The sequence below is a fragment of the Hyphomicrobium denitrificans 1NES1 genome, assembly GCF_000230975.2.
Taxonomy (GTDB): domain Bacteria; phylum Pseudomonadota; class Alphaproteobacteria; order Rhizobiales; family Hyphomicrobiaceae; genus Hyphomicrobium_B; species Hyphomicrobium_B denitrificans_A.
In genome coordinates, this window is record NC_021172.1 from 1026844 (window position 1) to 1140227 (window position 113384).

General features: G+C 59.3%; 116 protein-coding genes and 2 tRNA genes (2 of these 118 only partly in view). 75 read left to right on the forward strand and 43 right to left on the reverse strand.

Annotated elements, in window-relative coordinates; genetic code table 11:
* Together HYPDE_RS04860 and HYPDE_RS04865 are read left to right on the forward strand one after the other, a co-directional pair.
* Window positions 1-59, forward strand: the final stretch of a protein-coding gene (locus tag HYPDE_RS04860) for a 50S ribosomal protein L11 methyltransferase (protein ID WP_015597264.1). The gene continues 880 nt to the left of window position 1, outside the view; the window shows 59 of its 939 coding nt (coding positions 881-939); its start codon lies off the left edge, out of view; the stop codon is at window positions 57-59.
* A gap of 67 nt (window positions 60-126) precedes the next feature.
* Complete coding sequence (locus HYPDE_RS04865; RefSeq protein ID WP_015597265.1) at window positions 127-720, forward strand: NnrU family protein; 594 nt, start codon at window positions 127-129, stop codon at window positions 718-720.
* Window positions 721-729: 9 nt separating this feature from the next.
* Here the strand turns inward: HYPDE_RS04865 and HYPDE_RS04870 are convergent, their stop codons facing one another.
* The 3 genes from HYPDE_RS04870 to HYPDE_RS04880 form a co-directional block, all read right to left on the reverse strand.
* Complete coding sequence (locus tag HYPDE_RS04870) at window positions 730-1359, reverse strand: hypothetical protein (RefSeq protein WP_051111971.1); 630 nt, start codon at window positions 1357-1359, stop codon at window positions 730-732.
* Entirely contained in the window at window positions 1356-2540 is a 1185-nt protein-coding gene (locus tag HYPDE_RS04875) for an exo-alpha-sialidase (protein ID WP_144061204.1), read from the reverse strand. The genes HYPDE_RS04870 and HYPDE_RS04875 overlap by 4 nt, the downstream gene beginning before the upstream one ends.
* Window positions 2541-2662: 122 nt before the next feature.
* The gene (locus tag HYPDE_RS04880) at window positions 2663-4342 is read right to left on the reverse strand and encodes a L,D-transpeptidase family protein (RefSeq protein ID WP_015597268.1); all 1680 of its coding nucleotides are present in this window, start codon (window positions 4340-4342) and stop codon (window positions 2663-2665) included.
* A gap of 360 nt (window positions 4343-4702) precedes the next feature.
* On the opposite strand from HYPDE_RS04880, the gene panB reads away from it, so the two are divergent.
* The 9 genes from panB (at window position 4703) to HYPDE_RS04925 (ending at window position 12386) form a co-directional block, all read left to right on the forward strand.
* Window positions 4703-5584, forward strand: coding sequence for a 3-methyl-2-oxobutanoate hydroxymethyltransferase (panB, locus tag HYPDE_RS04885; protein ID WP_015597270.1), 882 nt, complete (start codon window positions 4703-4705; stop codon window positions 5582-5584).
* Between the two features lie 156 nt (window positions 5585-5740).
* Window positions 5741-6532 (forward strand): tetratricopeptide repeat protein, encoded by a 792-nt coding sequence (locus HYPDE_RS04890; protein WP_015597271.1) that lies wholly within the window; start codon window positions 5741-5743, stop codon window positions 6530-6532.
* A gap of 31 nt (window positions 6533-6563) precedes the next feature.
* Complete coding sequence (locus tag HYPDE_RS04895; RefSeq protein WP_015597272.1) at window positions 6564-7913, forward strand: PQQ-binding-like beta-propeller repeat protein; 1350 nt, start codon at window positions 6564-6566, stop codon at window positions 7911-7913.
* 110 nt (window positions 7914-8023) lie between these two features.
* Window positions 8024-9409 (forward strand): ribosome biogenesis GTPase Der, encoded by a 1386-nt coding sequence (gene der, locus HYPDE_RS04900; protein ID WP_041320880.1) that lies wholly within the window; start codon window positions 8024-8026, stop codon window positions 9407-9409.
* Window positions 9410-9523: 114 nt separating this feature from the next.
* Window positions 9524-9784 carry a hypothetical protein gene (locus HYPDE_RS04905; protein WP_051111972.1) on the forward strand — a complete coding sequence of 87 codons (261 nt, stop codon included), beginning with the start codon at window positions 9524-9526 and terminating at the stop codon, window positions 9782-9784.
* A 171-nt stretch (window positions 9785-9955) separates the two neighbouring features.
* Window positions 9956-10402, forward strand: a complete 447-nt coding sequence (locus HYPDE_RS04910; RefSeq protein ID WP_015597275.1) for a DNA polymerase III subunit chi — start codon at window positions 9956-9958, stop codon at window positions 10400-10402.
* Window positions 10403-10450: 48 nt separating this feature from the next.
* Entirely contained in the window at window positions 10451-11293 is an 843-nt protein-coding gene (locus HYPDE_RS04915) for a 23S rRNA (adenine(2030)-N(6))-methyltransferase RlmJ (RefSeq protein ID WP_041320007.1), read from the forward strand.
* Between the two features lie 250 nt (window positions 11294-11543).
* Window positions 11544-11759: a cold-shock protein gene (locus HYPDE_RS04920; RefSeq protein ID WP_015597278.1), complete on the forward strand. Its 216-nt coding sequence runs from the start codon at window positions 11544-11546 to the stop codon at window positions 11757-11759.
* A gap of 366 nt (window positions 11760-12125) precedes the next feature.
* Window positions 12126-12386, forward strand: a complete 261-nt coding sequence (locus HYPDE_RS04925; RefSeq protein WP_144061205.1) for a hypothetical protein — start codon at window positions 12126-12128, stop codon at window positions 12384-12386.
* A gap of 79 nt (window positions 12387-12465) precedes the next feature.
* Here HYPDE_RS04925 and HYPDE_RS04930 read toward each other — a convergent pair whose 3' ends face one another.
* On the reverse strand, window positions 12466-12750 hold the full coding sequence (locus HYPDE_RS04930; protein ID WP_015597280.1) for a hypothetical protein: 285 nt from the start codon (window positions 12748-12750) through the stop codon (window positions 12466-12468).
* Window positions 12751-13032: 282 nt separating this feature from the next.
* Between HYPDE_RS04930 and HYPDE_RS04935 the strand changes: the two genes are divergently transcribed.
* Both HYPDE_RS04935 and HYPDE_RS04940 read left to right on the forward strand, forming a co-directional pair.
* Entirely contained in the window at window positions 13033-13350 is a 318-nt protein-coding gene (locus HYPDE_RS04935; RefSeq protein WP_051112046.1) for a hypothetical protein, read from the forward strand.
* 172 nt (window positions 13351-13522) lie between these two features.
* Window positions 13523-14284 carry a hypothetical protein gene (locus tag HYPDE_RS04940; RefSeq protein ID WP_015597282.1) on the forward strand — a complete coding sequence of 254 codons (762 nt, stop codon included), beginning with the start codon at window positions 13523-13525 and terminating at the stop codon, window positions 14282-14284.
* A gap of 120 nt (window positions 14285-14404) precedes the next feature.
* Here HYPDE_RS04940 and HYPDE_RS04945 read toward each other — a convergent pair whose 3' ends face one another.
* The gene (locus HYPDE_RS04945) at window positions 14405-14773 is read right to left on the reverse strand and encodes a response regulator (protein ID WP_015597283.1); all 369 of its coding nucleotides are present in this window, start codon (window positions 14771-14773) and stop codon (window positions 14405-14407) included.
* A gap of 109 nt (window positions 14774-14882) precedes the next feature.
* On the reverse strand, window positions 14883-15530 hold the full coding sequence (locus HYPDE_RS04950; RefSeq protein ID WP_041320008.1) for a histidine phosphotransferase family protein: 648 nt from the start codon (window positions 15528-15530) through the stop codon (window positions 14883-14885).
* Between the two features lie 217 nt (window positions 15531-15747).
* On the opposite strand from HYPDE_RS04950, the gene HYPDE_RS04955 reads away from it, so the two are divergent.
* From HYPDE_RS04955 to HYPDE_RS04975, 5 genes are all read left to right on the forward strand, one after another.
* On the forward strand, window positions 15748-16668 hold the full coding sequence (locus tag HYPDE_RS04955) for a 3'(2'),5'-bisphosphate nucleotidase CysQ family protein (protein ID WP_015597285.1): 921 nt from the start codon (window positions 15748-15750) through the stop codon (window positions 16666-16668).
* Window positions 16669-16807: 139 nt separating this feature from the next.
* Window positions 16808-17743 (forward strand): DUF1134 domain-containing protein, encoded by a 936-nt coding sequence (locus HYPDE_RS04960; RefSeq protein ID WP_015597286.1) that lies wholly within the window; start codon window positions 16808-16810, stop codon window positions 17741-17743.
* 19 nt (window positions 17744-17762) lie between these two features.
* On the forward strand, window positions 17763-19292 hold the full coding sequence (locus HYPDE_RS04965; protein WP_015597287.1) for a hypothetical protein: 1530 nt from the start codon (window positions 17763-17765) through the stop codon (window positions 19290-19292).
* A 151-nt stretch (window positions 19293-19443) separates the two neighbouring features.
* A complete protein-coding gene (locus tag HYPDE_RS04970) occupies window positions 19444-20433 on the forward strand; it encodes a cation diffusion facilitator family transporter (RefSeq protein WP_015597288.1) in 990 nt (329 codons plus the stop codon).
* A gap of 241 nt (window positions 20434-20674) precedes the next feature.
* Window positions 20675-21409, forward strand: a complete 735-nt coding sequence (locus tag HYPDE_RS04975; protein ID WP_244437781.1) for a Crp/Fnr family transcriptional regulator — start codon at window positions 20675-20677, stop codon at window positions 21407-21409.
* A gap of 13 nt (window positions 21410-21422) precedes the next feature.
* Here HYPDE_RS04975 and HYPDE_RS04980 read toward each other — a convergent pair whose 3' ends face one another.
* Window positions 21423-22292, reverse strand: coding sequence for a class I SAM-dependent methyltransferase (locus HYPDE_RS04980; protein ID WP_015597290.1), 870 nt, complete (start codon window positions 22290-22292; stop codon window positions 21423-21425).
* Between the two features lie 172 nt (window positions 22293-22464).
* Here HYPDE_RS04980 and HYPDE_RS04985 point away from each other — a divergent pair, with 172 nt between their 5' ends.
* On the forward strand, window positions 22465-24051 hold the full coding sequence (locus HYPDE_RS04985; RefSeq protein ID WP_015597291.1) for a Do family serine endopeptidase: 1587 nt from the start codon (window positions 22465-22467) through the stop codon (window positions 24049-24051).
* Window positions 24052-24284: 233 nt separating this feature from the next.
* On the opposite strand, the gene HYPDE_RS04990 is transcribed toward HYPDE_RS04985, so the two are convergent.
* Together HYPDE_RS04990 and HYPDE_RS04995 are read right to left on the reverse strand one after the other, a co-directional pair.
* Window positions 24285-24506, reverse strand: a complete 222-nt coding sequence (locus HYPDE_RS04990) for a hypothetical protein (RefSeq protein WP_041320009.1) — start codon at window positions 24504-24506, stop codon at window positions 24285-24287.
* Between the two features lie 569 nt (window positions 24507-25075).
* Window positions 25076-25477: a rhodanese-like domain-containing protein gene (locus HYPDE_RS04995; protein WP_015597294.1), complete on the reverse strand. Its 402-nt coding sequence runs from the start codon at window positions 25475-25477 to the stop codon at window positions 25076-25078.
* 276 nt (window positions 25478-25753) lie between these two features.
* Between HYPDE_RS04995 and HYPDE_RS05000 the strand changes: the two genes are divergently transcribed.
* Together HYPDE_RS05000 and HYPDE_RS05005 are read left to right on the forward strand one after the other, a co-directional pair.
* Window positions 25754-26209, forward strand: coding sequence for an Rrf2 family transcriptional regulator (locus HYPDE_RS05000; protein WP_041320011.1), 456 nt, complete (start codon window positions 25754-25756; stop codon window positions 26207-26209).
* 429 nt (window positions 26210-26638) lie between these two features.
* Window positions 26639-27580 carry an RlpA-like double-psi beta-barrel domain-containing protein gene (locus HYPDE_RS05005; RefSeq protein WP_015597296.1) on the forward strand — a complete coding sequence of 314 codons (942 nt, stop codon included), beginning with the start codon at window positions 26639-26641 and terminating at the stop codon, window positions 27578-27580.
* Window positions 27581-27632: 52 nt separating this feature from the next.
* Here the strand turns inward: HYPDE_RS05005 and HYPDE_RS05010 are convergent, their stop codons facing one another.
* On the reverse strand, window positions 27633-28172 hold the full coding sequence (locus tag HYPDE_RS05010; RefSeq protein WP_015597297.1) for a hypothetical protein: 540 nt from the start codon (window positions 28170-28172) through the stop codon (window positions 27633-27635).
* 464 nt (window positions 28173-28636) lie between these two features.
* Between HYPDE_RS05010 and HYPDE_RS05015 the strand changes: the two genes are divergently transcribed.
* Entirely contained in the window at window positions 28637-29416 is a 780-nt protein-coding gene (locus HYPDE_RS05015; protein WP_015597298.1) for a hypothetical protein, read from the forward strand.
* 68 nt (window positions 29417-29484) lie between these two features.
* On the opposite strand, the gene HYPDE_RS05020 is transcribed toward HYPDE_RS05015, so the two are convergent.
* Both HYPDE_RS05020 and HYPDE_RS05025 read right to left on the reverse strand, forming a co-directional pair.
* The gene (locus tag HYPDE_RS05020; protein WP_144061206.1) at window positions 29485-29808 is read right to left on the reverse strand and encodes a hypothetical protein; all 324 of its coding nucleotides are present in this window, start codon (window positions 29806-29808) and stop codon (window positions 29485-29487) included.
* A 76-nt stretch (window positions 29809-29884) separates the two neighbouring features.
* A complete protein-coding gene (locus tag HYPDE_RS05025) occupies window positions 29885-30103 on the reverse strand; it encodes a hypothetical protein (protein WP_015597300.1) in 219 nt (72 codons plus the stop codon).
* A gap of 665 nt (window positions 30104-30768) precedes the next feature.
* Between HYPDE_RS05025 and HYPDE_RS05030 the strand changes: the two genes are divergently transcribed.
* The 5 genes from HYPDE_RS05030 to HYPDE_RS05055 all read left to right on the forward strand — a co-directional run bounded on the left by HYPDE_RS05030 (window position 30769) and on the right by HYPDE_RS05055 (window position 35314).
* Window positions 30769-31314, forward strand: a complete 546-nt coding sequence (locus HYPDE_RS05030; protein WP_015597303.1) for a hypothetical protein — start codon at window positions 30769-30771, stop codon at window positions 31312-31314.
* 336 nt (window positions 31315-31650) lie between these two features.
* A complete protein-coding gene (locus tag HYPDE_RS05035; RefSeq protein ID WP_041320883.1) occupies window positions 31651-32796 on the forward strand; it encodes a DegT/DnrJ/EryC1/StrS family aminotransferase in 1146 nt (381 codons plus the stop codon).
* A gap of 57 nt (window positions 32797-32853) precedes the next feature.
* A complete protein-coding gene (locus HYPDE_RS05040) occupies window positions 32854-33393 on the forward strand; it encodes a GNAT family N-acetyltransferase (RefSeq protein WP_144061207.1) in 540 nt (179 codons plus the stop codon).
* Between the two features lie 245 nt (window positions 33394-33638).
* On the forward strand, window positions 33639-34247 hold the full coding sequence (locus HYPDE_RS05050; RefSeq protein WP_015597307.1) for a c-type cytochrome: 609 nt from the start codon (window positions 33639-33641) through the stop codon (window positions 34245-34247).
* A 197-nt stretch (window positions 34248-34444) separates the two neighbouring features.
* Window positions 34445-35314, forward strand: a complete 870-nt coding sequence (locus HYPDE_RS05055; protein ID WP_015597308.1) for a hypothetical protein — start codon at window positions 34445-34447, stop codon at window positions 35312-35314.
* 46 nt (window positions 35315-35360) lie between these two features.
* On the opposite strand, the gene HYPDE_RS05060 is transcribed toward HYPDE_RS05055, so the two are convergent.
* Both HYPDE_RS05060 and HYPDE_RS05065 read right to left on the reverse strand, forming a co-directional pair.
* A complete protein-coding gene (locus tag HYPDE_RS05060) occupies window positions 35361-35660 on the reverse strand; it encodes a hypothetical protein (protein WP_041320884.1) in 300 nt (99 codons plus the stop codon).
* A gap of 155 nt (window positions 35661-35815) precedes the next feature.
* Window positions 35816-36238 carry a hypothetical protein gene (locus HYPDE_RS05065; protein ID WP_015597310.1) on the reverse strand — a complete coding sequence of 141 codons (423 nt, stop codon included), beginning with the start codon at window positions 36236-36238 and terminating at the stop codon, window positions 35816-35818.
* A 342-nt stretch (window positions 36239-36580) separates the two neighbouring features.
* Between HYPDE_RS05065 and aceE the strand changes: the two genes are divergently transcribed.
* The 5 genes from aceE (at window position 36581) to HYPDE_RS05100 (ending at window position 44593) form a co-directional block, all read left to right on the forward strand.
* On the forward strand, window positions 36581-39256 hold the full coding sequence (aceE, locus tag HYPDE_RS05075; protein ID WP_015597312.1) for a pyruvate dehydrogenase (acetyl-transferring), homodimeric type: 2676 nt from the start codon (window positions 36581-36583) through the stop codon (window positions 39254-39256).
* 20 nt (window positions 39257-39276) lie between these two features.
* Window positions 39277-40545 (forward strand): 2-oxo acid dehydrogenase subunit E2, encoded by a 1269-nt coding sequence (locus tag HYPDE_RS05080; RefSeq protein ID WP_041320014.1) that lies wholly within the window; start codon window positions 39277-39279, stop codon window positions 40543-40545.
* A 15-nt stretch (window positions 40546-40560) separates the two neighbouring features.
* Window positions 40561-42000 (forward strand): dihydrolipoyl dehydrogenase, encoded by a 1440-nt coding sequence (gene lpdA / locus HYPDE_RS05085; protein WP_144061208.1) that lies wholly within the window; start codon window positions 40561-40563, stop codon window positions 41998-42000.
* 660 nt (window positions 42001-42660) lie between these two features.
* Window positions 42661-42873: a hypothetical protein gene (locus tag HYPDE_RS05090; protein WP_015597316.1), complete on the forward strand. Its 213-nt coding sequence runs from the start codon at window positions 42661-42663 to the stop codon at window positions 42871-42873.
* 763 nt (window positions 42874-43636) lie between these two features.
* The gene (locus HYPDE_RS05100) at window positions 43637-44593 is read left to right on the forward strand and encodes a patatin-like phospholipase family protein (protein WP_041320016.1); all 957 of its coding nucleotides are present in this window, start codon (window positions 43637-43639) and stop codon (window positions 44591-44593) included.
* A gap of 41 nt (window positions 44594-44634) precedes the next feature.
* Here the strand turns inward: HYPDE_RS05100 and HYPDE_RS05105 are convergent, their stop codons facing one another.
* The 5 genes from HYPDE_RS05105 to HYPDE_RS05125 form a co-directional block, all read right to left on the reverse strand.
* Window positions 44635-46434, reverse strand: a complete 1800-nt coding sequence (locus HYPDE_RS05105) for a hypothetical protein (protein ID WP_015597319.1) — start codon at window positions 46432-46434, stop codon at window positions 44635-44637.
* Window positions 46435-46981: 547 nt separating this feature from the next.
* Window positions 46982-47335 (reverse strand): hypothetical protein, encoded by a 354-nt coding sequence (locus tag HYPDE_RS05110; protein ID WP_041320886.1) that lies wholly within the window; start codon window positions 47333-47335, stop codon window positions 46982-46984.
* A gap of 29 nt (window positions 47336-47364) precedes the next feature.
* On the reverse strand, window positions 47365-47772 hold the full coding sequence (locus HYPDE_RS05115; protein ID WP_041320887.1) for a VOC family protein: 408 nt from the start codon (window positions 47770-47772) through the stop codon (window positions 47365-47367).
* A 70-nt stretch (window positions 47773-47842) separates the two neighbouring features.
* Complete coding sequence (locus HYPDE_RS05120) at window positions 47843-49096, reverse strand: RNA polymerase sigma factor (RefSeq protein WP_015597323.1); 1254 nt, start codon at window positions 49094-49096, stop codon at window positions 47843-47845.
* Window position 49097: 1 nt separating this feature from the next.
* Window positions 49098-49487: a YciI family protein gene (locus tag HYPDE_RS05125; protein ID WP_015597324.1), complete on the reverse strand. Its 390-nt coding sequence runs from the start codon at window positions 49485-49487 to the stop codon at window positions 49098-49100.
* A 268-nt stretch (window positions 49488-49755) separates the two neighbouring features.
* On the opposite strand from HYPDE_RS05125, the gene HYPDE_RS05130 reads away from it, so the two are divergent.
* The gene (locus tag HYPDE_RS05130) at window positions 49756-50229 is read left to right on the forward strand and encodes an SRPBCC family protein (RefSeq protein ID WP_051112047.1); all 474 of its coding nucleotides are present in this window, start codon (window positions 49756-49758) and stop codon (window positions 50227-50229) included.
* 25 nt (window positions 50230-50254) lie between these two features.
* On the opposite strand, the gene HYPDE_RS05135 is transcribed toward HYPDE_RS05130, so the two are convergent.
* The 3 genes from HYPDE_RS05135 to HYPDE_RS05145 all read right to left on the reverse strand — a co-directional run bounded on the left by HYPDE_RS05135 (window position 50255) and on the right by HYPDE_RS05145 (window position 53120).
* Window positions 50255-51289, reverse strand: a complete 1035-nt coding sequence (locus tag HYPDE_RS05135) for a cysteine synthase A (protein WP_015597326.1) — start codon at window positions 51287-51289, stop codon at window positions 50255-50257.
* Window positions 51290-51316: 27 nt separating this feature from the next.
* The gene (locus tag HYPDE_RS05140; RefSeq protein WP_015597327.1) at window positions 51317-52348 is read right to left on the reverse strand and encodes an MBL fold metallo-hydrolase; all 1032 of its coding nucleotides are present in this window, start codon (window positions 52346-52348) and stop codon (window positions 51317-51319) included.
* A 112-nt stretch (window positions 52349-52460) separates the two neighbouring features.
* Window positions 52461-53120, reverse strand: coding sequence for a peroxiredoxin (locus HYPDE_RS05145; RefSeq protein ID WP_015597328.1), 660 nt, complete (start codon window positions 53118-53120; stop codon window positions 52461-52463).
* Between the two features lie 450 nt (window positions 53121-53570).
* Here HYPDE_RS05145 and HYPDE_RS05150 point away from each other — a divergent pair, with 450 nt between their 5' ends.
* Entirely contained in the window at window positions 53571-53939 is a 369-nt protein-coding gene (locus HYPDE_RS05150; protein ID WP_015597329.1) for an SGNH hydrolase domain-containing protein, read from the forward strand.
* 119 nt (window positions 53940-54058) lie between these two features.
* Here the strand turns inward: HYPDE_RS05150 and HYPDE_RS05155 are convergent.
* Window positions 54059-54133: transfer RNA gene (locus HYPDE_RS05155), tRNA-Thr, on the reverse strand.
* A 673-nt stretch (window positions 54134-54806) separates the two neighbouring features.
* On the opposite strand from HYPDE_RS05155, the gene HYPDE_RS05160 reads away from it, so the two are divergent.
* Window positions 54807-55148 carry a hypothetical protein gene (locus tag HYPDE_RS05160; RefSeq protein ID WP_015597332.1) on the forward strand — a complete coding sequence of 114 codons (342 nt, stop codon included), beginning with the start codon at window positions 54807-54809 and terminating at the stop codon, window positions 55146-55148.
* A gap of 180 nt (window positions 55149-55328) precedes the next feature.
* Window positions 55329-55652, forward strand: a complete 324-nt coding sequence (locus HYPDE_RS05165; protein WP_015597333.1) for a hypothetical protein — start codon at window positions 55329-55331, stop codon at window positions 55650-55652.
* Window positions 55653-55713: 61 nt separating this feature from the next.
* Here HYPDE_RS05165 and rlmB read toward each other — a convergent pair whose 3' ends face one another.
* Window positions 55714-56496: a 23S rRNA (guanosine(2251)-2'-O)-methyltransferase RlmB gene (gene rlmB / locus HYPDE_RS05170; RefSeq protein ID WP_015597334.1), complete on the reverse strand. Its 783-nt coding sequence runs from the start codon at window positions 56494-56496 to the stop codon at window positions 55714-55716.
* Window positions 56497-56787: 291 nt separating this feature from the next.
* Between rlmB and HYPDE_RS05175 the strand changes: the two genes are divergently transcribed.
* Window positions 56788-56872, forward strand: a tRNA-Tyr gene (locus HYPDE_RS05175).
* Between the two features lie 273 nt (window positions 56873-57145).
* On the opposite strand, the gene HYPDE_RS19805 is transcribed toward HYPDE_RS05175, so the two are convergent.
* Window positions 57146-57307 (reverse strand): hypothetical protein, encoded by a 162-nt coding sequence (locus HYPDE_RS19805; protein WP_432263862.1) that lies wholly within the window; start codon window positions 57305-57307, stop codon window positions 57146-57148.
* A gap of 54 nt (window positions 57308-57361) precedes the next feature.
* On the opposite strand from HYPDE_RS19805, the gene HYPDE_RS19070 reads away from it, so the two are divergent.
* A complete protein-coding gene (locus HYPDE_RS19070; protein ID WP_144061209.1) occupies window positions 57362-57481 on the forward strand; it encodes a cytochrome c maturation protein CcmE in 120 nt (39 codons plus the stop codon).
* Window positions 57482-58003: 522 nt separating this feature from the next.
* On the opposite strand, the gene HYPDE_RS19075 is transcribed toward HYPDE_RS19070, so the two are convergent.
* Window positions 58004-58348, reverse strand: coding sequence for a c-type cytochrome (locus tag HYPDE_RS19075; RefSeq protein WP_015597337.1), 345 nt, complete (start codon window positions 58346-58348; stop codon window positions 58004-58006).
* 185 nt (window positions 58349-58533) lie between these two features.
* Here HYPDE_RS19075 and HYPDE_RS05185 point away from each other — a divergent pair, with 185 nt between their 5' ends.
* Both HYPDE_RS05185 and HYPDE_RS05190 read left to right on the forward strand, forming a co-directional pair.
* Complete coding sequence (locus tag HYPDE_RS05185; protein ID WP_144061210.1) at window positions 58534-59325, forward strand: hypothetical protein; 792 nt, start codon at window positions 58534-58536, stop codon at window positions 59323-59325.
* Between the two features lie 486 nt (window positions 59326-59811).
* Window positions 59812-60294, forward strand: coding sequence for a hypothetical protein (locus HYPDE_RS05190; protein WP_015597339.1), 483 nt, complete (start codon window positions 59812-59814; stop codon window positions 60292-60294).
* Window positions 60295-60328: 34 nt separating this feature from the next.
* Here HYPDE_RS05190 and HYPDE_RS05195 read toward each other — a convergent pair whose 3' ends face one another.
* On the reverse strand, window positions 60329-61282 hold the full coding sequence (locus HYPDE_RS05195; protein WP_041320893.1) for an IS1595 family transposase: 954 nt from the start codon (window positions 61280-61282) through the stop codon (window positions 60329-60331).
* Between the two features lie 409 nt (window positions 61283-61691).
* On the opposite strand from HYPDE_RS05195, the gene HYPDE_RS19310 reads away from it, so the two are divergent.
* The 10 genes from HYPDE_RS19310 (at window position 61692) to HYPDE_RS05240 (ending at window position 70830) form a co-directional block, all read left to right on the forward strand.
* Window positions 61692-61862, forward strand: a complete 171-nt coding sequence (locus HYPDE_RS19310) for a hypothetical protein (protein WP_187290865.1) — start codon at window positions 61692-61694, stop codon at window positions 61860-61862.
* Between the two features lie 426 nt (window positions 61863-62288).
* The gene (gene ccoN / locus HYPDE_RS05200) at window positions 62289-63953 is read left to right on the forward strand and encodes a cytochrome-c oxidase, cbb3-type subunit I (RefSeq protein ID WP_041320020.1); all 1665 of its coding nucleotides are present in this window, start codon (window positions 62289-62291) and stop codon (window positions 63951-63953) included.
* Between the two features lie 14 nt (window positions 63954-63967).
* Window positions 63968-64705: a cytochrome-c oxidase, cbb3-type subunit II gene (gene ccoO, locus HYPDE_RS05205; RefSeq protein WP_015597343.1), complete on the forward strand. Its 738-nt coding sequence runs from the start codon at window positions 63968-63970 to the stop codon at window positions 64703-64705.
* Window positions 64706-64717: 12 nt separating this feature from the next.
* Complete coding sequence (locus HYPDE_RS05210; RefSeq protein WP_015597344.1) at window positions 64718-64894, forward strand: cbb3-type cytochrome c oxidase subunit 3; 177 nt, start codon at window positions 64718-64720, stop codon at window positions 64892-64894.
* Window positions 64891-65811 (forward strand): cytochrome-c oxidase, cbb3-type subunit III, encoded by a 921-nt coding sequence (gene ccoP, locus HYPDE_RS05215; protein WP_015597345.1) that lies wholly within the window; start codon window positions 64891-64893, stop codon window positions 65809-65811. The genes HYPDE_RS05210 and ccoP overlap by 4 nt, the downstream gene beginning before the upstream one ends.
* Window positions 65811-67295, forward strand: coding sequence for a cytochrome c oxidase accessory protein CcoG (gene ccoG / locus HYPDE_RS05220; RefSeq protein WP_015597346.1), 1485 nt, complete (start codon window positions 65811-65813; stop codon window positions 67293-67295). The genes ccoP and ccoG overlap by 1 nt, the downstream gene beginning before the upstream one ends.
* Window positions 67292-67783, forward strand: coding sequence for a FixH family protein (locus tag HYPDE_RS05225; protein WP_015597347.1), 492 nt, complete (start codon window positions 67292-67294; stop codon window positions 67781-67783). The genes ccoG and HYPDE_RS05225 overlap by 4 nt, the downstream gene beginning before the upstream one ends.
* Window positions 67768-69963: a heavy metal translocating P-type ATPase gene (locus tag HYPDE_RS05230; protein WP_015597348.1), complete on the forward strand. Its 2196-nt coding sequence runs from the start codon at window positions 67768-67770 to the stop codon at window positions 69961-69963. Before HYPDE_RS05225 ends, HYPDE_RS05230 begins: the two co-directional genes overlap by 16 nt.
* Window positions 69960-70145 (forward strand): cbb3-type cytochrome oxidase assembly protein CcoS, encoded by a 186-nt coding sequence (gene ccoS / locus HYPDE_RS05235; RefSeq protein WP_015597349.1) that lies wholly within the window; start codon window positions 69960-69962, stop codon window positions 70143-70145. Before HYPDE_RS05230 ends, ccoS begins: the two co-directional genes overlap by 4 nt.
* Complete coding sequence (locus tag HYPDE_RS05240) at window positions 70138-70830, forward strand: sulfite exporter TauE/SafE family protein (RefSeq protein WP_015597350.1); 693 nt, start codon at window positions 70138-70140, stop codon at window positions 70828-70830. Before ccoS ends, HYPDE_RS05240 begins: the two co-directional genes overlap by 8 nt.
* 156 nt (window positions 70831-70986) lie before the next feature.
* Here the strand turns inward: HYPDE_RS05240 and HYPDE_RS05245 are convergent, their stop codons facing one another.
* The 5 genes from HYPDE_RS05245 to HYPDE_RS05265 all read right to left on the reverse strand — a co-directional run bounded on the left by HYPDE_RS05245 (window position 70987) and on the right by HYPDE_RS05265 (window position 76909).
* Complete coding sequence (locus HYPDE_RS05245) at window positions 70987-72189, reverse strand: cytochrome-c peroxidase (protein WP_015597351.1); 1203 nt, start codon at window positions 72187-72189, stop codon at window positions 70987-70989.
* Window positions 72186-72722: a hypothetical protein gene (locus HYPDE_RS05250; protein WP_015597352.1), complete on the reverse strand. Its 537-nt coding sequence runs from the start codon at window positions 72720-72722 to the stop codon at window positions 72186-72188. Before HYPDE_RS05250 ends, HYPDE_RS05245 begins: the two co-directional genes overlap by 4 nt.
* Window positions 72723-72767: 45 nt before the next feature.
* Window positions 72768-75326, reverse strand: coding sequence for a TonB-dependent receptor (locus tag HYPDE_RS05255; protein WP_015597353.1), 2559 nt, complete (start codon window positions 75324-75326; stop codon window positions 72768-72770).
* Between the two features lie 207 nt (window positions 75327-75533).
* On the reverse strand, window positions 75534-75830 hold the full coding sequence (locus tag HYPDE_RS05260) for a hypothetical protein (RefSeq protein WP_015597355.1): 297 nt from the start codon (window positions 75828-75830) through the stop codon (window positions 75534-75536).
* Entirely contained in the window at window positions 75827-76909 is a 1083-nt protein-coding gene (locus HYPDE_RS05265) for a DMT family transporter (protein WP_015597356.1), read from the reverse strand. Before HYPDE_RS05265 ends, HYPDE_RS05260 begins: the two co-directional genes overlap by 4 nt.
* Before the next feature lie 839 nt (window positions 76910-77748).
* Here HYPDE_RS05265 and HYPDE_RS19555 point away from each other — a divergent pair.
* Window positions 77749-78405 (forward strand): helix-turn-helix transcriptional regulator, encoded by a 657-nt coding sequence (locus tag HYPDE_RS19555; RefSeq protein ID WP_244437783.1) that lies wholly within the window; start codon window positions 77749-77751, stop codon window positions 78403-78405.
* A gap of 98 nt (window positions 78406-78503) precedes the next feature.
* Here HYPDE_RS19555 and HYPDE_RS05275 read toward each other — a convergent pair whose 3' ends face one another.
* From HYPDE_RS05275 to HYPDE_RS19690, 10 genes are all read right to left on the reverse strand, one after another.
* Window positions 78504-79268 (reverse strand): hypothetical protein, encoded by a 765-nt coding sequence (locus HYPDE_RS05275; protein WP_244437784.1) that lies wholly within the window; start codon window positions 79266-79268, stop codon window positions 78504-78506.
* Window positions 79265-79891 (reverse strand): hypothetical protein, encoded by a 627-nt coding sequence (locus HYPDE_RS05280; RefSeq protein WP_051111973.1) that lies wholly within the window; start codon window positions 79889-79891, stop codon window positions 79265-79267. Before HYPDE_RS05280 ends, HYPDE_RS05275 begins: the two co-directional genes overlap by 4 nt.
* Before the next feature lie 483 nt (window positions 79892-80374).
* Entirely contained in the window at window positions 80375-82174 is a 1800-nt protein-coding gene (locus tag HYPDE_RS05285) for a SulP family inorganic anion transporter (protein ID WP_015597362.1), read from the reverse strand.
* A 228-nt stretch (window positions 82175-82402) separates the two neighbouring features.
* Window positions 82403-83095 carry a response regulator gene (locus HYPDE_RS05290; RefSeq protein ID WP_015597363.1) on the reverse strand — a complete coding sequence of 231 codons (693 nt, stop codon included), beginning with the start codon at window positions 83093-83095 and terminating at the stop codon, window positions 82403-82405.
* Window positions 83092-85812 (reverse strand): sensor histidine kinase, encoded by a 2721-nt coding sequence (locus tag HYPDE_RS05295; protein WP_015597364.1) that lies wholly within the window; start codon window positions 85810-85812, stop codon window positions 83092-83094. The genes HYPDE_RS05290 and HYPDE_RS05295 overlap by 4 nt, the downstream gene beginning before the upstream one ends.
* Window positions 85813-85815: 3 nt before the next feature.
* On the reverse strand, window positions 85816-86394 hold the full coding sequence (gene kdpC, locus HYPDE_RS05300) for a potassium-transporting ATPase subunit KdpC (protein ID WP_015597365.1): 579 nt from the start codon (window positions 86392-86394) through the stop codon (window positions 85816-85818).
* A 12-nt stretch (window positions 86395-86406) separates the two neighbouring features.
* On the reverse strand, window positions 86407-88458 hold the full coding sequence (kdpB, locus tag HYPDE_RS05305) for a potassium-transporting ATPase subunit KdpB (protein WP_015597366.1): 2052 nt from the start codon (window positions 88456-88458) through the stop codon (window positions 86407-86409).
* A gap of 10 nt (window positions 88459-88468) precedes the next feature.
* Window positions 88469-90178 carry a potassium-transporting ATPase subunit KdpA gene (gene kdpA / locus HYPDE_RS05310; protein ID WP_015597367.1) on the reverse strand — a complete coding sequence of 570 codons (1710 nt, stop codon included), beginning with the start codon at window positions 90176-90178 and terminating at the stop codon, window positions 88469-88471.
* Window positions 90179-90199: 21 nt separating this feature from the next.
* The gene (gene kdpF, locus HYPDE_RS19810) at window positions 90200-90286 is read right to left on the reverse strand and encodes a K(+)-transporting ATPase subunit F (RefSeq protein WP_081625090.1); all 87 of its coding nucleotides are present in this window, start codon (window positions 90284-90286) and stop codon (window positions 90200-90202) included.
* A gap of 7 nt (window positions 90287-90293) precedes the next feature.
* Window positions 90294-90416 (reverse strand): hypothetical protein, encoded by a 123-nt coding sequence (locus HYPDE_RS19690; RefSeq protein WP_280109729.1) that lies wholly within the window; start codon window positions 90414-90416, stop codon window positions 90294-90296.
* Window positions 90417-91410: 994 nt separating this feature from the next.
* Between HYPDE_RS19690 and HYPDE_RS18450 the strand changes: the two genes are divergently transcribed.
* Window positions 91411-91941 (forward strand): tetratricopeptide repeat protein, encoded by a 531-nt coding sequence (locus HYPDE_RS18450; protein WP_015597369.1) that lies wholly within the window; start codon window positions 91411-91413, stop codon window positions 91939-91941.
* Between the two features lie 44 nt (window positions 91942-91985).
* On the opposite strand, the gene HYPDE_RS05325 is transcribed toward HYPDE_RS18450, so the two are convergent.
* Complete coding sequence (locus tag HYPDE_RS05325; protein WP_015597370.1) at window positions 91986-92432, reverse strand: hypothetical protein; 447 nt, start codon at window positions 92430-92432, stop codon at window positions 91986-91988.
* A gap of 101 nt (window positions 92433-92533) precedes the next feature.
* Between HYPDE_RS05325 and HYPDE_RS05330 the strand changes: the two genes are divergently transcribed.
* From HYPDE_RS05330 to hypF, 23 genes are all read left to right on the forward strand, one after another.
* Entirely contained in the window at window positions 92534-93010 is a 477-nt protein-coding gene (locus HYPDE_RS05330) for a MarR family winged helix-turn-helix transcriptional regulator (RefSeq protein WP_041320026.1), read from the forward strand.
* 335 nt (window positions 93011-93345) lie between these two features.
* Complete coding sequence (locus tag HYPDE_RS05335; protein ID WP_015597372.1) at window positions 93346-94416, forward strand: hydrogenase small subunit; 1071 nt, start codon at window positions 93346-93348, stop codon at window positions 94414-94416.
* Complete coding sequence (locus HYPDE_RS05340; protein WP_015597373.1) at window positions 94416-96209, forward strand: nickel-dependent hydrogenase large subunit; 1794 nt, start codon at window positions 94416-94418, stop codon at window positions 96207-96209. The genes HYPDE_RS05335 and HYPDE_RS05340 overlap by 1 nt, the downstream gene beginning before the upstream one ends.
* Before the next feature lie 20 nt (window positions 96210-96229).
* The gene (locus HYPDE_RS05345) at window positions 96230-96811 is read left to right on the forward strand and encodes a HupE/UreJ family protein (RefSeq protein WP_015597374.1); all 582 of its coding nucleotides are present in this window, start codon (window positions 96230-96232) and stop codon (window positions 96809-96811) included.
* 11 nt (window positions 96812-96822) lie between these two features.
* Window positions 96823-97542 carry a Ni/Fe-hydrogenase, b-type cytochrome subunit gene (gene cybH / locus HYPDE_RS05350; RefSeq protein ID WP_015597375.1) on the forward strand — a complete coding sequence of 240 codons (720 nt, stop codon included), beginning with the start codon at window positions 96823-96825 and terminating at the stop codon, window positions 97540-97542.
* Window positions 97543-97911: 369 nt separating this feature from the next.
* Window positions 97912-98589 carry a HyaD/HybD family hydrogenase maturation endopeptidase gene (locus tag HYPDE_RS05355; protein ID WP_015597376.1) on the forward strand — a complete coding sequence of 226 codons (678 nt, stop codon included), beginning with the start codon at window positions 97912-97914 and terminating at the stop codon, window positions 98587-98589.
* Window positions 98589-98906, forward strand: coding sequence for a HypC/HybG/HupF family hydrogenase formation chaperone (gene hypC / locus HYPDE_RS05360; RefSeq protein WP_015597377.1), 318 nt, complete (start codon window positions 98589-98591; stop codon window positions 98904-98906). Before HYPDE_RS05355 ends, hypC begins: the two co-directional genes overlap by 1 nt.
* A gap of 12 nt (window positions 98907-98918) precedes the next feature.
* The gene (locus HYPDE_RS05365; protein ID WP_015597378.1) at window positions 98919-99377 is read left to right on the forward strand and encodes a hydrogenase-1 expression HyaE; all 459 of its coding nucleotides are present in this window, start codon (window positions 98919-98921) and stop codon (window positions 99375-99377) included.
* Entirely contained in the window at window positions 99377-100222 is an 846-nt protein-coding gene (locus tag HYPDE_RS05370) for a hydrogenase expression/formation protein (RefSeq protein ID WP_015597379.1), read from the forward strand. The genes HYPDE_RS05365 and HYPDE_RS05370 overlap by 1 nt, the downstream gene beginning before the upstream one ends.
* Entirely contained in the window at window positions 100219-100452 is a 234-nt protein-coding gene (locus tag HYPDE_RS05375; protein ID WP_015597380.1) for a rubredoxin, read from the forward strand. Before HYPDE_RS05370 ends, HYPDE_RS05375 begins: the two co-directional genes overlap by 4 nt.
* Window positions 100445-100972: a [NiFe]-hydrogenase assembly chaperone HybE gene (gene hybE / locus HYPDE_RS05380; protein ID WP_015597381.1), complete on the forward strand. Its 528-nt coding sequence runs from the start codon at window positions 100445-100447 to the stop codon at window positions 100970-100972. The genes HYPDE_RS05375 and hybE overlap by 8 nt, the downstream gene beginning before the upstream one ends.
* A 20-nt stretch (window positions 100973-100992) precedes the next feature.
* Window positions 100993-102156: a nickel-dependent hydrogenase large subunit gene (locus tag HYPDE_RS05385; RefSeq protein ID WP_187290867.1), complete on the forward strand. Its 1164-nt coding sequence runs from the start codon at window positions 100993-100995 to the stop codon at window positions 102154-102156.
* A complete protein-coding gene (hypA, locus tag HYPDE_RS05390) occupies window positions 102156-102497 on the forward strand; it encodes a hydrogenase maturation nickel metallochaperone HypA (RefSeq protein ID WP_015597383.1) in 342 nt (113 codons plus the stop codon). The genes HYPDE_RS05385 and hypA overlap by 1 nt, the downstream gene beginning before the upstream one ends.
* Complete coding sequence (gene hypB, locus HYPDE_RS05395) at window positions 102497-103480, forward strand: hydrogenase nickel incorporation protein HypB (RefSeq protein WP_015597384.1); 984 nt, start codon at window positions 102497-102499, stop codon at window positions 103478-103480. Before hypA ends, hypB begins: the two co-directional genes overlap by 1 nt.
* 4 nt (window positions 103481-103484) lie before the next feature.
* Window positions 103485-103727: a HypC/HybG/HupF family hydrogenase formation chaperone gene (locus HYPDE_RS05400; protein ID WP_015597385.1), complete on the forward strand. Its 243-nt coding sequence runs from the start codon at window positions 103485-103487 to the stop codon at window positions 103725-103727.
* The gene (hypD, locus tag HYPDE_RS05405) at window positions 103724-104890 is read left to right on the forward strand and encodes a hydrogenase formation protein HypD (RefSeq protein ID WP_015597386.1); all 1167 of its coding nucleotides are present in this window, start codon (window positions 103724-103726) and stop codon (window positions 104888-104890) included. Before HYPDE_RS05400 ends, hypD begins: the two co-directional genes overlap by 4 nt.
* The gene (gene hypE, locus HYPDE_RS05410; RefSeq protein ID WP_015597387.1) at window positions 104887-105933 is read left to right on the forward strand and encodes a hydrogenase expression/formation protein HypE; all 1047 of its coding nucleotides are present in this window, start codon (window positions 104887-104889) and stop codon (window positions 105931-105933) included. The genes hypD and hypE overlap by 4 nt, the downstream gene beginning before the upstream one ends.
* A gap of 3 nt (window positions 105934-105936) precedes the next feature.
* A complete protein-coding gene (locus HYPDE_RS05415; protein WP_015597388.1) occupies window positions 105937-107649 on the forward strand; it encodes a hydrogenase maturation protein in 1713 nt (570 codons plus the stop codon).
* A complete protein-coding gene (locus HYPDE_RS05420) occupies window positions 107646-109133 on the forward strand; it encodes a sigma-54-dependent transcriptional regulator (protein ID WP_015597389.1) in 1488 nt (495 codons plus the stop codon). The genes HYPDE_RS05415 and HYPDE_RS05420 overlap by 4 nt, the downstream gene beginning before the upstream one ends.
* A gap of 16 nt (window positions 109134-109149) precedes the next feature.
* Window positions 109150-110535 (forward strand): sensor histidine kinase, encoded by a 1386-nt coding sequence (locus HYPDE_RS05425; RefSeq protein WP_015597390.1) that lies wholly within the window; start codon window positions 109150-109152, stop codon window positions 110533-110535.
* Complete coding sequence (locus HYPDE_RS05430; RefSeq protein ID WP_015597391.1) at window positions 110525-111586, forward strand: NADH ubiquinone oxidoreductase 20 kDa subunit; 1062 nt, start codon at window positions 110525-110527, stop codon at window positions 111584-111586. The genes HYPDE_RS05425 and HYPDE_RS05430 overlap by 11 nt, the downstream gene beginning before the upstream one ends.
* Complete coding sequence (locus HYPDE_RS05435) at window positions 111583-113034, forward strand: nickel-dependent hydrogenase large subunit (protein WP_015597392.1); 1452 nt, start codon at window positions 111583-111585, stop codon at window positions 113032-113034. The genes HYPDE_RS05430 and HYPDE_RS05435 overlap by 4 nt, the downstream gene beginning before the upstream one ends.
* Before the next feature lie 10 nt (window positions 113035-113044).
* Window positions 113045-113384, forward strand: partial view of a carbamoyltransferase HypF gene (gene hypF / locus HYPDE_RS05440; protein ID WP_015597393.1) — the start only. 2051 nt of this gene lie beyond the right edge of the window; 340 of the gene's 2391 nt are visible here — the first part of the coding sequence; the start codon lies at window positions 113045-113047; the stop codon falls past the right edge of the window.

A 113384-nucleotide genomic window follows, 5' to 3' on the forward strand; every position in this document is an offset into this window, starting at 1 on the left:
CGCAAGGCACTGTGCTCAAACGGCAAGCACATGACCTCGATAAAGGCTATCTGCCTTGAGAAGAGAGCTTGACGCCCCCAGTTATTCGAGGTTTGCAGCACGACCACTTTGGAGGGAACACACATCATGATGGTGCTCATCGTCGGTCTGATCCTGTTTCTTGGTGTTCATCTGGTGCCCACCTCGCCGGAGCTTCGCGACGGGCTCAAGGAGCGGATCGGAGAGGTGCCTTACAAGATCATCTTTTCCCTGCTCTCGCTGATCGGCCTGGTCGTCATCGTGCTCGGCTACCACAAGCTGCAGCTCCATCCTGGAAAAAATCCCATTCTCTGGGAGCCGCCGGTCTGGACGCGGCATATTGCAGTGGCACTGATGTTGCCGGCGATGATCCTGCTCGTTGCGTCGGTCATCCCGTCGCGCATCCGGACGGCGGTGCGCCACCCGATGCTCATCGCCATCAAGACGTGGGCGTTCGCGCATCTCATTGCGAACGGCGACCTCGGAGCGCTTTTGCTGTTCGGATCTTTCCTCGCTTTCGCGGTTTATGACCGCGTCTCCGTGAAGAGGCGTGGTGCACAGGGACCGCTTGGGAATGCCGTTCCGTCGAGTTCGATCAACGATGTTATCGTCGTCGTTCTTGGCGTTGCACTTTACGCGGCATTGCTGCTCGGAGGCCATCAGTGGCTGATGGGCGTGTCGCCGATGCCGGAACTCGGCTGATGTCCTCGCTTAGGCTGGAACGGAAGTCGTCGCCGGTTTTATCTTGCGGATCGCGGCCGTTACGACGATCGTGATCCAGGCGCCGATCGCGAGCAGCCATGCGACCGGGTCGATGACGTAGTCCCAGAGATTGAGACTGCGGCCGGCGCCGAGCAGGAAGCCGAGAATGCCGATGTTCAGTGCGGCGGCGATGAAAAAGTAACGCCGGTAGAGGGCGTAGGCGAGAAGCACGACGAGCAGCAGCGGCAGCACATACCCGCTGTAGCCCAGTACGTACGTATCGTAGTTCAGAAAGCCGACCGCGCCGGGGTAGAGCAGCACGCCGGCCAGAACCAGCATTGCGGTTCCGAAGCGGAACTCGCTGCCGCTGTCGAACCGGCGCCCTATCGTGGCGGTGATCGCGAAGAGCACGAGAAGCAAAAGACCGGGCGCGGAAGGTCGTTCAATCGCGGAAACGATCCATTCGAAACCCGAACGCGTCGAAATGTGCGTCAGCGCAGCAATCGCTATCGCCGCAATTCCGATAGCGGCGCGTTTGGCCGGACTTATTCGCACGACCTGGCTCAATGCCGCTGCGGCCATGAAGACCAGCAAAGCAGCGCTCGATCGATCGAGAAGGTAGTCGACAGCAGACATCATTTCTGTGCAGCCGATATTTTGAGGTTATGCTCTATCCAGGCGCTGGAGACGCGCACGTGGTTGATGGCGTGCTGCGGCGGGGGGCGCGAGAAAACGACGTCGAACTGGCCTGGCTCGGACTCGATCAGAAACGGGTATGCTACGGCATCGCCTTCGAGCCGGTCGTTCTTTTGTGCGACTGTGCCGATCCTGCGCAAGCTCGTTCCATCAAGATTGGAGAATGCAAGTTTGACGTTGGATTCGTGGTCTGGATCGTCATTGAAAGCGAGCAGAATACGCGTGTCGTCGTAACGTATCGCAGCTATGGGGCCGCCGGGGTTTGGAAGATCGATTGGCGTCGGAGGCGTCCATGTGCGTCCGGCATCGACAGTATGAGACATAAGGATACGCTGAGGACGGAAGCTGTTCAGACGACGCACGAATGCGATGGCCGTCGTCGGTCCAGTCGCAACGATGGCGGGCTGGTAGCCGACCGTGCCGCCGTTACCCATGCGCAGCTTGTCGATGACGCGTCCGTTTCGATCAAGGACGAGCATGACGGGGTATTTGCGGTTCATCTCGTGGTAGGCGGGCAGCGCGATGCGATCGCCGGAGAGGCGGATCGGCAATGACTTCGTCAGATGCGACATGTTCAGGAATGGGGAAGCGTAGAGTCGTTGCGCGGGACTCCACGTCCGGCCATTGTCGACGCTGCGGATCAACACGATCTCGCACGTCGCCCAGCCGCTGAGGCGGGAGGCTGCGAAGAACAACCAGATCTCGTTCGGGGAGCGGCGGAACGGAACGGGATTGGCGAGCGACTTGACCGTCAGTCCGATGTCACGCGTAACGGTGTTACTGTTTGTAACGACTGCTGTCGGCGACCAGTGGTCGCCGTCGAAACGTGCCGAGACGAGCTCGGCGTTGGCGGCCCCTTCGTAGACGGCACGATACCAGAACGCGAGCAGGCCAGTCGGCGTTTCGATCAGGGACGGGCCGTGAACAAAATCCTTTTCATCCGGCGGGGTGATGGTCTGGGCTTGGATTTCGAGATCGCCGCGAACGGGCGCTTGCGGCACGTCGACGACAAACGTCCAAGGCTCGATGCGGTTTGCCATCTTGTAGAGAAGGAGCGCCGCCAGCACGACCGAACAGCCAAAAGCCGCCCACGTTGCCAATGTCTTGGTTGCGTGCCGATCCACGAAATCCCATCCAATGCCCAATATCGCGGGCGGGTATATGCCTGCCCGGCCTGATGTCAACGAACGGACGCGAAGCAGCCGTCGGCTTTACCGGAGAAACCGCGGAGAATGAGCCCGAAGTGTCACTTTGTGAGCACGACGAATTCGGTCCCGCTGCCGTTCTCGTGAAGCGGCAACTCGCGGTCTGAAACAATCAGCGAGGCGCCGGGGCGCGCCCGCTCGCTAATCATGGACAAGATGTCGTCCGGTATCGTGAATGCGGCAAGCGCCGCCGTCGCCATTCGGACGCTCAGATTATCCTCCTGGGGTGACGCTGAATCGCGGCCACGGCGTTTGCGCGCGTCGTCGAGGAATGTTTTTCCCGCCGCCGGAACCTGCGCGCTGACCAATCTCCAGTCGAACGTATTGGGATCGGCGCCATAGCGCATCGCGGTGAAGACGTGGGTGCCGACAGGACCAGGAAGCGGCGTGATCGCGATCGGCGCTTCAAGCACGGGTTCGACTCCCTGGCGCACATAGATCCGCTGTGCGCGGAGGCTGACGAGGACCGAAATCGCTTTGGAGCGGAGACGTATATCCTTATTTGCATCCGCCAACTCGCGTTTTGCCGACATCAGATCGGTTTGAGCGTCGCGCAGGGCATCCGCGGCGGCATCGCGCGCGGCTTTGGCCGCCGAGAAACGAGCTTGAACTTCCGCGAAACTCCATTCGGTTTTGGCGGCGTTCGTGCGGGCGTCATCGGCGTTTTGCGTCGCCTGGAGCACGGCGTTCTCGAGACCGGCTTCGCGATTTCCTCCGTCATTCGAGGTTGGCGCGGTACCCGCGACGGCGCCGGACATGTACGTCTCGAATGCGCGGATGGCGTCCTGCTGTTTCAATTCCGCGTTCTTGACGGCGGCTCTCAGAGGTTCGGCGGCGCGTTGTGCGGCCTGAAGTTGTCCTTCGGCTTGAGCAAACTCCTTTGCGGTCTCGTCGGTCTTGGCAACTGCTGCAGTCTGCGCTGCGTCAGCCGTTTTCAAAGCCGCCTGCAGGCGCGCAATGCGCTCTTGCATCATCTGATCGGCTTCAGCGCGCGTCGTCGGGCGGCGTTGCGGATCGCGAGGCATGTCGGCGACGGCGCGTGCGAGTGCCGGCGAAATTCCGATCAGAAGCGGAAGCTCCTGCATGGCGTCGGTCGTGACTTCGTCGGGCTTGTCGTTGACGGCGACACGTGGCTGCTCCGACGTCCCGGCGTTCATCGCGGTCTTGTCGTCGAGAGGCAGCGGCTTGAAGAGCTTCGGACTATTGAACGCGATCGGTTCTGCGTCGCCCGCCGTGACGACGACGCGATTGCCGATCTTGGTCAGGCCATAAAGTGTTCTGGCGAAGCTGTGAGGCAGACGAATGCAACCATGCGACGCGCGGAAGCCCGGAACGACACCGGCATGCAACGCAATTCCAGACCATGTAATCCGTTCCATGTACGGCATTTCGGCGCCGGAATAGATGTTGCTCCGATGCTGAACGTTTTTTTCGAGAATTGAAAAGACGCCGGTCGGCGTCGCGAAGCCCGGCCGGCCGCTCGATATTCGCGATGTCGCAATCTCACCGTTCGCATCGTAGACGCGCAGTCTTTGATTTCTAAGCGATGCAATGAGGATGAGCGGGGAATCTGATCGCGGCGCGGTGAGCGTCGCCGGAGCGTTGGGTGTTTTTTGCCTGGCACTCGCAGCGGGAGCAGCGACGACAGCCAGGGCGACGGCAATTATTGCCGCAATGGCGTGGCGCTTTCCCCGACACAGCTGTTTGCTCAAGCGACGCACGCGACCCCACCTGACGCCGAACCAAACCCGTCACTGCCATGCGCGACCAAAGTGAGGATGGTCACGATTTACCGGCAGGCCCATAAACTGGTTATCAGACCGCAATTGGGAGCGGCAATGGATGTCGCACCCGGGCATGCACGCGAGGACTAATCTGTTGCATCAATTCCACGTTTTGCCACGTGAACCGCACTTGCTGTGCATAGCCTGTGGTTAATTTCACTAATCTGCTAGACTTTATCAAGCGCGTGCTCTGGCCACTCAACTTCCGTTTCCGTAAACTCCATTCAGTAAGACGCTCGCGCTAGTATGAATCGTCGATTGGCGGTTTCATCGCATTGCCGCGACGATCGGAGGCCAATGTCGATCCACTTCAAGCGCCGCCGGCTGATGGCGCCCGATATTACGGCACGCAAGGGCGGCGAGCCCATCGTGGCGTTGACGTCCTATCATGCGCACACGGCGGCGATTGCCGACAATCACTGCGATTTTCTGCTAGTCGGCGATAGTCTTGGCATGGTCATGCATGGCTATGAATCGACTGTGCCGGTGCCCCTTGAGCTTATGGTCATGCACGGCCGAGCAGTGGTCAGGGGATCGAAACGCGCGCTCGTCGTCATCGACATGCCGTTCGGGACTTACGAGGAAAGCCCGGCGATTGCGTTCCGGAATGCTGCTCGGGTGATGAAGGAGACCGACTGCGGCGGCGTCAAGCTCGAAGGCGGGCGGCGCATGGCCGAAACCGTTCGCTATCTCGTAGAGCGTGGCATCCCGGTGATGGCCCACATCGGGCTGACGCCGCAATCGGTCAACGTACTCGGCGGATTCAAAACGCAGGGCCGGACGGTCGATCAATGGGCGGCGATCGAGGAAGATGCCCGGCTCGTTTCCGAAGCCGGCGCGTTTGCGGTCGTGCTCGAAGCGATGGCGGCCCCTCTTGCCGAACGGATCACAAAGGCCATTGCGATCCCGACCATCGGGATCGGCGCCTCGCCCGGCTGCGACGGTCAAATCCTTGTCATGGAGGATATGCTCGGGCTTTCGCCGAATGTGCCGAAATTCGTGAAGAAATTCGGAGCAATCGGGGCTGCCATCGACCGCGCCATCGGAGCTTATGCCGCCGAGGTTCGCGCCCGGACTTTCCCGGCGCCCGAGCACACCTATTCGATCAAGGAGGGCGATAGCGCGACCGCTGCGCCTTCCCAGCGGGCCACGAAAAAGCCGAAGACTCCGAGCACTTAGCCGACGGGACGTCAGGGAATTCGTTGGCAACGCCGCCGAATGCGGGGGTGGGGCTTGCCCCGGGCGGCCGCTTCGCTATCTATGCCCGCCAAGTGGGATCGGCCGCGTCCGGTCCGCGTTCGACTACTGGAAACTGCCGGAGCTTAGGGACATACGATGGCCGATGAACAAGACAGCCTGCTGCGCGAAGTCGAGGAGGAAATCCGCCGCGAGCGGATGGAGAAGCTTTGGCAACGCTATAGCGGTCTGATCATGGCCGGCGCGGTGCTCATCGTGCTCGCGGTCGCCGGATACAAGTATTTGGAGACCAAGCGCATCGCTGCAGAACAAAGCGCCGGCGCGGAATACACGGCCGCCGAGACGCTGAGCGACGATAAAAAGAAGGACGAAGCCGAGGCAGCATTCAAGAAGCTCGCTGACGAGGGACCGTCCGGTTATGGCTCGCTCGCAAAGCTGCAACTTGCGGGGGCCCAGGCGAAAGACGGCAAAACGGCCGACGCCATCGCGACATACGATTCCCTGGCAAACGACTTGGGTGCCGACAATCTGTTGAAAAGCTTTGCACAACTGCAGGCGGCATCGCTTCGGATGCCGGATGCCGACTATGCAGAAATCCAGAATCGCTTGACACCACTTGCAGGTGACGATGCCCCGTTCAGCAAAAGTGCGCGCGAGCTGCTAGGCATCGCCGCGTACAAGGCCGGGAAATATGACGAGGCGCGCAAGTATCTGGAGCCGCTGCTGATCGATCCCAATGCCTCTGAAGCGCTTCAGGAGCGCGTGAAGGTGGTGATGTCGGACATTGCAGCGTCCGAGGTCGGGAGCGGCACGAAGGCGCCAGATGCGAATGCGCCGAAGGCTTCGACGAGCGGCTCGGCGGACGAAGGGAAGCCAGCCGACGCAAAACCGAGTGCCGATGCGGCGACGGGGACTGAGACGAAGAAGTAGCGGCTGGCATGGCGGGAGAGGAGAGACGGGCTTGAGCAAGGGGGGAAACGACAAGCGCCATCGTGCGTTGCCGCTTCTTGTGGCGTTCGTCGCGGCTTCCCTGCTGGCGGGGTGTGCGGGCGGTGGCCCGTCGCTGCCGAAAATTTCCGAGCTCAATCCCTTCAAGACCAAGCAACAGCCGCTTCCCGGGCGCCGCATTCCGGTTATCGAGACGACGGAAAGCCTCTCCGACAATCTTGCCGATGCGGACAAACCGATCGTGCTGCCGCCTGTGCGCAACAACGATGCGTGGCCGCAGCCGGGTGGAGAGCCTAACAATGTTCCCGGCAACCTCGCGCTGGCGGGCGCGGTGCATCAAACATGGAGCGCCAGTGTCGGCGAGGGTTCGTCCAAAACGGGCCGAGTGACGGTGAGCCCCATCGTCTATGACGGCCGCATTTACACGCTCGATGCTGCCGCGACTCTTTCGGCATTTTCGCTGTCTGGAAGCAAAGTCTTTTCAATTTCGACCAAGCCAGAGGGGACTGTTGGACTTGGCGGATATGGCGGAGGGCTGGCGGCCGAAAATGGCCGGCTCTACGTCGCTAACGGCTACGGTACCGTGGCTGCTCTCGATCCGCAGTCCGGAAAAACAATCTGGACCAAGAACCTCGATGTGCCCGTTCGCGCCGCACCGACGGCCGTCGGCGATCGTCTTTATGTCATCACGATCGATGGACGTTTCTATTGTTTGAGCGGCATCGACGGCGCAGAAGTTTGGACCGCGCGCGGTTTGCCACAAACGGCGAGCCTCATGACCTCGACTAGTCCGGCGGTCGACGGAGATGTCGTCGTCGTGCCTTATCCGTCGGGCGACATCATCGCCTACAAGACATCGGATGGCACGGCGGTGTGGACCGAAAACCTCTCGCGTACCCGCCAGACGTCGCAGATCGCATCGATGAGCGACGCGGCACGGCCGGCAATCGACAACGGTATTGTCTTTGCAGTCGGTCATGCAGGCCGCATGATCGCGGCGCAGGCAAAGAACGGTGATCGCCTATGGTCGGCAACGATTCCGAGTTCACAGCCGCCCTGCGTCGCTGGAGATACGATCTTTGTCGTCGACACGGCCGGGCGGTTGCTGGCCCTGGCGCGTTCGAGCGGCAAGACGAAGTGGACGGTGAAACTTCCGGAAGCCAAGTCATGGGCCGGGCCAGTGCTTGCCGCAGGTACCCTGTGGCTTGTTTCAAGCGCGGGCCAAGTCGTGGGCGTCGACGGCACGACCGGCAAGCTTGGCAGCCAGGTCAGCATCGGGGAAGCGTCCTATATCCCGCCGATCGTCGCCCAGGGGCACATGTTTGTCCTGACTGACGCGGCAAAACTGATCGCCCTCAACTAGGAATTGGGCTAGAGACCGTCCGGACGGTCGCCGCCGGATGCGCGCGAACGCATTCGCATCTCTATTAATCATACGACGGCCAATCCTTGACGTTCGAAGCCCATATCCCCCTGGCCCCCGTGGTCGCTATTGTCGGCCGTCCCAATGTCGGAAAGTCGACGCTGTTCAACCGCTTGACCGGCACTCGGGCGGCGCTCGTTTCAGATCTGCCGGGACTCACGCGCGACCGCCGCGACGGTATTGCGGAGATTTTCGGAACCGAGCTTCGTCTTATCGATACTGCCGGTCTTGAAGAAGCGCGCCAGGGCACGATCGCCGATCGCATGCGCAAGCAGACCGAACAGGCGATCGCGGCAGCGGATCTCGTGCTTTTCGTGATCGACGCGCGCGCCGGCGTTACGGCTGCGGACAGCTCCTTCGCGCGGATCGCCCGGCAGTCGGGAAAGCCTGTCGTTCTCGTCGCGAACAAAGCCGAGGGGCGTCAGGGCACCGATGGCGTCCTCGATGCCTTCTCGCTTGGCCTCGGCGCTCCGATTGCAATCTCGGCTGAGCATGGCGAGGGCATCGGCGATCTTGCGGCCGACATCGTTGCGGCGCTTGGTTTGAAGATTCCGAAAACGGCCAAGAAAGGGCGCGACCACGACGCAGAACCGGTCGACGATAAGAAGCTGCCGCCGGAGCGCCCGCGACCGATCCGGGTCGCGATCGTCGGCCGGCCGAATGCGGGAAAGTCGACGCTCGTCAATGCGCTCCTTGGCGAAGACCGGATGATCACCGGGCCTGAGCCGGGTTTGACACGGGACAGCGTCGCGAGCGAACTCGACTACAAGGGCCAATCGATCCTGCTGTTCGATACTGCGGGATTGAGGCGCAAGGCGAAGATTACCGAGACGGCAGAGAAGCTGGCAGCCAGCGATGCCGTGCGCGCCATCCGATTTGCCGAAGTCGTCGTGCTGCTGATCGATGCGGAGCATCCCTTCGAGCATCAGGATTTGACGATCGGTCACCGGGTTACGGAGGAAGGGCGTGCTCTTGTCGTCGCGATCAACAAGTGGGACCTGATTCCCGAAAAACAGAAGACGCTGCGCGATCTCAAAAAGACGGTTGCTGAAAGTCTTGCGCAGGTGCCGAACGTTCCTGTCGTCGCAATTTCGGCGCGTTCGGAAAGCGGGCTCGACCAGCTGATGTCGGCGATCATCAAGACGCACGCGACATGGAACCGCCGCGTTTCGACACCGCAGCTCAACCGCTGGCTCGAAGAAGCGTTGAGCCGACACGCACCGCCTGCCGCAGCCGGCAAGCGCATCAAAATCCGCTATGTGACGCAGCCTTCGACACGGCCGCCGACGTTCGTGGCATTTTGCCAACGGGCCGATGCATTGCCGAAATCCTATCTGAAATATCTCACGAACTCGCTGCGCGAAGCATTCGACCTTCCGGGTGTGCCAATTCGCTTCAGCCTTAGAAAAGGCGAGAATCCTTATGTTAAAAAATAGCAAGTTGCGGGATGCCATTCACCAGTTAAACGAGAATCGGGCATCTGGTGCCGAAAGCTCAGGCACAGTAATTTTCCGATTCACATCGAAGACAGGAATCTAGAGGGACCATTGATGAGAAAGTTTGAAACTGTCTTGTCCGCTGCTGCGGTGGCGGGCGCTGTGTCCCTTCTGACGGCACCCGCGATGGCATATTCAGCGAAGGTGAGACAGGCTTGCGCGGGCGATTACCAGAGCTTCTGCTCGCAGTATGCGCCCGACAGCACGGAGCTGCGCCGCTGCTTCGAGAGCAACAGAAAGGGTCTTACACGCACGTGCAAGACCGCACTGGTCGATGCGGGTGAAGTGCCGGCACGATATCTGAAGAAAAGATAGCTGGGTGAATTCGCAGTGAGCGGGAGCGCAGCGGCGAAAAGTAAGAAGACCACCGCGCTCACCGCCCACACGGGCGTCAGCTACAAGAACCAGCGCCGCTCCGGACGAAGTAAGATAGGTGATGCGTAATAGACTTCAAGAGCCAAGCTGGCTGTGGTCGAGTGGTAGCTGATGGACGTCTATTTTTATCACCTCGAACATCAGACGCTTGAGCGCGTGCTACCCAGTCTTCTTGAAAAGACGTTGGCGCGCGGGTGGCGTGCCGTCGTGCAGGCCGGTAGCGAAGATCGTCTTGAGGCGATCGACATGGCGCTCTGGACATATGCCGACGACAGCTTTCTGGCGCATGGAACGGCGCGCATCGGGCATGCGAGTTTGCAGCCGGTCTATCTTACGCTCGGCAGTGAAAATCCCAACGGGGCGGGCGTGCGCTTTTTCGTCGATGGGGCAGAGGCGGAGGAATTCGTCGGCGCCGAGCGCTTTGTCTATGTGTTCGGCGGCCATGATGCCGAGGCGCTGGCGTCGGCGCGTGGCCAATGGACTGCGGCGAAAGCTGCAGGGTGCACGGTCACCTATTGGCAACAATCGCCAAGCGGGCGCTGGGAGCAAAAAGCCTAACCGCATAGCATCGATACGAGATGCTTTTCCTTCATCCGGTTGTCGACGATGAACTATCGCCACGGCTATCACGCTGGGAATTTCGCCGATGTGGTGAAGCACGCCGTGTTGGCGCGCGTTCTGACATACATGAAACAGAAGCCGCGGTCGTTTCGTGTCGTCGATACGCATGCCGGAGCAGGGCGGTACGATCTTGCGGGACCCGAAGCGGGCAAGACGGGAGAATGGCAGGACGGAATTGGCCGCATTTTCGATGTCGATCTTCCGCCTTCCGTTGCGGAACTTCTCGCGCCCTATCTCGACGCGGTGCGCGCAACCAACGAGAGCGGCAAGCTACAGATTTATCCGGGAAGCTCGCTGATCGCGCGCCACATCATGCGGCCGGAAGATGTGCTCGTCGCAAATGAACTCAACACTTCAGAATTCGAGCGTCTCAAACGCGAACTTGGCCGGGCTAAAAATACGGCCGTGCTCAACATCGATGCATGGCACGCAGTGAAATCGCTGCTGCCTCCAAAGGAGCGGCGAGCCGTTGTTCTGATCGATCCGCCGTTCGAGGAAAAAAGCGAGTTCGCCGATCTTGTCGTTGCAGTGGGCGAGGCGATGGCGCGGTTTCCAACAGGGGTCTATTTGATCTGGTACCCGCTGAAGGACGAAGCGGCCGCCAATCAGTTTGTAGCCCAAGCGACGGCACGCCCCGGTCTCGAGTTCCTCGACGTCCGGCTTGCGGTTTGTGCGCCGTTTCCGGGTCTAGGCCTGACGGCCGCGGGTCTATTGGTTCTCAATCCGCCGTATCGGCTTCGTGACGAGCTTGAGATCATGCTGCCAGTTCTCAGAGACCGGATGGCGGAGGGGAGAGGAAGTGCCTTCGATCTCAGGGACGTCGTTTAGCAATCTTAATCTTCGTTGCTCTGCAGCATTTCGTCTTGCGCGATAGCTGCATTTACGGGATAAATTGCCGCACGCTAAGGCGAGCAGCGGCGTGCCAGCTCTCCGTCGCGTTCTGGGAGTCCGGCCGCATTGATGCGATTGGACGAACGCGACCGAGTTCTTGTGCTCCGACGCCCGTCCCGGCGGTCGATAAGAGGCTTGCGGGGAGAAAGCCTGAGATCGAGCGCCGGATTGCGCCAGGAGACGACGCATGCGCCAAACAGGTACCGTCAAGTTCTACAATTCCCAAAAAGGCTACGGCTTTATCAAACCCGATGCCGGAGGCAACGACGTGTTCGTTCATGTCACTGCCGTCGAAAGATCAGGCATCGGTGAGCTGAATGAGGGTATGCGGATTTCATTTGAGACCGAACCCGATAAGCGCGGCAAAGGGCCAAAGGCAGTCGACCTACAAAAGGCCGGCTGAGAGACTGCCCACGTGGCGGCCTTTCCGCGTCGTGCGCCATATTGCGGCGCGGCTCTGCACTGATCTCGGCGGGACGTTCTCGCGGCGCTAGTTTCTGCGCGTCGCGCCATATCTGGTCGCGCGCGAAATGACCAATCGTGATCGGGCGTCCCCGACCGTGGCACGATGGCCGCACTTGGCGGAAAGCTGCGCTTTCACGCGGCCTCGCAATACGGGCAAACAATTTCAGAGCTATTATTGTCCTTAAGGCAAGTCGCGGGATCTTGCCTGATTGGGAGTGGCGCCGGTTCGAGACGCGGGGCTCGTTTCATAACGCGTTGCCCGGCGCGGTGGCTTGGCGCGAATTTGCGAAACAGGGAGAGAGACATGAGGACACTCGTGCGTATGGGGATGATCGTTGCGGCCGGCCTTGCGGTCGCGTCGACGGAAGCTTCGGCGAGATGTGTATTGGCGGGCGGTCAGGCGACAATGGTGACGCTCGATCTCGCCAAGTACATGGCGAACGCCGCTCTCAAGAATTCGATCAGTGCGCATGGATGGACCGCACACGGCGCTGTCAGAATGCGGTGCGATACGTCGTCCGTTGGGTTGCCGCATTGTCTGGCGCGTCAGAAAGCCTGCGGCTGATCACGCGACGAGGATAGAAAAAGCCCGCTGGATGAATTTCCAGCGGGCTTTGGTCATCCCAGCAGGGTTGTCGGTCAGCTTACTTTGCCATGGCGTTGCGGATGGCGCCGACGATGGCCATCAGGATACCGCCGCCGACACCGCCACCAACGATTTGAGTTAAAATGTTCATTGGGTCGTACGCTCCGCCTGCGACCGCCGTATGGAATACCTGTTCGAGAATTTGGCCGCCGATGCCGCCACCGACAATGCCGGCGATCGAGTTTCCAACCGTGCCGAGACTCAGATTCTTCAGGAGTCCACCAGCGACGTTGCCGCCGACTGCTCCGCTGATCAATTGAATTAACAGGGTCGCGATATCCATGTGACGTCTCCACGAGTGAGACAGCAAGCCCCGCGATTTTCCGCTTCCAGGCCGCCGCCGTCTGAATAGTCCCCAACAGTGGGAATCATATCACACATCCTGTGACAATTCGTACAACTTGCCCATTTGGGCGCCGCGTTTCCGGGTAGGAGTGGTGGATAAGATACAGCCTTGCCGGAATTGGAGACGACAACCATTTCTTGAGGGAGTTCAACGATAATTTCGGTATTCTTGGGCGCGTCGTGTGCGACGCAACCGCGGCGGCAGAGAGAGGCCACTTCGATGACGTTCAAGTTCGTTTCAGCCGTGCTGTTCGGCGGGTTGCTGGTTTGCGTCGCGGCGCCGGTGAGTGCCCAGCAAAAGAAGGGCTATCAGAATACGGCCCAGGCAGACGGATATACAATTCGCCGTCATCGCGGAGGCTATTCCTACGGCTACGGCGATTCGATCAACACCGACGCCCGGGGTAAGGCCGGCGGTTCAGGGTATACCGATCCGCGCCTTTATCGCCAATCGCCTGGCGGTCCCTTCGATTCCGGATTCTTCTTCGATTCCGGTGTTGGCAGCCCTTACGGCGGCCAAGCCCCCTATATGCACTGACCCTGTCATGGTGCTTGGCGCTGTCTCCATCGGTGGGCAGCGCAAAGCTGTGGGCGACGGGCAACAAAGTGTCGACAACTCCGTAGGTTGCGAAAGTCGCCCTCGTCCTGCCACTGTGCGGCCAATATAAATACGGGCAGGATTGGGTGGGGTATCACGGGGGTCTATCAGCATGCGCGCTATCTTCAACCTTGTTGCAGCCGCTGCAACAGCTGCCGCCTTCGTCGCCACCGTCTCCCTGCCGGCAACGGCTGCGTGCAAACGGTACGGCTTCACCGTCAACGATTACGGCAAGGACGGTCCGACGAAAGACGCGAAGGCGCTTCTGGACAAGATGATTGCTTCCAAGATGTCGGAGCAGGGCATCAAGGATTTTCACACGGGCAAGAAAAGCGTCTCGTGTGAACTGTTCCTGAACTTCATCGTCTTTGACGAACATACCTGCACGGCGGAAGCGACAGTGTGCTGGGGTGGTTCGCAGTTGCCGAAGTCCGAGGAGACGGCAGCTGCTGACGACACCGCCGCGGAACCGAAAAAGGCATCGTCGGATGCTGCCGAGCCCAAGACGGCGAAGAAGAAGGATGTCGCCAAGAAATCCGAGCTGGTCGCAGAGAAAAAGAAAACCGCAGCTCTGAAGACGATTGCCGATCCGAAGAAGCCGACAGTATCGGCTGAGCACACCAGCGCTGCGCCGGAGGCGCCGGAAAGCGCGGCCGCTACTCCCGCTGCAAGCGAATCATCCTCGACCGAGGCGAAGCCTGAGACGCACGCGACGAAGCCGGTCGAGACGGGCTCGTTGAATGAGCCTGCCAAGAAGCCCGTAAAGCATCATGCGGAAAAAACCGCGCCGGAAACGAATGACGGCCCGCCGGTGAAGCTGGATAACGGCGCCGGCTATCCGACGCCGGAAGGGCCGCAGGACGACGCGCAGTAAGACGTCGTCAGGTCGCGCAGCCTTTAGGATGGTGCTTATGGGTTTCCTTAGGCACCATTCGTCTTTTTGGAGGCCGGCGGATCCGGACTGTCTGTTAGCGATGAGATGCTTCCGGCGGCGTTAAGCTGTAACGCGGATTTCGGCGAGCTTCATTTCGATGATCTCGCGGTTGAAAGGCTTCAGAAGGAAGCTATCGGCGCCGGCCGCCAATGCACGCTTGATCTCGTGCGGTTCGTTTTCCGTCACGACGTAGATGATGTAGGGCCGTTGCTCCAGGGGCAACGTGCGCAGTTTGGCGATGAACTCAATGCTATTGGTGTCCGGCATGCGCCAGTCGACGAGAATATACTCGGGCGATTCCGTTCGCAGACGTTCAAGCGCGGCGACCGGGCCATCGGCCTCGCTCACGCGGAAGCCCAGATTCTCGAAAATGAGTCTGGTGAACTTTCGAATGATATCCGAATCGTCGACGATGAAGCAGTGCAGCATTTGTCCGGTGTCTCGCGCAGCCTCTCTAGCTTGCCCGGCAAACACTTAAGGTGCCGTTAAGCTCTGAGGCGTCATTCGGGCAGCCGTAGATTTCGCTGTTTCGTATGCTTCAGGTCTCGGGCTTGGCGACGAGCAGAATATCAGTGCCATCCTTTAGGATCCCCAGCCGCATGCCGGCTGATGGCGCTATGCGCCATGTGTAGTAGGCCTGTATCGACATCGCATCGAGTGCCAGCGGGTTTCCGGCAACAAAGTCAGTCAGATACTGCGGCGGCCGCGCACCCGTGCCTTTGCATCGGATCAAATAGCTTGGCTGCTCGAAGGAGCCCGCAATCGCCACGTCGATTTCACCCCCACGCGGAAGCGCCGTGACGGCAGACGCAATGAGGTTGAGCAGCAGCTTGACCTTATCCTTGGCGACAAACCCCGGTGCGCCGCGCCACGTCAGCTTGTGCTTCCCCTGGGTAATTTTGACAAAGCCGCGGGAGATCTTCTCGGCGGTCGTGAGGTCGATCATCGCTCCCGCGGATCCAGCGGCTCCGAAGGCGAAGCGGGCGAATTCGAGCCGTGCGGAGGCCTGCTCCGTGACGTTCCGGATAACGTTCAGAGCGTAGCTCTTGGCCTGCGCGTCATCGTCTTCGTCAAGGATCTCCAGGCCGTTGAAAATGGCGCCGACGGGATTGATGATGTCATGACAGATCCGGCTTGAGATCAGTGCTGCGAGTTCGAGATCTGTCGGCGGCACACGTTGGCTCATTATCGACCCTTTTTTCTGCAAGCCCGGCGTCGAAGGGTGGTGGCCACTCAAGCGCGACAGCGCGACGCGAGCCAATCCGGCCGCTTGCGAAAACGTTATATGCTCTGATACATGCGCCGGATCGCGGTTGCCAAGCCCTGTGACCGATGGGGTCCTTGAGCCCCGATTTTCATTGAAGGCCTGAGTCTTACGCGCCACGGTCCATGAGTGGCGTAGAATGCACGCCGACGCGTATGCGGCCCGCAGCAAATTGATTTCGATTGGAGTTCTATTGCAAGAGATCCCGGCGATCGACGTCAACGATCACGATGCCCTGATTGCGGCATTGCTGCCAGCGGTTCGCGACGCGGGGCGCGTGGAGATGGAGCATTTCCGGAAGGGCGTCGCGATTGAACAAAAGGCAGATCGATCGCCCGTGACGGTTGCGGATCGGGAAGCTGAGGCTTTGCTGCTTGCGGCGCTGTCTAAGATCGCACCGAGCGTTCAGATCGTAGCCGAGGAAGATATAGCGGCGGGGGCCGCCCCGGGATACGCGCGCCGGTTCTTTCTCGTCGATGCGCTCGACGGCACCCGGCTTTTCATTCGCGGCAAACCCGAGTTTTCGATCAACATCGGATTTGTCGAGGATGGACGCGCCTCCTTCGGGCTGATTTTTCTGCCGCCGTCCGAACGTCTGTTTGTGACGCGATCGGATGGCGCCGCCTACGAAGCGCGGCTGCCGTTGTCCGGAGATGATGTTTTGCCGGATGTCAGTTTCAAAAAGATCGCGACGCGCGCACCCGACCGAGATGCACTCGTTGCGTTCAACAGCCGCGGCGCCGGGAGCGCCAGCGCCCATCTCCTCGCTGAACTCAGGGTCGCCGAAGCGCGCCCGCTCGGTTCGGCGATGAAATTTTGCCTGATCGCGGCGGGCGAAGGCGACCTCTATGCGCGGTTCGGCGAGACGTACGAATGGGATACGGCGGCGGGGCAAGCGATCCTCGAAGCCGCAGGAGGCTCGGTCACGACGCTCGACGGAGAGCCATTGACTTACGGGAACTTTACGCGAGGTTTTCTCAATCCGTATTTCGTGGCGTGGGGACGTCAGCCGCTGTGGCGCAGCGGCGATGAGACCAGCACATCCAAGCGTGGCGCATAGGCAACGCGAATTGGCCATACTTTAGCAACAGAATCCCGCGAATCTGCGTACGGATTTCGCTGGGGGGTTAGTCGCGCGCGGAATCTGTCAACCTCTCGAGGGTGTACCAGGCGCGTTCGACAAACGTGGGGTCCTAACGATGAGCCGCGTCTTCTCTGGAAAAATCAAAGCGCCGGGCCGCACGGCGTCGGCACTTGCGAGTTTACCGCTTATTGTTTGCCTCGCTGTGACGGCTTCCGGCGCCGGCGCCGGCGCCGTAGATGATGCTTATCGGCCGCCATCGGATAGCTATTCGGGGCAAGGCGGTTTTGACTCCTACCGCCAGTCGCCGCCTCCCGCGGGCGACGCTTACCAGCCGCCGGCCGGCGCACCGGTGGATAGTTATCAACAGCCGGGCTCGCCGCCGAGCCGTGGTTATGGCGATTCCTACAGGCAGGCCCCGAGCGGCGGCTATGGCGCCTACAACGGCGAGCGTAATTACGGTGGCGATTCGCAGGGCTACGGTGAGCCCTATCGTCCACCGCGGGAGAGCGCAAGCCGCGAAGAGCATTACGATTCCGGTCCGCCGCCTCCAGACCGCGGGCCGGTTCGCGGAACCTATTCGGAAGACGAAATCATCCGGGCGGGCAATAACTTCTTCGGCAAGGTCAGTGGCGGGCTGGCATCGGCCATTGAATGGACGTTCCAGAAGGCCGGCAGACCGAACGGCTATATTCTCGGCCAGGATGCTGGTGGTGCGTTCGTTGCGGGTTTGGCCTACGGAGAGGGCACGCTTTACACCAAGGATGCAGGGGACTTTAAAGTCTACTGGCAGGGCCCGTCTGTCGGGTACGATTTTGGTGCCGATGGTTCGAAGGTGATGACGCTTGTATACAACCTCCGAGATCCGTCGGACATCTTTGACCGTTTCGGCGGTGTTGAGGGGGCGGCATATCTCGTCGGCGGTGTCAGTGTGCAACTGCAGAAATCGGGGCATGTCACACTGGCGCCGATTCGGGCTGGCGTCGGGCTGCGCCTCGGTGCCAACGTCGGCTATTTGAAGTATACTCGAAATCCGACATGGAACCCGTTTTGATGGCTGAAGCCGCCACTGCATGTTCTATGTTGCGGAAATCCGCGAAAGCGGGTTTCTCTCGACCGAAGGGAATTCAGCGCGCGGCGGGGGCCGCGTAGCCGACCAGTTCAGGACCTGTTGCTTGATCACCCTTTACGCCGCGATGCTCGTGACGCTGGGCTTCCTGATCGCGGCCTTGATTGTCGTTGTCCTGTTGCCGGCCTATCGGCTCCGCATCGAGCGGTTCACGACAGAGGTGTTGAAGCGCACGCTGCCGCTCACCGAGGAGGAAATCCGCGCCGACAAGGATCGGATGCGGGCGGACTTCGCGATGGAAGTGCACAGGCTCGAAACCAAAGTGGAGGAGGCGAGCTTCTCGGCGGCGCGGCAAAGCGTCGAGATCAACCGGCGCGACGCCAAGATCCAAGAGCTGACGCAAACGATTGCCGATCACAAGATGAGCGTCGAGGAGCACGAGAATGCGCGGCGTGTTCTCGAACAGGCGATCCTCGATCGTCTGCCGAAGGTCGAGCAGCGCCTTGCCGAAACGCGCAAGCTGCTCGCGATACGGGACCGTGAGATTCGCGGGCTGCTCGCGACCAGCGCCAAGCAGGCGACGGCGCTTGAGGAAGCGGCCCAGATCAATGCGCAGCGCGAAAAGGAGCTTGTCAAGCTGCGTACGACGCTCGACACGCGCGCGTCGCGCTTCCGGGGTACCCGCTCCGACGATCGCATCGACGGCAGCGTGGCGCTCAAATCGGAACTCGAGTCCTTGCGCGCCCAAAATCGCGAGCAAGCCGCCCTGATCGCGCGATTGCAGGGACCGGATGGCAAAGCGAAAACGGCTGCCGATGACAGAGATCGCGACGCAGAGGTCAAGCGGCTGATACTGGCGCTCGCGAAGGCCGAATCCGAGCTTGCCGCCATGAATGCGAGTATCGGCAGTGGGGATGCAGAACGCATGGCGCTCGAAGATCGCTTGGCGGATCTGCAAGCGGCGAGCGATGCGAAATCGACGGAACTCGCCAAGCTTAAGGCTGTCCTCAAGACCTACGAGGAAAACGCAGCCGATGCTCCTGGCATAGCACAGAAGGCAGACCTCAGCGCCCTTCAGGTGGAGGTCGACGAACAACGGCAGACGATCTCTGCGCTTCGGGCCGAGATCGCGGCGAACCAGGAACGCTTGTCGCGGCAGGCATTGCACTTTCACGACGAGTTGCGTCGCATGGGAACCCGCCACGCCGACGACGGTAAAACGGACGCGGAGAATTCTACGCCACGCAAGCCTCTGGCTGAGCGGATCGCGGCGCCGCGGCCGGTGCGATCGGCAGATCATGAAGCGGTTGCGGCGGACAACGGGGCAGATCCGGTTCGGGAGCCCCGCGCGCAGCCTTATCTGCGGGCTCTTAACGGAACCGACAACGGCGCCTCCGGCAATGGCAAGGATTCATCAGATAACGATCAACCGCCGCCGTTGCCCGCCGCAGAGACCGGAAAAGAAGGGGACGCCGGGCCATTGCCCCGCCGTCCACGCCTGCTTGAACGTATCAGCGGGCTCGACAAGCGCTAGTTCACCCGGTGATCGGATATTGGCGCGGGTTCGCGCAATAAGTTCGCATCTTTTACAATCCCGCTGCTTTTACAATCCCGCTGCGCAATCTAAATTATCGGGTGTGCTTCAGGCGGTATCTTCCGAGCCCGCACCGGGCTGATTGTGAGTTATGACCGAGAACGCTACCGACAAGTCTCACTCCTCCTCCCACGAAGGGCAGATGCATGATCATGGCCATGATCATAGTGCGGGATCTCACGCGCACAGTCACGCCCACAGCCATGCGCCCAAGGACTTCGGATTTGCGTTTGCGCTGGGAGCGGCGCTCAACGTTGCATTCATCATCGTCGAGGCAGCCGCGGGATTTTACGCGAATTCCATGGCGCTGCTCGCCGACGCCGGGCACAATCTTAGTGACGTTCTTGGGCTTCTGATCGCTTGGGGCGCAACGCTCCTTATCAAGCGCCGCCCGACGCTGCAGTATACGTACGGCTTCGGGTCTTCGACCATTCTCGCGGCGCTCGCCAACGCAGTTCTGCTGCTCGTTGCGGTCGGCGCCATCATTTTGGAGTCGGGGCAGCGGCTCGGAAGCTCGGTGCCGCCAGTGGGCGGTGTGATCGTGATTATCGTCGCCGCAATCGGTATTCTGATCAATGGGTTTACCGCGTGGTTGTTTGTTTCCGGCAGCGAGCGCGACGTCAACATCCGCGGCGCTTATCTGCACATGGCGGCTGATGCCGCGGTGTCGTTCGGTGTCGTAGTGGTGGGCTTCACGATGCTGACGACGGGCTGGAACTGGCTCGATCCGGTTGTCAGTCTCGTCATTGCCGCAGTCATCATCTGGGGAACGTGGGGTCTGTTGCGCGATACGATGCGCCTTGCCCTACATGGCGTGCCCGCCCGTATCAGCACCGCTCAGGTGAGGGGGCGCCTCGCGTCCTTGCCCGGTGTTGAAAGCGTTCACGATTTGCACATCTGGCCGATGAGCACGACTGAAACGGCGTTGACGTGCCATCTGGTGATGCCGGGCGGCCATCCGGGCGATGCCTTTATCTCTGAAACGGCCAAGATGTTGCACGATGAGTTCGAGATCCGCCATACGACGCTTCAGTTTGAAGTTGGATCGGACATTCCGTGCGGCTCGGAATGTGCAGTATGAGCACTGAACGGCGATAAGAAATGGAACCCGGACTGGTAATCCGGCGTATTTCAGCCGGTCAGTCGCGATGCATTGGACAATTCGGGCGGAATAGGTCAGAATACTCAATATATTCATTTCGCGTTAGGGATATTCATCCGCCATTCGGTCCCTGATTTTCCAAAGCTCTACAAGACGATCGCGCAGACAAGAGTTCCCCCGCCGATAGTTTCCGGTGGTCCCCCGTAGACCGGAGTTGCGTGTGTTGAGTTTGGTCATTGAAGATATCGGCTCCCCGGTGCTCGCTCCCGTTTCGGCCAGCCAGGGTCTTGCGCCGAGCGCACCCCTTCGCACGCTTCAGCGCAATGAGATGCTGTTCGAGGCGGGAGATTTGAAAACCCATCTCTACCGGATCGAGACGGGCGCGATTTGCATTTACGTGACGCACCCGAACAAGACGCGTGAAATTATCGAGTTTGCGCTCGCAGGCGATCTCGTCGGCATGGGTTTTCTGGAACGGCACGCGACCAGCGCACGCGCCGTGATCGACACCAAAGTAAGCTGCCTGGGCCTCGACGAAATTGATCGCCTGACGGCTGAGGATGCTAGTGCGAAGGCCAGGCTCGATGATGCCGTCGAGCGCGAGTTTGCGTTCCGGCGGGATTATGTCACCGATGTAGGGGCCTCGCGTCCCGTCGTGCGGCTTGCCGCATTTCTGATTGCTGTCTCACACCAAAATGAAAACGAGGGCCGTGACCCGGCGGTGATCGACGATACGTTGGAATGCGCCGTCGTTGCCGGTTATCTCGGGGTCAGCGTCGGATGTCTCGCGGAGATGCTTGTCGAACTCGAAGATCTTGGCTTGATTCAACCGGCGCCTCACCACGGCATGCGCATCATGAATATGGAGCGCCTTGAAGCGTTGGCGGATGAGATTGCAGATCCCTTGCTGCAATCGGACTTGCCCGATAAGCAAAGATTGCTGCCAGGCAGCTAAAGTGCTTGCGGGGTTAAATGGGCTGCGGTTCGAGCAGGATATGGCCGGCAAGCTTCCTGAATCTGTCGCGTCGCGCTTTCGGCATAACGAACTGTTGCACACTCGCGAGTAACGCCTGCCACGCCGGTAATTGAATCTGGCGTTTGAGGCGCTCTGCCTCCTCGGCTAGATAACGAATTTGCCGGCATCGCCACCCATGCTTCTCAAAAAAGCCTAGCCAATCATCGGGCGCAAACTTGAATGGGGCGTTCTGCATCCGGTCGCCCATCTGGCGTTGCCGGTATTTGAGAAGTTGCGGCGAGAAATAATCCACGAGCCAGTACCTTGCATGATCGAGGCTGCGGAGATCGTCCGCAAGCGTTGCAACCTGATCCGTGCCCAAGTAGGGGACGACGCCCTCGGAGAGGACCAATAGTTTCTTGGCGGAAGCGTTGACTTCGGCAAGCAACCGGCGGCGGGATGTATCGTCGGCAAGGTCGCATTTTATGCGCGCCAGCCGACAACGTGGCGTTTCCTGCGCGAGGCGCTGCTGCTTGTAGTCTATGACATGCGGGTAATCGACCTCGGTCCAGTTGAGAGTTTCGGGCAGCTCCATGCGATAGGGTCGGGTGTCCAATCCGGCGCCGAGATTCAAGACGGCATCCGTTCCTTCGCGGATGGCCAAGCGAATATGATCGTCGATAATGCACGTTCGCATTACGACCGCCCATGCCGTCACCATGGATCGGGGCATCGAGTCCGCGATGTTCTTGCCGCGCGTTCCCGCGAGCACTTCGGCCAGTGGATCCTTAAAGAGTGCGTCGGGCCGCTTAGTCTCGACGCTTCGATGGTGCGCGATCCAGAACGCCGTATCCGAAACATCATTGATTAATGTGTTCGTCACGCGAATCTCCTTCTGGCGCCTTTTGTCGTTTGGCGCGCGGCAGCAGCATCCAAATGTTTCCTAATTTTAAATCGGCGGAAACATCCAGGAAATGTACGGGATGGCAGGTTCAACATGTCTTTGGGGGGAATTTGAGGACAGTTTCTCGTTCAGCTCTGAAGGATACGCGAAGATGGATTTACAGAACCCAGGACATAACGAAATCGAGGTATGCGGCGATGGCTCCCCGCGGAAGCGCAAGCGGCGTTTCATCGGGGCGGCCGGCGTGACCGCTGCCGGAGGTGCTGCAATCGCTTTTCTTGTGGCGGCAGCAGCAGTTCCCGTCGCGAGCCCGCTATCGCATGTCCTTGCATTGAGCGGTTCGGCTGCTGCTGCGGAGGCTGCGAGCCCGCCCGCGGCTGTAATGCCGAGCTTTGCGAACCTCGTCGAGAAGGTAAAGCCTGCAGTCGTTTCCATCTACGTCCGTTCCGAAGAGACATCGCCGCTTACCTCGTGGGAACAGCAGGGAGACAATGACGAACAGGGGCAGCAAGGCCAACGAGGCGGTCCGTTCCAGTTTTTCTTCGGCTCTCCTGATGGTCCGCAATTCGGCCTGCCGAACATACAGCCCGGGCCGCATGTCGTGCGCGCTCAAGGATCCGGCTTTTTCATTACGGGTGACGGCTACCTCGTGACCAACAACCACGTGGTGAAGAATGCCAAGAAGGTCGAGGTCAGGACGACTGGCGGCAAGACATATACGGCCAAGATCATCGGAACGGATCCGAAAACGGATCTTGCCCTTCTCAAGGTCGATGCGTCGGAGGACTTTCCGCATGTCGCATTTGCCTCGACGCTCCCGAAGGTCGGAGATTGGGTCGTTGCGATGGGCAATCCGTTCGGTCTCGGCGGTACCGTTACTGCCGGTATCGTTTCCGCCCAAGGCCGCGATATCGGCAGCGGGCCCTACGACGACTACATTCAGATCGACGCGCCGGTGAACTCCGGCAACTCGGGCGGACCGACCTTCAATCTCAACGGCGAAGTCATCGGCATCAATACCGCCATCTATTCGCCATCCGGTGGCTCGGTCGGCATCGCATTCGATATCCCGTCGACTACGGCGAAGTCGGTCGTCGATCAGATCAAATCGACCGGTAAGGTCACGCGCGGCTGGATCGGCGTTACAATCCAACCCGTCACCGATGATATTGCTGCGAGCATGGGCCTGAAGAGCGCGTCCGGTGCGATCGTCGACGAGCCGCAATCCGGCGGACCGGCGGCTGAAGCCGGTCTGAAGAGCGGCGACGTGATCACGCACATGGATGGCATGGAGGTCAAGGATTCACGCGATCTCGCGCGCAAGGTCGGTGCTGTGGCACCGGGGCAGACGATCAAGCTGACGGTCGTCCATAACGGCAAGGAACGCACCGTCGAACTCACGGCACGCTCTTATCCGTCGGACACACTCGCCTCCAACGATGACGTAAATGGCCAAAGACCGGAATTCGGCATGATGCTCGCGCCTTCGAGCGATGTTGCCGGTGCACGTGCCGATGGCGTTGTCGTCACCGGCGTCAATCCGGGCGGTGTCGCGTCGGAGAAGGGCGTGCAGCAGGGCGACGTTATTACGGCCGTTGGCGGCAAGTCTGTCTCTGCGCCGCGTGACGTTCAGACCGCAATCCGCGAGGCGCAGAACGAAGGCAAATCCGCTATTCTTCTGCACCTCAAGACGGCGGACGGCGGTCGCTTCGTGGCGCTGCCGCTGAAGCAGGGATGATAGACGAGTCTTCGAGAAGTCTGTCGGCGCGGGTCACAGATCCGCGCCGATTTTTATTGTTTTGTTTGCGCGACCACTCGATGATCCTCAAAGAGCGGCGCTCGGTTGTCATAAGTCGGCCGGCGCCGCGGCATCTATTTAATTTCGGCGGCAACCGGAAGATTATGAGCCGCCCCGCCTGCGTCCAGGCGGCTTATTCAATGCCGGGCTTAGTGCGAAGAGGCGCCCGGCGCTCAGACGCGGCGTCCCTTGCAGAATATCCATCCGAACATTCTGTCACCGGCGCGGACAATGCCGTCGCCAATGTGTCTGACGGTACGTCCCGTGCAATCCAACGCCGAGGCGGTCCTCGTTTCCCAGCGTTTGAAGTGCAGGCAGTGCGCCTCGGAAACGGCCGGAAGCGCGACAAGGGCGGCGAAGCCAGCAGCGGCGGCAAACGATATACGCTTTGACATTCGAGAAACTCCTCAAATTATGCTGAATATGCGTATTTCACAATTCCAATTGCGCATCTAATACCGTTTATTTTCGCGCGTCTGCGCCATAAGTATGAATTGGTTATTTCCATTATTATTATCGAATCGAGTTGGGATAGACGCGAGGTTATTTGACCGCCCATGGATCGTGGCGTCGGCCTTGGCGTCGACCAGCGATCTGGATCCTGAGATGTCTTACCGCGAGATGGTCATCTCCGGACGCCCTGAAAGCTGCGCACGACGCTTCGTCGAACTCTATGGCGGACTTGGCATAACCTAACTCAATGCTTTGAGCGCGTTCTTCGGATTCTTGCCGCCTGAGCTTTTGAATCGTTCGCTTACTCCTCTCAGCCGCGAAGTCCGGCCGCGTGTCGAGCAAGCGCTTGAAGCGGATGGACGTACAGCGCGATATACCATCTGATGGTTCTCTCGGCAGGGATCGATGTCGAATGCGTCTCACTCGCCGGAGGCCGGGACGCTTTCTTTCCCGATTGACGAGTCAGATTCTCAGTTGCGGCGGCGTGCTTTTTGTCTTGTCTTGTGCCGCGTTACTTCGGCTTGGAGGGCTGTTCGACCGGCAAGCCCGCTTCTTTCCATGCCTTGAAGCCACCTTCAATATGCATGACGGGGCTTAATCCCATGTCTTGCAAAGTGGCCGTGGCAAGGCTCGATCGCCATGCGGAGGCGCAATAAAGTACGAATTCCTTGCCCGATCCGAATATGCCTTTGTAGTAGGGGCTATCCGGATCTACCCAGAACTCCAACATCCCGCGCGGCGCATGGAATGCACCCGGGATCATGCCATCCCGCTCCAGCTCCCGCGCGTCGCGGATGTCTATGAAGCTGACATTGGGGTCCTCGAACTTCGCTTTCGCCTCATCGAGGGTCAGCGTTCGTATTCGAACTCGAGCTTCCGTGATTAATTGTTTGTATCCTTTAGTAATGGGCATGTTCCTGCTCGTTCGTCGAAAGTTTCCGTTACCCAATGAAATGCTCATCCTGCCTTCGCGTCCAGTCCTTGAATGGAGGTGTGCTCCGTCTGTAGCAGTGCGCTTCCTGGACAGCGGATGGCAATATATTTCGGACGCTGAGGATAAATTATTCCATTGAATTTCCTGTATTTTGGCGTGTGCGGTTCAGCAATACTGAGATCCCGCAACTTGTTAAACATTTATTCTAGAAGTATGTTCCAGCATCCTGACCTAAACGATCTTAGGACTTTTGCGATGCGACTTACTCTCCATGCTGATTATTCTTTGCGCGTGCTGATGTATGCGGGATTGAAGGGCGATGAGCTTTCCACGATTGCGGAGATCTCCGAGTGCTTCGATATTTCGAAAAGTCATGTGATGAAAGTTGTGCACGAGCTTGGTCAACTCGGATATATCGAGACGGTGCAAGGCAAGAACGGCGGCTTCCGGCTGCTGCGAAAGCCAAATCAAATCAACATTGGTGCGGTGATTCGCGATACTGAGCAGGAGCTCGGAGTAATCGGGTGCCTTCAACAGGGCAACTATTGCCGCATTCAGCCTGCTTGCGTACTTCGGAAGGCGCTGGCCGAGGCAATGCAAGCTTTTCTGGCTGTTCTCGACGATTATTCGTTGGAGGACCTGATCCGGCCCGGCCGCCCTCTCTACAAGCTTCTTGATCTCGATGTCCCGACGGCATTCAACCGCGCATAGGAAGTGGTTGTCGGTGAAGACCGCTTGCGATCCAATAACATTCAATCGGTTTGAATGTTAGGGGCTGCGATAGCAGGGGCTTGGAATTTTGAAATGTGGGTCGCTCAAGGATTGGCGATCGCGGTCTTGATGTTCAGCAATGAAGCCGATCCTGAAATGGGGCATGGTGATAAGGTCCTCGTTCGCTGATCGGGGATTAGAGGGACGACGAGGTCTGGGATGCATTAGCGTGCATTCCAGGCCCTTGTGCTATTCGGCGAGGCTCTCGGTTTATTTAAGAGATGTTAGCTCGTAGCTGAGCATTTCGGTCGGTCGATCGGAGTTATTATCGCGCCGAAAATATTTTAACCGAAATTCCACTGCTCACTCCTAGAGTTGCCATGGTTTTCTCGCACGCCAAGGTCCAGCGTACCCGTGAAGGTGTGTACGATGCTTTGGGGGAAGGGGCGGCCGCTCGCCGCCCAAAACAGTTTCGCTGGGGGCGATCATCATGCGCTGCGAGCCGGAGTGCTTGCAGCGGTGTTATTTTTATGTCCGCATTTCTCTCTTCCAGCTGTCGCCAAGACGCCGGGTGCAAAATACTGCTTCAGCGGATGGTGTCATCGCGTCGGTACTCTTCGACAAACGGAAAGTCTGGTCGGCTGGCGCGGCTATCTGCTGGCCTCCTATTACGATGACTGCAGCCGCGATCGTCTCAACCCGTGCGGGTTGACGAGTTCGGGAACTGTCTTTCGCCCCGATCTTCCGGACAATGCTGCAAGTCCGCTCTTTCCTGACGGGACCGTTATCCTGGCCTACAATCCGAGATCCGGAGGCGCCTCCATCCTGCGCATAACCAATGCGGGCCCTTACAGCGGACAGCGCAAGCTCGATGTATCGCGCGCCGCTGCGGAAAGCCTCGGGTTCCGGGATGAAGGCGTCGCGCATCTTGTTGTCAGCGTATTGAAGGCGCCGACGGCCAAGGAAGCGACCTACGCCTGGCGCCGCGTTTATCCAAGGGTACCAGGTTATCTCGGCCGCTTCGGTAATTTCGATCTGGCTTACGCCGCGGGGTTACAAAAGCTCGATCTGGACGAACCGCGTGCGACCGATGCCGAGCTTTTTGCTCCGGACACGCCTTCTCCTGGTGAAGATCAGTCCGGGGAGGAGCTGGTTTTAAAGCCTCGGCCGGCGGTGTCGCCGTATTTGGCTCGCGAGCTCGTCATGCTGAAGATATTGCCGCGGCCGGTCCGGCGCGCTCCGCCAATGGGGGCGGACCCTGAGGCTCAAACTGCCGATGCCGGAGTGCCGCCGTTAACGGCTATCGACTTTGGATTCGGCTTGCGTAAATTCATTGGTGCTCCGCGGCTTGCGGCTACCGGCACCAAATAAAAGCGACGATAGGGCAGGCGCCACCGCACGCGTCGCGAATAAAAGACCTGGCTCAATGCGGTGATCTGATCGGCGCCTGCGAAGCGTTCGGAAGATGCGCCTTGAACATTTCCTCGGCAAGGACTGCGGCCCGCTTCGGCGGACGTACGGCAAGCGTCGGAAGCTTGACCAGCACCGGCTCTGCGAGGCTTGACGCGTCGTCCGGCGATGCAGAGTGCTGGTGCTGCGCCAGATATTTTATCGGTGGTTTTCCTGCCGCCGGTGGTTTCGGCGCTGCCTTGCGCTGTTCCTCCAAGGTTGCGGTTCCGGTTTCGCCATCGTCGCGCTGCCAGAATATCCGCTGTCCGTCCCGTTGAATGGCCAAGCAGTGCTGTTCGCCGCTGAACCAGCGAAACCACTTGTAGCAAATGCGATCTTCTGCGAGCCAGTAACGGCCTCTGTCCTTTTGAGATCCGAGATAGGATGCCAATTGGCCTGCGTCTCCCGACATGAGGCCGTTGTCGTCAAATTTGATCGGGACCACCGTTCCGAGCGGGGTGTCGAGCTTCAGAACCGACCCTGGCAGCGTCGCCTTGATTGCGTCCGCGTTCAACTGGACCGGCTCTGCGGCGACAGCGTTAGCCCTCAATACGCAAGATACAATAGCAATAAAACGTAGAGTATTACGCACGACGAAGTCCCCGAAGCCCCGATCTACTTCCGGGATAAGTGTGGCGCCATCAAGATCGGCCGTTGTTCTCCGGCTTAACACTTCTGCCAATCCAGTTTTCTGGTCTCGACTGCGCCCAAGGCGCTCGATGAGCCGCAAATCCTGAATGGTATATTCAACTCACACGCTTTAAAACTTGATGAAATGCAAACTAAGTCGGAAAGGCTTTTTTTCTCTTAAAGGCGGGGCGACCTGAGGCCAGGGCAGGTCAGTGCACCTCTGGCCGGAACAATAAGCAAAGATGCTGCAATCGAAGCGGGGATTTTGTGTCGAATTTCATAGTTCGAAATTGGCGAGGTGAGTGCCCTTTTGGGGTCAGCCTTCTCGCTTGGACGATTGCTCTTCCATTGCTCGTCTACTTTGCCGTGACGCTTTGGGTAACGCAATGGTCGCTGCAAGACACGCCCGTCTCGAGGATGGCTCAGGGAGCCACCGGATTTCTACTTATCGGCACCGTCGCCATCTGGCAGCTCGTCGGCATGTGGCGGGCCAGCACGCGTGAGAGAAACGACGGCAGGCGTTGGATCACGCGGTGGCTTGCGCGTGCTGTCTCCGCCCTCGTGGGAGTGACGGGCTTTCTTTTACTTATGCCTTTTCCCGGCGGCATGATGTCTCTCTATCGAGACGCAACGGATCAGGATTGGGTCGGACTTCAGGGCCATATAGTCTCGATCGACGATACGAATCTCCGGATCACCGGCTATTTGGCGTGGGGCGTTCTCGGCGAAGTCTCTCGCGCGCTCACGGCAAATTCCGACATCCGGACGGTCGTTTTGAACAGCCCGGGCGGCCACGTGGGCGTTGGTACGCGGCTATATGACGAAATCAGATCGCGCGGTCTTGATACATATGCCGCCGAGTTTTGCGCGAGCGCCTGTACGCTCGCGTTTCTCGGCGGCACTCGCCGCATTGTACGCCCAGGCGCCAAGCTCGGCTTTCATGCCGTAGGCGGGGAGAGCGCCAACTCGATCGGTGCAGGCACCGATAAAATACGGTCATTGTTTCAGGCCGCCGACATCCCGGAACCCTTCATTCAGCGTGTGTTTGCGACACCGTCGAATAGCGCATGGTATCCCGACCAAAAGGAGCTGATCGGCGCGCATGTGGTGACAGACGTCGTTCGTTGATGGGTGCGATTGCGCGCCCTATTTCAGTCCGCTGAAACGGGGAAGCTCGCGAACACCTCGAAGTTCGTCTATTTTTCCGTCGGTCGGCACTTGGCGCCGTTGGCTTCTGCAGTTTCGATCAGATCTTTGGACGTTGCGATGATCGCGCTGATCTTCCCGCGCGCCAGGGCAAAGGGAGCGCTGCCGACGTCATAGTCACGAATAGGCTCGGCCCCGAGAGTCTCGGCAAGCGCGCAGCCGGTGTCGGAATAGCAGGCTACCGTCGTGTCTGGCCCCGGCGGATCATCTTTGGGATTGGTGCAAATAATTTCGGCGGCATTTTCCGCAGCAACGGTTGGTTGGATAACGGCCATGCCGGCGCCCAACATCAGGATGCAGATGACTGCTCTCATAACTTCACCTTGAGGTTCGGGGCAAAAGATGAACCTAGGGCGCTACATAAAAATAGCTCTCGCTGCGCCGAGAAGGTTAGCTGCCTTCGACGATCTTCTCGATCTGAAAAAGCGGTTTGTATTTACGGGCGATAATCGTCACGCGCGCCCCAATCGGCACCGTCGGATAACCCCTCGTAACCAGGGGAACAGTCACGCCGCTGTCGGTGATCAGTTCACCATAATCGGTGCGCCACACCTTGATAACGCCGGAAAAGATTTGCGCCTCATCTTCGAGCGGTCCGCGATTTCCCATTGCCCCATCCTCTTGCCGAACGACAGTGCAACCCGCTCCGGGCGCACATGGTCTAACCTATTTGGTGGCGATCTTGAACCTTGTTGGGGGCTGAGGTCTGCTTACTCAAACTCAGTAGCAGTAGCAGCCCCGGCACGCTCACAATCGGGTCGCGTAAAGCGAGCGGGGCCGCACAGACGGCGGTCTGCGCAGAGATTTCGGAGATTTGAGAAAAAAGCAGCGTAAATCGTAGTGCATGTGTGGGTACCTCGCGGCGCGATCCGGTCGCGCATTCCGCTAGGAGCAAGGCACGAGCGCCTGCAGTCCCATTTTGACATTTCATCGTTGAGGCGTGCGGTGCAGAGCCTGCGGTCGCCCGCCTCGAGCGACGACATAACTTGCCGAGAACATCAAAGGCAACAGCAAAACGCAGATTGCTTCGTCATCGCGGCTGCTGCGCTGAATGAAAATTTCGCGTAACGCCGCTGCGAACCGGTGCCGGTCACGGGGGCGTATGAGAATCCGGACGCCTATCCGGCGACAGGAAAGGGTGTCTTCATTCGATTTGGCAATTGAGATGCACGCCCGGACCGCGGGTGCTCTTGTTTGGCTAGGAATGACACCGTAGAAAGATGAGAGCGTCGTCACGTTTCCGGCTTGACGAGAGAAAAGAGAAAGGAGCGCGCATGCATGATAGTTTCGCTCGCTTTTCGGGAGGCACGATTGTCATGATCGTACTGGTTGCGGCTCTCAGCATCATGGGGAGCTGGGCGTTTGCCTGCGCGGCGCCACTTGCGGCGGTCGCAGCGCTGGCCGGGTTCGCGATGAGCCGGAAGACGGGCTTGACGCTCGTCGTTACCGCTTGGCTGTCAAATCAGATCGTTGGTTTCGGATTTCTCCATTACCCGCAAACCTTCGACACATTTGCGTGGGGAGCTGCGATCGGCATTTCGGCAATCGTTGCGTTTCTCGCTGTCCACGCGGCGGTGGGGCGCTTGCAAAGCCAATCGCCGATTCTGACGCTCCCTCTCACGTTCGTTGTGGCCTTCGCCGTTTACCAGCTCGTTCTGTTCGTGGCGGGGTATCCGCTCGAAGGTTCTGAAGCAACGCTTTCGGGCGATATCGTTGCGCGCGTCTTCGAAGTCAACCTCGCGTCATTTGCCGGACTGTTGCTCTTGCAGTGGGCTTGGGGCAGCTTCGTTCGTCCGGTAAGCTCCACCAGGCATGCCTGAGCGCGGCAAGGTTCATTGCGGGCAACCGATTATCCAGTGACCTTAGATCGGGCACCGCGTCACCTCGTGCGCTGGAGCCGGAGGACGCCTTGAAGTCGGAATACCGCGACTTACTGATTGCTCGGAATATTGCGCTGCAATAAATGGGGTTTTTGGGACTTCGCGACGAATCCCGGCGTGCTGGCCGCATAAATGGTGTCAATCAATGACCGCCAGCCTCGAATCGTTGGATATTGCGCGCCAGCGAACACGTTGCGCGCTTCCAGAACGGTCACATGCAGCCACGTTGATCGCCGCGAACCCGTCGCGGTTGGCAGAGGTCAAAAGGACCGCATCATGGCTATCCAGCTCTTCGTTCCGACGTTCGATGTCGAGGCTTGCCTCGACGAGATTCGCGAATGTCTGGAAAAAGGATGGACTGGCGCCGGTTTCAAAACGATCGAGTTCGAAGAGGCGTGGAAAGATTACACCGGCCTTCCGCATGCCCATTTTCTCAATTCGGCGACGAGCGGCCTGCATCTCGCTCTTGACATCTACAAGGAGCTGTACGGCTGGGAGGATGGTGACGAGGTTCTCACCACACCGATCACGTTCGTATCGACCAATCACGCGATTTTGCATGCGAACTTGAAACCGGTCTTCGTCGACGTTGACGAGTTCCTGTGTCTCGATCCAGACGACGTCGAGCGCAAGATAACGCCGCGGACGCGCGCAATCGTTTTCGTAGGGCTCGGAGGAAACACGGGGCAGCTCGCCCGTATCCATGACATCTGTCATCGCAACGAGCTGATCTTCGTCCTCGATGCGGCGCACATGGCGGGAACGAAGCGCGACGGCAAAACGCCAAGCGGAGACGTAACCGTTCACTCCTTCCAGGCGGTCAAGAATTTGCCGACTGCCGACGCGGGCATGATCTGCTTTGCTGACGGCGGGCTCGATGCAGTGGCGCGCAGAAAGAGCTGGCTCGGCATTAACAAGGATACCTATGCGCGAGCCGCTGATGCCTCAGCCTACAAATGGCAGTACGAGGTCCAGTCCGTCGGATATAAATATCATGGCAATTCGATCATGGCCGCGATCGCACTGGCGCAATTGCCCCATCTCGACGCGCACAATGCGCGCCGCCGCGCGATCGGGGTTCTCTACGACAAGGGCTTTGCCGGCCATCCGCACATTGCAACCGTGCCAACGGCGCCCGGGTGTTGCTCGTCACGCCATCTCTATCAGATCATGGTGCAAGATCGCGAAAAGCTCATCGCCGATTTGAATGCGCGAGGCATCAATACCGGCGTTCATTATCGGAACAATCTCGAATATCCGATGTTTGCAGATCAGCATGCCGCATGTCCGAAGGCTGCCGAGCTATCGCAACGGGTCCTGTCTCTCCCTCTCCATCCGCAACTTTCCGATAACGATGTTGCTCGTGTGATCGAGGCCGTTTGCGCTTGCGTCGAAGAACGAAAGAGCCTTGCGAACGCGTGAGATCATCGGACGTTGGCGGCATTTGCGCACGGCGCTGGGCATCGCGAGATTAAGACTATGGCGAAACCGGTCATCCCAGCAGAGCTTCTTAGCGACGCCGCTGTTCATTTGACGCCGATCGGTGTCGATGATCTCGAATTGATGCGGACGTGGCGCAATCGGGATGAAATTCGGGTTTGGTTCAACGACGGCCGGCTGATCGAAGCGCAACAACAGCAGGCATGGTATCGCGCGTATCTCGAAAACCCGGCCGATCTGATGTTCATCGTCCGGCGCACTGCCGACATGAAGCCGGTGGGCACCATCGCTCTCTACCGAATTGATCACGATGCGAAACGCGCCGAGGTCGGCCGCCTGATCATCGCGGAGGGAAAAGGCGAGGGCCTAGGGTACGCGGCCACGTCTCGGGCTTGCCTAATAGCTTTTGAATGCCTCGGGATTAGGACGCTCGAACTCGATGTCAAGCGCGCCAACGTGGCGGCGCGCCGTATTTATGCGGCCCTCGGCTTCAAGTCGCTTCCAGATGCCGGGCAAGAGGCCATCAAGATGCAGCTTCTTCCTCATCACTTTGTTTCTGCGGTGCGAAGCGAAGCCTGATCGCACGTGACGGCAACCGGCTTTTGGCCCGCACGGCGGCAAGGCATTGGCAGATCCCGAAAGTTCACCCTTGCAGAACGCCAGCCATTCCTTTTGACTGCTGTTTATGATTGGCCGAAGATAGAAAAGACGACATCCGGAATTCCCACCGCACGACTAGGCAACTCAAGCTACAGCATTCAATGCCGCTTGGTGACGTTGCTTCAGGCGACGGCCTTCCTTGCGGAATATTCAGGAGGCTTCGAATGACAAGGCTCACCACGAGCGAGTTTCTTATCGGCATTCTGGCGATTGGATATTTCGCCATTGTCCAACCCGTCCCAGCAGTCGCCCAATCGATAGATGAAACCGCGTCCGTTTGCGCCGGTTGCCATGGCGACAAGGGCGTTCCGATAGACAAGACGATCCCGAACATCTGGGGGCAGAACCGGTTATATCTCTTGAACCAACTTCACGACTTCAAGGTTGGTCATCGCAAGAACGAGCAGATGGCCCCCATTGTCGAGCCGCTCAGCAAGACGGACATCGAAGCCCTCGCGACGTATTTCTCGAAAAAGCCGTGGCCGGATTTGCAGCAGCCGGCCGCATCCGATGACGTCAAGGCCAAGGCGCGTGCAGTTCTCGACTCGTTGAATTGCAGAGGCTGTCACCAGGAGCACTATCAGGGCGATACGGCTAGGCCGCGTCTCGCCGGCCAGCAGGACGAATACCTGACCAAGACGATGACCGATTTCCACGCTGGCGACCGCAAGACCTATATGGGTATGGTCGCCTTGATGAAGTCCATAGATGAAGCGGACATCAAAGCGCTCGGCGCGTATCTGGCAGGTTTCAAGATACCCGGCCATCCCTGATAAGGTGCGCACCGCGCTCTCAACCGCAGAGTCTTATGTTCGATCCGCGCACACACCGTTATGCGCAATTCGAGATTTCGATTGATTGCAGGCCTGCCGTGAATTCGAAACGGCGGGCCTTTTTTTCGCCAGGAATTTTCTGACTCCTTCTTTGCCAGCGGGATATCGACACCGGAAAATGGCACGGAAGGTTCGTCATGTCGGTTCCGTATCGCTCCTCGGCCTTTGAGCCTCACACCGCATGTGATGCGGATGACTTCTACGAAAGCGAATTCGAGCTGTCGGCCGGCGACAGAATCGGCGGGCCGGCCTCGCGCGCCAATGACATGCTCGCTTGGTGCGCCGCGATTGCGATTGTGGTCGGTGGCGGCTGGATCATGCTTCATGACGATGGAGCCTTGCTCGCGCGTTTGCCGAAGCTGACGGCAGGCGTATCGGACTTCATCCGCCAAAGTGCGGGGACGTCGACTCCATCGGCATCGCCAAACGAAGGCGTATCCGCCGGAGCTCCCTACACAGCGCCGGCGGCCGAGCCGCCGCAAGATCAGGCGACACCGCCACCACTGCCGGTGGCAACATCCATCCCCGAGCCTCCAGCGATAAAGTCCGAGGATCCGCCGGCGACCAAGTCCGAGTCGGCCGACGCAAGCACCGATGACGGAACTCAGGACGCAGCAGCACCGTCGGCGAAACAGGTTAGCACACCGCCACGTGATCCCTACCAGGCGCGCGCAGAAGCTGCGGGGCTCAATCCAGGCATCTCACATGCTCTGCTGATGCGCTTTTCGTCGACCGATTTTCGCAACGCCCGAGTCGCAATCGAAAGCGCCGTCGCCAAAACGCCGGATAATGGAGTCTTCATCTGGCCGCGACAGAGAAAACCCGGAGAAGCGCTGTTCAAGGTGCACTTCGTGGAAGGCGCAGGGCCCGATTGCCGGAGATACGTCGTCAGTGTGACAATGAATAATTGGACGACGACGGCATTGCCGATGGAAAAATGCGGCGTTCCTCGTGTCGTGTCGCGAACAACGGAAGCACGGGATACACGAAAACGCGCAACGCCTTAAGTCAATCCCGGCGCCGCGCGTTTCCCGAATCGCAATTGCTCTGATGTCAGAGCTTGCAGAGGGTCGCCGACCCGCGGCATTCCCAGCCGATCGCAGAGCCCGGAGTGCAACGATACGAGCGCTTACCGAACGTGTAGCCCGGTGTCGTTCCGCTCGAGATGTACGTGAAGTAGATGCTCCAATCGGTAGCCTGCAAGAGCATCGCGTCGACCTGGAACTTTGCCAGATCTTGTGTCAGCGCATCGCCGACCGCGGCTTTTTTGAAGCATGACTTAGCCTCTGCCGGAGTGCCCGCGAAAATCCCCGCGAGAAGACCGGCCGCCATCATGAGAGGAATATTGCGCATAAGCTGAATCCCCATAAGTTTGCGCGATAGTTTCGAGACGCTGAACCTGCCACACGAGTTTGGCTACGACAGAATCAATTTTGTCCGATTGTGCAGATTTCCGCTGCATCGCGACTTTGGTGCATCGCACGAAGGCGCTTTGTGCTGATCGGCCGTCAGCCCTTGGGCTTCTGCAGGATGATCCGGCCACGCGCTTTGGTGCGCTTCTTCGCCGTTCCCGTTCCGGGTGCCGTAGTCGACACTGTGGGAATAACTACGGGCGCCGGCGGAGCAGGCGTTGGGACAAGCGGCGTCAGCCCGGCCCTTCCGAGGCCCACTGCGCCTGCCGTACCGCTGCCCATCCAGCCGGAATCCGGCGTGATCAGCGGATCGGGTCTCAGAGTCGGGCCCAGCCTGTTGACAGGTGCCGAAACGACGCCTAGCCCTCGCACGCGCGGCCCGGATGCAGACTCATAGGCCGATGCGGATGATGAAAAAGGCAGCACGTTCAGTGCAACGGCGGCAATCGTGAAACAGGCGGATCGCACCGGATAACGGCGGAGAAACGGGCATACGAACAATTTGCCGGTGTGAGGCATGTCCGAGGTCCTTGGCTCAAACGTCGCGGTCGGCGGCGCAACCAAGAACCAAGCTCTGCGCGGAAATGCCTGCCGTCAACGATATTCGTCGCTGCATTGCAATGGGCGGTTGGAGCGCGTGCATATTGGCATCGGTTACGAATTTTCAACCTGGACTGAGGACCTGATTTTTCGGGGTGCGGATGCGCGCTACTATGTTTTCAACGAAGATCGTTGCTGCTGAAGATCTCAGCGGTTCTGGCCGATGATCTCCCCGGCAGCGTCCCTAAACGGCGTCGAACCCGAATGGCGTTCCAGAGTTGTAACTGTGTTCGCACGGCGTAGCGATCGCCAGGGTATGACATGGGTAAAAGCGAGCAGAAGACCTTCAAATCGGAAGACGCGGAAATGCTCGATTGGACGGAGTCCATTTCCTCCGTCATCGCGTTCGAAGGCACAGGTCGTGCCGACGACATCTTGAAGGAAGTCGTCGAGCGTGCGCGCCGGAGCGGTGCTGCGCTGCCGTTCGCCTCGAGCACCGCGTACATAAATACGATCCCGTTGCGCGAGGAAGTGAAACATCCGGGTGATCGCGAACTCGAACATCGGATTGTGGCGGCGATCCGCTGGAATGCCGCGGCGATGGTTGTCCGCGCCAATAAGGACTCGGCCGGGCTTGGCGGTCACATCGCCAGCTACCAGTCGGCGGCCACGCTTTACGAAACCGGCTTCATGCATTTTTGGCACGCGCCATCCGAAGACCACGGCGGTGACCTGATCATGATCCAGGGGCATTCGTCTCCCGGGATTTATGCACGCGCGTTCCTCGAAGGCCGTCTTAGTGAGGATCAGCTTGTGCATTTCCGGCGCGAGGTCGGCGGCCGCGGCCTTCCTTCTTATCCGCATCCCTGGCTGATGCCGGATTTCTGGCAGTTCCCAACCGTTTCGATGGGATTGGGACCCCTGATGGCGATCTATCAGGCCCGCTTTCTCAAATATCTCGGCGACCGTGGCCTCGCGAATACCGAAGGGCGCAAGATCTGGGTATTCTGCGGCGACGGTGAGATGGACGAGCCAGAAAGCCTCGGCGCCATCTCGCTTGCAGGTCGCGAAAAACTCGACAACCTGATCTTCGTCATCAACTGCAACCTGCAACGGCTCGACGGGCCTGTTCGCGGCAACGGGAAGATCATCCAGGAACTCGAACGCAATTTTCGCGGCGCCGGGTGGAATGTCATCAAGGTGATCTGGGGCTCGCAATGGGACGAACTTCTGGCGCGCGATTCCACCGGCAGGCTCCGGCAGTTGATGGAGGAATGCGTCGACGGCGAATATCAGGTCTTCAAGTCGCGCGACGGCGCATACATCCGCGAAAATTTCTTCGGACGATATCCCGAGACGGCGGCGCTCGTTGCGGACTGGTCGGACGAGAAAATCTGGCGCCTGACGCGCGGTGGCCATGATCCGTCGAAGGTCTACGCCGCCTATCACGCCGCCGTCCGCCATAAGGATCAGCCGACCTGCATCCTGGCGAAGACCGTCAAAGGCTACGGCATGGGCAATGCAGGCGAGGCGACGATGCTCGCGCACCAATCCAAGAAGATGGATGTCGACGCGCTCAAGCATTTTCGCGACCGCTTCAAGGTTCCGCTGGCCGACGAGAAGATCGGAGATGTTCCCTTCATCCGCTTTCCGAAGGGGTCTCCGGAGGACACGTATCTGCATAAGACGCGGGCGTCGCTCGGCGGATACCTGCCCGCGCGCCGGCAGAAATCGCAATCGCTTCCTGTACCGCCGCTCTCAACTTTCGAAACGCAACTCAAAGGTTCCGAGGGGCGCGAAATATCGACGACGATGGCATTTGTTCGCATTCTGACGACGCTGATGCGTGACAAGGAACTCGGGCGGCGCATCGTACCTATCGTTCCGGACGAAAGCCGCACGTTCGGCATGGAGGGCATGTTCCGGCAGTTCGGCATCTTCAGTCAGGTTGGGCAGCTCTATCGTCCGCAGGATGCCGATCAGCTCATGTTCTACAAAGAAGACAAGTCCGGCCAGATGCTACAAGAAGGCATCAACGAGGCGGGCGCGATGGCGTCGTGGATGGCGGCGGCAACGAGCTATTCGACGTCGAATGTGCCGATGGTGCCGTTCTACATCTTCTATTCGATGTTCGGATTCCAGCGCGTAGGCGATCTCGCCTGGGCGGCAGGCGACGAGCGTTGCCGAGGATTCCTGCTTGGCGGCACGTCGGGTCGGACGACGCTTAATGGCGAAGGCCTGCAGCACGAAGACGGACACAGCCACATCCTCTCGGCGACGGTGCCGAACTGTATCTCGTATGATCCGGCGTTCGGCTATGAGGTCGCGGTCATCATTCAGAACGGCCTGAAACGCATGCTGACGGATCAGGAGGATGTGTACTTTTATCTGACCTTGCTCAACGAGAACTATGAGCATCCTCCGATGCCGGCCGGTATCGAGGGCGACATCATCAAGGGCATGTATCTGTTCCGATCCGCGCCGGAGAACGCCAAAGGCTATAAGGTGCAGCTGATGGGTTCGGGTGCAATTCTCCGCGAATCCATTGCGGCCGCCGATTTGCTGCGCGACGACTGGGGTATTGAGGCCGACATCTGGAGTGTGACGAGCTTTACCGAGCTTGCGCGCGAAGCCTACGATGTTCAGCGGTGGAACCTGCTGCATCCAGAAGAAGCGCCGCGCGTTCCGTATGCGATACGGAAAATCTCCGAGCGCGGCGACGGACCCGTCATTGCGTCGACCGACTACATGAAGCTGTATGCCAATCAGATCCGCCCGGCTGTCCCGAACCGCTATAGTGTGCTCGGCACGGATGGGTTTGGACGTTCGGATTTTCGCCGCACGCTAAGATCGTTCTTCGAGATAGATCGCCATTTCATTGCGACTGCGGCGCTGAAAGCGCTGGCGGATGAAAACAAAATTCCATCTGTCAGAGTGGCGGAAGCCATCCGTAAATACGAGATCGATCCCGACAAGCCGAACCCTGCCCGCAACTGACGAACCGACAGGCCGAAGATATGCCGCTTGTAGATGTGAGGGTGCCCAACATCGGTGATTTCGACAACGTGCCGGTTGTCGAGATTCAGGTGAAGCCGGGTGACGAGGTGAAGGCCGACGATCCGCTGATCACGCTCGAAAGCGACAAGGCCGCGATGGACGTCCCGTCGCCCGAGACGGGTAGGGTGGCGGAAATTCTGGTCGGCATCGGCGACAAGGTCAGCGAAGGTAGCGCAATCATTCGCCTCGACGTTTCGGGTGAAGCCAAAGCGGAATCCAAATCCGGAAACGGCAAAAGCGATGACGTGGCTTCGGAAACTCGACAGAAGACAGCGAAGGCGCCCGCACCAGAGCCTGTTGCGCCGGAATCCGATGAGCATTCTTTGCCTGCGCCTAAGGATTTTGGGTCCGTTCACGCGAGTCCCTCTGTCCGCAGGATCGCGCGCGAGCTTGGCGTCGATCTGACGAAGATAAGCGGCACGGGCGATAAGGGTCGCGTGACGAAGGATGACGTGAAGCACCACATCGCGTTGAGCGAAGGCGGCGGAGGGTCGGGTATCCCTGAAATTCCCGCCCAGGATTTCGCCAAGTACGGGCCCATCGAAACGAAGCCGATGTCACGGTTGAAAAAGCTGACCGGCCCGAGCCTGCATCGCGCGTGGCTCAACGTGCCTCACGTCACGAACGCGGACGAGGCCGATATCACGGACCTCGAGGCCTATCGTAAGACGCTTGATGAATCGGCGAAAGCGAAGGGCTACCGCGTGACGCTGGTCGCCTTTCTATTAAAGTCCGCGGTCTCCGCGTTGAAGGAATATCCCGACGTCAATTCCTCTCTCGCGCCGTCGAAGGATGCGCTGATCCTCAAGCGCTACTACAACATTGGCGTTGCCGTCGATACCCCGGACGGACTTGTCGTGCCGGTTATTCGCGATGTCGATCGCAAGGGAATTCTTGAGCTCAGCCAGGAACTGACGAGCGTTTCGGCTCGGATGCGCGAGGGCAAGATCACACCGGCCGACATAACCGGAAGCACGTTCTCGATATCGAGTCTCGGCGGTATCGGTGGCACGACATTCACACCAATCGTCAACGCACCGGAGGTCGCGATCCTCGGAGCCGTGCGAGCTAAAATACAGCCCGTTTGGAACGATGGTACGTTCGAACCGCGATTGATGCTGCCGCTCTGCCTTTCCTACGATCATCGTGCGATCGACGGCGCGCTTGCCGCACGTTTTCTTCGCAAGATTTGCGATGCGCTCGCAGATGTGCGCCAGCTCGTATTGTAAGGGAACAGCGACGCGATGAGCGCGGAGGACACGCGTATTCCGGATAATATGTGCGACGTCGTCGTGCTTGGAGCAGGGCCGGGCGGATACTCGGCGGCGTTTCGTGCTGCCGATCTCGGCGCCAAGACGATCCTTGTCGATCGCTGGCCTGTGCTCGGCGGCGTTTGCCTGAATGTGGGATGCATTCCGTCGAAAGCGTTGCTGCATACTGCTTTCGTCATCGATGCAGCCCGGAGCATGGCCGCGCATGGCGTCGCATTTTCGGCCCCTGAGATAGATTTAAGGAAGCTCGCCGCACACAAGGATGCCGTTGTTGCAAAACTTACAAATGGTCTTGCCGCGATGGCGAAAGCTCGCAAGGTCACGACGCTGCAGGGAACGGGCGCCTTCACTGACGCGCATCGTCTGCGGATACTGTCTGAAGACGGCCGGGAAGTAACCGTTCGCTTCGAAAAGGCGATCATCGCCGCAGGTTCGGAGGCGGTGGCATTGCCATTCCTTCCCGCCGATCCGCGCATCGTCGACTCTGCCGGCGCGCTCGATCTCCGGCAGATCCCGAAGAAGATGCTTGTGATCGGCGGCGGCATCATCGGTCTCGAAATGGCGACGGTCTATTCGACGCTCGGCGCGAGCATCGATGTGGTGGAAGTGCTCGACGGCTTGATGCTCGGTGCCGACCGCGATCTCGTCGCCGTCTGGCAGAAAGTCAATGCGCGACGGTTCGATCGCGTCATGCTGCAGACGAGAGTCATTGCAGCCGAAGCAAAGGCCGACGGCCTTCATGTGCAGTTCGAGGGCGCGCACGCACCGTCAGAGCCGCAAGCCTACGACATGGTTCTCGTCGCCGTCGGCCGGAAGCCGAACGGCAAGCAGATCGGCGTTGAGGAAGCTGGCGTTGTTGTAGCCGAGCGCGGCTTCGTCCCCGTCGACAAGCAGATGCGCACCAACGTCTCGCATATCTTCGCCATCGGCGACATTGCAGGGGAGCCGATGCTTGCGCACAAAGCCGTCCATGAAGGCCATGTCGCGGCGGAGAACGCCACCGGACGGACGAGCTACTTCGATGCCCGGCAAATCCCGTCTGTCGCCTATACCGACCCCGAAATCGCCTGGGCGGGCGTGACGGAAACCGACGCCAAGACGCAGGGTATCGCGTATCGCAAAGCTATTTTTCCGTGGGCCGCATCCGGACGCGCTATTGCCAACGGCCGCGAGGAAGGCTTCACGAAGCTGTTGTTCGATACCGAAACGCGACGGATTATCGGCGGCGGCATTGTCGGTATCGAAGCCGGCAATCTCATTTCGGAAATTTGTCTCGCTATCGAGATGGGAGCCGATGCGATCGATATCGGCAAGACGATCCATCCGCATCCGACCCTTTCGGAATCGATCGGCATGGCTGCTGAAGTTTTCGAAGGCGTTTGCACCGATCTGCCACCGCAAAAGCGGACGTGAGTGGTTTCACATTATCTGGTATGTCTGCGGCGCGAGGAATATGCCGACAGTAGCCGCGCACGTTTGCGTGGATCACTGAGCTTTCCGTTTTCTTATTTAAATGTAATGCAGCACACAGCGCCGGCCTGTCCGCTACCGTTGTGCTCCTGCGAAAGCTATCGGTGACTCCCTCCCACGTGGCCGCCGGCCATGGGGCCGTGTGAGAATGCATGGCCTGGCATGCTGCTGTGTGCCTCGATGCCCGATCCATGGCTAGGCGTTCCGATACCTGTCCCCGGGGTCATCGTGGGTTGCGTGAAGTGCGGCGCCGTCAGCGGAGCGGGATAATTGCTCGCCGGGTTCTGCGTCGGAGGTGTCGTCAGGGGCTGAGGATACATGCTCGGTGACAGAGCTGACGGCGCGGGCGTCGCTCGAAGTCCGGATGTTCCGGTACTTGTGCCGTTATTCGATGAACTACCCTTTAGGATGGCGTTGTAGCTTTCTCCGGGGGCATTCGGGTCGGAAGAATTTTCAGCAGGATTTGAGGCGGTGCTGCCGGCGGCGGCTCCGGGATCAATCAGCAGGCGCTCTGGACTTGGGGCGGAAGAATCGAGCCTGTTCTGCTCAACTGGCGACGGCGACACGTTGACGGGTGTCTCGGAAGAACCCGAGGCGCCTTGATTGGTCGCGCTCGTCGATGGCGATGATGTTGTGGCGCCGCTCGGATTGGATGTGTTGGGTGACACAGTTGTGTTTGCTGGGGAAGTGGATGTGCCGGAATTTGTAGTGGTTTGTGCTGCGGCGGGCATTGTCACGATCAGTATCGCTACCGCCGCCGAATATATTCGCGAGTCCATGAGCCACGTCCTTCAAGACTCCCCCTTTCCGGCGTAAACTCGACGGCACATTCCTAGTTCCTTGAGAATGATCCGGGGTCTCGCACTCGCGCGAGGCTGGACGCCGGCTGGGTTCAGCGAGAAACGGGAGGACGCTTTCAGTCCTAATCCCGGACGAGAGAATGAGCCATTGGGCCAAGAAATTGTCTGCATGCTTATTGCGTAAACAGGATTTATGTCGTTGATTGAACTCCAGGCTTGAAGCTTTTTTCCATTCGTTTCGACCCAAAAAATTTTCTTCATTGCTCATTATGGCAAGCGACGCGAATGCGCACTCGCCCCTCTACGGGGCTATGTGAAAATCATCTTACCCGCTCTCCTCTTGTTCCGGTGTCACCGATAACTAAAGGTTTGCGTTATGCCGAGCGTGCGGGAAGTTGACGTCGCAAGTCCCACATCCGCGGCCGAGCCGTCGCCGCAAGAGATCGACTCCATGATGGCGGAAGCAATCGCCGTAGACGCGCTGCTTCAGAGGAAGCACCCCGGCACCTTCGATGTTATGCTCGCCATATCGGTTTATCTCTCCTCTCCCGCCCGACGTTGCCAAATCCGACGCGGATAAAGATCCTGCGGCGCGTTAGCTCAAATGGAGCGACGCCCTGTCACTCGTATTCCGGAACTTGCCGGAGTACGGTCCGCAGCAATCCCACTCGCGGTTGCCTCTCCGATTAACCTGTCGGAAAAGAGAACCAAATTCTTTACCCATGCGTTATGTTATGGTGGTTCGACACGGCCACGGCAACGTCTCAAAAATAACGCACATGGCAAAAGACAAATTGGCAATTGCCCTCGGTGGCGGCGCCGCCCGCGGTTGGGCACATATCGGCGTTCTTCGTGCATTGGTGGAAGCCGGTCTGACACCCGACATCGTGGTCGGTACATCGATCGGGGCCATCGTCGGCGGACATTTCGCGGGCGGTCGGCTCGATCAGCTTGAGGATTTCGCTCGGGGACTGACGCGCCGCCGCGTCTTCGGCTATCTCGATCTGAGCGTGTCGGGCTCCGGATTAATCGCGGGGGAGCGCCTGTTCGCCCGTTTCGACGACCATCTGAACGGGTTGCGCATCGAAACTTTGCCCACCAAATTTGCCGCGATTGCAACAGACCTTTCGAGCGGACATGAGATCTGGCTTCGCCGCGGGCATGTCAACGACGCCGTGCGCGCCTCTTCCGCAATTCCGGGCATCGTCCGGCCCGTCAAGTTAAATGGCCGCTGGTTGATTGACGGTTGCCTCGTCAATCCGATCCCCGTCTCGGTTTGCCGGGCTTTGGGCGCGCGGACGGTCATCGCCATCAATCTCACGAGCGAGTTCGGCCGTGGCGGTATTCTCGTCGATGATGAAATTGAAGAGGCCGAGAGCGAGCCAGTTACGGAGGATGCGGCTCCGATCACGCGCTGGAATGGCCGCGGCGCGCTGCAGCTTCTGCACCGCCAGCTATTCGGTCATCAGAAGCAAGCGGCGCCGGGAATTACGTCGGTGATCTTGAATTCCTTCAGCATATTTCATGACCGCATTGCTCGTGCCCGGTTGATGGGCGATCCGCCGGACCTTTTGATTGCGCCTGACCTTGCGCATGTCGGCGTTCTCGATTTCCATCGCGCCGATGAGATGATCGCGGCTGGGCGCGCCGCAATAGAGCCGCATCTGCCGATCGTCGAGCGCTACCTGAGCGAACCCGCGAACGGCATCCAGGGGCGGCTGTTCTCTCCCCCCTGATTGCACTGCGCTTGCCCGCACGATGCGAACCCGCGGTTCAGCTATGCAGCATCGCCGGCCGGCCGCCTATCGCCGTTGCCATGGGAAGTCGAACTGCGGGGCTCGTTCAGCACCATAAGGAGCGGCGTCAGCCCCTCGGTATTGACGAGCTTGAAAATTTCGATGTCGTTACGAGCGGCCTCGCTCCAGCCGGCGATCTGCAGAGCCCGCTCGGCCTTCGAAAACAGGCCGTGATTTCGGACGGCCCGCTTGTCGACGTACTTTTTGAGTTCGTCGCCCGCCATGCCCTGCTCTTCGGCCCATTTCTTCCGGATTTCCGTCAAGTCCGTATCGCTTGCCTGCGATTCTTCCCGTTTCAGCTCCTTCAGTTCGTTCTCCTGCAAAAGCCACCATCGGCCGCCCTTTGGCCATCTGACGAGTTCCAGGTCGCTCAGCACACCAGCCAGCTGATTGATCGCCATGCCCTTCGCAGCTTCATCCCTGTTCTCGGGATCGCAGCTATAGAGGTTCGGTATTACCAGATAGGACGCCTTGTTGTGATGCACGAAATGCCGGCGCACCCACTCGAGATCGGCACCCGGAGCTCGGCTTACGGCGGTGTCGATTGCATCGCGGATCTGGCGCGCCAGGGCGCCCGAGGGGCGGACTGATGGCGGCTCACGCGGCGGGTTGAGGATCGCCATTGCCAGCAATCCCATGTCGATGCCGATGGTCGCGAGCAGCGCGATGACGTCGCGGCCCGTGATCGGTTCGCCCTGGTCGGTGTGGCCCGCCGTTACGACTTTGCCGCCCGAAAAGACGTAGCGGAACGCACTTGACGTATAGGCGCCAATGTTACCCCAAAGATTTTTGACGGCGTTAGCGACGCCGGCTGGCCCCTCGTTGAAGACTGCTTCGCGCAATTTCAGTTCGGCCGGCTGATCGGCTTGATCGGCAGCAGCGCGAAGCCGCTCGGCAAGTGTCGGATCGTAGCATGACGATCCGGATTTCCCCGGCGGCACGGCGACGGAATCGGCAAGTGCGCGCATCTCCGCCGCCGTCGAACGTCCAAGCTGATTGCTGCGCGCCGCGATATTACGGGCAAGCCCGCGGATTTCGGTGGCCTTGTTCTCGAAATTCCGTTGCCGCTCTTCGATTGTCGCTCCGCCGAGCACGTCGGCAGCCTGGCGCAGGGATTGGACATCGGCCTGTACGGGTTCGAGCCACGACTTTGTCATACCGTCGCGCAAGGCCGCGACGGAATCGCGGACGCTGCGGCGCGCATTGTAAAGCGGGCCTTTGCCGGCACCGGATGGTACGCCGCAACTGCCGCCGCTCGTTTCTTCGCGCGTCATCTGGCTTTCAGACCAGGTGACGACGTTGTCGAGCTGACCGCGCACGGCATCGAGACGCGCTGCAACGGCAGCACTCGCGTCGCGCGCATCTTCCTGGAGACCGGCGAGGCCGGTGCGTGTTGCTTCTTCGCCCGAAATCAGGCTCCACCAGAACCCATATCCGAACCCGATCGACCAGATGGCAAGGAACACATAGAGCGGAAACGTGACCAGTCGTTCGCGAAGCCGGCGCTTGGCGCCGAACGTTTCGCGTAATGTTAGCCACATCAGAAACGTCAGTGCGACGACGACGACAACGACGAGAACATCGTTCGAGACGGAGAGGCCGCTTGAGTTGGGAGCGCTCGGCGTCGCGGAAACGCCGACGATGAAATCGCGCATGCCATGCCAGGTGGCATAGCCCGATATGATCAGGAGCATGAACGACGCAATGCCGATCAGCGTGTTGCGCCCAAAGATATAGTCGACGACCCTGGCGATCCGGCTTGGCCCTATGTCATCAGACATGTTCAAACTCCACGCACACTGAGATGGAACACTTAGCGGAGTTAGCGTGCTGATGAGGTGACAGGGAAGCAACACTCGCGCGAATGGCTGCTTTAAAATAGCCCTTTGAGGCGCTTTTTCCATTCGGTGGAACGACGCGAGCCCATTGCCGTTCTGCAACTATGGCTGACTAGCTGAAGGGTTGGGATATGAAAAAATTGATCACTGTATCGGCTGCTCTGACGCTTCTGGGCGCTATGCCTGCGTTGGCAGCGTCATCGAGCAGCGCCGGCAGCTCGCGAGGCGCAACGACCGGCGCGCAAATGAACCAAGGTGCCCGGATGGGTAATCCAGGTATGGGAACGAACGCACCGAATACCGGCCCGGGCACATTCCAGAGCAGGGCGCCCTATACTCCGACCGCTCGGTAGCAGTACAGGCACGAGTGGGGGCGTCAACAGTTCCGGCACTAGCGGGGCAGGCACAAGTCCCGCGCGGTAAGAGCAATCAACGGAATCGGCGGGCCGGACGCACAAAACCCGGCCCGTCGCATTTTTCCGGTTCGCGGTCACTGTATCGTGGGAATCGGCAAGCACTCCATCACCTCCACCCGGTCTCCCGGGAAGATCGTGAAGTGAGGATGGTTGAGGAAAAGCTTCGCGGCCTCGTCCTGAGAATTCGCTTTCACGACCGTCCAGGCTCCGAGCTCGTTGCGCGTGTCAGTTATACCATTCTTGTCGGCGCGTTTTGTCTTGCCGAGCGGCGTACCCATTTCGGTAATCGCGTCTTTGTGATCCGCGACCCATTTATGCCACGCGGCCATGCCGGCCTGCTCTCGTTCCTTACGTTTGGCTTCCGGCAACTTCTTCCATGTTTCCATCGCTTCCGGCTTTCCGAGAAATACGGCGAGATAGCTTTTCATAACGACACTCCGCTGCTTGAACATTCGCTCTATTTTTTGACGGGCCCGTTGATCGCCCAAATCACTCCAAACGGGTCTTGCACTTGGCCATACCGATCGCCCCAGAACATGTCAGAGACCGGCATTTTCGGCGTGCAGCCCGCAGCGACGGCGCGATCGAACCAAGCGTCCGTATCATCGACGGTGAGCGTGACGTTGAAGGCTGCAGGAGCGACGACCGGATGGCCGTGCTCCGGATAAAAATCTCCGAGCATCACGGACGAGCCATTGATGTAAAGATGAGCATGCATCGTTCGCCCTTTGTCGTCAGGCGGATAAAGTCTCGCCAGCTCACCGGCGAACGCCTTGTGGTAGAACTCGGCGGCTTTGACGGCGCCATCGACGGCGAGATAGACGATCGCGCCTCCTTTGACGGGCGGATTGGTCGTGTTGGACATGATGCTCTCCACTTTGGCTGTGCGCCGAGGACGGGCAGGCTGAGTGAAATCCGACAGCGCTCCCGAAAAATTATCCGGCGTCTTGAATCAGTCGGTCCAGATGCCGGCGAATGTGGGCGGCCTGTGCGGGCGTTCCGGCCAAGGCTATGGCACGGTCGAAGTCTGCACGTGCTTCGCCGGTTCGGCCGAGCTGCAATAGAAAAGCGCCGCGTGTGCCGAAATAATGGAAGTAGCCGGATAGAGCTTTTTCCAGAGGCGCAATCATCGTGAGCCCAGCCTCTGGTCCATGAAGTTTCGCGGTCACCACAGCGCGGTTCAACGTAATGACTGGCGAGGGCTGCATCCGTTCCAGCGCCGCGTAGAGGGCGTCAATACCAGCCCAATCCGTTTCGACGAAATGCGCAGCGCGTGCGTGTGTTGCAGCGATCGCAGCCTGGACTTGATAGGGGCCGGGTCGGTTATGGCGCATCGCCTTGTCCAAAAGCGCCACGCCTTCGTTGATCAGCTTCGCGTTCCAGAGGACGCGATCCTGATCTTCGAGCAGGATCACCTCACCCTCGCTATCGAAGCGTGCCGGTAGCCGCGACTGCTGCAGAAGCATCAGCGCGGTCAATCCCATGGTTTCCGGTTCCGTTTGAAACATACGCAGAAGCAGCCGCGCCAGTCGGATGGCTTCGTCGCAGAGAGACGCGCGCGCCGGATCATTGCCCGCGGTATAGCCTTCGTTGAAGAGCAAATAGATCATCGCCGCGACCGCCGCGAGGCGCTCGCTCCGCTCGATCGGGCCCGGCGTCTCGAACGGCACATCGGCTTTCGCAATCCGCGCTTTGGCACGCGTGATGCGCTGCTCCATTGCCGCGTCGCTCACGAGAAAGGCGCGCGCGATCTGCGCGACCGAAAGGCCGGATACGATGCGAAGGGCTAACGCAACCTGCTGCGTCGCGGGAAGCTCGGGATGGCAGCAGATGAACAGCAATCGTAGAACATCATCGCGATAGTGCGAGGCATCCAGCCGCTCGACGAGCGGAGCCTCCGCATCGGTGAGATCGGAGATCATCTCATCAGGCGGCAGCGCGACGTCGCGATTGCGCCGGCGCGTGCCGTCGAGCGTTGCGTTTCGCCCCACCAGGATCAGCCATGCAACCGGATCGCGAGGCGGTCCATTCCGCGGCCAGTTTTTGAGCGCACGGAGGCACGCCTCCTGATAAGCCTCTTCCGCGGTGTCCATATCGCGGAAATAGCGGAGGAGTGCACTGACGGCCTGCGGCCGAGCCGCAGTCAATGTGCTATCGATCCAGGCGGGGTCATGGATGACTTGGTTCATCTCAGTAAGCTTTGACGCGATCCTTAGGTGCATTCGGACGGGCTTCCGGCACGTAGAGCGCTACAGGACGGATCTCATAGACGCTTGTCGGATTGGCTGCAGAAAGCTCGCGCGCAATGGCGAGCGCGGCGTCGAGATCAGGAACGTCGATGACGTAAAAGCCGAGCAGCTGTTCTTTCGTCTCGGCGAAAGGCCCATCGATGACCATGTCAGGGGCGCGCAAAGTCGTGGCGGTGGTTGTCGGCAGAAGCCGGAGCGCGGGACCGAGCTTGCCTTCTTTGACGAGCTTTTCGTGGACTACATTCAGGCGGCTCATCACCGCATCGTCTTCTTCCTTGCTCCAGGACCACACGACGTCTTCTTTATTATAGCAAAGCAGGGTGTAGAGCATGCCATCTCCTTTTGGGCTTCCCTAGGACGGTCCTGTACGGGTTAGTCCGACTGGATCGAGAGAAAATTTGAGTGATGTCATCGTTTCATAGCTGAAGCGCCATTTTTGTATTGAAACGTGGCGCGAGCCAGTTCGGAGGCCGCCGCTCGGGCAAAAATAACAAAATAGCGCCTCAGTCGCTTGTCGGATCGGGCATGTCTCGAACGTCTTGATGGCAGGAAGCGGAGCCGTCGCGCCGCTTGCACGCAGAAAACCAGGGAGCAACATCGTGTCCGAGAAACTGAAAACAGCCGCTACCTCCACGAACACCGTTCGCTTGCACCGCGTATTTGCCACCAAGCCCGAGAAGGTCTACCGCGCTTTCCTGGAAGCAGACGCCACGGCCAAATGGCTGCCGCCCAACGGCTTTACGTGCAAGGTTGATCATATGGATCCGAAGGTCGGCGGCAAATTCAGGATGTCGTTCACAAACTTCACGACGGGAAAGGCGCATTCATTCGGCGGAGAGTACCTCGAACTCATTCCGAATGAACTCATCCACTACACCGATAGCTTCGATGATCAGAATCTTCCCGGCACCATGCACGTGACGATTGCCCTCAAGTCGGTCTCAGTAGGGACAGAGATCAACATCGAGCAAGCGGGCCTGCCGGCCGTCATTCCGGTTGAAGCCTGTTATCTTGGCTGGCAGCAGTCTCTTACGCAGCTTGCGCAGCTCGTCGAGCCGGACATCGCCGAGTAAAAGGCTCGCGCAGTATTGGATCGGATCAGACAAATACTTTAGGCGGCGGCAGGGGAGTTTGCTCGAGCCACTTCGGCACCGGCAAACCCTTCTCCCGCAGGAAGTGCGGATTGAACATTTTCGACTGATACCGCATGCCGAGGTCGCACAGCACGGTCACGATCGTCTTGCCACGCCCAAGTTCTCTGGCGAGCCGAATAGCTCCCGCAATATTGACTCCGCTTGAAGCGCCGAGGCAAAGACCTTCTTCCCGTACCAGATTGAAAGCGATATCGAGAGCCTCTGCGTCCGGGATCCGATATGAGAAATCCGGCATGAAGCCCTTGAGGTTTTTCGTGATGCGAGTTTGGCCTATGCCCTCAGCAATGGATGATCCCTCGGCCTTCAGCTGCCCGGTCGTATAATAGCTGTGAAGCGCCGCGCCGGGCGGATCCGCGAGCGCGATCTTAATGTCTTTGCATCGCTCCCGCAGTCCCTGGGTAACGCCGGCGAGCGTGCCTCCTGTGCCAACCGCCGAGACGAAGCCATGGACTCTTCCCTGGGTCTGTTCCCAAATCTCCGCGGCAGTTGTCTCGACGTGAGCCTGCCGGTTGGCGATGTTGTCGAACTGGTTTGCCCAGATGACGCCGTTCGGTTCGGTCTTGGCCAGAGCCGCGACCAGCCGTTCGGAGTAATTTACGTAGTTGTTGGGGTCCGAGTAGGGAACGACCGGTACTTCGACGAGCTCTGCGCCCAAGAGCCGGAGCGCATCCTTTTTCTCAATCGATTGGTTGTCCGGGATCACGATGACGGTTCTGCAGCCCATGACGTTGCCGATCATGGTCAGTCCGATACCCGTGTTTCCCGCCGTTCCCTCGACGATCACGCCGCCTGACCGGATCTGGCCTTTGGTCCACGCATCGTCAAAGATGAAGAGCGCCGCGCGGTCCTTGACCGACTGGCCGGGATTCATGAACTCGGCTTTGCCGAGGATCGTGCATCCCGTAATTTCCGATGCGGCACGAAGCTTGATGAGTGGGGTATTCCCAACGGCGCGGGCGAGCGTGAAGGCAAGTCGCAAGGCTGTCTCCTCGGGTGCACATCGAGATCAGTGAAGCAGTGGGCCTTTCGCTGTCTTCCAGGCGGCGAGCCCGCCGTGGATATGGCATGCCGACGAAAGGCCGGAATCCCGAGCCGCCTGCACGGCCATGGCCGAGCGTTCGCCGAATGCGCAATAGAAGACGATCCGTTTCGTTGCGGCGAGTTCGTGGAGGATTCCTCCCCGATGCAGATTTTCCTGCAGCGCTGGATACGGGGCATGGAGCGAGCCCGGGATCTCACCGTTGCGTTCCCGCTCGTTCCGTTCGCGCAAGTCTACAAACGCGACGTCGGGGCGGCCGATAAAGGCAATCGCTTCCGAGGGCGTGACTGCCCAACCGCGCTGCGCGATTTCATTTTGCACCAGCCCAACGTGCATGTTGGCCGGTACGGCAACGTCCATCATCTTCGGATCGGGCAGGTGCAGGTTGTTCATCAGGTCAATGTACTCTTCGACGGACGCTACGCGCAGGCGCGGATTGAAGTTCTTCTCCTCGCCGATGGTGCTGACAGTATCGCCCTTATAGTCGTGCGCAGGGAAAACAAACGTCGAGTCCGGCAACTTGAGCAGGCGATTGAAAATGGAGTCGTATTGGGCGCGTGCGTCGCCGTTTTGAAAGTCCGTCCGGCCCGTGCCGCGTATCAGCAACGTGTCGCCCGTGAAAACGCGGTCCGGCATGATGAATGAATAGGAATCGTCCGTGTGTCCCGGCGTGTAAATCACGTCGAGGCTGACGCCTTCAATCGTCAGCTTTTCGCCATCGGAGAGCCGCATCGACACGATGTCGGCCTTGCTCTGCTCGCCCATGACGGTAATGCAGTGCGTGCGGTCGCGAAGTGCGCCAAGACCGGTAATGTGATCTGCGTGGAGGTGCGTATCGACGGCCTTCACGAGCCGTAGGTCGAGTTCATTCAGCAGCTGAATGTAGCGGTCGACTTTTTCGAGAACGGGATCGATGATGAGAGCTTCAGCGCCATGCCGGCTGGCGAGCAGATAGCTGTAGGTGCTGGAGACGGTGTCAAACAGTTGACGGAAAATCACTGTCGTCGTCTCCGCGTTGGCTTGCGCACGTCGATAGCAATCTAGCGATCCAAGCCGATTGGCGGGCCGCCGGCCCACGAGGCGCCGGATACCCGCTACCGGTTCAACTATATCACGACGACGGCTGCTTTGCCTTGCGAATATACGGCAGGATTGTTTCGAAAGGACCGAAGCGCTTGATGGCATCTTCGTCAGAGACCGAGCCAGCGATGACGATATCTTCTCCGGGCTGCCAGTCGGCCGGTGTCGAAACCGGGTGCTTCGCGGTGAGCTGAATGGAATCGATGGCGCGCAGGATTTCCTGGAAGTTGCGGCCAGTCGACATCGGATACGTCAGGATTAATTTGACCTTCTTATCGGGCCCGATGACGAAGACCGAACGCACGGTCTGGTTGTCGGCAGGCGAGCGCCCTTCCGACGTATCGCCAGCAGAAGCCGGCAGCATGTCGTAAAGCTTGGCGACGGCGAGATCTTTGTCGCCGATCAGCGGATAGTTGACGGTGTGACCACTCACTTTTTGGATGTCGCCCTTCCACCTATGGTGGCTGTCGACCGGATCGACCGAAATGCCGATGATCTTCGTGTTGCGCCGGTCGAACTCCTTCTGCAGTCCGGCCATGGTTCCGAGCTCGGTTGTGCAGATCGGCGTGAAATCCTTGGGGTGCGAGAACAGGACCACCCATCCATCGCCGATCCAGTCATGGAAATGGATTGGTCCGTCCGTCGTGTCGGCCGTGAAATCGGGAGCCGTGTCGTTGATGCGCAGGGTCATGCCTCTCTCCTCTCGTTGAACCCTAGGCGGTCCAGCACCTGCGATGAGCATCGCTGACCAACCGGGTTGTTCTATATGGGCGTTAAAATAGCGGATTGGCTCGCCTAGATAAAAGCGGCGCGCGTAACCTGCAGCTCAATTCTAGCATGAACGGCGAGAGTTTTGCGAAGGCCCGGTCGGCGCGGCATTTCGCGAGGTCGTGGGCGGTCGTTCGCGGAAGGAACGCGACAGCAATACAAATGGCCGGATCGCAAAGCCGCACTACGCCGCACTACATCGCAACGCGATGGATGCCGGTCATCAAGCCCTGCGTAAAGCGCCCTGGCGCGGGAATCTTCAAGAACGTAGACGCGCGCCCCTTGCGTTCTGGTGACTCGCATCGTGGAACCGAGCATGCTACGCCGCCATAGAATTTATAATGAAATTTCTTCGAGTCTGCGAAACCCCGAAATGCTTGTCGGCCCCATCGTCGGTGGAGTGCCCCGGTTCGGATATGAATACTCGCCGCTCGACTGTATGAGCCGACCGTTCCAGCGCAACGGATGTGCGACGTCGGAACTCAAGCGCGTCCGGGTTGCGCAGCATGAAATCATAAATCGAGCGATCAAAGCATCAACCGGAGACAAGGTCTCGTTCATCGACCCTTATGACTTTTTGTGTGACGAGGTATCCTGCCGGAATCTCGATGACGATAAACGTCCGATTTATTCGGATGAATCGCACCTGTCACGCTGGGGATCGGTTTATCTTGTAACCAAGATGGTCGACGCGTTGGCGTCAGCGCTGGAACAGGGGCAGGACGTTGCAGCGGCGCGCTGACATCGTTATCCGGGATGATTGTGTGGCGGGAGGCTCGATGCGGGCATTCCGATCGACGGCGAGGGTTCTCTCCACATACAAGCGAGATGCTGTCCGCATGGCAATTCTGAAGGAAATACTGGTGCCGGCTGTAGGATTTGAACCTACGACCCCCTGATTACAAATCAGGTGCACTACCACTGTGCTAAGCCGGCAACGTACCTTCAACTGCGCCGAGAATGGGGTGCCAATGAAGGGACGACGGGCGACACCTCGCTCATCGATCTTGGGATGTCAACTACGCCCGCTGTCAGCGATGTCGTTTCGCTCCCCATCGACGTGAAAACCGGGCGGACGACGGCCACCCCTCACAAAAAAGGGGAGCAGAATGCCTGCTCCCCATAGACCCTTGAAAGTCTTCCTTAGATCACGGGCACCACCAGATCGGGCCGACGATGATGCAGCCGCGGGTGCGCCAGTCACCAGGTCGCGCGTTGTATCGATGCCAATGCGCGGGCGCTTTATCGTAACGGCCGCCCGGGGTGTAGTGCCGCCGCTTATGCTGAAACTTCCGTCTCTGATGGCGAGTGTCTTTGTAGTCTGCTATGTGAACGCCGGTGGACGCAGACGCAGACGCAACCGCGCTCGGCTTCGTGACCGTCATTGCCAATACGTCCGGCCACCGCAGCCATTGGGTGTCCCGTAAGCCTCAATGGGCCGGTGGAGGATGAGCCCGGCCGGGCACAGATGCTACGGCGCGGACAAAATCGCGGTTCCGGCGCCGAACTGGCATGGCGTTAAACCGATCTTCAGCTAATCTGGGCAAACGATTCTCATGCGCTGGGGTGCGATCATGCCGCGGCGTCATGGCCACTCGGGAGTTTGCCTATGCCCACGAAATCCTTGACGGCTATGGCCGCGATTGCCGTGGCGCTGTGCGTCAGTAGCTATTCCGCTTCGGCTTTCGATGCGCTGCATCGGCCGGACTTGCGCTACCATGAGTTCGATCCTGATAGAGCCGCCGCCCTCGATCGCTATTATCACTATTATTATGATCCGCGCGGTTACTATCCCTACTACAACTCAGGAGAGTGGGGCGGGCCTTCGATTAATCGCTTCCGCGGGCACCTGCCACCCTACTATGCGTCGTGGGGTTCGACGAACCGCCGCTACTACCATGTCGAATGGCATCGCCGCCACTACGGCGGTCATCGTCGCGGCGATTGGTGACCCGTTCATCTTCTGTATGGGAAGACGTCATCGCGCAGCCGCAAGCTTTGCGCGTTCGCGCCATATTTTAATGGTTTCTAGAAGTTCATCATTATTGAGAACTGAGTGCCGCATTTGTCTTGGTGTCTTTGCCATTTGTGTGAGGCGAGCCACCGCTGCGGCACGTAGGAGGGCCAGTTGATGAAGAAGTTTGCGCACGGATTTATGGCGCTATCGGTTGCAGCAGGCATGACGTTGGCGTCAGCACCGGAAGCCCAGGCATGGCGTGGACGCGGCGGCGGGGTTGGTCTCGGCGTCGCGGCCGGTATCATAGGTCTCGGTGTCGGCGCAGCGATTGCCGACGGATACCGCGGGCCGCGCTATTACTCACGTTATGATGATGGCTGCTTTCGTGGTCCGCGGGAGTGCCATTGGGCGCATCGGCGCTGCTTCGAAAACGAATACGGTGACACGGTCTGCCGGGGCGGTCGCTATGTCTGCGAGCGCCCGTTGATCTGCGACTGAAGAGGCGCGGACCGAACACGGCGAGATGATCGGGCCGGTGCGAAGTCTCCGCACCGGCTTTTCATTTTCGCCGCGCCTGCATGGCAGCGTAGAGAGCGATGGCCGCTGCGTTTGATACGTTGAGACTGGCGACGGGGCCGTCCGTTGAAATACGAACCAGCTTATCGCAGGTCTTGCGCGTCAACTCCCTCAGACCCTTGCCTTCGGACCCCATAACCAGCGCCGTCGGCCGCGACCAATCGAGATCTTCAATCGCGGTATCCGCGCTGCCGTCAAGGCCGACGAGTGCAAACCCCGCGTCCCGCAGTTCTTCGAGCGCGCGTGCCAGATTCGCGACCAGCGCGACGGGGATGAGGTCCAGCGCGCCGGAGGCGGACTTCGCGAGAACGCCGTTGAGCGGCGGACTATGCCGGTGCGTCATCACGAGGCCGCTGGCGCCGAACACGGCGGAAGATCTCAGAATCGCGCCGACGTTGTGCGGGTCGGTGACCTGATCGAGCACGATCAGGGGCCGCCCATCGGAAACGCGAGCCAACTCGTCCCACTGCGGCTCGGGCAGCGGTTCCGTTTCGAGTGCCACGCCCTGATGCACGGTGTCGGGACCGAGGAGGCGATCAAGGTCACGCGGCGTGACGCGATCGATCGTCGCGTTAATCGGGCCGACGGCTTCGATCAGCCGGCGCTCAGCGTTTTCGGTCAGCAACAGGCGATGAATACGTCGCGCCGGGTTCTTCAGTGCTGCCTCGACGGCGTGCAGGCCGAAGAGCCGAAGCGGACCCTCCGCATCCTCTCTGGCGCGCCCTCGCGCGATGTCTCTCGGCAGCGATTTTGCGCGTTGAGGCATGCCGGCGTGGCTGCCAGCCGGCGCCGAAAAGCGATTTTTCTCGCGCCACGGCTTTTTGAAATGGTCTTTGGGCAGGGTCTTTCTCGCGATTGGTTGGCTTGCCCGGCTGGAACGCGCCTGCCGTGGCGTCGGCGCGGGCCGCCCCCGGGGGTGGTGCAAGCTGGCGCAACCGTTGGACCTTGCAGCTTTTCCGATTGACAGGGAAGGCCCTCGTGAAGATAACGCGGGCGGAGGCCCTGCCTTGATCGGCGGGGCGCTTTCATTTGGACTGCGGGCACGGCCTGCGGCCTTGGAGAGGTGCCCGAGTGGCTAAAGGGGACGGACTGTAAATCCGTTGGCTTCGCCTACGCTGGTTCGAATCCAGCCCTCTCCACCAATGACTTAGCAAAATGATCCTTGAATTTGGCACAGGTTTGGCACGCGGCGAGGGGTCGTGGGTGGTCGATTTTTCCTGGTTGATGATGCGGCGGCTGACTTGCACGAGCGCGTGTGGGGACCAGTAGTGAATGGGGTCGCAACTGGGGGCGGAGGTCCAATCGCTTCGGGTACGTTTGGCGGGATGGTCGCCAGAGCAATTCAGATGCCGAGAGAACGATGGGCAGACCTGAGTATCAGTGTCGATCACCATGCCGCTGGTGGTAAGACGTGGCTAGAGTTTGCTGATATTCAGGAAGTCTTTAAGAGAGCTGATTTTCCGAAATAAGATCGGGTTCTCGTAGATGTTGCCGATGACTGATATCGGCATCCAATTGTACTCGCTTCCCTTGATAATAGCCCACATCCAACCGTTAAAGTTTTCGTCCCAAGTCATTACTGCGCGGTACTCAGCTTTTTGACCGGCGCAGTGATATAATTCGCTTCTAATATGTATCGGCAGGGTGCGTTTCGAGCCTCCACGATCCTGGCGAAGCACGATGAAAACTATATGCCTCGCGAAGCTGCTGCTGCGCTCCGGAGTCCCAAGTCTGGCGCAACCGCTCGATAGCGCAGCTGATTCGCATCAAAAAAACGGCGACCTGTCTCTCGTCTGCAGCTGACACCCGAAGAGATGCGCGGCGGTTACCCCCTTATGGCGAGAGAAAATAGTCCTCTCCTACCGCATCAGGACTAGATGGCGGAAATGATTGTACGGTGCGATAGTCCGCCCCCTTCGTGTCAGAAGAACATGCGGATTCAGAAATGAGACAGATACTCTTGCTCGCAATATTTCTCGCCCATTCCAGCGTGGCCGTAGCTGTAAGTGACAGGTTGAAGGATGCTTGCTCGTCGGACTACGTCGCTTACTGCAGTCCATATAAGGTCACATCTCCCCCAAGCGCGTCGTTAAGAGCGTGCATGCGGGCTCATCGCCATCAGCTGTCTGAGAGCTGCCTCAGAGCATTGGGAGATTCGGGGTATGTGAGCAGACGTGAGATTGAGGATTACAAGCGGGGAAGATAGGCAGTCTTTACAGGCAACGTAAGCTACTTGCACCTATCGGTTTGCTCTGACCCATCACTCGCAGGATTTATCTATCACCAGAAAGGTAACTCTCAATTTTATAAATGTCTTCTGATGAAAACTGAATCTGCGGCATGTCTTTGTGTCGTGAGCCAATCCCCTCAGCCAGTTCAAATTCCAACCGCTCAGTCGGGTATGAACGGAGGACGATCCAAAGGTTCGGTGCTTCTTTGAGCGGGCTCGCGGTTTCCGCTGCTAGTGCATGACAACGGCCACAGTTCTTTTGAAGGAGATCTTTGCCGTTTTCGTTATCAGCTGCATCGGTCGGTACCGAACAGCAAAGAAACAGCAGACCTACCGAGACTCTGAACCACAACCGCTGCATGAGTTTACCCTTCAAGGTATGAGCCATGCGCACTCCGGTTTTGCCGTTGTGCACCGTGAGCGGGAGTCACTTTCTTGTTCTGCTGTCCTCAGTACGTTCTTGGGTGCTGGCCGGCATATTGTACTTCCCAAACCCAAAAATCGCAAATCGGTGTAAAGCGGTTTACCAACGCCTACCGCTTGCTTTTTGGCTTTTTACCGGGCCCTGACACCGTGACCGCAATCTTTAGCGTCCGTCTGGATGAAGTTGGGAAAGACAGGCGCCCGCACGTCATCGTCGCTGGCGGGGTTGGTACGTTGGAGCAATGGAGCGATCTCGAACAAAAATGGGACCGCCTCATGAAAAGCAAAGGTATTGGTATTTTTCACAAATGCGACTTCGATGATCGCAAGGGCGATTTTGAGAATTGGGGTGATCTCAAGTGCCGAAACCTGATCAAAGCGCAAGAGAAGGCTATAAGAAACTGCATTCCCTTCACGATTGCCGTTGCCGTGGAAAAGAAAACACACGCCAAGGTGAAGAAGGCAATGCAGAACATCAGACACTTCAAGGCTGATTCCGATTACGGGCTTTGCTTCAGAGTTATTCGGTTTCTCGTGTGCCAAAAGATCGCCAAGCAGGTGCCGAAAGCCAAAGTTCAGTTCCTTCTTGAGCAGGGCCCGGACGCGGCGGATGCGAGCGTGATCTACGAAGACATCCGGCGAACCATAGGAGCTAAATACAGGCCAGCAATGTATGCTGAGATGCTGAATGGTTTTGCATCTTCGGCGAAGGGCCAGTTTCGGAGCCTTGAGGCTGCGGACTACTTGGCGGGAAGAGCAATGGAGGATTTCGAGGCTGGTCACTTCCTCAGCACCAAAAGGGGCAACCAAATATCGATGCTGATGGACGAGGAGTTTTTAACTCATTGGCATGAAGACATGATCAAAGCCCGAGAGCATCGGCGCGCCCACTACATCAATTCTCGTTCGAAGCCTTCTTCTTCGGACGAGCAAGCTTCTTAAAGGCGTGTTCAGCCTCTCTACCGCTCTCATCCACCCCGTGTTCCTTCGCGGTTTCCTGAAACCGTTTGAACTGCTCTTTGGGGTCTAGTTCTGGTTCTTTGCGTTTGGGCATTTTTCAAAGCTCGCTTCTTCTCTCATCAGCATACCATGATTTGTCCGTTCCATGCGGAGTCAGAATCAGATGCTTGGGTCCGCGCCCAAGACAACACCAGAAAGCTGTGAATTGCTTCTTGTCTCCGGTTGCGGCGAGCATGGCATTGGGCTGATAAGCAAGAGGCAAGCTCGGGGTCAGATCCCGGCTTGCCTCTGGTGAGCCCTTTTACGGGCCCGACTAGCGCACCACCCCATCCCAGCAACGTGAAAGCGGAGGTGAGAATGACGGCTAAATAATAATCCCGCCCTTTCGGGCACCCAATAGGGCTTAGGGACGGGCCGCATGCGTGCCGCCCGTCCCGCTTCTCTACACCAATTTGGAGGGCTCAGCCAATGAGCACCGATTCTATGTCCACAGCTAACTACGCTGCTGTAATAGCCGATTTGCGCGCCAAGCGGGACGAGTTGGAGCGCACAATCAGTATGTTGGAGGCTATGGCTCAGTTAGCTCCATCAGGTACCGCCGCCGTAAGCCAGCCCGTTCGCCCTGTTTTTGTGATGGATGCGACTGCTGATGCCCCATTGGGCCACTTTGTTTCCCCGCCAGCAACTGGCAATACGGGCATTGGCGATGCTGTGGCGAGAATTCTCAAGGACAATCAGGGCCGAGCGCTTTCAACCAGAGAAGTAACAGACTTACTTTTGCGGTCAGGATTTCCGCAAACGACAGAAAACCCCGTCAATAATGTGTGGTCTGCCTTATCCCATCGAATGAAGACTAAGGGCGATGTTGCGCGCGAGGGAAAGAACTGGCGATTTGCGAGGTTGGAAAAAGCGCCTCAGGCGAATTCGCTACAAAATATGAATGGCCATTGATGGCGAAGACCAAGCCCTAGGCTTGGTCTTCTTTTTACTCTGCACGGGCGCTACCAGCTTTTCGATAGGTTAACCGCCTGCCTTGTGCGCCCTTGATCATCTTCGAAGCGCGAGTTTCGTCGTCAATTCCGAGCGCAACGCGGTTGTTATAGCGGAAGTCAAACTCCGCCAGATACCGATGCAGATGCTTTTCCTTGCAGTGCTGGTAGGTACCGCGCATTCCACGTTTGAATACTGAGAAGTAGTTCTCGACGGTGTTGCTATGGATGGTCGGGCCTTCCGGGACATAGCGAACGTATTCTTTCTTTCCGTGATAGATGCGGTCATGGCTGGCGAACTGGCTCAACTGGAATTTGTAGAGCTTGGCACTGTCGGTCATCATCGCCGTTTCGCGCTTTACGTTGGCGTTGATGATCGGGATGACCTCGGCAACGGTCGCGCCAGAAACGTGATAGCTGCGGACGCTGCCGCCGCGCTCCACAAGCGCAAAGATCACATTCTTATGCATTGCCTTGTCAAACTTGGTTTTGCGTCCCTTCGGGTGGGTTGAGGTGCGGCCATAGAAAGTCTCGTCGGCTTCAACAACCTTGCCTTCGCCACCCATCGGATGGGTAAGCGAACCGATCCGCATGGCTTCCCTGATGCGATGGCCCATGAACCAAGCGGTTTTGAGGGTCACACCCAAGGTTCGGTGAAGCTGATTGGCCGAGATGCCCTTCTTGGAGCCCGCGATCAGGTAGAAGGCCTGCAGCCACAGATACAGCGGCACGTGGCTCTTTTCGAAGATGGTCCCGACAGTGACGCGGAACTGTTTGCGGCAGGCGTAGCACTTGTAGAGGCCAAAGCGGGTGGCTTTACCTTCCATCTTGGAGACACGCTTCTGCTCAAAGCAGTGCGGGCACTGGGCACCGTTCGGCCAGATGCGAGCCTCAACCCACTTGTAGGCGTCTTCTTCGTTTTGCAGATGCTTTTGCGAAAGTAGCGACATGGCGAATCCCTCAATGATTGCAATATAGCAAATCACCTTGGGTTTGGCAAGTATAATATCCCCGTGCTGGCGCTATTGATCAGCGGGCCCAAGGTTCAAGTCCTTCATCCACAAAGAGAATCAATCACTTAATGTCACAACGCATACGTTCCGAGAACTATTTACAGCTTTAATGTTGTCTCGCTCTTAGCTGGATGTAGGTCCTGCACGTCCGCTCGACTCACTGCGCTCTGCTTACGTGCTCCGCCATCGACTTTGCTCATGATTTGCCCGCTCCCAAATCGAATCGATCGAGGCTAGGATTGCATCGTCGATCCATTCCGGTTCGACCAACAATCGAGGTCAATATTCAACGCAGGTTCACTTGGTAAAGATTTGAAGAATTCGGGTTTGTGAGCTGGAGGCAAGCATGACGGATTCAGCGCTAAGTATATTGAAAAGAGAAGGTGAGCAGGAAGGGAATGCTGCTGACTTTGACGAACATATAGCTTTCTATAAAAGCGCTTTACGCATCACAAGAATGATCATTGCCTTCGTTGCATGCCTTTTATTGGCAATGTATTTTTTTCTTGTGAGATAATGATGCCGAGCGAACTTTCAAGATTGGTTCGGTTTCGACGACCCACTTCTTAATCACCTACAGTGGTGGGTCGTTTATTCGCTGAAGGTCCGGCTGATGGCTGCCGTCGCGCCAACATATGGAATGCTAATTCCGACACTGGCGCTGTTTATTGTTCCATCGGTGCCTTTGGTGCTTGTGCGCGATGTCGTTCCCTTTGATCCTCTGATCCCGGCATCAAAGTTGGTTCCGTCTTCGCCACTGGTTCCACCAGATCCCTTGATTACGCCACACCCATTGGTTCCGTCGGTGACTCTGGTAGCACTGCCCTGAACGCCAGCCTAAAGCATTTTGGGCGCCGCCTCAATTGACGCACTTGACCTAAATCAAGGTTGCTCGCGGCCTACCGTCCGAGTGTGCGCTCCCTGTTGGGATCGGGAGGCAGCTTTGCAGGATGTATTGGACGAGCGCTCGGGGCTAAGCGACACGCTGGCGCTGATTGGCACGGTCATAATCGGCGCGATTGGTCTCGTATTTGCCATTGCCGGAGAGGAAGATATTCTTCGGCTGCAGGGACTCATCGTTTTGGCGGCGTCGGTGGCAGCCGGCTTATATGTCGCGACTCATCCGACGAACCTCAGACAAGAGAAACGTTCCGGCTACTTCGACGGTCCTGTTCGTGTTGCTACGATCGCGTGCGTGTTTTGGGGCGTCGCCGGATTTCTCGTTGGCGATATCATCGCTTGGCAGCTTTCGTTTCCGGCCCTGAACTTGGATTTGCCCTGGACCAACTTCGGGCGCCTTCGGCCGGTTCATACCTCCGCCGTTGTTTTTGCGTTCGGCGGCAACGCGCTCATCGCGACGTCGCTTTACGTCGTCCAGCGGACGAGTCAGGCACGGCTTCCAGGTAAATGGGCGCCGTGGTTTGTCGTCTGGGGATATCAGCTTTTCATCGTGATCGCCGCTTCGGGCTATCTGATGGGCGTGACCCAAAGCAAGGAGTACGCGGAGCCCGAGTGGTACGCTGATATCTGGCTGACGGTCGTCTGGGTCACATACCTGCTCATATTCCTCGGCACGCTCAAAGGCCGCCAGGAACCGCACATCTACGTCGCGAACTGGTTCTTCCTGGGCTTCATCGTCACGGTGGCGATGCTGCATCTGGTCAACAACCTCGCGCTTCCCGTGTCGTTTCTCGGAACGCAGAGCTATCCGCTTTTCCCCGGTGTCCAGGGCGCGATGACGCAATGGTGGTACGGGCATAATGCGGTCGGCTTCTTCCTGACTGCCGGCTTCCTCGGTATCATGTATTACTTCATTCCGAAGCGTGCCGAGCGGCCGGTGTATTCATACCGGCTGTCGATCGTGCACTTCTGGTCGCTGATCTTCCTCTACATCTGGGCGGGGCCGCACCATCTCCATTACACGGCTCTGCCGGAGTGGACGCAGACGCTCGGCATGACGTTCTCGATCATGCTGTGGATGCCGTCCTGGGGCGGCATGATCAACGGACTCATGACGCTCTCCGGCGCGTGGGACAAGCTGAGAACAGACCCCGTCATCCGGCTGCTTGTCGTCAGCGTTGCATTCTACGGAATGTCAACGTTTGAGGGACCGCTGATGTCCATCAAAGAGGTCAACTCGCTCTCGCACTACACTGACTGGACGATCGGACACGTTCATTCCGGAGCTCTCGGCTGGGTCGGCATGGTCACGTTCGGCGCCGTTTACTGCCTCGTGCCGTGGCTGTGGAAGCGCAAGGGGCTTTACTCGATGAAGCTCGTCGAGTGGCACTTCTGGCTCGCGATGATCGGTATCGTTCTCTACATCTCGTCGATGTGGGTGGCCGGCATCACCCAGGGTCTGATGTGGCGTGCTTATGACCGCCTCGGCTTCCTCAAATATTCCTTCATCGAAACGGTCGAGGCGTTGCACTGGCCTTACGTCATCCGGGCGACAGGCGGTGTGCTGTTCCTGCTTGGTGGGTTGATCATGGCCTACAACGTCTGGCGCACGATTCGCGGCGACGAGTCTGTCGATGTCCGAGATCAGCCTCCGGTCGCCGCAGCGCCCGAGTTGCGCCCCGGCGCCATTGCCATGCCCGCCGAATAACAGGAGCGACAATCGTGAACCACGCTATCTTAGAGCGAAACTCGATTATTCTTCTGATTGCCGCGCTGATTGTCGTGTCGATCGGCGGCATCGTTGAAATTGCACCGCTGTTTTACGTGCAATCGACGATCGAGAAGGTGCAGGGCATGCGGCCGTACTCGCCGCTCGAGCTTGCGGGTCGTGACATCTTCGTGCGCGAAGGCTGCTACAATTGCCATAGCCAGATGATCCGTTCGCTGCGCGATGAAGTCGAACGCTACGGTCATTACTCGCTCGCGGCGGAGAGCATGTATGACTATCCCTTCCAGTGGGGGTCGAAGCGTACAGGCCCCGACCTTGCGCGCGTCGGCGGCAAATATTCGGATGCCTGGCACGTCGAGCACATGCACGATCCGCGCTCTGTGGTGCCGGCTTCCATCATGCCTGGGTATCCGTTCCTCGGCAAAACGCTCCTCGACTATTCGAACATCTCGAAGCGCATGAAAACTCAGAAAGAGCTGGGCGTTCCTTACACCGATGAGATGATCGCGAACGCCGACAAGGATGTCGTTGCGCAGATATCGCCGGATACGAAAGAAGCGAAGGCGCTTCTCGCGCGCTACCCCAAGGCGCAAGTACGAAAGTTCGACGGTCAGCCGGCGGGGGACAACATTCCGCCGACCGAGCTCGATGCTGTCATCGCCTACCTGCAAATGCTCGGCACGCTCGTCGACTTCACCAAGTTCGACGCCAGCGGTCCCAACCTGCGATAGGAGATTTGGGCCTTGGCCTACGAAGACATTCAGGTAGTCACGCAGATTGCGTCGCTCGCACTTTTCATGGGCATTATGGTTGTGGCGTACATCTACGCCTTTCGCAGAAGCAACAAAGCCAAATTCGCGGCCGCATCAGAAATGCCGTTTCGCGATGATGCGCCCCCGACCGATGGGGACAAACAATGAGCCACCGTAAGAAAATCGACGAAGTAACGGGTGTCGAGACAACCGGACATGTCTGGGATGGCGACATCTGCGAACTCAACAAGCCGTTGCCCAAGTGGTGGCTTTACACGTTCTATGCCTGCATCCTGTGGTCTATCGGCTATTGGATCGTGTATCCAGCCTGGCCGACGATCAACGGCTATACGAAGGGCGTGCTGAACTACAGCCAGCGCGATCAGGTCCAGCACGATATCGATGCGTGGAAGTCGGGCCATGCCAAATATCGTACGCAGATCGCGGACATGTCGCTCGCCGACATCCGCAAGAACGACGAGCTGTTTCAATTCTCTATTGCGGGCGGCGCGGCGCTGTTCGGCGAGAATTGCTCCGCTTGCCACGGGCGCGGAGCGCAGGGCGGCATCGGCTATCCCAACCTCAACGACGACGACTGGCTGTGGGGCGGCAATTTCGAAAAGATTCACCAGACCATCGCCTTCGGCGTGAGAAACGGCAATCCGAATGCCCACGACACGGCGATGCCGCGCTTCGGGATCGACAAGATTCTAGATGAAGCGCAGATCAGCGACGTCGCTAACTTCGTCCGTTCGTTCTCGCATCTTGACGTTGACGCAGCTGCAGCCAAGAGAGGCGCCCAGATCTTTGCCGATAACTGCGCCGCCTGCCACGGCGAGCAAGGCAAAGGCAATCAGGAGATGGGCGCTCCCAACCTGACGGATGCCATCTGGCTTTATGGTAACTCGCAAGATGCTGTGATGCAGAGCGTTCGCACGGGACGGGGTGGAATAATGCCGGCATGGTCCGAGCGCCTCGATCCCGTCGCAATTAAAATGCTGACGCTCTTCGTCTACTCCCTCGGCGGGGGTCAAGCCGACGCCACAAGCACGTCGGCCCCAGCATCGGCGGCAGACAAACCATAATGAATGCGGCGGAAAAACAGAACAAGTTTCTCGTAGGAGCGGATGGCGCTCGCTCCGCGCCATCTCCTTCTGCTCGTTCGCATTCGGATTACGCGTCACGGCAGAAAATCTATCCCAAGCTTGCGCGAGGAACGTTCCGCAACATCAAGTGGGCCGTGATGGCGATTACGCTGGGCATCTATTATTTACTCCCCTGGATACGCTGGGACCGTGGAGAAGGGTTGCCCGATCAAGCCATTCTGTTCGATTTTGCCAATCAACGGCTGTTGTTCGGCCCCATCGAGATCTGGGCGCAGGAGTTCTACTACGTCACCGGACTTCTGGTGCTCGGTGCGCTTGGGTTGTTTCTCGCGACGTCGATCGCGGGCCGCATGTGGTGCGGCTACGCTTGTCCGCAAACGGTCTGGACCGATCTGATGATTGCGGTCGAACGCTTCTGGCAGGGTGATCGCAATGCGCAGCTACGGCTCGATGGACAGCCGTGGACGTTCGAAAAAATATCGAAGAAGGCGCTTACACATCTGTCGTGGCTGGCGATCTCCGTCGCGACGGGCGGCGCGCTCGTCTTTTATTTTCGTGATGCCCCGACGCTCGGTGTCGAACTGATACACGGGACGGCGCCTATCGTGGCCTACGTCTTTCTCGGGCTCTTTACGCTGACAACCTATCTGCTCGGAGGAATTGCGCGCGAGCAGGTCTGCATCTACATGTGTCCGTGGCCGCGCATCCAAGGCGCGATGGTCGATCGCGATTCCCTCCTTATTTCATATCGCGATCTCCGCGGAGAGCCGCGCGCCCCCCATAAGAAGGGCACGACGTGGGATGGCCGCGGTGATTGTATTGATTGCAGGGCGTGCGTTGCCGTTTGTCCGATGGGCATCGATATCCGCAACGGATCGCAACTCGAATGCATTCAGTGCGCGCTTTGCATCGATGCCTGCAACGAGATCATGGACCGCGTGGAACGCCCGCGCAATCTCATCGCCTACACGACGATCGGCAATCTTGCCAACGCTACGAATGCGCCGCGTGAAGGTTGGCGGATCATTCGTCCGCGCACAATACTCTATATGACTCTGATCACGCTCGTCGCATCGCTGATGGGATGGTCTCTGTTGCACCGCGCCGACTTCGAACTCAGTGTCATCCAGGATCGCAATCCACTGTTCGTCGTGCTGAGCGACGGCGGACTTCGCAATGGCTATACGGTGAAGGTCGCGAACAAGGTCGAAAGCGTACGGCACTTCAAGCTGCGATTTAGCGGCCCGCCCGGACTTCAGCCGAAATTCGTGGAGTTCGACGGCACCGATCCGACGATCGAAGTCGGCCCGGCTGAAGTAAGAGCGGTCAAGGTCTTCCTGTTGCTCCCCGGCGAGAAAAGGAAGGAACTCAAATCGGACGCCGAGCCTGTAACAATTGAGCTCGACGACGTGGCGAACGGGCGGACAACGTCGCGCACCACGACATTCAGGAGTCCGTCATGAACATCGCTGCGCCATCGAAGGGGTCACTTCGCGGATGGCATGTTCTGGCTATTCTGGTCGGGTTCTTCCTGACCGTGGCCGCCGTCGATGGTGTTTTGATTGCCAAGGCCGTTTCAACATTCAGCGGCGACACGGCCGATGCCTATCGCAAAGGCTTGGCATACAACCAGACGCTGGAGGAAGGAGCCGTTCAGGATCGGCTCGGGTGGCACGAAAATCGGACGTTCGATTCACGCACGGGACGTCTTTCAATTTCTCTTACGGATGAAAATCAACAACCCGTCGACGGCCTTCGCTTGCAGGCGGACATCGGGCGCGCAACAACGGATATATTCGATCGCCGCGTTGCGCTGGAACCTGCAGGGAACGGCACTTACGGCGCCGACATAGTCGGACTGTCGGACGGGGCGTGGACGCTTTCGGTCAGCGCTTCGGAAAACGACAAAGTCGTTTACAGGTCGAGGGCCCGGATATGGAAGCAGCCCTAGACGCCACCGTCGCGAGCCATGCGCCGAGCATAGAAACGCGGCAGACCATCGTACTTTCGGTGCCGAGCATCGTTTGCGGCAATTGCATTCGCTCTGTCGAAAACACGCTTCGTGCGTTACGTGGGGTCGAAGCTGCCCGCGCAAACCTTTCGACCAAGCGGGTATCGGTGGTCGTCGATCCTTCTCTCAGTTCTGCGGTCGATCTGACGACGGCTCTTGAGCGCGCGGGATTTCCAGCTGCACTGCTGGCGGATGGTGTCGAGACGGAACAGACTGCACGCGCAAGCGAGCTTATCCCTCGCGTCGGCGTTGCCGGTTTCGCTGCAGCCAACATCATGCTGCTGTCCGTATCCGTCTGGTCGGGGCAGGCGAGCGACATGGACAGCTCCGTCAAGGATCTGTTCCATTGGCTATCGGCGCTCATCGCTCTGCCGGCCGTGGCTTACGCCGGACAACCCTTCTTCAAGTCGGCTCTTGCGGCGTTGAAATCGCGGCGCCTCAACATGGATGTACCGATCTCGCTCGGCGTCCTGCTGGCGACGGGGATGAGTCTCTTCCAGACGATGCGCAGCTCGGAGCAGATCTACTTCGACGCCGCAGTGACGCTTCTTTTCTTTTTGCTGATCGGCCGCGCGCTCGATGAGCGCATGCGAACAAAGGCTCGCGGGGCAGCCGAGAACCTGATTGGCCTCAGAGCGATAAACGCCACGCTTGTCGAGAGGAATCAAACGACCAAGGTCGTTCCGGCAAGCTCCCTTAAGCCTGGCATGGTCATCGCGGTTGCTGCAGGCGAGCGCATTGCAGGTGACGGAGAGGTCATCTCCGGCCGGAGCGAAATCGACGAAAGCCTTATCAGCGGTGAAACGCGGCCGCGTGCCGTATCGATCGGGGATTGCGTATACGCGGGCACCGTCAACGGCGGCGCGGCGCTGAATGTCCGCATCACCGCGTCGGAAGACAATACGCTGTTGAGCGAAATCGGCCGCATGATGCTGGCTGCGGAGCAAAGCCGCGGTCGCTATGTCCGTCTCGCGGATCGCGCCTCGCAGATCTACGCTCCCGCAGTTCATATTCTGGGGTTGCTGACGTTTATCGGATGGATGGCGATCGGTGCGCCGTGGGATCAATCTCTCACGCACGCGATTGCCGTTCTCATCATCACGTGCCCGTGCGCCTTGGCTCTCGCCGTGCCCGCAGTGCAGGTCGCAGCAATGAGCCGTTTGTTCAACCGGGGCGTTATCGTAAAAGCGCCCGACGGACTAGAGCGTCTCGCGGAAATCAATTGCGTTGTCTTCGACAAGACCGGAACGCTCACGACGGGTGAGCTGCGGCTCAAGGCAGGCGACGATGTCGATACGGTTGCGCTTGGGAGAGCTGGATCGATCGCAGGGGTGAGCAAGCACCCTTATGCCAAAGCGCTCGCGAGGGCTGCACGCGCGCAAGGCATTCGAACGTATGCTGTCGAGGGCGTCGAAGAAATTCCAGGCTCGGGCCTCATCGCAACCTCAGCTGGCATCGAAGAAAAGGTTGGATCTGCCGCCTGGGCCGGCGTCGAAGATGGGTGCGCATCGATCTGGTATGCGGTTGAAGGCAAGCCTGCTGTCGGCTTCGACTTCATCGATGAACCAAGGAAGGATGCGGCTGCGTGCGTCTCTGAGCTTCAGCATGCCGGATACCTGGTTAGGCTGTTATCTGGAGACCGGCGTGAGACCGTTGCGCAAACGGCGGCTGCTTGCGGCATTGAGGGTTGGGCCGCCGAAGTTCGTCCCGATCAAAAGCTGCAGGCGATCGAAGCATTAAAGGCGCAAGGATATAAAGCACTGATGGTGGGCGACGGCCTCAATGATGCGCCCGCCCTCGCTGCCGGGCATGCCTCTCTGTCGCCCGCGTCAGCCATCGACATCGCGCAGAATGCAGCCGACGCGGTCTTTCAAGGTGAGCTTCTTCGACCGGTCATTGAGACGCTCGCGCTTGCCAAGGCTGCACGCCGCTTGGCGCTGCAGAATTTTGCAATCGCCATCCTATACAATTCGGTTTTCGTGCCGCTCGCGATGATGGGGTACGTTACGCCGCTGATCGCCGCGTTGGCCATGTCGAGTTCTTCGATTATAGTCACTGCGAATGCACTTCGACTCCGCTCGATGAGGCTGCATCTACCACAGGTTGGAACATCGGCATGACCGCGCTCGCTTGGCTCATTCCTGCTGCGTTGACGCTCGGTATGATGGGGCTCGCCGCCTTCCTCTGGGCGCTCCGCAGTGGCCAATTCGACGATCTTGAAGGCGCCAAGTGGCGCGCCATCAGCGATGATACTGATTGCATTGAGGCGCCATCGGAACGAGGCCCAGCGGGCGATGTTTGACGAGAGTTTCATTCGTGGTGCCGCCGTCGGGCTTGCGAGTGCATTCCATTGCGGCACGATGTGCGGCGGCATTGCCTGCGGCGCCAATCTGCTTCTTGGAGCGAAGACGCCTGGAGACAGGAACCTCAATCTTCTTCTGATGCAAGCCGGGCGCATCGCGACCTATTCCGCGATTGGCGGCATCGCCGGCACATTCGGCAGCGAGTTGCTGGCTCGCTCGTCCTTGAGCAGCCCGGCTGTTCTGCAGTGGGCAGCGGCGGCGTCGCTCTTATGGATGGGAATGGTTCTCGCCGGACTTATGCCGAGGCTGGCTCTCATCGATCATGGCATGCAGGCTCTCGCATCAAGAGCAAACACCATGTTGCGGCCTGCCGGCCGGGGCCGTTATCTCGCGCCGGTGACGCTCGGCGTCGTTTGGGGTCTAAACGCCTGCCCGATGGTCTATGGTGCTGCGTTTCTGGCATCTCTGACGCGGACTGGCGTTCAAGGCGCGACGTTCATGCTGGGTTTCGGCGTGGGCACCGTGCCGGCAGTAATTGCGTCCGCTTATGGAGTCATGTGGCTCAACCGGCGCGCCGCAGGAACGAGATTGAAGCTCTTGGCCGGGCTTGTCCTCGCGACCGGTGGCGTTGCCATCGCCTACTTTCCGCAGCATTTCGCCAGCTTGCTGTGCGCGGTGAAATAGTGACCGCGGGACTTCACCGAGCCCGCCGCGCGAGGTTTTCCTGATCGGGTTATGGTTATTGTAGTCCGAGAACGCGGCACGACAGAGGATTTTGGACAGCACAATTTCTAACTGGTCCGCTTTGAACCTATTCCCGGTCCCACAACATCGGCATTCCTAGTTTGCAACGAGAACTTTGTAACGCCGGTCAGTCAATGTTTTCAGGAAAGCAATGAGCGCGTCGATGTCGCTGTCTGCGAGCGTTTGAGCCCTGAGATCGGCTTCGACAACGTTGGTTTCGACCTCAGGCGCATCCCAACGGTTGCCAGTTTCGGGATTGGTCTTGGCGATATCGCTCGTTGAATATCGCTGGTGAAAAAGAATTGCGGTCCTTAGCTCCTGAAACACGCCATTATGCATATATGGCCCGGTGACTGCGACGTTGCGCAACGTCGGAACTTTGAACTTGCCGTCGAACTCAGAACCCTTTGCAGCGGGATTTTCCATGAGACCGTGATCGATGCGTTGAGCATCGCTGCGGTTCAGTCGCCGTACCGTGGTATTTTTAGGTACGCCCAAATTGACATATCCGAAGTTTGTGAACGCTTCACCGTGGACCCCGGCAACGGCGGCGCTCGAATGGCAGCGATTACAGCCGGAGCCGTCCTTGGAAAAGAATAAGTCGTGACCCCGGATCTCGGTATCGGACAAAGGCGCTTCGCCGCGTAACGAACGATCGTACTTGGAGTCGAAGGGTGAAAATTCTGGGGTACGCAGAAATGCAGTGATCGCGCTTCTTAGTGCCGCGAAGGCTTTAGGCGTATCCGCCAGGACGTCGTCTCCGAAAAGAGCGCTGAACGCGGCTTGATAATCCGGATTTTCGCGAAGACGGGAAACGACGCTCCCTTTATCGGGCATGCCCATTTCCACCGGGTTGAGAATCGGATCACCGACTTGCGTTTCCAGGCTCTCTGCCCGGCCATCCCAAAACATTCCACCCACCGCCTCCCGGTCGCCCAAAATATGGAAGGGTGGCGTCATATGAGCGTAGGATAACGTCGGGGAATTTCTGTCGCCAAGCGAACGGCCATCGCCACCGCGAGAAATTGCGCCTTGGATCTCGCCTAAAGCTCTCGGGTCGGTAAACGCAAGCTCGGGAGAATGGCAGCTCATGCAATTCTGCTTGCGACTGAATGACAGATTTCGGTCGGAGAAGAGGGCGCTTCCAAGCTCTTCGCGCGTATCCAAGCTTTCCGCGTATGCAGATTGAAAAGATGGGCAGCAGAAAATCGCAACGACGACTGAGACTTCACAGAAAAGGGACATGACGCCCTTTCGAAGCCGGCTCTTCGTACCGAGCCTCAAGACCCTTATCGTCATTTTCCATCCGCCTCGCGGATCGTCAGCTTGATTGAATTCTCCGATGCCCCGCCGATCTGTACGGTTGCGGAACCGACACCCAGCTCGAACCGCACGCTCTTTCGCACCGTCTTGCAATTCGGGTCACCCGAAAACGCAGTCGATTGGACTAATTCGTCGTTTTGTACGACGTCGATCCAGGCGTGATTTGGGAGTGTGATTTGATAAAGCCCGGGCTTCTGCACGCCGGCGATCGTCAACCATCCGGAGAAGCTGTTTTGAGGTATCGCTTGCTTCTTGATCCCCGGCGTTATCGGAAATTTGACGGTCGGCGACGGTTCAAGTCTGAGCTCGATCGCCTTGGTGGGGATCGATGCGATTGTGCCGCCTGTTGTCACCGCTTCGGCCTCATGCGCCGCTATCAAGCCAATTTCGGTATCGACGGGCCATTTGAAACCGCTGCATGTCTCGGCCATCGCCACCCCATGCATGCCCGTTAGCGCCAGGACGGCAATGGGTAAAAGGCGCCAGAACGAAGTGCGGTGGATGCGCATCTCTCTGTTCCTTATCAAACCTCAATGGGGTGTCAGGGTGTGGATCTAAAATTGGGTGCGCATGTTGGCATAGAAACTGCGCCCCATTTCAGGATAACCATCCGTCAAGACATAGTTCTCGTCGAAGATGTTACGTGCCGTAAAGAGAAGGCTCGTCTTGTCGCTGAGGTCATATTCGGTCTGGAAGTTCGCGAGCGCAAAGGCACCCGTTTTGTAATAGAGCTTCCCGTCGGTCGTGACGGTCCAACGATCGGACGCGAACTCGACGTTCGGCGTAATGCTCCACGCATCGGTGATCTTATACGTGAGGTAACTGATGCCTTTGAGCGTAGGCATTCCTGTCAGTTCGAACGATGGGTTCGTCGGATTATGAATATCGCGTTGCAGCCACGTGATGTTGCCGCCAATCAGAAGCGAGTCGGTCACCGCGTAGTCGACCGAGTACTCGATGCCATAATAGTGGCCGTCGCCGACGTTTTGGCTCTGAGTGACGGCATTTCCTTGATAGATAAAGGGAACCGACTGGATAAGGTTCGTCACGTCACTATAAAACACGGCAGCCGACATCTGGCTGTTGCGTGCGAAATTGTTGGTCCAGCCGACTTCGTAGTTGATAGACCGCTCGGGTTCCAGGTCCGGGTTAGACGTGGCGCCGCCGAAGCGTGAGCTGAAGCGCTCAAAGATCGTCGGGAAGCGAGTCCGATCAGATACGCTGGCGTGCACGGTGCTGAAGTCGTCATAACGATAGGCAATCGCGGATTGCCAATTGAAGGCGTCTGAATCCTTCTTGTCGTATTCAAAGAGACCGTCGGTCGTCGTGAATTCCTGGGCTTCATAAAGTTTGCGCCAGTCGTAGCTGATGCCAGCCACGATATCGAGCCGATTGGTGGCGTGGATCGTGTTCTCAAAGGCGATTGAATACGTGTCTTCGAGATCAGTTTGGTTGGGTTCCTGGAAGCAGGGCTTCGTCGATCCACACGATACGCCTTTGACATTGTAGGCTTGTGTCTCATCGTGCTGGTCACGGCGATAGAAGAACGTCGTCTTGAACGTATCCCACGGCGTCACATCCGTTCCAAAAAGGATGCTGCCACCGCCTGCCCAATCGTCATAGTCGCTGATGAAAGCCTTCGGCGTCATCTGCGTGGTTTGCGCAGGATCGTCGTAACTTACCAGGCTATCCTTGAAGGTCGTGTAGTAAGCCTTTGTTTCAACGAACGATGAGGAGCCGAGCTTTGTGTGCGAGAGCCAATAGAGATTCTGCTGCGTGGTATCCGGCCAATCCCAATAGCGTTGGTTCGCGACAGGGTCCGTCACATGGTACGGTGCACCCTTTGCATTATTCATGCGCACGAAGTTGATGGAATAATCATCCGTTGTATTCGGTGTTAGGCCGAGCTTCGCACTGATCTGCCAATTGTCTTTATAGGAATGATCCCGCTCGCCGCCATTCTCGACAGGCGTCGGCTTGAAATCATTCGAAAGGAACCAACCATCGGTATCGAGGACAGCGCCGCTCAGCTGTGCATAGTATCCACGCTGCCGCGTTCCGAGCGACGCGTAAGTCTTGTACCCTTCGTATTGCCCATCAGTCCCGAACATCATGCCGCCCTGGACTTCCCCCTCGACGGGTTTGGTCGGCTTCTTGGTCACGAGGTTGATTGCGCCGCCCATGCCGCCCGGTCCATTGAGAACCGATGTGTAGCCTTTCGCGATTTGGACTTCCGATACATCCGCCGTCAAAAAGCTGGCGAAATCGATGCGGTTATCAGCAGGGCGGTAGATCGTGATTCCATCGATTGAGATTGGAACCTGCCAACGGTCGAAACCGCGAACAAAGATCAGCTGCTCGTTGCGCGTGCCCCCTGAATTCGAAGCGGCAACACCGGGAGCCAATGCCAGTGCTTGATCCAACGTGGTCTTCGAGAACGTCCACATCGCATCGTTCGTAATCGAACTTCCGCCGACCATATCGATCTGGCCGAGCGTAAAGACGCCTGCAGTGCCGGGTAATCCGTGACCAGACAAGCTTCCGTCACCTTCACCATCAGTGTCGACCTTTTGAGCTTGGCCGCTTGTCCCATCCGATTGAATCTTATCGCTCCCCTTGGGCTTCGCGCGTGGTTTTTGAGTAATGCGCTGCTTTGGTGCCGCCACCACAACCGGCGGCAAGGCGACTTCGGACGCGCCTTGATCATTTCTATTGGCTTCTTGTGCTTTCACATTGCCAACAGAAGTCATTGCCAGCGCGAGACACGCCGACGCGCAAACACTTCGCGAACGCATTGGCTCCCCCAGAACCTCGATATAGCCAAATTTACTTATGCTAGATAGCCTGGTGACTATATCGAGTTTTCTACAGAGTTCAATGGTGTGGGCTTTGCGACAAATCAACATGCGCGATCGCGGAAGCTTGCTGGTGCGGAATTCGTCTGCCGTCTGCATGTTGTCGGCAGCAAGGACTGCAGACGCGATCGCGCTTGCCGTGAGAAGAGCAGAAGCGGTGGCTATGGTGGAGGGCCGATGACTGTCTGAGATTGTCCGCAGCCCGTAGATCGGACTGACATTCTCGCCTATTGCAACGTCTCTGGCGAGCGACGGCATCTACCGCTTCAATGCGGGCGCCATTGATGATGGAATCGGAAAAGACCTATCGCAGTGGTCGCGGGTAGCAGGTCTACATGCAATGGCGCGACGGCTAGGCGCCGTACCGCTTCACGAACAAGAGTGCGCAGGCGAGGCAAGCGGCCGTCGCGCCGCCGATGATGATGATGGCGAGCCAGTCTGCTCCCGCATATCCCCAAAAAGCGCTCATTCGACCGAACCTTCCGTGAGTAAGCCTGTATCCATCATCCGTGCCTTGCCGAAGTCGGTAACGGCATAGAAGAAGGTCAGCATCGGTTTGTCGCGGATGTTTTTCAGTTTCGACTGAAGCCGGATTATGAGGCCGGCTGCGGCGAGCTCGTCGAGGGCCACACGAATGGAATTCTCCCAGTACTCGCCCGAGTGCCCGTACTCGCGCAGCGTCCTTGCTATCAGGTCTTCGTCCCACAAGCCGGCGACGCTGTTGAGCTCGACCAACAGAAATCCTTTCTGGTGCAGCTTCATGGCGTCTTAAATCCGGTGTCGGTATCGCGCAGTTGTGCAACGGATTCGGCGGGTTCGCTGAACATGACGAAACTGCCGAGTACCGTGAGGATCAGCCCGATTATGAAGTACCACTGCGGAAGCTGCAGCGTGAACATGGCGATAAAGATGAGCGCGAAGATTGCGTACAGGTTACCGATGGCCTCGCCGCGGGCGACCCCAATGAGGCTGAAGCTTTTGTAGAAAGCCGTATAGCAATAAGCATGGCAGGCGGACGCAAGAATGATCCAAAGCATGGCCCTGCCGTGCGTGACCGTATCGACGATGAGGCTGCTGATCGGGAATTCGGTGAAAATCGCCAGAAACGGTAGAATTAAAAGTCCCCAGAACAGGACTTCGAAACTGAAGCGACATTGAATGCCGGCGTCGGGGTCCGATACGTCGATCGCTCTGGCAGCGACGGCGCCTTCCAATCCCCAGCCGACCGCCGACATGATGCCGCCGACATAGCCGAGCCAGGCATGATTGCTTGAAATGTCGAGTTCACCGAACAGACCGGGGCCGTAAATCGCCATTCCGCCCAAGATGATGATCGCCATCCCGAGGGCGGCGCGTCCGGTAATCTTTTCCTTGTACCATAAGCGCGCGACCACGGCGCCGACGACCGGATAGAAGAGCGACGTCACGGCCGCAAAAACGGGGCCGACAAAGCCCATTGCCATATACGAGCCAAATATCGCGAGCGGGCCTCCACACAGCGATGCGAGTGCATACCATTTGGATATACGGCGAAAACGGACCATCGTGCGGCCGTAATCAGCGATCTTGCCGAGTACTCCATTCCACAGCAACAAAAAGACAAAAACCATGATCGCGTGCACCCACGTCATCACCGCCGTCGCAGCAAGGCGTAGGCCCATCTGGTCGGTTGGAATATCGACGTAGGGTTTCTCGTACCATAGCGCCGTTCCGGGAACGTACCATGCGCCCCAAAGGACCGCCGTCCACAACGCCCAGACGAACCCCCATCGCTGCAAGCGCGAATAGTGCGCCTTGAGCGCGGCCGTCCGCAGCGAGTCTACGGCCGCTATTGTGGTCATAAGAACGTCTCTCCATTCTGAGCCCCCGTTCGGCGATCACGACCGCGGATTGCAGTTGCGAAAGCGCGAACATCGGCGACGCCGTCTCTTACTCACTGTCTCCTATGGATTAGGTTTCAACTGAAATAGATCAGCAATGGTGCCGATTGGCACTATGCGCATGGATATGCAGCCGTCGACGGCAGTCAAGTAATTGATGCCAAACAAGCTTCCAGGACGTGTTCCGAAAGTAAAACACGCTCCCCACCGCCCATGCGATGGCCTGTGGCGAAGACGCTGGCAATCCTGTCGGTTCTATCGCTTGAGATCCGCAGCGCACATCCTCGGGCAATTGACGTTGCTGGCCAACCTGCGCTTAGCTGGATTGGCAAAATCCTATTGCTTGATGATGGTACGTTCGTCGCGCGGTTGTCCGCTGCTTGGAGAAGGATGGTCGGCTTCACGCGATGAGTGGCAATGCCAAGAACATCCCGGTTACACGCCTGACTGACGAGCAATGGTTCCATCGGACCGGCCGTGTCGCAATGTCAATCGGCCGGGATACGTTCCACAGGGAGTTACTCGATCTCTTCGGCTCGGCGATAAAGCACGACTCCAGCTGGATCATGCGGTACTCGCGCTTTGCGCCGCCCGACATTCTCTACACGCACAACGTTCCGGACGAAATCGTTCAGCTTTATACCCGTGAATGCTCCACAATCGATCCTTACTCGAACCACTGGAAGACTCGTGGAACTCCCGGTGTCTTGACGCTTTCGCGTCTAAAATCCGAAAACGTAGAGTTCATCATATATTCGAAAATCTTCGGGGGAGCCGCCAACATCTCCGACGAAATGGCGATGTTCTTCACCACGGTTGGGCATTGTTGCCTCGCACTCTTCCTGGTGCGAGAGAAGGGAACTTTTTCTCCCTCCGACGTCAAACGGGCGGAACTCATTTTTCCCGCTCTGGACGGCTACCATCATGCTCACCTCAGTTGGCTGTTCAATGGGCTCCGATACACGAACCGCACTGAAATGGGAGGTTTCATCAAGCGTCCCACTCTCATTCAAGATCGGTTCCACGAACAAGTCTATGCCAGCGATTCCTGGATCCAGGCGGCGGCCGCAGACCCAGCGATTGACGAGATCGTCTGCGCATCGGCAAATAGTGCCACCCAGAAATACGACCTAAAGGACTTCATTCTCCGCTCTGAGGCGCTGGACCGCCACTTTCCTTTGGCGCCGGGCGGACGCATCTTCGCCTTGGAGCCCCGACCTTCGGCAAAAAGCGAACCTGTCTACATTGATCAAGTTGCGGCCACGCTCAATGACTTCACGCGAAGAGAGCGAGAAATCCTCGCGCTGATCATGATGGGCCAAAGTACCGGGCAAATTGCGCAGAAGCTTCAGATTAGCAAAGGTACGATAAAGAACTGCCGCCTGCGTATTTACCGAAAAGCCGGTGTGACGTCGGAGCGGGCGCTTGTGAATAAATTCACGGCGATTTTCAGGTGACGCCTCTCCAGCCCAACCCGTAAGCCATGCCCCGAAGCGGTGTTCTTCGCTGAGAAGCACGAGCCATCTCTCAGGGTCGCGGCAGTCCGTTACGGTGTTCAGCGCGCACTGCCCTGCAGCGATGGCCGAAGCAAGGGCGTAGATGACGCCTCTTCGGCCAAACGATAATCGCCGATCATGTTGGGCACGCTACGATCAGTCTTCGTTCGTTGCTCAGGCGGCTGTCTGAGCAACTCCAGATAAGAGATAGCACCTACATCGACCAACCCGACCATCGCAGGGATGTAGGGTAAATCGAGAAGTTTGGCGATCGTTATACGATGCAGCCCGGACCCGCGCATGATACCCAATCGTCCGGAACCATCGATGCAGATTTGAACTCCCCCGAACTCACGGAAATTCCAGCGCTTCAATTGTTTTTGGGTCTTGAACGCCCGATCTTGCCCAATCCTGCTATAGATTTCGTCAAGCGTCCGATAGCGTCGTACTATCGCCGATTCGGTATTGCGGCGAATACCAGCCCGCAAAAGCTTTACGCGTGTCATGCGGTGGATGAAGTCCGGTGTTTTCTCCCATGGCAAACCATCGCGCCAATGCATCAAGCTGGACTTCACCTGTATCAGGTCTTCGAGGGGAGAAAGATGCAAACCCCGGCGCTCGAAATCCACAATGCGGCCGCTTGTGCGACGAATGTTGAGACCCTCTGGCAAATCTCCGAGATAGTGATTGATTTTTTTCGGCTCAACCCAAATGAGTTCAGCTGTTTTGGGCGCTGTGGGGCCGAATACAACTTGGTTTTCCCTGTCTCGATGCACGGACCGTAGGGCGAGGACGAGCTGTTTGATGTCGTGAATTGCCATCATTTTCTCGATAAATGCAGTATGATATTTCGAGCCGAAGCAGCGGATTTTTCGATGCCGCCGCCGTTATGGAACAAGACGTACATCGTCGGTGTACGGAGAGATAAACAGTCGAACAGCATTCGATCGTATTTCGCGTGTCCCGTTTTGGTCATCTCTCGCTTGCGTTGAGAGAGACGCTCTTGGGGAACCAGGAGATGGACGATGGGAATTCTTTGCCCAAAGATTCGGGCGAGACCCGATGCCCAGTGGAGCCTTGGGTTGTCGGATTTTCGGTTGACGATCAGAAAATCGGTGAGTGCGCGATCGACGAGCGTTAGCCTGCTTCCGGAGAAGATGTTCAAAAGAGGAAGTGCCGCTGCGGCGCGCAGGTAGTTGAAGGGCGCGAGCGTGTCGTCAAACTTCTCTCGCCCCTGGAAAAGGAGCGGACGGATCAAGGTGACGGCAATCTTGTAAAGAATGGAATTCCGATAAAGGCGCTTGCCGACGTAGCTTTTAAACCTTTCGGGCTCGGATTCACGGAGCCGTTTGATGATGCTCGTTTTGCCGGAGCCATCGCAGCCCATGATCGAGATGCATCGCGTTTTTCTCGGCGCGTCGAGCCATGCAGCGCATACCTCGGCCATGACCTTGTGGCGCAATCGCTCCAGAGGCCTCGGGGCGGGCCAAAGTTTGTTATCCGCAAGCACACGCCGACTTACAGCCAACGTGTGTTCGTTGATTTTTCCCGCTGTTCTGATCTCTGCGAGAGTTGCGGAAAGCGCGGGAAATTCTGCCGATGCGCACGCACTTTCATACGACGCCAGTCTCCGCCGCACGTAATCGCTATCGAGCTTCTTTTTCTTGCTGACGAGGTGCTCGATGTAGATCGCTGCCTCAACGGCCGGGGGTAATCTTGCAATTCCTCGCGATGTAACGATCAGAGCTCTGAGATCTTCAAAGCTCAGGTAGTACGGAGGTCGGCATCAGCGAACTATCTCTGCGACCGCTCCAATGAAATGTCTTGTTCCGGCGCCATCGATTCTTAGTGCGGTTCGGGAATAAATTTGAATGAGTGTGTTTCGCGTTCCGAAGGAGCGGCGACGTGCCGCTTCGGAAGCTTGACCTTCTCAGGATGAGGAAGGGCGTCTGTCTTGCCAATCGACCCAATCAACTGGATGCGACGTGAGATAAGCCTTGACGGCCGAACCAATTGTTGGAAAGAAGGATTGCTCCCCGAACTGCGTAAATAATCCAAAACGCTTCAACTTGTCTTTGACCGGATCTTTCAATTCGGCAAACGAAAGTTTGATACCGGCTTCCCTTAGAGTTTTTTCGAGTTCAGAGAGAACATCGGCTGCCGTGACGTCCACGCTCGTCACTGGCTCAGCAGCTACGACAACCCAATGCACGGGTGTTGGCGAATTCTCGACAGCCTCAATGACGCATGCCTGAAACAGCTCCGCATTGGCGAAAAACAAAGGCGCATCCCAACGGAAGAGAACCAGTCCTGGAATGAGACGAGCCTGCGGGTAGCGGCTGATATCGTGATAGCCGCTTACCCCGTCAGCTCGGCCAAGGATAGCGGAGTGGGGTCGCCATCCATCCCAAAGAAATTCTATGACGGCGATGATCACTGCGAATGCGATCCCGGGTATTGCCCCGAATACGGCGACGCCCGCGAAGCACAGCATCGAAAGCCAAAATTCCCATCTCTGTATTTTATAGATGCGGATCAGGTCTTGGATCTCGATCAGGCCGATAGCCGAGGCGATGACAACGGCGGCGAGAGCGCTCGTAGGTAGATTTTGTAGGAGATTGGGAGCAGCGATAATGAGAAGTGCAACCGCTACTGCACCAAAAACGCCGGTCAATTGAGTTTTAGCGCCGGCCGCTTCGGCGACGGGGGTGCGCGACGAACTGCTGCTAATTGGGAAGCCCTGAAAAAAGCCGGCTGCAAGATTGGCTGCACCAAGGCCAACCAGCTCCTGATTGGGGTCGACGTACGTTCGCGTGCGCGCCGCGTAGGCACGAGAAAGCACGCTCGTATCGGCAAAGGAGATGAGGGCGACAGCCAGGCCGCCTGACAGAACCGCCGTGAAATCCGCGACATTGATCCAGGGAATTGCGAAGGAAGGTAAGCCTTGCGGCAGCGGTCCTAAAACCGGCACGCCCGCACTCTTGCTAAGCTCAAAAATTCCAACGATTGCTGCCGCCCCCGCGACAGCAACTAACAGCCCCGGCACAACCTTGCTTTGCTTGAGAGCGAAGATTGTGGCTAGCGCACCTGCACCTATCAAGAATGCAGTCCAATTCACGCGCCCGCCAATTACACCATTGGCGATCGACCACAGATTAAGGAGCGGTCCATGACTTTCGACGGAAAAGCCGAGCAATTTTGGTACTTGGCTCAGCAGGACCGTTAAGGCGATCCCGTTCATATAGCCGTAGCGTATGGGCTTGGAGAGGAGCTCCGTTATAAAGCCTAATTTGATCAATCCTGCTCCGACACAGACGGCGCCAGAGACGATTGCCATGGCGCTGGCAAGTGCGATCGCGCGAAGCGGATCACCCCCCGATAAGGGAAGAACGACAGCAAGGATGACCGCGGCGAGTGATGAATCCGGTCCCAGAACGAGAATTCGGCTCGGGCCAACAAGAGCGTACGCCAACAGCGGGATAATCGTTGCGTAGAGTCCATATATGCCTGGCACGCCCGATGCGACCGCGTAGGCAATTCCGACGGGGACGAGCATCGTCGCAAGAACAAGCCCAGCAACGATGTCGTGCTTGAGCCAATCCGGCCGATACCAACGCAACATCTGCAGACCCGGTAGCCAGCGGGCGAAGCCGGAGCGATCATCTGCTGATTGCGGGCGTAAGAGTTGGCTTTGCTTTGATGCAGACGAGGCAGCGGGGTCAGTGGCCATGCAGCTATACCATCGGCAGACCCTGATCTCCGAGCATCTATCGATCCGAGGGTTGTCTTCCACAATGACCCGACGCGCGTTCAACAGCAATAGATTTGAATAATGAGATTAGCGTCCGTCGAAACAGGCGATCGGCATCTGTCGGCCTGTCGGAATCCCGATCGTCGAAATGGCTGCAGGCGACAACGAACTTCGTTCACCAGGGCTGAATCCGGCTGCTGCTCGAAATCAACTGGCTTCAACGTGCAAACGATAGCCAATTCCGGGCTCTGTCAGAATGAACTCTGGGGCATCGGGCGAGGCTTTCAATTTTTGACGCAATTGACCGATGAAGACGCGCAGATACTGAAGATCCTCGGTATGCGCGGAACCCCAGACAGCCGCGAGAATCTGGCGGTGGGTCAGCAGACGTCCGGCGTTGCGAACCAGGATGGCGAGCAGATCAAATTCCTTTGGGGTGAGCTTTACCGGCGCACCGTTGAGTGTCACCGTATGCGCCAGAACATCCACCTCGAGAGCACCGGATTTCAGCTGTGTCTGCTCTGAAGCTTGCTGTGCGGCATGGCGGAGAGCCGTTCTCAGGCGCGCGGTGAGCTCGCCGATTCCGAATGGCTTGTTGACATAGTCGTCGGCACCGAGATCCAAAGCGGCAATCTTCTCAGTCTCGCGGTCGCGCGCCGAAAGCACCAGTATCGGTGTCTTGGACCAGCCCCTGAGATCGCTGATTACGTCCTTGCCATCCATATCGGGAAGCCCGAGATCGAGCAGGATAATGTCCGGAGATTGTGTGGCGGCGGCCTTCAATGCGTCTTTGCCGGTTGTCGCTACGATGACGTCATATCCCGCGGCCGTCAGGCTCGGTTTCAAAAACCGCAGGATTTGCGGTTCGTCATCGACGACAAGAATGCGCGCGCCAGTCATGCCACGTCCTTGGGAGCATTTTGCTCAGTGGCGCTGTCTTCAGCGGCCGGCAACAGGATCGAAATCTCAGTGCCCTTTCCGTTAGCTATGGGACTTTGCGCCAATATCGTGCCGCCCATGGCCGCAATTATTCCGGCGCAGATTGAAAGCCCGAGACCCGTGCCGGGTTTGCGACCGTCGCCGATATGCGCACGATAGAACTTGTCGAAGACCTTGTTCAATGCCTCGGATGGAATACCAATGCCTTCGTCGGCGACGACGATATGGACCGCGCCGCCGGTGGCCAAGGTTATGCTGACGCGGGTCACCGACTCCGGGGGACTGTACTTGTGCGCGTTGTCGAGCAGATTGAACATGACCTGCTCGAGCAGAGCTGCGTCGCCGCGAATGAGCGGCAACTTGGCGGGAATGAATGTCTCTACACGTCGCGTCGGAAAAGTCTTCTTGGCTCGAGCGACGGCGCCACGAACGGCATCCGCCACGTCCACCCAGTCGCGTCGGATGTCGAGTACGCCGGTTTCGAGCTTGGTCATGTCGAGGAGGTTTGAAACAAAGGTTGAAAGCCGGGTAGACTCCTCTTCGATGGTTGCCAGAAGATCGGCGCGGTCTTGCTTGCGCATGCGATCGCCAAGCTGGCGCAGACTTGTCGCCGAGCCGAGGATCGAAGCCAGCGGCGTGCGGAGGTCATGCGAGATCGACGACAAAAGTGCGCCGCGCAGTCGCTCGCTTTCGGCAGCCGTCGCAGCCTCGGCGGCCTGCTCGACGAGCCGCGTGCGTTCTATGGCGATGGCCGCTTGGTCGGCGAAAGACTGAAGCGCGCTGGCCGTGGCGGACGGCAGCGCGTCCTCCTCGTCTCCGGGTGCAACTCCGAGAACGCCCACCGAACCCGTCGATGCCACCAACGGGCGGAATTGATAGACAGCCGAGGGCATCGTCTCTGTCAGGTGCCCCGCGGGTTCTCCATTGCGATGCGCCCACCGGGCCGCGGCCCAATCGGCTGTGCCCAGCGTGTCCTCCGGCGGCCAGCTGCCTACGACGGACAGCTCGTGAGATTGCTCCAGAAGAATGATCGACTTGCCCTTGACGACCGCAGCCGACTGGGCGGCCAGCAGCCAAAGCACGTCATCGATCTTCGTCGCTGCGGAGAGCTTGCCCGAAAATTCGTAGAGCGCTTGCGTGGCTTCTGCGCGTTCACGCGTGGCGTTTGCCTGCTCGCGAAGACGGCCGGCCAGGCTGCCAGTCGCGGCGGCGACAACGAGAAAAATCAGGAGGCCAAATAGTTCGTACGGTGAGGCGACCGTCAGCGTGTAGCGGGGTTCGATAAAGAAAAAGTTGAACGCAAGAAATGAAAGCACCGCCGCGGCAATAGCGGAGAAAATTCCAAACCGTAGCGCGCAGATGAGAACGGCGAACAAAAATACCATCGAGAGATTGGGAAGCCGCGTAATTTGCGCCAGCATCTTTCCGGCAGCGACACCGCCCGCGACGGCAACGACGGCAGCCAAGCCTCCGGACCAGAACTCGCTGATTTCAGGAAGGACGGACGCCAAGTGTAGAGGTGTGCTCGGCGTATCCGGCGCGACCACGGTGACAGATGGCCCAGCCGCTTCGGCGACCAGAGAGGTAGAGAACGATCTTCCTATCCAGCGATCGAAGAAACGTGGCCGCGAGCGGCCGACAATAATCTGGGTGATGTTGTTGCGCTTGGCGTAGGCCAAAACCTCCGAGGTCAAGTCCTTGGCGTGAAGGCGGACTGTCGTCGCGCCGAGGCGATCCGCGAGACGCATGGCTTTTTCCATTTTCCGGATGGAGCCACGATCCGTCTGTTCGCGTTCGCTTTGCACGATGTGGATTGCGATCCAGTCGGACTTGAGCGCCGCCGCCATGCGCGCCGCGGCACGCACCACGGTCTCCGCCAGCTCATTATTGCCGACGCAGACCAGGAGACGTTCGGCCGTCGGCCACGGTCCTTCGATGCCTTGCCGACGAAGCTGAGACAGCATCTGTTCGTCGACGCGATCGGCCGTGCGGCGCAGCGCCAGTTCGCGCAGCGCCGTGAGATTGCCCATCTGGAAGAATTGATCCATCGCCCGGCGCGCATTATCGGGCAGATAAACTTTGCCCTCCCTGAGACGCCGGATCAGCTCTTCGGGCGGCAGGTCGACGACAACGATCTCGTCGGCCCGCTCCAGAACTTTGTCGGGAATGGTCTCGCGCACCGTAATTCCGGCGATGCGCTCGACCACGTCGGTCAGGCTTTCGAGATGCTGGATATTGAGCGTCGTCCAGACGTCGATGCCGGCTTGCAGTACGCCCTCGACGTCCTGATAGCGCTTGGGATGCACGAGGCCCGGCGCATTTGTGTGGGCGAACTCGTCGACGAGCAGCAGTGCCGGTCGGCGCGCGATCGCGGCGTCGATATCGAATTCCATGAGCGTGCGGTTGCGATAGGGAACCGTCCGGCGCGGCAGCACCTCGAGTCCTTCGAGCAATGCGGCGGTCTCGGAGCGCCCATGTGTCTCGACCACGCCGACGACGACATCGAGCCCTTCGTTCTTCAGGGCGCGCGCAGCCGACAGCATGGCGTACGTCTTCCCGACGCCGGGCGCCATTCCAAGAAACACCTTGAGCTTGCCGCGCCGTTCATTGGCGGCAAGCTCCAGCAGTGCCTTGGCAGAGGTGCGGCGCGTATCTTCCGGCCGTGAGGTGTTGGCCATGTCCTATCCGGAACCCGCTCCAAAGGTACGGTCAAGAGCCAAATTGAGCAGCAGAACGTTAATCCGCGGCTCGCCTATGACGCCCAAAGTCGGTTGCCTGGTGTCTTCGGCGATAAGCGCGCGGACGCGATCTGGCGAGACGCCGCGCGCCGCGGCCACTCGTCCAACCTGAAGCTCGGCATAGGCTGGGCTGATATGCGGATCAAGGCCGCTGCCCGAGGCTGTTACGGCGTCGGCCGGGATGTCGGTTGCTCCTTCTTTGTGCAGCTTGGCGATGTCGTTCTTGACGCGCTCCAAAAGCTGACGCGAGAGCGGTCCGAGATTCGATCCGGAGGAGGATGAGGCGTCATAGCCGGATTGGCCCGCTGCCGAGGGGCGTCCGTGAAAATATCTGCCCGACGCGAACGACTGGCCGATCAGCTGAGATCCGACGATTTTTCCGTCGCGGCTGATCTGGCTGCCTGCGGCTTTTGTGGGAAAGATGACGTTCGCGATGCCGGTCAGTGCGAGCGGATAGGCCAGGCCGGTCAAGCCCGTGAAAACGATGAACAGAGTGATCGCCGGGCGGAAATACGACAGCATGTGCGGCCCTCCTTAAGCGAGACCCAGGGCTGAGACAGTCAAGTCCACGATCTTGATTCCGATGAATGGGACGATGATGCCACCGAGGCCGTAGACAAGCAGGTTGCGCCTCAGGAGTGCGGCTGCTCCGATCGGCCGGTAAGCGACGCCTTTCAGCGCCAGCGGTATCAGGGCGACGATAATGAGCGCGTTGAAGATGACGGCGGACAGGATGGCGCTCTGTGGCGTCGTGAGAGCCATGACGTTCAGCTTGCCAAGTTCGGGGTAGGTGGCGACGAACAGCGCTGGGATAATCGCGAAGTACTTCGCCACGTCGTTCGCTATCGAGAACGTCGTCAGCGAGCCGCGCGTCATCAGCAGTTGCTTGCCGATTTCGGTGATCTCGATCAGCTTGGTCGGATCGCTGTCGAGGTCCACCATGTTGCCCGCTTCTCGCGCTGCCTGGGTACCGGTCTGCATGGCAACCCCGACGTCGGCCTGCGCGAGTGCGGGTGCGTCGTTCGTGCCGTCGCCGCACATGGCGATCAGGCGGCCCTTACGCTGCTCGGAGCGGATATAGGCGAGCTTGTCCTGCGGAGTGGCTTCCGCGATGTAGTCATCGACGCCAGCTTCGGAGGCGATGGCTGCGGCGGTGACGGGGTTGTCGCCCGTGACCATCACGGTCTTGATGCCCATCTGGCGCAGCGCCGCAAAGCGTGTCTTGATCTCGGGTTTGACGACGTCCTTGAGGTGAATGACGCCGACAAGATCGGAGCCTTCAGCGACGGCGAGCGGCGTGCCACCCGTCCGTGCGATCGAGTCCACGGCTTGCCGAAATACCGCCGGAGCATGTTCGATCGTCTGGCCGACCTGCGCCAGCATCGCATCGACTGCGCCCTTGCGTATGTTGCGGCCATCGATATCGATGCCGGAGACGCGGGTCTGGGCGGAAAACGGAATGACCTTCGTCGGGACCATGTCGCCGATGTCCGGAAGTCCGTAGTGGCCGCGCGCAAGCGCCACAATCGAACGTCCTTCCGGCGTTTCGTCTGCGAGCGACGCAAGAAGTGACGATTTCGCAACGTCGTGCTCCGAGCGGCCGGGTACAGGTATGAAGGCGCTCGCGAGACGGTTGCCGTAGGTGATGGTGCCGGTCTTGTCGAGAAGCAGCGTGTCGACATCGCCTGCTGCCTCGACCGCGCGACCGGAGGTGGCGACCACGTTGAAGCGAACAAGTCGATCCATCCCCGCGATGCCGATTGCCGACAGGAGACCACCGATGGTCGTCGGGATGAGCGTGACGAGCAGGGCGACGAGCACCGTCACAGAGACTTCGGTCGAAGAATAATCGGCGATGCCCCATAGCGTCGTAACCGTAATCAGCAGAATCAGGGTCATGCCGGACAGCAGGATCGACAACGCCAACTCGTTCGGCGTCTTCTGTCGTTCGGCGCCTTCCACAAGGGCGATCATGCGGTCGAGGAACGAGGAACCCGCGACTGCCGTGATACGCACGATAATCCAATCGGACAACACGACCGTGCCTCCCGTCACCGCAGAGCGGTCGCCGCCCGACTCTCGGATAACAGGCGCGGATTCGCCGGTGATGGCGGACTCGTTGACCGAAGCAATGCCCTGGATGACCTCGCCATCGGCGGGAATCGTATCTCCAGCCTCTACCAGAACGACGTCACCAGCGACGAGATCTTGCGCGGGCTTCGACTCCCACGGGTCGTCTTTCGTGTCGTCGGGATGAAGCAGCAGTTTTGCGATCGTGTCGCTGCGCGTGCGCCGGAGCGCGTCCGCCTGGGCACGGCCACGTCCCTCTGCCACCGCTTCGGCGAAGTTGGCGAAAAGAACGGTAAACCACAGCCAAGCCGCGATCTGTCCAGTGAAGAGAAGGCCAGCCCGGCCCACCGCGATATCGCGGATGAAGATCAGCGTGACCAAGGCCGCCACCGCGCCCGTCACGAACATGACCGGGTTGCGAACGAGTTTTCTGGGCGCGAGCTTGCGAACAGCATCGACGGTGGCACGGCGGAGAATGGATTGGTCCAGCAATCCGTGAATTACGCGCTTGCTCATTGTCGCCTCCTCAAAACGTCTTGCCGGCCAGCATCAGGAAGTGCTCGACGATGGGACCGAGCGCGAGAGCCGGGAAATAGAGCAGACCGCCGAGGATCAGGATCACGCCGGTGAGCAAGCCGCAGAACAACATGCCGTCCGTCGGAAATGTACCGGCCGAGGCCGCCGTCTTCGTTTTGGTCGCGATCGAGCCTGCAATCGCCATCACCGGGACGACATAGGCAAAGCGTCCGAACATCATCGCGAGGCCGAGCGTCGTGTTGAACCAGGGTGTATTGGCGTTGAGACCGGCGAAGGCCGAGCCATTGTTTCCGGTTGCCGAGGAGTAGGCGTAGAGGATCTCGGTCAGCCCATGCGGCCCGCTGTTGGCAAGGCTGGCTAGCGCCGTCGGGAGCACGGCGGCAATGGCGGTAAAACCGAGAATACAGAAAGGAAGAACGAGCAACGCCAGCATCGCAAGCTTCATCTCGCGTGCCTCGACCTTCTTGCCGAGGTATTCCGGCGTTCGCCCAACCATCAGACCGGCAACGAACACGGCCAGCAGCGCCATCACGATCATGCCATAGAGACCGGAGCCGACGCCGCCGGGCAGGATCTCGCCGAGCTCGATCATGAATAGAGGAACGATGCCGCCGAGCGGTGTCAGCGAGTCGTGCATGGCGTTGACAGCGCCGCACGAAATTCCCGTCGTAGCGGCGACATAGAGCGCGGTCAGAGCTTGCCCGAAGCGAATTTCTTTGCCTTCGAGATTGCCGGATGAAGGATCGACCCCGGCTGTTGTGAGCAGCGGATTGCCCGCAGTCTCGGACGCGTAGACCACAGCCGTCCCTACGATGAGCAGCACGCCCATGACGGCGAGCAACGCGTAGCCTTGGCGCCGGTCGCCGACCATGCGTCCGAACGTGAATGTCATCGCCGTTGGAATGAGCAGCATGCTCCAGATCGACAGGATGTTGGACCAGACGCTCGGGTTCTCGAAGGGATGCGCGGCGTTGGCGTTAAAGAATCCGCCACCGTTGGTTCCGAGCTGTTTGATCGCCTCCTGGCTTGCGACGGGGCCGAGTGCAATCGTCTGCTTCGCACCTTCGAGCGTGGTCGCCGAAACGTTGGCTGCAAGCGTTTGTGGGACGCCGGAGGCGGTATAGAGGATCGCGACGAAGATCGCCAGCGGCAGCAGGACGTAGAGCGTTGCGCGTGTGACATCGACCCAGAAATTGCCGATTTCACGTGCGCCGCTGCGTGCGAAGGCGCGCGTCACGGCAATCGCAAGTGCGATGCCGGTCGCGGCGGAAAGGAAATTCTGAACGGTAAGTCCGGCCATCTGTACGAGGTGGCCCATCGTCGTCTCGCCGGCATAGGATTGCCAGTTGGTGTTGGTGACGAAGCTCATCGCCGTATTGAATGCGAGGCTTGGCTCGACGGCGGCGAAATCCTGCGGATCGAGTGGGAGCGCATGTTGGAGCCGCATCAGCGCATAAAGGAAAAGGAATCCCGCGCCATTGAAGATGAGCATGGACAACGTGTACGAGAGCCAGTTCTGTTCGGAGCCGTGCTGGACATGCGCAAAGGCATAAAGTCCTCGTTCCACGGGCCGCATAACAGTTGAAAGCGCGGTGCGCTCTCCCGCAAACACTCGCGCCATATAGAGACCGAGCGGCCAAGCCGCTGCGAGAACAGCGCCGAGCACCAGGGCAATCTCAAACCAACCGGCCAATGTCATAGAATAAGCCCTCCGGGACCGTTAAAATTTTTCAGGCCTGAGGAGCGTGTAAACGAGATAGATGCCGAGCCCGACGGCGATGAGAAGTCCGATGACTGGATCGCTCATGGTCGCCTCACAGCCAGCTGCAAAGCTTGGCGTAGCCGACCATCAGGCCGAAGCAACCAAGGCCGAGGAGGAGATAGGCAATATCGAGCATGCGCTCTGCTCCGCTCAGATTGACGAACGAGCGGAACATGAGGCGAAGGACATCAAGTCTCGATTGGAAAGTCGCGACGCGGGTATAAAAAACGCATAAGGGCGACAGGGGATGTGGTAGCGGGCCCCTTCTTTTTTTCTCCGCTGGTCGTCAAGCATCCTCGGCTCACCGCGCATCACTTCCCGGCTCTGCGAACTGCACTCGTTCTTCCATTTCTTGGTTCCCAAAAAGCACATCCTGCTTGGCAGACGCACAAGCATGGTGTTCGGGACCTCTCACTACTGTCACAACGGTATCGTACTGAGGGCTTTTCGACCGCGACGTTCGCGGGGCTGCGCAAGCGGGGGTCACCGAAGGAAAGCACAAGCCAGCGCGTCAACCATGTGCCCGGCAGGCGCCTGCCGCCGCCGCGGCATGGTCTTGAACGGCGCTTGGCGCAAAGGTATAGCTCACAACGAGTTTTTCTTCGGATTGGTATTGTCTGCCCTGGGGGTGTCAGCAGGGCGGGAGAGTGCATTTTTGCTCCGGGTTTCCAAATGGATCAAAAACTTGTCCGCTGCATTGAGGGGCACGTCTACGACAGTGCGCGCAATGAACATTGCCCTCTCTGCGGCGCGCGAGCGCTTGCGAAGGGAGAGGACCCCGCCAAGCACGGACGCAACGACACCCCTCTGCTGCCAATCGAGACGGCGCGCGAAGGCGCAAATCTCGATGATCAAAGTCAAACGCGACGAACGCCAATCCCGACGCTTAACCGACCAACTTTGCTGATCGGCGCAGCGGCGGTAGCGGTAGTGCTGCTTTTCGTCGGTGTCTGGGCGTCTTCGGCCCATCGGAGACGACACACGAGAGCGCCTCTCTGTCCGGATCGACAACCGGAGCGGCGCCTGTCGAGGCGAAGACGCAGCATGCGAGTACAAATCAATCGACGCCTTCCGAGAGTGCACACGAAAGTGGCGCGGGCGCCACCGGAGAGAAACAAGACGCGCGCCAGTCTTCGCCCGCGGCAGCAACCGAGTGTGACCGGCTCGCCATGAGCCCATTCGATCTCGATCGTATTGCCGGTGTCTCCGGCGTGCGGGAGACGTTCAAGATCGATCCCGCAGTGGCCGTCCACGCGTGCGAGGAGGCCACCCGATCAGCCCCCAGCGACCGGTTGGAATGGGCCAATCTCGCTCGCAGCTATCGGGCCGCTCGCAATGACATCGCTGCAGTCGCCGCCTACCGTAAAGCGACAGAACTCGGCTCGGTCTTCGGCGCCTATGGCCTTGGCGTGACGCTACGCGCCAATCCGGCGATGCAGCGCGATCCAAGCGAGGCCCGCAGACTGCTGGAAGGTGCGGCCCGTGCTGGGCTACCTCCCGCAATGAGCGAGTATGCGACCGTGCTCGCCTCAGGCGTCGGGGCTCCCGTCGACGCCACCCAGGCTCGATCGTGGTACGAAAAGGCGGCCGCTGCGGATTTTACGCCGGCGATGAACACGCTCGCCTTCTATCTGCTGAACGGCTCCGGAAAATTGCCTGTCATCTTCGCCAGCGAGAGAGCATCCAGTTTTGAGCGCTGAAGCGCCGGCGCTCCACCCGAAGCGATCCAGCGCTGGCATGACGATCATGCGGGCCGGCGGCGCAGCCGACCTTTCATCTTCAAGCCGTCACGCATGTTCAATCCGAGAAGCGTGATGTTTGCAGCTCCCGCTGCGAGTTCGAGCGCCTGCACCGCGTAGAAAACCGTATCGAACTTGGCGGCTCTGGCCTTGAAGGCAAGGAACAGCGCAGCGGGAATTAGAATCAGAATGCCGTTCGCCGCGATCAACGGCATGCGCTTGACCTTCGCACTGGCCAGCCCCGCCGGCCTGCCCCCGGCCAATGCAAATCCCGATCCTCCCGTCGCCGCCAGCGTAGGGATCAGGATCAGGAAGCCCCACGGGATCGCCGTCTTGACGGCTACGACCGCCGCCTGAGACGCAAACAGTTCGCTGAGCGCCGTCGAAAGCCAGAATGTTGCGATGGTGACCAGAGCAAACGCGCCTGCTACCGAATGGATGATCTTAATCATGGTGGCATTCCTACCTTCTACGTGGCATCATGTTGTCAATATGGTATGATGAACACGTAGACAATTGACATGACAATGTCAATACGGCATTATGATTGCAAATGAACGCAACACGACGAACCCAGGGCGGAGCCGCCTTGACGGACCTCATCCTCACCCTGTTCAGGGCCAACAACCTGACATTGACCTGGGGCGACCGGCTCGTCGCACCGCTCGGGCTGACAAGTGCGCGTTGGCAGGTCCTGGGCACCATCGTCGCGGCGGACCGTCCGCAGCCGGTCGCCTGGCTCGCGCGCGACCTCGGCGCCAACCGCCAGAACGTCCAGCGCATCGTCAACGATCTGCACAAGGAGGGGCTCGTCACCTTCGAGCCCAACCCACATCACCGGCGCGCGCAACTCATCGTTCTCACCAGAAAGGGGCAGCAGACGTTCGACGCCGCCATCCGCCTGTATGATCCCAAGGTCAGCGCGTTCGCGGAGGGGCTTGCTATCGAAGATATCGAAACTGCCCATCGCGTTCTGATGACGCTACGCAAGAAACTCGAAGGAGACAATATTGCTGAGGGGCAGACTTGATCGCTGCGGTGCGATGGCGGTTTCTATTCGCGCGTGGAGGTCGCGGAAGACGCTGCGCGCAGCATGGGAAGCAAAAGCATCCTGTCGAGGATGCTGGCAGCTTGTGTAGGCGGCGTTGTTGCAGCGTCTGCACTGATTCCGAACTCTATCTGATATCGGATACGCGGTAATCACTTCGTACAAGTCATGAAAGCGTCGCGAGCAGGGCCGTCCTGTGCGAGATGCGCCAATTCACTGTTTTTAAAACATAATCCCTCTTGGCCCGGCTTTTGCGTAGCGGATGTGCAGCAAGACGCCGCCAAAAATACTCGAGTCCGAGGGGAGGGACATCCGCAATGACCGAGACCTTCTATGAAGTCCTGCGCCGGCAGGGCATCTCACGCCGTAGCTTTCTCAAGTTTTGCAGCCTGACCGCGGCCTCGATGGGGCTTGGGCCTGAGTTTGTACCCACGATGGCGCACGCACTCGAAACCAAGCCGCGCACGCCGGTGCTGTGGCTGCATGGTCTCGAGTGTACCTGTTGCTCAGAGGCCTTCCTCCGCTCCGCGCACCCGCTCGCGTCTGACGTCATCCTGTCGATGATCTCTCTCGACTACGACGACACCATCATGGCTGCAGCGGGACAGCAGGCCGAGGCGATCGTCGACGAGATCATCGAGAAATACAATGGCAACTACATCCTCGCGGTCGAAGGTAACCCGCCGCTCAACGAGGATGGCATGTACTGCATCATCGGCGGCAAGCCCTTCCTCGACCAGCTGAAGAAGGCGGCGTCCAACTGCAAGGCCATCATCTCGTGGGGATCGTGCGCCTCTTGGGGCTGCGTGCAGGCTGCCCGCCCCAATCCGACGCAGGCGGTGCCGGTCCACAAGGTCATCCGCGACAAGCCCATCATCAAGGTGCCGGGGTGCCCGCCGATTCCCGAGGTGATGACGGCGGTCATCACCTACATCGCCACATTCGAGAGGCTGCCGGAACTCGATCGCCAGGGCCGCCCAAAGATGTTCTATTCGCAACGCATCCACGACAAGTGCTATCGCCGTCCGCACTTCGACGCCGGCCAGTTCGTCGAGCAGTGGGACGACGACAGCGCGCGTAAAGGCTTCTGCCTCTACAAAATGGGGTGCAAGGGTCCGACAACCTACAACGCGTGCTCGACCACGCGGTGGTATGGTGGGCTGTCATTCCCCATCCAGTCCGGCCACGGCTGCATCGGCTGCTCCGAGGAGGGCTTCTGGGACAACGGCTCGTTCTACGATCGCCTCACCAAAATCAATCATTTCGGTATCGAAGCCAACGCGGATCAAGTCGGGCTCGCCGCGGCGGGGGTCGTCGGTGCGGCGGTCGCCGCACACGCTGCGGTTAGCGCCATCAAGCGCGCCCGCCAGAAGGGAGGGAATGAATAATGACCATTCAGACGCCGAACGGTTTCACGCTCGACGCCAGCGGCAGGCGCGTCGTCGTCGATCCTTTGACGCGCATCGAAGGCCACATGCGCTGCGAAGTGAATATCGACAAGGATAACATCATTCGCAACGCCGTCTCGACGGGGACCATGTGGCGCGGCCTCGAGGTCATTCTCAAAGGCCGCGATCCTCGCGACGCTTGGGCCTTCACGCAGCGCATCTGCGGTGTCTGCACCGGCACGCACGCGCTGACTTCGGTGCGCGCGGTCGAGGATGCTCTCGGAATCAAGATTCCTGAGAACGCCAACTCAATTCGCAACATCATGCAGCTATCGCTGCAGATTCACGACCACCTCGTGCATTTCTATCATCTGCACGCGCTCGATTGGGTGAACCCTGTCCTGGCTCTCAAGGCCGACCCTAAGGCGACGAGCGAGCTGCAGCAGAAGGTATCTCCGAACCATCCCAAGTCCTCGCCCGGCTACTTCCGCGATGTACAGAACCGGCTCAAGCGCTTCATCGAAAGCGGCCAGCTCGGGCCCTTCAAGAACGGCTACTGGGATAATCCGGCCTATCTTTTGCCTCCCGAGGCGAACCTGATGGCCACGACGCACTATCTCGAGGCGTTGAACTTCCAGTCTCTGATCATGAAGACGCGCGTGATCTTCGGCGGCAAGGACCCGCACCCGAACTGGCTCGTCGGCGGCGTCCCTTGTCCGATCAATATCGAAGACGTCGGCGCGGTCGGTGCGATCAACATGGAGAGGCTGAATTTCGTCTCCGACGTGATCAACCAGACGACCGAGTTCATCGAGAATGTCTACATTCCGGATATTCTTGCCATCGGGCAGTTCTACAAAGGTTGGCTCTACGGCGGCGGCATTTCAGGCAAAAGCGTTCTCGCTTATGGCGACATTCCCGACAAGGCCAACGACTACTCGGCCGCCAACCTCTTGATGTCGCCAGGCGCAATCATCAACGGCAATCTCAAGGAAGTGCATCCGGTCGACCTTCGGGATCCGGGACAGATCCAGGAGTTCGTGCCGCATTCCTGGTATAAATACCCAGACGAAACGAAGGGGCTGCACCCCTGGGACGGCATTACGGAGCCGAACTATGTGCTTGGTCCCAACGCCAAGGGCACCAAGACGAACATCGAACAGGTCGACGAGGGCGGGAAGTACTCCTGGATCAAGGCGCCGCGGTGGAGAGGACATGCCATGGAGGTGGGGCCGCTGGCCCGCTACGTCATCGCCTATGCGCAGGGTCACAAGGAAATCACGGAGCAGATCAACCTCGTGCTGAAAACACTCGATGTGCCAGTGGATGCTTTGTTCTCCACGCTTGGGCGCACTGCCGCACGTGCCCTCGAGGCACAGCGCTGCTGCCGCTTGCAGCGCTATTTTATGGACAAGCTCATAGCCAACATCAAAGCCGGCGATACCTCGACCGCGAATATCGACAAATGGAATCCAGAGACGTGGCCCAAGGAGGTCAAGGGCGTAGGCTTCACGGAGGCTCCACGCGGCGCGCTCGCGCACTGGATCAAGATCAAGGATTCGAAGATCGACAACTATCAATGCGTGGTGCCGACGACATGGAACGGCTCACCGCGCGATAACGAAGGCAATATCGGCGCCTTCGAGGCTTCGCTCATGGATACGAAGGTCGAGCGTGCGGAGGAGCCGGTCGAAATCCTGCGCACGATCCATAGTTTCGATCCCTGCCTTGCCTGCTCGACGCATGTCATGAGCGAGGATGGCCGGGAGCTGGCGCGCGTCCAGGTGCGCTGAGAGAGGGGAGGAAAATAACAATGAAACAGTTTCGCATCTGCACGATAGCCCTGGCTACTCTGGCGGCCGGGGCAGGGCCGGCGCTGGCCCATCCTGGCTTCGGTCACACGTATGGCTTCATCGCAGGTCTCTCGCATCCCATCGGCGGGCTCGACCACTTGCTCGCCATGCTTTCCGTCGGCATCTGGTCGGCCTTGTCGAGCAATGGCCGCTCGTGGCGGGTATGGGTTGCGCCAGCGGCCTTCGTGGGAGCCATGCTGGTCGGCGCGACCATCGGCTACCTCCATCTTGCCCTGCCGATGGTGGAGACGGGCATCGCGCTCTCGGTGATCCTTCTGGGGCTCATGATTGCGACGCGCGTCGAGCTTCCGATCGCGGTCGGCACGACTGTCATGGCGCTGTTCGCGATCTATCACGGCCACGTTCACGGCAGCGAGGCCACAGGAGCGATCGTCGCCTATATGGCAGGCTTCGCAATAGCCACCGCGATGCTGCATGTGGCGGGCATCGGGCTCGGAATGCTGATGACGCGGGCGCGGTTTGCGGCCCAGGCCGCAGGCGCGATCATCGCTGCTGCTGGCGTTTACATACTGACCTCGTGAGGGCTGCAGTCATGAGCATGAAATTAGGGGTCGACCAGCAATTTCAGCCGTCGGTCTATGTCTACGAAGCCCCGGTGCGGCTTTGGCACTGGATCAATGCATCAGCCGTCGTCGTGCTCGCGCTCACCGGGTACTTCATCGGCAGTCCCTTGCCGACGATGCCGGGGGAGGCGAGCGCCCATTTTCTGATGGGCTATATCCGTTTCGCGCACTTCGCCGCTGGCTATGTGTTGATTGCCGGCTTCTTGATGAGGGCCTACTGGGCCCTCGCGGGCAACGAGCATGCGCGCCAGATCTTCATGCCGCCGGTGAGAGATCCCAAATGGTGGGCCGACGTCGTCCATGAGGCCGCGTGGTATATGTTCATAGCCCGCGAGCCCAAGAAGTATGTCGGGCACAACCCACTCGCGACTCTCTCGATGCACGTGCTGTTCGTCTGGGGCTCCGTCTTCATGATGGTGACAGGGCTCGCTCTCTACGGCGAAGGCGAGGGCATGACCTCTTGGCAGTACCACTGGTTCTCGAGCTGGGTGATCCCACTGTTCGGCAACAGCCAGTGGGTGCACACCTACCATCACCTCGGCATGTGGGTGATCGTTTGCTTTGTCATGGTTCACATCTATGCGGCGGTCCGTGAAGACATCATGTCCCGCCAGAGTATCGTCAGCACGATGATCTCGGGCTGGCGTACCTTCAAGGACACGCGTCCGCCTGACGACGGGACGCACTAGAACTTGAATTCTCCCGGGCGTCCGGTGCCCCATTCAACCCTTCCCTGTCCTGCAGGGAAGGGTTTTCCTTTGTGCCTGAGATACTGATGCCGCGGCTTGGCGGACCCGCTGGCAAGATCATTTCTCTATGTGAAAAGGAGTGTTCTCCAAACTAGCGCCTGAAATCTGACCCCGATTGGAAGTTTGGCTATAGATGGATAGTAACTTTTCATATTTCTATTTTTCTGGAATGTATCTTGCCATATCGGAGGTTTGATTGAGGGTAAGACTCCGCGTTGACGTGGCGCATTCCGGCAAATGACGGATTGGCCCGCACCTTGCTTAACGAAAATAAACGCAACACTCGCCAACACGAAATAGGGGTGTGCGATGGAGGAGCGACCTAGCATCCTGATCCTTGGGATTGGGAATCTGCTGTGGGCAGACGAGGGCTTCGGCGTCCGCGTCGTCGAGGCGTTGAATCGTGCCTATACTTTCCCCGCGAACGTGACGCTCATGGATGGCGGCACGCAGGGCATCTATCTCATCGAGCATGTGCGCCGGGCCGACGTTCTCGTCGTTTTCGACGCGGTCGATTATGGGCTTGCTCCGGGCACCCTCAAGCTGGTCGAGGACGGCGAGGTGCCGAAGTTTCTCGGCGCCAAGAAGGTGAGCCTGCACCAGACGAGCTTCCAGGAAGTGCTCGCCATGGCAGACATGCTGGGCGACCTTCCCCGGCATCTGTTTCTCATCGGCGTGCAGCCCGTCGAGTTCGAGGACTACGGCGGCTCGCTGCGCGACGCCGTCAAGGCCCAGATCGCGCCAGCCATCGAGCAGGCGCTCGCCTATCTCACCCGTTTCGGTGTCGTGCCGGAGCTGCGTGTCACGCCTCTGCCCGATAGCAGCACGCTCTCGTCGCCGGAGTTCGCGCTTGCTCTCTACGAGGGCGGACGTCCGTCGGAAGCCGAGGCCTGCCGATTTGCCGATCCGCGCGTCTTGGCTCGTGCGTCGGAGCGAGCGGATGCCGGTGCTGCCTCGTTTGCCAAGCCGGCCGCGGAGGATCGCTGATGTGCATCGGCGTTCCCATGTGCGTGGTCGAATGCTTGCCCGGGCGCAGCGTGTGCGAAAGGCAGGGCGAGCGGCGCCTCATCGACATGGCTCTCGTGGGCGAACAGCCGGTGGGGACATGGGTGCTCGTGTTTCTCGACACCGCCCGCGAGCTGGTGACGGGGGAACAGGCCCGGCTCATCGACGATGCGCTAACGGCCCTTCAGTTTGCCATGGAAGGCGGCACCGATCTCGATCGCTTGTTCCCGGATCTTGCTGGCCGCGAGCCGGAGCTTCCCGCCTATCTCAAACAACACCTTGCCAAGCAGGCAGGCTGAGGAGAAACGGTCATGACGACACCGCTGATCGAAGCACTAGTCGTGCGACACGGCATTCCCGTCGTCGATGAAGCTTCCTTGGACGGATTTCTAAAAGCCAACGAGCACGCGGTTCTCTTCTTTCCAGGCGATGCCGAGCGACTCGTCGAAAGCAACGATGTCGCCGTCATTCTGCCCGAGCTCTGCAAGGCGTTCGGCAAACGGCTCGCACCAGCCCTCATCGCCAAGGCTTCCGAGCGTCAGCTGCAGCGGCGCTTCCGTTTCAACGCCTTTCCATCACTGGTGTTCATGCGCCGCGATGGGTATCTCGGTGTGCTTTCGCGGGTGCTCGACTGGTCGGATTACATGATCGAGATCCAGGCCATCCTCGCCAGCGAGCCGACGGAGCCGCCGCCGTTCAAGTTTCCGGACGGCTGCTATGCAGCCGGCATGCCTCGCGAAGGCAATCAACCAGTACGGGGAGAGCTCTAATGAGCGGCATCAATCCGATCGTTGGTCCCGGCTCTCAACCTGGCGAAGATGATGGAGCCGCTCTCGAATACATGGAGATGCCGAAGGGCATGCGCACGTATTCGGCGCCGGTGCTTCCCGAGCCCGAAGAGACGCAGGGCATCGAGCAGGCGCTGGCTCTTTTGGCTGCTGTGAAAGAGGCGGCCGTCGCCCAGAGCGTGGACTATCCGGCGCGGATCTTCGATATCACCGGCTTCGATGCGCGGAACCGCGCCTTCATCGATCAGGTTCTTGGTGACGGCGAGGTGTCGATCGTGGCCGGCGCGACCATTCAGGCGCAGGAGTCCGTGTTCGCCGGTGTGTGGCGGGTGCAGGAGTTTAGCCTGACCGGCGCGCTCGATCGCGACTCGATCGATGTGGGGGCGTTTCCTAGGTCGGTGATTGAACTTGCGCATCGCGGGACGCTCGACGCAATGCGCTCTTATCGCGGTGCGCCACCGCCGAGTGTGGTAAATGCGCTAGCTCTCATAACCGAGCTCGACAGCAAGCTCGTCGCTTATTGCCCCGGTGACGGCGCGCACGTGATCAACCTCACTCTGCTGCCGCTGACCGAAGAGGATGTCGGCTTTCTCGATGAGCGCCTCGGGGCTGGAAGTGTCACCATCCTCTCGCGCGGGTACGGCAACTGTCGCGTCAGCTCGACCGGAACTCGCAATGCCTGGTGGGTGCGCTACTTCAACTCGCGCGATGCGATCGTCCTCAATACCATCGAGGTCATCGACGTGCCGAACGTCGCTTGCGCCGCACCGGAAGACCTCACCGACAGTGCGCAGCGTTTGGCGGAAATCCTGGAGATCTACCGGTGAGTGAGAGCTTCTTTGCCGGTTCCTACGGGGGCGACGAGACGAAGATCTCGGACGAGAGCAGGCTTGAATGCAAGATCTGCTGGTACGTCTACGACCCGGCAGCGGGGGACGATTATTGGCAGATTCCGGCCGGGACTCCATTCTCGAAGCTGCCAGACCACTGGACCTGTCCCAACTGCGACGGCGCCAAGGCCGGTTTCATGATCCTCTCGGAGGATGCCGATGCCTGAAGCCGCCGGTAACGCTCAACACATCTCGGGCCGTCTCGAAGACGCATTTCGCCGTATCGAGGCCGAGCGGATGAATGGTGTCCCTATCCTCAATCCTCGCCTCAATGTCGAGGCGATCGGCGAGCGGCAATGGAACGGTCTGCGATGCTTGGTGCTGGTCACGCCGTGGTTCATCAACCTGATGCTCTTTCCGATGACGCAGGAGCAGGGCGAGGCCTGGAGCAAGCTGGCGATGGGCTCTTCTGTGTCTTACCGCTTCCCCGCGGGACGGTTCGACTTTCTCGTCGGCGATGAAGATGGCCTCGGCCGCTACCAGATGTGCTCGCTGTTCTCGCCAGTCCTCGAATTCGAGAGCCATGAAGCGGCTCAGATCGCGGCACGCGCAGCGCTCGATGCCATCTTCGACGCAGGGCTCGATGGCAGCTCAGGGGATGAGAAAGAGAAGGGTGTGGCGGTGCCCACGCCCTCGCGACGCGGTCTCCTCGTAGGCAAGATCGGGCAGGACAGGGAACCGGCGTGATGGGCATCGAGGGGCGGCTCATGATCGACCTCCGCCATTCTGGCGACGGCACGGGACGCATCGCGATCACCTCGAGTCGTCCTCTCGGCTTGGCGCGGGCGTTCGTCGGCAGGAGCGCGGACGAGGCAGTCCTGATGCTCCCCATGCTGTTCAACGTGTGCGCGATGGCACAGGGTGCAGCTGCGGCGCAAGCCTGCGAGCGTGCGCTTGGGATCGAGAGCGATAAGACGACGGATGCGGTGCGACGAGTCCTCGTGCTTGCCGAGACGCTGCGTGAGCACCTGATCCGCACCGTCCTGGATTGGCCGCGCTTTCTCGGCTTCGAGGCCGGCCAGTCGGAAATGCTCGCCGTCATGCGTCCTTATGAGAAGCTGAGGCGTTCACTCGATCCCGAGCGACGTGTGCTTGCCATCGGTGGGCGGGCCCGGTTCGATCCCGCGTCCGTGCTGGAGGCGATCGAGGTCCTCGCCCAGCTCGTCGAGGCTATCATTTTCGGCGAGAGCCTGGATGCGTGGCGGACGCGCCAATCCGCTGAAGCGCTCACGGACTGGTCGGAAGAGTGCGCAACACCCTCGCAACGGCTCGTCCGCACCGTGCTCAACCGCGGCTGGGCAGAGGCCGGCCGAGCTACAACGCAATTCTTGCCGCATATCGAGGACGGCGACCTTAGCGCCCTGCTGCTCGGTGACAGTGCTGCGACCTTTGTGGCGGAGCCAACATGGGGTGGGAGGCCGCACGAAACGAGCGCGCTTTCGAGACAGGCCGACACCGCTCTCGTTCGCGATGTAGCTCGCATGTCCGGGGGCAACGGCCTTCTCACCCGTATTGCTGCGCGCCTAGTCGAAGTGGGTTGCTTGCCGGGCGTCATGAGAGGTCTCGTGGAGGGCGTCTTCCGGAATGAAGCAGGGCAGCCTCCAACGCCCGCGGCGCGGGAGCGGTGCGGCCGTGGCTTGGCGCAGGTCGAGGCTGCGCGCGGCCGACTCGTTCATGGTGTTGCGATCGAGGATGGCATCGTGCGGCGCTACGAAGTGCTGGCGCCGACGGAATGGAATTTTCATGCTGACGGCGCTGCGGCGCATGGCCTAGCCGAGATCGCGGGGCGTCAGCAGGACGCGCGCGAGATTGCAGACCTTTTCGTTACCGCCGTCGATCCTTGCGTTGGCTACGAGTTGAGAGTCCACTGATGCACGAGATGGCCATCTCCGAGAGCATCGTTGGTATTCTGGAGGAAGAAGCCCGCCGCCAGAATTTCGCGCGCGTGAAGAAGGTGCGGCTCGAGATCGGGGCTCTGGTGGGGATTGAGCAAGATGCGCTGCGCTTCTCGTTCGACGTCGTCACCAAGGGAACGCTGGCAGAGGACGCCGTATTGGAGATCATCGCCACACAGGCGCGAGCCTGGTGCATGTCGTGCGAGCGCGTAGCGGTGATCAACCACCGGTACGATGTCTGCCCGATCTGCGGGGGACAGCAGTTGCAGGTCGAGGCGGGTGACGAGATGAGGATCAAGGATCTGGAGGTCGACTGATGTGCTCAGTTTGCGGTTGCGGTTCAGGCGAGACGAAATTCGAGAAGAGTGCGCCGTCGAAGGACAACGCGCATTGTCATGATCATCCGCATACTCATGCCGACGGCACGACGCACAGCCACGCGCATGAGCATGAGCACAGCGGCGGGTCACATCATCACCACCAGGACGATCACCACGAGGATGGCCACCATCACCATCATCACGATCATGATCATGGTGACGGCATCATCAACTATGGCGCGGGCCCCGCGCGAGCGCACGCACCCGGCATGAGTCAGGCGCGCATGGTCGCGATCGAGCAGGACATCCTGGCTAAGAACAATGCCTTTGCCGCCGCCAACCGCGATTATTTCAGCGCCCACGGCGTTCTCGCCCTGAACCTCGTCTCGAGCCCCGGCTCAGGCAAGACGACGCTCCTGGTCAAGACCATGGAGCGGCTCAAGGAGGAGTTGCCGATCGCGGTCATCGAAGGCGACCAGCAAACCTCGAACGATGCCGAGCGCATCCGTGCCACGGGAGTGCCTGCGATCCAAGTCAACACAGGCAAGGGTTGCCACCTCGACGGCCACATGGTCGGGCACGCCGTCGAGCATCTTGCTCCTGCCGACGGCACCGTGCTGTTCATCGAGAATGTCGGCAATCTCGTCTGCCCGGCGGCGTTCGATCTCGGAGAGGCCCACAAGGTCGTCATCCTGTCGGTGACGGAGGGCGAGGACAAGCCGCTCAAATATCCGGATATGTTTCATGCGGCTGACCTCATGATTGTGGCCAAGATCGATCTCCTGCCGCATCTCGATTTCGATGTCGGCGCGACGATCGCTAATGCGCGCCGTATCAATCCCCGCATCAAGGTGCTTCAGGTCTCAGCGAAGACCGGTGAGGGCCTCGATGCCTGGATGCAATGGATTCGCGCAGCGCGGTGGCTCGCCTTGACTGGGCGCACCGACATCAGCTTCGCGCAGCCCGTCCAGGGAGCATGATGCCATGTGCCTAGCGCTTCCAGCCGAAATCGTGAGCCTCGATCGCGAGAAGGACACTGCAATCGTGTCGCTTGGCGGCATCAAGAAAGAAATCTCGATCGCCTTGCTCGAAGAGTTGGCCGTGGGCGATTTCGTTCTCGTCCACGTCGGCTTCGCGCTGCACAAGGTATCACCCGAGGAGGCCGACCGCACGCTGGCGATGATCAAAGAGTCGGGCGAGGATCCACTCGAGGAGTTCGCGGCATGAAATACGTCGATGAGTTCCGCAACGGTGCCCTTGCACGGCGGCTCGCTGCTGCGATCGTGCGCGAAGCGGACAAGTCGCGGATGTACCACATCATGGAGTTCTGCGGCGGGCACACGCACGCGATCTTCCGCTACGGAGTGCAGGATCTGATGCCGGGGAACGTGCGCTTCGTGCACGGGCCGGGCTGCCCTGTGTGTGTACTTCCCATCGGGCGCATCGACAACGCCATTGAACTCGCGGAACGGCACAGCGCCACCGTGTGCAGCTACGGCGACATGATGCGTGTGCCGGCTTCCGAGCGGCGCAGCCTCCTCAAGGCAAAGGCCGCAGGCGCCGACATTCGCATGGTGTATTCGATCACGGATGCGCTCAAGATCGCGCGCGAGCATTCGGATCGCGAGGTCGTATTCTTCGCCATCGGCTTCGAGACGACGACGCCGCCGACTGCGGTTGCGATCCTCCAGGCGAAAGCGGAGGGTCTCCGCAACTTCTCGGTCTTCTGCAACCATGTGCTGACACCGGCCGCGATCCAGCACATCCTGCAGAGTCCCGAGGTGCGCGCGCTCGGCACGGTGGCCATCGACGGCTTTCTCGGCCCCTCGCACGTCTCCTCCGTGATCGGCAGCCGCCCATACGAATATTTCGCCGAGGAGTTTCAGCGCCCGGTGGTCATCGCCGGCTTCGAGCCGCTCGACGTCATGCAGGCGACGCTGATGTTGATCCGCCAGTTGAATGAGGGGCGCCACGAGGTCGAGAACGAGTATGTCCGCGTGGTGACGCATGAGGGCAACCTCAAGGCGCAGGCCCTGGTCGCCGAGGTATTCGAACTGAGGCCGAGTTTCGAGTGGCGTGGTCTGGGGGATGTCCCCTACAGCGCGCTGCGCATCAAGGACGCATTCTCGGAGTTCGATGCCGAGAAGCGGTTCCAGGTGACGACGCGGCGCGTCCGCGACGCCAAGAGCTGCGAGTGTCCATCCATACTGCGCGGAGCGAAGAAGCCGACGGACTGCAAGCTCTTCGGCACCGTGTGCACACCCGAGAGTCCGATCGGCTCGTGCATGGTCTCGTCGGAAGGGGCCTGCGCCGCTTACTGGTCATACGGTCGGTTCCGCCAGGATGCCGGCGTGTCCGGGGTCCGCACGCATAAGGAGGCCGCAGAATGACGATCATGACACGCTTCTCATCGTGGCTCGATCACCGCTCGGGTGCGATCGACATGATGCACGGGAGCGGGGGCCGGGCGACGGCGCAACTCGTCACCGAGCTGTTCGTCAGGCACTTCGATAATCCTTTGCTGGCCCAGGGCAACGACCAGGCGGCTTTCGATGTTGCTGCCGGCCGCCTCGTCATGAGCACCGACGGGCATGTGATCTCGCCTGTATTCTTCCCCGGCGGCGATATCGGCTGCCTCTCCGTGCACGGGACGCTCAACGACGTTGCCATGTCGGGCGCACGTCCGCTTTATATGTCGGCGGGTTTCATCCTTGAGGAGGGCTTTCCGCTCCAAGATCTCGATCGCATCGTCGCCAGCATGGCGGCGGCGGCGCGCGAGGCCGGCGTGCCGATCGTCACCGGCGACACGAAGGTGGTCGAGAAAGGCAAAGGTGACGGCATCTTCATCACAACGACTGGCATCGGCATCGTGCCGGAGGGAGTCAGCATCTCGGGAGACCGCGCCAGCCCCGGCGACAAGATCATCATATCGGGTTCCATCGGGGATCACGGGGTGGCCATCCTGTCGAGGCGAGCCAACCTCGAGTTCGAGACGGAGATCCGGTCCGATACGGCGGCGCTGCATGGTCTCGTTGCTGCGATGGTCGAGGCGGTGCCCGACATCCATTGTCTGCGCGATCCGACACGCGGCGGGCTCGCGACGACCTTGAACGAACTCGCGCAGCAATCGCGTGTCGGCATGCGAATCAGCGAGGCAGCGATCCCCCTGAAGGCGGAGGTGCACGCGGCTTGTGAGCTTTTGGGGCTCGATCCCCTCTATGTCGCCAACGAAGGCAAGCTTGTCGCTATTTGCGCCGCAGACGATGCAGATCTGCTCCTTGCTGCCATGCGGAGCCATCCGCTCGGGGCCGAGGCGCAAGTGATCGGCGAGGTCGTCCCCGATCCAAATGCCTTCGTCCAGATGGAGACGACGTTTGGAGGTACGCGCATCGTCGATTGGCTCGCAGGAGAGCAACTGCCGAGGATCTGCTGAGTCATGCGCATTCTGCTCCTAGCTCAGAGCTTCAACAGCTTAACCCAACGTATCTTCGTTGAACTCGAGGCGCGGGGGCACGAGGTCTCAGTCGAGCTCGACATCCACGACTCGGTGACGATCGAAGCGGTGGCGCTGTTTAAACCCGATGTCGTCGTCGCGCCGTTTCTCAAGCGCGCGATCCCCGAGGCCGTCTGGCGTAATTGCCTGTGCCTCATCGTTCACCCCGGCATCTGCGGGGATCGCGGACCGTCAGCGCTCGATTGGGCTATTTTGGATCAGCAGAAAACGTGGGGCGTCACCGTTCTCGAGGCGATCGCGGAGATGGATGCCGGCCCCGTGTGGGCTTGGGCCGAGTTTCAAATGAGACCAGCGACAAAGTCGAGCCTCTATCGCCGCGAGGTAACCGAGGCCGCCACTCAAGCATTGCTCGACGCTCTTCGGCGCTATGAGGGGGGACTTGGACCGTTGCCGAACGACGGACCGGGCGCCGTGGCGCGGCCGGGAGCGTGGCGGCCTCTTTGTCGCCAGTCGGACCGTGCGATTGATTGGAAGCGCGACGACACGCGTACGGTTCTTACCAGGATAGCAAGCGCGGACGGTTCACCAGGCATTCGCGATCATATTCTTGGACGTGACGTCTATCTTCACGACGCGCATCCGGCGACGGGGCTTGCAGGGGTTCCAGGGGCGCTGCTCGCAACGAGCGGACCGGCGGTTGCGCGCGCGACTGTTGATGGGGCGGTCTGGATCGGGCATCTGCGCGATCCGGCGGGACCTTACCCGTTCAAGCTGCCGGCGACACGCGTACTCGGCGAAATGCTTGTGGGGCTGCCCGAAATTGCCGGTGATAGTGACGAGGGATACCGCGAGATCGTCTACGAGGAGAGAGCCGGCGTCGGCTATCTCTTCTTTTCATTTCTGAACGGCGCGATGGGGACGGATGCCTGCATTCGCCTGGCCGCTGCCTATGAGGCGGCGTTGCGGCGCCCGACCAAGGTCGTCGTGCTCGCGGGCGGGTCCGACTTCTGGTCCAATGGCATGGACCTTAACGCTATCGAGGCCGCGCAAAGCCCCGCCGACTGCTCCTGGCGTAATATCAACGCCATCGATGATCTCGCGGAGGCAATCATCCGCACGGATAGCCATCTCACCGTCGCCGCCCTGCAGGGAAACGCAGGTGCGGGGGGTGTATTCCTTGCCCGCGCCGCCGACGCGGTATGGCTGCGCGAAAGTGTCGTCCTCTCGCCACACTATAAGGACATGGGCAATCTCTACGGGTCGGAGTTTTGGACCTATCTCCTTCCGCGTCATGCGGGTGAGGAGCGCGCCGCAAAAATCATGTCGGCCCGTCTGCCGATGGGAGCTGCCGAAGCCGTGTCCTTGGGTCTTGCCGATGCACGCTTCGGCTGGGGCGCGGCTGACTTTCTCGCCATCGTCCGCGCGCGAGCCGAGGCTCTGGCCTCCGCGCCCGATTGGATGGCGCGGCTTGCCGCCAAGAACCGCTCACGTGCCGCCGACGAAGCGGCGAAGCCACTTCAAGCGTATCGCTCCGAGGAGCTTCAGCGCATGCACGCGAATTTCTATGGCTTCGATCCGAGCTATCACATTGCCCGCTCGAATTTCGTTCGCCGCGTCCCGAAATCGAGAACGCCGGTTACCATCGCGCGCCATCGGGACAAGCGGCTTGCCGTTCGCTGGAGGAACGCCTCATGACCGCGCTGCCGACCGTGCTCGTCGTCGATGATGAGCAAAGAAGCCTCGAGTCGCTCCAGCGCATTCTGGAGGATTGCTTCGACGTCAAGACAGCCGTTAGTGCGGAGGAGGCGGAGGAAATCCTCGAGAACGAATGGGTGCAGGTGATCCTCTGCGATCAGCGGATGCCGAATGTCTCGGGGGTCGAATTTCTGAAATCGGTGCGTGGCCGCTGGCCGGATGTCGTGCGCATGATCATCTCGGGCTACACCGACGCAGAAGATATCATCCGCTCCATCAACGACGCCGGTATCTATCAATATGTCACCAAGCCCTGGCGGCCGGAAAGCCTGATCCTCACGCTCAAGAACGCGGCGCGCCTCTTCGAGCTGCAGCGGCAGAACGAGCTTCTGGCCATCGAGCTCAAGATGAGTTCGGAGCGAGCTGAAAACGTCATCGCGACGCGTCGCGTCGAGCTCAAGCAGCATTACCGTCGCGATGACGGCATTATCCGCAGCCCCGACAGCCCCATGAACGAGGTATGTGCCCGCATTGCACGCGTGGCGCCTTACGACATCTCTGTGTTGGTCACCGGCGAGTCGGGGACCGGAAAGGAGCTGGTCTCACGCGCCCTTCACTACAACAGCTTGCGGTGGGACAAACCATTCGTGGTTGAGAACTGCGCGGCGATGCCGAGCGAGCTTCTGGAAAGCGAGCTGTTCGGTCACAAGCGCGGTGCCTTCACCGGCGCCGTTGAGGACCACGTCGGGCTGTTCGAACGCGCCGACGGGGGCACGGTGTTTCTAGATGAGATCGGTGAGGTGTCGCCGGCCTTCCAGGTGAAGCTGCTGCGCGTACTGCAGGAAGGCGAAATCCGTCCCGTCGGACGGCGGCAGACTCGCAAAGTGGACATTCGCGTTATCGCCGCAACCAACAAGGACCTTGAAGCCGAGGTGCGGGCGGGACGTTTCCGCGAGGACCTTTACTACCGCCTATCCGCCGTAACGATCCACGTTCCCGCTCTTCGCGACCGGCGCGTCGACATTCCCATTATCTCGCAGACGCTTCTCGACAAGGCGCAGAAGCAGTTGGGCAAGCGGGTAAAGAGACTCTCGGCCGAGGCAATCGCCTGCCTTACAGCCTATCACTGGCCCGGTAACGTGCGTGAACTACAGAACGAGATTCAGCAGGTTCTCGTCATGGGCGTTGAGAATGAGGAGATCGGCGCCGACCTCTTATCTTCGCGCATCTTGAGAGCGGCACCTGCGGACGAGGGCGGAGAGATAGACCTCATCGGATCTCTGGACGGAACGCTGCGGGAAAGGGTCGAATCGGTCGAAGCCTGCATCATCCGCGAAACCCTGATTCGGCATCGCTGGAACAAGAGCCGCGCTGCCAAGGAGCTAGGACTTTCGCGCGTCGGTTTGAGGAGTAAGCTCGAGCGCTATGGTCTCGAGAAAGTTGAAGGACTGGATGCGGAAAGGCGCCGGAAGATCGCAAGCTAAGGAAGGAGGAGGCAGTGTGCTGATTTCTTCCAAGCGAGAAGATGCGTCCGAGCACCGACTGAGCCAGAGGGCCGGGGTCGCCAGCACTCTCGACATGGCACCCATCAGCGAAGAGGCCTGGATCGAGGTGATCCAGAAGATGGATGCCGTCTACGCCGATCTCGTACATCACCAGGTCGAGCTCGAGCGGAAGAATGCGGCGCTCGAAGATGCACAGCAGTTCATCGGCGGTGTGCTCGGCGCGATGACCGACGTGCTCATCGTCTGTGACCGTGCAGGGCAGATCGAGAGAGTGAATGCCGCTCTTGAGCGATTAACTGGCAAGTCGGAAGCCGACATGATCGGTTTGCCGCTTGCTATCCTGTTTGCTCAGGAGTCGCGGCCGGTCATTGAGCGTCTGGCGGGCAAGCTCAATGACAGCCCCCCGATAGCCGATCACGAGGTGGCGCTGCTCGACGAGACGGGGCATGCGACGCCGCTCGCGATGAACTGCTCGGCCCGCTACGATCACAGGGGCAATGTACAAGGCTTCGTGCTCATCGGCCGACCCGTTGGTGAGCTGCGGCGCGCTTACGAGAGCCTGAATATCGCTCACAGCGAGCTGCGCCAGGCGCAGCGGCAACTGGTCGTATCGGAGAAAATGGCGGCCATGGGCCGCCTCGTTGCCGGTGTGGCACACGAGCTCAACAACCCCATCAGCTTTGTCTTCGGCAACATGCATGCGCTGAAGCGCTATGGCGAGCGGCTGACCCAGTATCTCCAGGCGATCGATGAGGGTGGGAGCCCGGAGGAGTTGCAGGTTTTGAGGACCAGGCTCAAGATCGACCGCGTTTTGGCTGACATCACCCCGCTTGTCGAAGGTACGCTCGAGGGAGCCGAACGCGTAAGCGAGATTGTCCAGGATCTGCGCCGCTTCTCAAGCACGCAGTCGGAGGCGGCCGACACTTTCGATCTGGCTCGCGTCGTGCGCACGGCCGTAAGCTGGGTCGTCAAGGCAGCGCGTACGAAGCCGACGGTCGTCTTCGACATGCCGGAGACGCTCGATGTGGTCGGACGCAAAGGGCCGGTGCATCAGATTATCGTCAATCTGGTGCAGAACGCGGTGGACGTCATGGCCGATATTGAGGAGCCGCGCCTCGACATCTCGGCGCACGTCAAGGACGGGATTGCCGCTGTCGTGGTGCGCGATCATGGGCCAGGCATTGCCAAGGACGCCACGGCGCGCATCTTCGAACCGTTCTTCACGACCAAGAAGATCGGAGAGGGGACCGGACTCGGGCTCTATGTGAGCTACGGCCTCGCGGAGGAGCTTGGTGGCAAGCTCGAAGCTGCAAACCATCCCGACGCGGGAGCGGTCTTCACGCTCCGCCTTTCGGTCAAGGAGGCGGGCCATGAAGGCTAGCGGAAAGATCAACAGAAAGGCGAACGGCACGGCTCCGGGAGGATCGCACAAGCGGACCCTCGTCTGGTTACAATCAGGAGGATGCGGCGGCTGCACACTCTCGCTGATCTGCGCGGAGCAGCCGGATTTTCTCACCGTGCTCGACCTAGCGGGCATTCAGCTCTTGTGGCATCCGGCGCTCAGCGAGGCGAGTGGGAGCGAGGTCCGTGCAATCCTGGATTCCGTGCGGTCTGGGGAAACACCGCTCGACATCCTTTGCATCGAGGGATCAGTTGTCCACGGGCCGAACGGCAGCGGGCGCTTCCACTTACAGTCCGGCAGTGGAGAGCCGATGAAGGATGTCATCGCGGAGCTGTGCCGTCTCGCGGGCACCGTCATTGCCGTGGGCACGTGCGCGGCCTTCGGCGGCGTGACCGCGGCCGGAGAAAATCATGTCGAGGCCACTGGCATTGCCTACAGCGGGAGCGTTGCCGGCGGCCTCTTCGATCCGTCGTTCCGCGGACGCTCCGGCTTACGCGTCATCAATATTTCGGGATGCCCGGTGCATCCAGATTGGGTGATCGAGACGCTGCTTCAGCTTTCGCTTGGCGTGTTCACGGAAGCGGACCTCGATTCCCTAGGGCGTCCCAAATTCTATGCTGAGCACCTCGTGCATCACGGCTGCCCGCGCAACGAGTATTACGAGTACAAGGCGAGCGCCGAGCATCTCTCCAATCTCGGTTGCTTGATGGAAAACCTGGGCTGCATGGCTACGCAGGTGCACGCGGACTGCAACATTCGCCTTTGGAACGGGGATGGCTCTTGCACGCGTGGGGGCTATCCCTGCATTTCCTGCACCGAGCCCGGCTTCGAGAACCAGACGCATCCTTACCTTGAGACGCCGAAGCTTGCAGGCATTCCCATCGGCCTTCCAACCGATATGCCCAAGGCCTGGTTCGTGGCGCTTGCAGCACTTTCGAAGGCGGCGACGCCCCATCGTGTGAAAGCCAACGCGATTGCCGACTACATCATAACCGCGCCATCGGCGGCCAAGGGGAAGGCACCCAAATGAGCCGCCGCATCGTCGGTCCCTTTAATCGCGTGGAGGGCGATCTCGAGATCAAACTTGAGATCGAGGACGAAACGGTGAAAAGCGCGTGGGTCAATTCTCCGCTGTACCGTGGCTTTGAGCGGATACTGAACGGCAAGGATCCCCGGGATGCGCTCGTCTACACGCCGCGCATCTGCGGCATCTGCTCGGTGTCGCAATCCATGGCGGCAGCGGAGGCGCTGGCCGAAGCGCAGGGGCTCGCCGCACCAGCCAACGGGCGGCTCATGCAGAACATCATTCTCGCCACCGAGAACGTTGCCGATCATTTCACGCACTTCTATCTGTTCTTCATGCCGGACTTCGCGAGACCGGTGTATGCGGGCGAGCCGTGGTTCGGTGACATAGCGGCGCGCTTCAAGGCGGTCGAAGGCACCGCCGCGCGCGAGATATTGCCTGCACGCGCCGCATTCCTGCATATCATGGGCAGGCTTGCCGGCCACTGGCCGCACACACTCGGGCTGCAACCCGGCGGCACGACGCATGCGATCGACCGGGCCGAGCAGGCGCGCGTGCTCGCGATCGTCGCGGCCTTTCGCAGGTTTCTCGAGACGCGCACATTCGGAGACGCGCTCGAGCGCGTGATCGCGCTCAAATCGGCGGACGAGCTTCGCGACTGGGCCTTGCGGCCAGGTCCGGCGGCAAGCGATTTTGGGCAGTTCCTTCGGCTTGCGGAAGCCTTGAGCCTCGACAAGCTCGGGCGGGCGACGGACCGCTTTCTGAGCTATGGCGCCTACCGGCAGGACGGCGGGCATCTCTTCAAGCGTGGCGTTCATGCTGGAGGAAAAAACGCCGCGCTCAACGTGGCCGACATCAGCGAGGATGTCGGGGCGAGCTGGTATGCGCGCTCCGGCGGGCCGCGTCATCCGTCGTGCGGCATCACCGTACCGAATGCAGACGCCAGCGACGCTTACAGCTGGTGTAAGGCGCCGCGTCTGGCAGGCCACGTCGTCGAGGTCGGAGCGCTCGCGCGTCAGCTCATCGATGGCCATCCTTTGCTGCGCGACCTCGTCAAGGCGAGCGGCGGCAACGTGGCCAATCGCGTGATCGGACGCCTCATAGAGATCGCGCGTGTTGTGCTCGCGATCGAGGATTGGACACGGCTGATCGTTCCTCGCGAGGCGTTCTACATCGATGCCGAAATGCCGGCAGAAGCCGAAGGCGCGGGGCTGATCGAGGCGGCGCGGGGTTCGCTCGGTCATTGGCTGACTATCAGAAAAGGCCGTATCCAGAACTATCAGATCGTGGCGCCGACGACGTGGAACTTTTCTCCGCGCGATTCCGCCGGCGTGCCCGGGGCTTGCGAGCAGGCCCTCGCCGGTGCCCCGGTGCGCGCGGGAGAGAAGGATCCGGTCGCGGTTCAGCACATCGTGCGCTCGTTCGATCCGTGCATGGTCTGCACGGTGCACTGAGGGACGTCGGATGGTGATCGAAGCCAACCGTGCCACGGATCAGGACGAAGAGGTGATCGGTGTCGCGCTGCGCGTGCGGGGCCTCGTGCAAGGCGTTGGCTTTCGTCCAACCGTGTGGCGGCTGGCGCGCAAATTCGAGCTGTCGGGCGAAGTCTTGAACGATGGCGAGGGTGTGCTCATCCGCGCCTGGGGATCGCCTCGATCGCTGGCGCGTTTCGGGGATGCGCTCGTTGAGGAGCGCCCGCCGCTGGCGCGCATCGACGGCATAGAGCGGATGCTCCTTGGCGGAAGCGAGCCACAGCACGGGTTTCGCATCGTTGCAAGCGAGGCTGGAACCATAACAACCGGCA

Coding starts and splice junctions, on each gene's coding strand:
- HYPDE_RS05260 (WP_015597355.1), bottom strand. CDS start 75,830: ATGAAGCTGCACCAGAAAGGATTTCTGTTGGTCGAGCTCAACAGCGTC.
- HYPDE_RS04870 (WP_051111971.1), bottom strand. CDS start 1,359: ATGATGTCTGCTGTCGACTACCTTCTCGATCGATCGAGCGCTGCTTTG.
- HYPDE_RS05145 (WP_015597328.1), bottom strand. CDS start 53,120: ATGACCCTGCGCATCAACGACACGGCTCCCGATTTCACGGCCGACACG.
- hypA (WP_015597383.1), top strand. CDS start 102,156: ATGCACGAGATGGCCATCTCCGAGAGCATCGTTGGTATTCTGGAGGAA.
- HYPDE_RS05030 (WP_015597303.1), top strand. CDS start 30,769: ATGCATGATAGTTTCGCTCGCTTTTCGGGAGGCACGATTGTCATGATC.
- ccoG (WP_015597346.1), top strand. CDS start 65,811: ATGAATGCGGCGGAAAAACAGAACAAGTTTCTCGTAGGAGCGGATGGC.
- HYPDE_RS04910 (WP_015597275.1), top strand. CDS start 9,956: ATGGACGTCTATTTTTATCACCTCGAACATCAGACGCTTGAGCGCGTG.
- HYPDE_RS05420 (WP_015597389.1), top strand. CDS start 107,646: ATGACCGCGCTGCCGACCGTGCTCGTCGTCGATGATGAGCAAAGAAGC.
- HYPDE_RS05020 (WP_144061206.1), bottom strand. CDS start 29,808: ATGAGAGCAGTCATCTGCATCCTGATGTTGGGCGCCGGCATGGCCGTT.
- HYPDE_RS05285 (WP_015597362.1), bottom strand. CDS start 82,174: ATGGCCACTGACCCCGCTGCCTCGTCTGCATCAAAGCAAAGCCAACTC.
- HYPDE_RS05435 (WP_015597392.1), top strand. CDS start 111,583: ATGAGCCGCCGCATCGTCGGTCCCTTTAATCGCGTGGAGGGCGATCTC.
- kdpB (WP_015597366.1), bottom strand. CDS start 88,458: ATGAGCAAGCGCGTAATTCACGGATTGCTGGACCAATCCATTCTCCGC.
- lpdA (WP_144061208.1), top strand. CDS start 40,561: ATGAGCGCGGAGGACACGCGTATTCCGGATAATATGTGCGACGTCGTC.
- HYPDE_RS05265 (WP_015597356.1), bottom strand. CDS start 76,909: ATGACCACAATAGCGGCCGTAGACTCGCTGCGGACGGCCGCGCTCAAG.
- HYPDE_RS04995 (WP_015597294.1), bottom strand. CDS start 25,477: ATGCCCATTACTAAAGGATACAAACAATTAATCACGGAAGCTCGAGTT.
- HYPDE_RS04985 (WP_015597291.1), top strand. CDS start 22,465: ATGGATTTACAGAACCCAGGACATAACGAAATCGAGGTATGCGGCGAT.
- rlmB (WP_015597334.1), bottom strand. CDS start 56,496: ATGCCTCAACGCGCAAAATCGCTGCCGAGAGACATCGCGCGAGGGCGC.
- HYPDE_RS19555 (WP_244437783.1), top strand. CDS start 77,749: ATGTTCTTCACCACGGTTGGGCATTGTTGCCTCGCACTCTTCCTGGTG.
- kdpF (WP_081625090.1), bottom strand. CDS start 90,286: ATGAGCGATCCAGTCATCGGACTTCTCATCGCCGTCGGGCTCGGCATC.
- HYPDE_RS05000 (WP_041320011.1), top strand. CDS start 25,754: ATGCGACTTACTCTCCATGCTGATTATTCTTTGCGCGTGCTGATGTAT.
- HYPDE_RS05330 (WP_041320026.1), top strand. CDS start 92,534: ATGAACGCAACACGACGAACCCAGGGCGGAGCCGCCTTGACGGACCTC.
- HYPDE_RS05335 (WP_015597372.1), top strand. CDS start 93,346: ATGACCGAGACCTTCTATGAAGTCCTGCGCCGGCAGGGCATCTCACGC.
- HYPDE_RS04965 (WP_015597287.1), top strand. CDS start 17,763: ATGTTCTATGTTGCGGAAATCCGCGAAAGCGGGTTTCTCTCGACCGAA.
- HYPDE_RS05370 (WP_015597379.1), top strand. CDS start 99,377: ATGAGCGGCATCAATCCGATCGTTGGTCCCGGCTCTCAACCTGGCGAA.
- HYPDE_RS04930 (WP_015597280.1), bottom strand. CDS start 12,750: ATGGATATCGCGACCCTGTTAATTCAATTGATCAGCGGAGCAGTCGGC.
- panB (WP_015597270.1), top strand. CDS start 4,703: ATGTCGATCCACTTCAAGCGCCGCCGGCTGATGGCGCCCGATATTACG.
- HYPDE_RS19310 (WP_187290865.1), top strand. CDS start 61,692: ATGACGGATTCAGCGCTAAGTATATTGAAAAGAGAAGGTGAGCAGGAA.
- HYPDE_RS19075 (WP_015597337.1), bottom strand. CDS start 58,348: ATGGCTCATACCTTGAAGGGTAAACTCATGCAGCGGTTGTGGTTCAGA.
- HYPDE_RS05025 (WP_015597300.1), bottom strand. CDS start 30,103: ATGGGAAATCGCGGACCGCTCGAAGATGAGGCGCAAATCTTTTCCGGC.
- HYPDE_RS05050 (WP_015597307.1), top strand. CDS start 33,639: ATGACAAGGCTCACCACGAGCGAGTTTCTTATCGGCATTCTGGCGATT.
- HYPDE_RS05280 (WP_051111973.1), bottom strand. CDS start 79,891: ATGGCCGAGGTATGCGCTGCATGGCTCGACGCGCCGAGAAAAACGCGA.
- HYPDE_RS04990 (WP_041320009.1), bottom strand. CDS start 24,506: ATGTCAAAGCGTATATCGTTTGCCGCCGCTGCTGGCTTCGCCGCCCTT.
- aceE (WP_015597312.1), top strand. CDS start 36,581: ATGGGTAAAAGCGAGCAGAAGACCTTCAAATCGGAAGACGCGGAAATG.
- HYPDE_RS05275 (WP_244437784.1), bottom strand. CDS start 79,268: ATGATGGCAATTCACGACATCAAACAGCTCGTCCTCGCCCTACGGTCC.
- HYPDE_RS05225 (WP_015597347.1), top strand. CDS start 67,292: ATGAACATCGCTGCGCCATCGAAGGGGTCACTTCGCGGATGGCATGTT.
- HYPDE_RS05065 (WP_015597310.1), bottom strand. CDS start 36,238: ATGCCTCACACCGGCAAATTGTTCGTATGCCCGTTTCTCCGCCGTTAT.
- HYPDE_RS05125 (WP_015597324.1), bottom strand. CDS start 49,487: ATGCTCTACACCCTGCTTTGCTATAATAAAGAAGACGTCGTGTGGTCC.
- hypD (WP_015597386.1), top strand. CDS start 103,724: ATGAAATACGTCGATGAGTTCCGCAACGGTGCCCTTGCACGGCGGCTC.
- HYPDE_RS05035 (WP_041320883.1), top strand. CDS start 31,651: ATGGCTATCCAGCTCTTCGTTCCGACGTTCGATGTCGAGGCTTGCCTC.
- HYPDE_RS05295 (WP_015597364.1), bottom strand. CDS start 85,812: ATGGCCAACACCTCACGGCCGGAAGATACGCGCCGCACCTCTGCCAAG.
- HYPDE_RS05365 (WP_015597378.1), top strand. CDS start 98,919: ATGACGACACCGCTGATCGAAGCACTAGTCGTGCGACACGGCATTCCC.
- ccoP (WP_015597345.1), top strand. CDS start 64,891: ATGAGCCACCGTAAGAAAATCGACGAAGTAACGGGTGTCGAGACAACC.
- HYPDE_RS05060 (WP_041320884.1), bottom strand. CDS start 35,660: ATGCGCAATATTCCTCTCATGATGGCGGCCGGTCTTCTCGCGGGGATT.
- hybE (WP_015597381.1), top strand. CDS start 100,445: ATGCCTGAAGCCGCCGGTAACGCTCAACACATCTCGGGCCGTCTCGAA.
- kdpA (WP_015597367.1), bottom strand. CDS start 90,178: ATGACATTGGCCGGTTGGTTTGAGATTGCCCTGGTGCTCGGCGCTGTT.
- HYPDE_RS05190 (WP_015597339.1), top strand. CDS start 59,812: ATGAGCACCGATTCTATGTCCACAGCTAACTACGCTGCTGTAATAGCC.
- HYPDE_RS05325 (WP_015597370.1), bottom strand. CDS start 92,432: ATGATTAAGATCATCCATTCGGTAGCAGGCGCGTTTGCTCTGGTCACC.
- HYPDE_RS05245 (WP_015597351.1), bottom strand. CDS start 72,189: ATGACGATAAGGGTCTTGAGGCTCGGTACGAAGAGCCGGCTTCGAAAG.
- HYPDE_RS05080 (WP_041320014.1), top strand. CDS start 39,277: ATGCCGCTTGTAGATGTGAGGGTGCCCAACATCGGTGATTTCGACAAC.
- HYPDE_RS05230 (WP_015597348.1), top strand. CDS start 67,768: ATGGAAGCAGCCCTAGACGCCACCGTCGCGAGCCATGCGCCGAGCATA.
- HYPDE_RS05400 (WP_015597385.1), top strand. CDS start 103,485: ATGTGCCTAGCGCTTCCAGCCGAAATCGTGAGCCTCGATCGCGAGAAG.
- HYPDE_RS05345 (WP_015597374.1), top strand. CDS start 96,230: ATGAAACAGTTTCGCATCTGCACGATAGCCCTGGCTACTCTGGCGGCC.
- HYPDE_RS05340 (WP_015597373.1), top strand. CDS start 94,416: ATGACCATTCAGACGCCGAACGGTTTCACGCTCGACGCCAGCGGCAGG.
- HYPDE_RS05195 (WP_041320893.1), bottom strand. CDS start 61,282: ATGTCGCTACTTTCGCAAAAGCATCTGCAAAACGAAGAAGACGCCTAC.
- HYPDE_RS05355 (WP_015597376.1), top strand. CDS start 97,912: ATGGAGGAGCGACCTAGCATCCTGATCCTTGGGATTGGGAATCTGCTG.
- HYPDE_RS05150 (WP_015597329.1), top strand. CDS start 53,571: ATGCTTGTCGGCCCCATCGTCGGTGGAGTGCCCCGGTTCGGATATGAA.
- kdpC (WP_015597365.1), bottom strand. CDS start 86,394: ATGCTGTCGTATTTCCGCCCGGCGATCACTCTGTTCATCGTTTTCACG.
- HYPDE_RS19690 (WP_280109729.1), bottom strand. CDS start 90,416: ATGTTCCGCTCGTTCGTCAATCTGAGCGGAGCAGAGCGCATGCTCGAT.
- HYPDE_RS04940 (WP_015597282.1), top strand. CDS start 13,523: ATGCGCGCTATCTTCAACCTTGTTGCAGCCGCTGCAACAGCTGCCGCC.
- HYPDE_RS05100 (WP_041320016.1), top strand. CDS start 43,637: ATGGCAAAAGACAAATTGGCAATTGCCCTCGGTGGCGGCGCCGCCCGC.
- HYPDE_RS04970 (WP_015597288.1), top strand. CDS start 19,444: ATGACCGAGAACGCTACCGACAAGTCTCACTCCTCCTCCCACGAAGGG.
- HYPDE_RS04865 (WP_015597265.1), top strand. CDS start 127: ATGATGGTGCTCATCGTCGGTCTGATCCTGTTTCTTGGTGTTCATCTG.
- HYPDE_RS05105 (WP_015597319.1), bottom strand. CDS start 46,434: ATGTCTGATGACATAGGGCCAAGCCGGATCGCCAGGGTCGTCGACTAT.
- hypE (WP_015597387.1), top strand. CDS start 104,887: ATGACGATCATGACACGCTTCTCATCGTGGCTCGATCACCGCTCGGGT.
- HYPDE_RS04905 (WP_051111972.1), top strand. CDS start 9,524: ATGAGAAAGTTTGAAACTGTCTTGTCCGCTGCTGCGGTGGCGGGCGCT.
- HYPDE_RS04925 (WP_144061205.1), top strand. CDS start 12,126: ATGAGGACACTCGTGCGTATGGGGATGATCGTTGCGGCCGGCCTTGCG.
- HYPDE_RS04950 (WP_041320008.1), bottom strand. CDS start 15,530: ATGAGCCAACGTGTGCCGCCGACAGATCTCGAACTCGCAGCACTGATC.
- HYPDE_RS05290 (WP_015597363.1), bottom strand. CDS start 83,095: ATGACTGGCGCGCGCATTCTTGTCGTCGATGACGAACCGCAAATCCTG.
- HYPDE_RS05240 (WP_015597350.1), top strand. CDS start 70,138: ATGTTTGACGAGAGTTTCATTCGTGGTGCCGCCGTCGGGCTTGCGAGT.
- HYPDE_RS19070 (WP_144061209.1), top strand. CDS start 57,362: ATGTATCGGCAGGGTGCGTTTCGAGCCTCCACGATCCTGGCGAAGCAC.
- HYPDE_RS04890 (WP_015597271.1), top strand. CDS start 5,741: ATGGCCGATGAACAAGACAGCCTGCTGCGCGAAGTCGAGGAGGAAATC.
- HYPDE_RS05055 (WP_015597308.1), top strand. CDS start 34,445: ATGTCGGTTCCGTATCGCTCCTCGGCCTTTGAGCCTCACACCGCATGT.
- HYPDE_RS05250 (WP_015597352.1), bottom strand. CDS start 72,722: ATGCGCATCCACCGCACTTCGTTCTGGCGCCTTTTACCCATTGCCGTC.
- HYPDE_RS19805 (WP_432263862.1), bottom strand. CDS start 57,307: ATGACTTGGGACGAAAACTTTAACGGTTGGATGTGGGCTATTATCAAG.
- ccoS (WP_015597349.1), top strand. CDS start 69,960: ATGACCGCGCTCGCTTGGCTCATTCCTGCTGCGTTGACGCTCGGTATG.
- HYPDE_RS04915 (WP_041320007.1), top strand. CDS start 10,451: ATGAACTATCGCCACGGCTATCACGCTGGGAATTTCGCCGATGTGGTG.
- HYPDE_RS05120 (WP_015597323.1), bottom strand. CDS start 49,096: ATGAACCAAGTCATCCATGACCCCGCCTGGATCGATAGCACATTGACT.
- HYPDE_RS05005 (WP_015597296.1), top strand. CDS start 26,639: ATGCTTTGGGGGAAGGGGCGGCCGCTCGCCGCCCAAAACAGTTTCGCT.
- HYPDE_RS04945 (WP_015597283.1), bottom strand. CDS start 14,773: ATGCTGCACTGCTTCATCGTCGACGATTCGGATATCATTCGAAAGTTC.
- HYPDE_RS05385 (WP_187290867.1), top strand. CDS start 100,993: ATGATCGACCTCCGCCATTCTGGCGACGGCACGGGACGCATCGCGATC.
- HYPDE_RS05430 (WP_015597391.1), top strand. CDS start 110,525: ATGAAGGCTAGCGGAAAGATCAACAGAAAGGCGAACGGCACGGCTCCG.
- HYPDE_RS05115 (WP_041320887.1), bottom strand. CDS start 47,772: ATGTCCAACACGACCAATCCGCCCGTCAAAGGAGGCGCGATCGTCTAT.
- HYPDE_RS05040 (WP_144061207.1), top strand. CDS start 32,854: ATGGCGAAACCGGTCATCCCAGCAGAGCTTCTTAGCGACGCCGCTGTT.
- HYPDE_RS05110 (WP_041320886.1), bottom strand. CDS start 47,335: ATGAAAAGCTATCTCGCCGTATTTCTCGGAAAGCCGGAAGCGATGGAA.
- hypB (WP_015597384.1), top strand. CDS start 102,497: ATGTGCTCAGTTTGCGGTTGCGGTTCAGGCGAGACGAAATTCGAGAAG.
- HYPDE_RS05165 (WP_015597333.1), top strand. CDS start 55,329: ATGAAGAAGTTTGCGCACGGATTTATGGCGCTATCGGTTGCAGCAGGC.
- hypC (WP_015597377.1), top strand. CDS start 98,589: ATGTGCATCGGCGTTCCCATGTGCGTGGTCGAATGCTTGCCCGGGCGC.
- HYPDE_RS04920 (WP_015597278.1), top strand. CDS start 11,544: ATGCGCCAAACAGGTACCGTCAAGTTCTACAATTCCCAAAAAGGCTAC.
- HYPDE_RS05255 (WP_015597353.1), bottom strand. CDS start 75,326: ATGCCGTCGCTCGCCAGAGACGTTGCAATAGGCGAGAATGTCAGTCCG.
- HYPDE_RS04960 (WP_015597286.1), top strand. CDS start 16,808: ATGAGCCGCGTCTTCTCTGGAAAAATCAAAGCGCCGGGCCGCACGGCG.
- HYPDE_RS18450 (WP_015597369.1), top strand. CDS start 91,411: ATGAGCCCATTCGATCTCGATCGTATTGCCGGTGTCTCCGGCGTGCGG.
- HYPDE_RS05160 (WP_015597332.1), top strand. CDS start 54,807: ATGCCCACGAAATCCTTGACGGCTATGGCCGCGATTGCCGTGGCGCTG.
- cybH (WP_015597375.1), top strand. CDS start 96,823: ATGAGCATGAAATTAGGGGTCGACCAGCAATTTCAGCCGTCGGTCTAT.
- HYPDE_RS04955 (WP_015597285.1), top strand. CDS start 15,748: ATGCACGCCGACGCGTATGCGGCCCGCAGCAAATTGATTTCGATTGGA.
- HYPDE_RS05415 (WP_015597388.1), top strand. CDS start 105,937: ATGCGCATTCTGCTCCTAGCTCAGAGCTTCAACAGCTTAACCCAACGT.
- HYPDE_RS04935 (WP_051112046.1), top strand. CDS start 13,033: ATGACGTTCAAGTTCGTTTCAGCCGTGCTGTTCGGCGGGTTGCTGGTT.